Source organism: Saccharothrix sp. AJ9571 (assembly GCF_021725495.1).
GTDB classification, from domain to species: Bacteria; Actinomycetota; Actinomycetes; order Mycobacteriales; family Pseudonocardiaceae; genus Amycolatopsis; species Amycolatopsis magusensis.
Genome location: NZ_CP091382.1, coordinates 1832965 through 1947215 on the forward strand (window position 1 = coordinate 1832965; position 114251 = coordinate 1947215).

108 protein-coding genes, 2 tRNA genes and 1 pseudogene (2 of these 111 only partly in view) are annotated in these 114251 nt (G+C 69.4%); 58 read left to right on the plus strand and 53 right to left on the minus strand.

Annotated elements, in window-relative coordinates:
• Positions 1-18 (minus strand) — tRNA-Thr (locus tag L3Q67_RS07685) (it extends 55 nt beyond the left edge of the window).
• A gap of 75 nt (positions 19-93) precedes the next feature.
• Positions 94-2706, minus strand: coding sequence for a putative bifunctional diguanylate cyclase/phosphodiesterase (locus tag L3Q67_RS07690; protein WP_499188855.1), 2613 nt, complete (start codon positions 2704-2706; stop codon positions 94-96).
• 219 nt (positions 2707-2925) lie between these two features.
• Here L3Q67_RS07690 and L3Q67_RS07695 point away from each other — a divergent pair, with 219 nt between their 5' ends.
• The 3 genes from L3Q67_RS07695 (at position 2926) to lon (ending at position 7322) form a co-directional block, all read left to right on the plus strand.
• Complete coding sequence (locus tag L3Q67_RS07695) at positions 2926-3876, plus strand: GNAT family N-acetyltransferase (RefSeq protein ID WP_499188856.1); 951 nt, start codon at positions 2926-2928, stop codon at positions 3874-3876.
• Positions 3877-3916: 40 nt separating this feature from the next.
• Positions 3917-4765 (plus strand): class I SAM-dependent methyltransferase, encoded by an 849-nt coding sequence (locus L3Q67_RS07700; protein ID WP_499188857.1) that lies wholly within the window; start codon positions 3917-3919, stop codon positions 4763-4765.
• 106 nt (positions 4766-4871) lie between these two features.
• Positions 4872-7322 carry an endopeptidase La gene (gene lon / locus L3Q67_RS07705; RefSeq protein ID WP_499188858.1) on the plus strand — a complete coding sequence of 817 codons (2451 nt, stop codon included), beginning with the start codon at positions 4872-4874 and terminating at the stop codon, positions 7320-7322.
• Between the two features lie 189 nt (positions 7323-7511).
• Here the strand turns inward: lon and L3Q67_RS07710 are convergent.
• Positions 7512-8142, minus strand: a pseudogene (locus tag L3Q67_RS07710) (DedA family protein); the annotation flags it as partial.
• Positions 8143-8300: 158 nt separating this feature from the next.
• Between L3Q67_RS07710 and L3Q67_RS07715 the strand changes: the two are divergent.
• Positions 8301-9437 (plus strand): sensor histidine kinase, encoded by a 1137-nt coding sequence (locus L3Q67_RS07715; RefSeq protein WP_499188859.1) that lies wholly within the window; start codon positions 8301-8303, stop codon positions 9435-9437.
• Positions 9428-10072 (plus strand): response regulator transcription factor, encoded by a 645-nt coding sequence (locus L3Q67_RS07720; protein ID WP_499188860.1) that lies wholly within the window; start codon positions 9428-9430, stop codon positions 10070-10072. The genes L3Q67_RS07715 and L3Q67_RS07720 overlap by 10 nt, the downstream gene beginning before the upstream one ends.
• Here the strand turns inward: L3Q67_RS07720 and L3Q67_RS07725 are convergent.
• The gene (locus tag L3Q67_RS07725) at positions 10057-11454 is read right to left on the minus strand and encodes an ABC1 kinase family protein (protein ID WP_499188861.1); all 1398 of its coding nucleotides are present in this window, start codon (positions 11452-11454) and stop codon (positions 10057-10059) included. The two genes, L3Q67_RS07720 and L3Q67_RS07725, sit on opposite strands and share 16 nt — an antisense overlap.
• A 204-nt stretch (positions 11455-11658) precedes the next feature.
• Here L3Q67_RS07725 and L3Q67_RS07730 point away from each other — a divergent pair, with 204 nt between their 5' ends.
• Positions 11659-12321, plus strand: a complete 663-nt coding sequence (locus L3Q67_RS07730; RefSeq protein WP_499188862.1) for a TetR/AcrR family transcriptional regulator — start codon at positions 11659-11661, stop codon at positions 12319-12321.
• Between the two features lie 11 nt (positions 12322-12332).
• The gene (locus L3Q67_RS07735) at positions 12333-12932 is read left to right on the plus strand and encodes a TetR/AcrR family transcriptional regulator (protein WP_499188863.1); all 600 of its coding nucleotides are present in this window, start codon (positions 12333-12335) and stop codon (positions 12930-12932) included.
• On the opposite strand, the gene L3Q67_RS07740 is transcribed toward L3Q67_RS07735, so the two are convergent.
• From L3Q67_RS07740 to L3Q67_RS07755, 4 genes are all read right to left on the minus strand, one after another.
• The gene (locus L3Q67_RS07740; RefSeq protein ID WP_499188864.1) at positions 12929-13363 is read right to left on the minus strand and encodes a hypothetical protein; all 435 of its coding nucleotides are present in this window, start codon (positions 13361-13363) and stop codon (positions 12929-12931) included. The two genes, L3Q67_RS07735 and L3Q67_RS07740, sit on opposite strands and share 4 nt — an antisense overlap.
• A gap of 67 nt (positions 13364-13430) precedes the next feature.
• Complete coding sequence (locus tag L3Q67_RS07745) at positions 13431-14402, minus strand: hypothetical protein (RefSeq protein ID WP_499188865.1); 972 nt, start codon at positions 14400-14402, stop codon at positions 13431-13433.
• A gap of 793 nt (positions 14403-15195) precedes the next feature.
• Positions 15196-15951 (minus strand): hypothetical protein, encoded by a 756-nt coding sequence (locus L3Q67_RS07750; RefSeq protein WP_499188866.1) that lies wholly within the window; start codon positions 15949-15951, stop codon positions 15196-15198.
• Between the two features lie 161 nt (positions 15952-16112).
• Positions 16113-16616, minus strand: coding sequence for a KwaA family protein (locus tag L3Q67_RS07755; RefSeq protein WP_499188867.1), 504 nt, complete (start codon positions 16614-16616; stop codon positions 16113-16115).
• A 167-nt stretch (positions 16617-16783) separates the two neighbouring features.
• Here L3Q67_RS07755 and L3Q67_RS07760 point away from each other — a divergent pair, with 167 nt between their 5' ends.
• Entirely contained in the window at positions 16784-17335 is a 552-nt protein-coding gene (locus tag L3Q67_RS07760) for an HD domain-containing protein (RefSeq protein ID WP_499188868.1), read from the plus strand.
• On the opposite strand, the gene L3Q67_RS07765 is transcribed toward L3Q67_RS07760, so the two are convergent.
• Positions 17323-17799, minus strand: coding sequence for an NUDIX hydrolase (locus tag L3Q67_RS07765; protein WP_499188869.1), 477 nt, complete (start codon positions 17797-17799; stop codon positions 17323-17325). The genes L3Q67_RS07760 and L3Q67_RS07765 overlap by 13 nt on opposite strands.
• A 10-nt stretch (positions 17800-17809) precedes the next feature.
• The gene (locus L3Q67_RS07770) at positions 17810-18550 is read right to left on the minus strand and encodes a helix-turn-helix domain-containing protein (RefSeq protein WP_499188870.1); all 741 of its coding nucleotides are present in this window, start codon (positions 18548-18550) and stop codon (positions 17810-17812) included.
• Positions 18551-18723: 173 nt separating this feature from the next.
• Here L3Q67_RS07770 and L3Q67_RS07775 point away from each other — a divergent pair, with 173 nt between their 5' ends.
• Positions 18724-18927, plus strand: a complete 204-nt coding sequence (locus tag L3Q67_RS07775) for a hypothetical protein (RefSeq protein ID WP_499188871.1) — start codon at positions 18724-18726, stop codon at positions 18925-18927.
• On the opposite strand, the gene L3Q67_RS07780 is transcribed toward L3Q67_RS07775, so the two are convergent.
• Positions 18924-19265 carry a GntR family transcriptional regulator gene (locus tag L3Q67_RS07780; RefSeq protein WP_499188872.1) on the minus strand — a complete coding sequence of 114 codons (342 nt, stop codon included), beginning with the start codon at positions 19263-19265 and terminating at the stop codon, positions 18924-18926. The genes L3Q67_RS07775 and L3Q67_RS07780 overlap by 4 nt on opposite strands.
• Before the next feature lie 114 nt (positions 19266-19379).
• Between L3Q67_RS07780 and L3Q67_RS07785 the strand changes: the two genes are divergently transcribed.
• The 12 genes from L3Q67_RS07785 to L3Q67_RS07840 all read left to right on the plus strand — a co-directional run bounded on the left by L3Q67_RS07785 (position 19380) and on the right by L3Q67_RS07840 (position 29065).
• On the plus strand, positions 19380-19700 hold the full coding sequence (locus L3Q67_RS07785; RefSeq protein ID WP_499188873.1) for a hypothetical protein: 321 nt from the start codon (positions 19380-19382) through the stop codon (positions 19698-19700).
• Complete coding sequence (locus L3Q67_RS07790) at positions 19697-20197, plus strand: hypothetical protein (RefSeq protein ID WP_499188874.1); 501 nt, start codon at positions 19697-19699, stop codon at positions 20195-20197. The genes L3Q67_RS07785 and L3Q67_RS07790 overlap by 4 nt, the downstream gene beginning before the upstream one ends.
• A gap of 113 nt (positions 20198-20310) precedes the next feature.
• Positions 20311-20619, plus strand: a complete 309-nt coding sequence (locus L3Q67_RS07795) for a hypothetical protein (protein ID WP_499188875.1) — start codon at positions 20311-20313, stop codon at positions 20617-20619.
• The gene (locus L3Q67_RS07800) at positions 20616-21035 is read left to right on the plus strand and encodes an RRQRL motif-containing zinc-binding protein (protein ID WP_499188876.1); all 420 of its coding nucleotides are present in this window, start codon (positions 20616-20618) and stop codon (positions 21033-21035) included. The genes L3Q67_RS07795 and L3Q67_RS07800 overlap by 4 nt, the downstream gene beginning before the upstream one ends.
• Positions 21032-21268 (plus strand): hypothetical protein, encoded by a 237-nt coding sequence (locus L3Q67_RS07805; protein WP_499188877.1) that lies wholly within the window; start codon positions 21032-21034, stop codon positions 21266-21268. Before L3Q67_RS07800 ends, L3Q67_RS07805 begins: the two co-directional genes overlap by 4 nt.
• Positions 21268-21543, plus strand: a complete 276-nt coding sequence (locus L3Q67_RS07810; protein ID WP_499188878.1) for a hypothetical protein — start codon at positions 21268-21270, stop codon at positions 21541-21543. The genes L3Q67_RS07805 and L3Q67_RS07810 overlap by 1 nt, the downstream gene beginning before the upstream one ends.
• Positions 21540-22643, plus strand: a complete 1104-nt coding sequence (locus L3Q67_RS07815) for a hypothetical protein (RefSeq protein WP_499188879.1) — start codon at positions 21540-21542, stop codon at positions 22641-22643. Before L3Q67_RS07810 ends, L3Q67_RS07815 begins: the two co-directional genes overlap by 4 nt.
• Entirely contained in the window at positions 22640-24796 is a 2157-nt protein-coding gene (locus L3Q67_RS07820; protein ID WP_499188880.1) for an ATP-binding protein, read from the plus strand. Before L3Q67_RS07815 ends, L3Q67_RS07820 begins: the two co-directional genes overlap by 4 nt.
• A gap of 262 nt (positions 24797-25058) precedes the next feature.
• Positions 25059-25988, plus strand: a complete 930-nt coding sequence (locus L3Q67_RS07825) for a bifunctional DNA primase/polymerase (protein WP_499188881.1) — start codon at positions 25059-25061, stop codon at positions 25986-25988.
• Complete coding sequence (locus L3Q67_RS07830; RefSeq protein ID WP_499188882.1) at positions 25988-27355, plus strand: DUF3631 domain-containing protein; 1368 nt, start codon at positions 25988-25990, stop codon at positions 27353-27355. The genes L3Q67_RS07825 and L3Q67_RS07830 overlap by 1 nt, the downstream gene beginning before the upstream one ends.
• Positions 27356-27515: 160 nt before the next feature.
• A complete protein-coding gene (locus tag L3Q67_RS07835; RefSeq protein WP_153036086.1) occupies positions 27516-27704 on the plus strand; it encodes a helix-turn-helix transcriptional regulator in 189 nt (62 codons plus the stop codon).
• A gap of 80 nt (positions 27705-27784) precedes the next feature.
• Positions 27785-29065 (plus strand): tyrosine-type recombinase/integrase, encoded by a 1281-nt coding sequence (locus L3Q67_RS07840; protein ID WP_499188883.1) that lies wholly within the window; start codon positions 27785-27787, stop codon positions 29063-29065.
• A 122-nt stretch (positions 29066-29187) separates the two neighbouring features.
• On the opposite strand, the gene L3Q67_RS07845 is transcribed toward L3Q67_RS07840, so the two are convergent.
• Positions 29188-29269 (minus strand) — tRNA-Tyr (locus L3Q67_RS07845).
• A gap of 117 nt (positions 29270-29386) precedes the next feature.
• On the opposite strand from L3Q67_RS07845, the gene L3Q67_RS07850 reads away from it, so the two are divergent.
• Positions 29387-29878, plus strand: coding sequence for a YajQ family nucleotide-binding protein (locus L3Q67_RS07850; RefSeq protein WP_499188884.1), 492 nt, complete (start codon positions 29387-29389; stop codon positions 29876-29878).
• A 28-nt stretch (positions 29879-29906) separates the two neighbouring features.
• On the opposite strand, the gene L3Q67_RS07855 is transcribed toward L3Q67_RS07850, so the two are convergent.
• The 4 genes from L3Q67_RS07855 to L3Q67_RS07870 all read right to left on the minus strand — a co-directional run bounded on the left by L3Q67_RS07855 (position 29907) and on the right by L3Q67_RS07870 (position 33119).
• Complete coding sequence (locus L3Q67_RS07855) at positions 29907-31016, minus strand: tyrosine-type recombinase/integrase (protein ID WP_499188885.1); 1110 nt, start codon at positions 31014-31016, stop codon at positions 29907-29909.
• A gap of 85 nt (positions 31017-31101) precedes the next feature.
• Positions 31102-32466, minus strand: coding sequence for a replication initiator (locus L3Q67_RS07860; protein WP_499188886.1), 1365 nt, complete (start codon positions 32464-32466; stop codon positions 31102-31104).
• Entirely contained in the window at positions 32466-32720 is a 255-nt protein-coding gene (locus L3Q67_RS07865) for a hypothetical protein (RefSeq protein WP_499188887.1), read from the minus strand. The genes L3Q67_RS07860 and L3Q67_RS07865 overlap by 1 nt, the downstream gene beginning before the upstream one ends.
• Positions 32721-32723: 3 nt before the next feature.
• Entirely contained in the window at positions 32724-33119 is a 396-nt protein-coding gene (locus L3Q67_RS07870) for a hypothetical protein (RefSeq protein WP_499188888.1), read from the minus strand.
• 165 nt (positions 33120-33284) lie between these two features.
• On the opposite strand from L3Q67_RS07870, the gene L3Q67_RS07875 reads away from it, so the two are divergent.
• Together L3Q67_RS07875 and L3Q67_RS07880 are read left to right on the plus strand one after the other, a co-directional pair.
• Complete coding sequence (locus L3Q67_RS07875; RefSeq protein WP_499188889.1) at positions 33285-34046, plus strand: GntR family transcriptional regulator; 762 nt, start codon at positions 33285-33287, stop codon at positions 34044-34046.
• Between the two features lie 1173 nt (positions 34047-35219).
• On the plus strand, positions 35220-35741 hold the full coding sequence (locus tag L3Q67_RS07880) for a GNAT family N-acetyltransferase (RefSeq protein ID WP_499188890.1): 522 nt from the start codon (positions 35220-35222) through the stop codon (positions 35739-35741).
• Here L3Q67_RS07880 and L3Q67_RS07885 read toward each other — a convergent pair.
• The 4 genes from L3Q67_RS07885 to L3Q67_RS07900 form a co-directional block, all read right to left on the minus strand.
• Positions 35695-36141, minus strand: a complete 447-nt coding sequence (locus L3Q67_RS07885; RefSeq protein WP_499188891.1) for an HIT family protein — start codon at positions 36139-36141, stop codon at positions 35695-35697. The two genes, L3Q67_RS07880 and L3Q67_RS07885, sit on opposite strands and share 47 nt — an antisense overlap.
• A 75-nt stretch (positions 36142-36216) precedes the next feature.
• Positions 36217-36576 carry a hypothetical protein gene (locus L3Q67_RS07890; protein ID WP_499188892.1) on the minus strand — a complete coding sequence of 120 codons (360 nt, stop codon included), beginning with the start codon at positions 36574-36576 and terminating at the stop codon, positions 36217-36219.
• Positions 36576-36899, minus strand: coding sequence for a DUF6355 family natural product biosynthesis protein (locus L3Q67_RS07895; RefSeq protein ID WP_499188893.1), 324 nt, complete (start codon positions 36897-36899; stop codon positions 36576-36578). Before L3Q67_RS07895 ends, L3Q67_RS07890 begins: the two co-directional genes overlap by 1 nt.
• Complete coding sequence (locus L3Q67_RS07900) at positions 36896-37342, minus strand: hypothetical protein (protein ID WP_499188894.1); 447 nt, start codon at positions 37340-37342, stop codon at positions 36896-36898. The genes L3Q67_RS07895 and L3Q67_RS07900 overlap by 4 nt, the downstream gene beginning before the upstream one ends.
• 173 nt (positions 37343-37515) lie before the next feature.
• Between L3Q67_RS07900 and L3Q67_RS07905 the strand changes: the two genes are divergently transcribed.
• Entirely contained in the window at positions 37516-38667 is a 1152-nt protein-coding gene (locus tag L3Q67_RS07905) for a sialidase family protein (RefSeq protein WP_499188895.1), read from the plus strand.
• On the opposite strand, the gene L3Q67_RS07910 is transcribed toward L3Q67_RS07905, so the two are convergent.
• Both L3Q67_RS07910 and L3Q67_RS07915 read right to left on the minus strand, forming a co-directional pair.
• Positions 38640-39254, minus strand: coding sequence for a TetR/AcrR family transcriptional regulator (locus L3Q67_RS07910; RefSeq protein ID WP_209663928.1), 615 nt, complete (start codon positions 39252-39254; stop codon positions 38640-38642). The genes L3Q67_RS07905 and L3Q67_RS07910 overlap by 28 nt on opposite strands.
• A 4-nt stretch (positions 39255-39258) precedes the next feature.
• Positions 39259-40125, minus strand: coding sequence for an alpha/beta fold hydrolase (locus L3Q67_RS07915; RefSeq protein ID WP_499188896.1), 867 nt, complete (start codon positions 40123-40125; stop codon positions 39259-39261).
• Positions 40126-40211: 86 nt separating this feature from the next.
• On the opposite strand from L3Q67_RS07915, the gene rfbA reads away from it, so the two are divergent.
• Complete coding sequence (rfbA, locus tag L3Q67_RS07920) at positions 40212-41090, plus strand: sugar nucleotidyltransferase (RefSeq protein ID WP_499188897.1); 879 nt, start codon at positions 40212-40214, stop codon at positions 41088-41090.
• Here rfbA and htpX read toward each other — a convergent pair whose 3' ends face one another.
• Positions 41091-41948 carry a zinc metalloprotease HtpX gene (gene htpX / locus L3Q67_RS07925; protein WP_499188898.1) on the minus strand — a complete coding sequence of 286 codons (858 nt, stop codon included), beginning with the start codon at positions 41946-41948 and terminating at the stop codon, positions 41091-41093.
• Between the two features lie 192 nt (positions 41949-42140).
• Here htpX and L3Q67_RS07930 point away from each other — a divergent pair, with 192 nt between their 5' ends.
• From L3Q67_RS07930 to L3Q67_RS07995, 14 genes are all read left to right on the plus strand, one after another.
• Positions 42141-43085, plus strand: coding sequence for a YncE family protein (locus L3Q67_RS07930; protein WP_499188899.1), 945 nt, complete (start codon positions 42141-42143; stop codon positions 43083-43085).
• A gap of 71 nt (positions 43086-43156) precedes the next feature.
• On the plus strand, positions 43157-44029 hold the full coding sequence (locus L3Q67_RS07935) for an LLM class F420-dependent oxidoreductase (protein WP_499188900.1): 873 nt from the start codon (positions 43157-43159) through the stop codon (positions 44027-44029).
• A gap of 88 nt (positions 44030-44117) precedes the next feature.
• Entirely contained in the window at positions 44118-45329 is a 1212-nt protein-coding gene (locus tag L3Q67_RS07940; RefSeq protein WP_499188901.1) for a BtrH N-terminal domain-containing protein, read from the plus strand.
• 102 nt (positions 45330-45431) lie between these two features.
• A complete protein-coding gene (locus L3Q67_RS07945; protein WP_499188902.1) occupies positions 45432-46481 on the plus strand; it encodes a Gfo/Idh/MocA family protein in 1050 nt (349 codons plus the stop codon).
• 392 nt (positions 46482-46873) lie between these two features.
• Positions 46874-47773, plus strand: a complete 900-nt coding sequence (locus L3Q67_RS07950) for a Rossmann-fold NAD(P)-binding domain-containing protein (protein ID WP_499188903.1) — start codon at positions 46874-46876, stop codon at positions 47771-47773.
• Positions 47773-49302, plus strand: coding sequence for an MBL fold metallo-hydrolase (locus tag L3Q67_RS07955; protein ID WP_499188904.1), 1530 nt, complete (start codon positions 47773-47775; stop codon positions 49300-49302). Before L3Q67_RS07950 ends, L3Q67_RS07955 begins: the two co-directional genes overlap by 1 nt.
• A 211-nt stretch (positions 49303-49513) precedes the next feature.
• On the plus strand, positions 49514-53617 hold the full coding sequence (locus L3Q67_RS07960) for a DUF4082 domain-containing protein (RefSeq protein ID WP_499188905.1): 4104 nt from the start codon (positions 49514-49516) through the stop codon (positions 53615-53617).
• Entirely contained in the window at positions 53614-54798 is a 1185-nt protein-coding gene (locus L3Q67_RS07965; protein WP_499188906.1) for a glycosyltransferase family protein, read from the plus strand. Before L3Q67_RS07960 ends, L3Q67_RS07965 begins: the two co-directional genes overlap by 4 nt.
• Positions 54795-55922 carry a DegT/DnrJ/EryC1/StrS family aminotransferase gene (locus tag L3Q67_RS07970; RefSeq protein WP_499188907.1) on the plus strand — a complete coding sequence of 376 codons (1128 nt, stop codon included), beginning with the start codon at positions 54795-54797 and terminating at the stop codon, positions 55920-55922. The genes L3Q67_RS07965 and L3Q67_RS07970 overlap by 4 nt, the downstream gene beginning before the upstream one ends.
• Positions 55919-56557 (plus strand): LbetaH domain-containing protein, encoded by a 639-nt coding sequence (locus L3Q67_RS07975; RefSeq protein ID WP_499188908.1) that lies wholly within the window; start codon positions 55919-55921, stop codon positions 56555-56557. Before L3Q67_RS07970 ends, L3Q67_RS07975 begins: the two co-directional genes overlap by 4 nt.
• Positions 56554-57801, plus strand: a complete 1248-nt coding sequence (locus tag L3Q67_RS07980; protein WP_499188909.1) for a glycosyltransferase family 4 protein — start codon at positions 56554-56556, stop codon at positions 57799-57801. The genes L3Q67_RS07975 and L3Q67_RS07980 overlap by 4 nt, the downstream gene beginning before the upstream one ends.
• A complete protein-coding gene (locus tag L3Q67_RS07985) occupies positions 57798-58904 on the plus strand; it encodes a DegT/DnrJ/EryC1/StrS family aminotransferase (RefSeq protein WP_499188910.1) in 1107 nt (368 codons plus the stop codon). Before L3Q67_RS07980 ends, L3Q67_RS07985 begins: the two co-directional genes overlap by 4 nt.
• Positions 58901-59473: an acyltransferase gene (locus L3Q67_RS07990; RefSeq protein WP_499188911.1), complete on the plus strand. Its 573-nt coding sequence runs from the start codon at positions 58901-58903 to the stop codon at positions 59471-59473. Before L3Q67_RS07985 ends, L3Q67_RS07990 begins: the two co-directional genes overlap by 4 nt.
• The gene (locus L3Q67_RS07995; protein ID WP_499188912.1) at positions 59470-60774 is read left to right on the plus strand and encodes a hypothetical protein; all 1305 of its coding nucleotides are present in this window, start codon (positions 59470-59472) and stop codon (positions 60772-60774) included. The genes L3Q67_RS07990 and L3Q67_RS07995 overlap by 4 nt, the downstream gene beginning before the upstream one ends.
• 752 nt (positions 60775-61526) lie before the next feature.
• Here L3Q67_RS07995 and L3Q67_RS08000 read toward each other — a convergent pair.
• The 6 genes from L3Q67_RS08000 to L3Q67_RS08025 all read right to left on the minus strand — a co-directional run bounded on the left by L3Q67_RS08000 (position 61527) and on the right by L3Q67_RS08025 (position 67675).
• Complete coding sequence (locus L3Q67_RS08000; protein ID WP_499188913.1) at positions 61527-62948, minus strand: lipopolysaccharide biosynthesis protein; 1422 nt, start codon at positions 62946-62948, stop codon at positions 61527-61529.
• Positions 62945-64318: an O-antigen ligase family protein gene (locus L3Q67_RS08005; protein ID WP_499188914.1), complete on the minus strand. Its 1374-nt coding sequence runs from the start codon at positions 64316-64318 to the stop codon at positions 62945-62947. Before L3Q67_RS08005 ends, L3Q67_RS08000 begins: the two co-directional genes overlap by 4 nt.
• A gap of 11 nt (positions 64319-64329) precedes the next feature.
• Positions 64330-65121, minus strand: coding sequence for a hypothetical protein (locus L3Q67_RS08010; protein ID WP_499188915.1), 792 nt, complete (start codon positions 65119-65121; stop codon positions 64330-64332).
• A gap of 79 nt (positions 65122-65200) precedes the next feature.
• On the minus strand, positions 65201-65932 hold the full coding sequence (locus L3Q67_RS08015) for a class I SAM-dependent methyltransferase (protein ID WP_499188916.1): 732 nt from the start codon (positions 65930-65932) through the stop codon (positions 65201-65203).
• 4 nt (positions 65933-65936) lie between these two features.
• Positions 65937-66821: a DUF6492 family protein gene (locus tag L3Q67_RS08020; protein WP_499188917.1), complete on the minus strand. Its 885-nt coding sequence runs from the start codon at positions 66819-66821 to the stop codon at positions 65937-65939.
• A complete protein-coding gene (locus L3Q67_RS08025; protein WP_499188918.1) occupies positions 66818-67675 on the minus strand; it encodes a glycosyltransferase family protein in 858 nt (285 codons plus the stop codon). Before L3Q67_RS08025 ends, L3Q67_RS08020 begins: the two co-directional genes overlap by 4 nt.
• A gap of 121 nt (positions 67676-67796) precedes the next feature.
• On the opposite strand from L3Q67_RS08025, the gene L3Q67_RS08030 reads away from it, so the two are divergent.
• The 4 genes from L3Q67_RS08030 to L3Q67_RS08045 all read left to right on the plus strand — a co-directional run bounded on the left by L3Q67_RS08030 (position 67797) and on the right by L3Q67_RS08045 (position 72974).
• Positions 67797-69044 (plus strand): MFS transporter, encoded by a 1248-nt coding sequence (locus tag L3Q67_RS08030; RefSeq protein ID WP_499188919.1) that lies wholly within the window; start codon positions 67797-67799, stop codon positions 69042-69044.
• A complete protein-coding gene (locus L3Q67_RS08035) occupies positions 69028-70002 on the plus strand; it encodes a TolB-like translocation protein (RefSeq protein ID WP_499188920.1) in 975 nt (324 codons plus the stop codon). Before L3Q67_RS08030 ends, L3Q67_RS08035 begins: the two co-directional genes overlap by 17 nt.
• A 117-nt stretch (positions 70003-70119) precedes the next feature.
• Positions 70120-70911 carry a WecB/TagA/CpsF family glycosyltransferase gene (locus L3Q67_RS08040; RefSeq protein ID WP_499188921.1) on the plus strand — a complete coding sequence of 264 codons (792 nt, stop codon included), beginning with the start codon at positions 70120-70122 and terminating at the stop codon, positions 70909-70911.
• Positions 70908-72974 carry a glycosyltransferase gene (locus tag L3Q67_RS08045; protein WP_499188922.1) on the plus strand — a complete coding sequence of 689 codons (2067 nt, stop codon included), beginning with the start codon at positions 70908-70910 and terminating at the stop codon, positions 72972-72974. The genes L3Q67_RS08040 and L3Q67_RS08045 overlap by 4 nt, the downstream gene beginning before the upstream one ends.
• 83 nt (positions 72975-73057) lie before the next feature.
• Here L3Q67_RS08045 and ddaH read toward each other — a convergent pair whose 3' ends face one another.
• Entirely contained in the window at positions 73058-73852 is a 795-nt protein-coding gene (gene ddaH / locus L3Q67_RS08050; protein WP_499191460.1) for a dimethylargininase, read from the minus strand.
• Positions 73853-73980: 128 nt separating this feature from the next.
• Between ddaH and L3Q67_RS08055 the strand changes: the two genes are divergently transcribed.
• From L3Q67_RS08055 to L3Q67_RS08070, 4 genes are all read left to right on the plus strand, one after another.
• Positions 73981-74427: an Lrp/AsnC family transcriptional regulator gene (locus tag L3Q67_RS08055; protein WP_209663902.1), complete on the plus strand. Its 447-nt coding sequence runs from the start codon at positions 73981-73983 to the stop codon at positions 74425-74427.
• A gap of 7 nt (positions 74428-74434) precedes the next feature.
• The gene (locus tag L3Q67_RS08060; protein WP_499188923.1) at positions 74435-75208 is read left to right on the plus strand and encodes a Clp protease/crotonase-like domain-containing protein; all 774 of its coding nucleotides are present in this window, start codon (positions 74435-74437) and stop codon (positions 75206-75208) included.
• 176 nt (positions 75209-75384) lie between these two features.
• On the plus strand, positions 75385-77304 hold the full coding sequence (locus L3Q67_RS08065) for a 2-oxoacid:acceptor oxidoreductase subunit alpha (protein WP_499188924.1): 1920 nt from the start codon (positions 75385-75387) through the stop codon (positions 77302-77304).
• The gene (locus tag L3Q67_RS08070) at positions 77301-78365 is read left to right on the plus strand and encodes a 2-oxoacid:ferredoxin oxidoreductase subunit beta (RefSeq protein ID WP_499188925.1); all 1065 of its coding nucleotides are present in this window, start codon (positions 77301-77303) and stop codon (positions 78363-78365) included. Before L3Q67_RS08065 ends, L3Q67_RS08070 begins: the two co-directional genes overlap by 4 nt.
• 20 nt (positions 78366-78385) lie before the next feature.
• Here L3Q67_RS08070 and L3Q67_RS08075 read toward each other — a convergent pair whose 3' ends face one another.
• Positions 78386-79684, minus strand: coding sequence for a sunset domain-containing protein (locus tag L3Q67_RS08075; RefSeq protein ID WP_499188926.1), 1299 nt, complete (start codon positions 79682-79684; stop codon positions 78386-78388).
• Between the two features lie 82 nt (positions 79685-79766).
• Entirely contained in the window at positions 79767-80765 is a 999-nt protein-coding gene (locus L3Q67_RS08080; RefSeq protein WP_499188927.1) for a polyprenyl synthetase family protein, read from the minus strand.
• Positions 80766-81017: 252 nt separating this feature from the next.
• On the opposite strand from L3Q67_RS08080, the gene L3Q67_RS08085 reads away from it, so the two are divergent.
• The 8 genes from L3Q67_RS08085 to L3Q67_RS08120 all read left to right on the plus strand — a co-directional run bounded on the left by L3Q67_RS08085 (position 81018) and on the right by L3Q67_RS08120 (position 87096).
• Complete coding sequence (locus L3Q67_RS08085) at positions 81018-81362, plus strand: hypothetical protein (protein WP_499188928.1); 345 nt, start codon at positions 81018-81020, stop codon at positions 81360-81362.
• Entirely contained in the window at positions 81363-82001 is a 639-nt protein-coding gene (locus L3Q67_RS08090; RefSeq protein ID WP_499188929.1) for a DUF3558 domain-containing protein, read from the plus strand.
• Positions 81998-83254 (plus strand): PPE domain-containing protein, encoded by a 1257-nt coding sequence (locus L3Q67_RS08095; RefSeq protein WP_499188930.1) that lies wholly within the window; start codon positions 81998-82000, stop codon positions 83252-83254. Before L3Q67_RS08090 ends, L3Q67_RS08095 begins: the two co-directional genes overlap by 4 nt.
• Positions 83255-83256: 2 nt before the next feature.
• Positions 83257-84009, plus strand: a complete 753-nt coding sequence (locus L3Q67_RS08100; protein ID WP_499188931.1) for an ESX secretion-associated protein EspG — start codon at positions 83257-83259, stop codon at positions 84007-84009.
• Between the two features lie 66 nt (positions 84010-84075).
• Positions 84076-84642, plus strand: coding sequence for a YbaB/EbfC family nucleoid-associated protein (locus L3Q67_RS08105; protein ID WP_499188932.1), 567 nt, complete (start codon positions 84076-84078; stop codon positions 84640-84642).
• Complete coding sequence (locus L3Q67_RS08110; protein ID WP_499188933.1) at positions 84639-84950, plus strand: hypothetical protein; 312 nt, start codon at positions 84639-84641, stop codon at positions 84948-84950. Before L3Q67_RS08105 ends, L3Q67_RS08110 begins: the two co-directional genes overlap by 4 nt.
• A complete protein-coding gene (locus tag L3Q67_RS08115; protein WP_499188934.1) occupies positions 84895-86094 on the plus strand; it encodes a hypothetical protein in 1200 nt (399 codons plus the stop codon). The genes L3Q67_RS08110 and L3Q67_RS08115 overlap by 56 nt, the downstream gene beginning before the upstream one ends.
• Positions 86095-86097: 3 nt before the next feature.
• Positions 86098-87096 (plus strand): DUF6346 domain-containing protein, encoded by a 999-nt coding sequence (locus tag L3Q67_RS08120; protein ID WP_499188935.1) that lies wholly within the window; start codon positions 86098-86100, stop codon positions 87094-87096.
• Between the two features lie 291 nt (positions 87097-87387).
• Here L3Q67_RS08120 and nuoN read toward each other — a convergent pair whose 3' ends face one another.
• The 18 genes from nuoN to L3Q67_RS08210 form a co-directional block, all read right to left on the minus strand.
• Complete coding sequence (gene nuoN / locus L3Q67_RS08125) at positions 87388-88956, minus strand: NADH-quinone oxidoreductase subunit N (RefSeq protein ID WP_499188936.1); 1569 nt, start codon at positions 88954-88956, stop codon at positions 87388-87390.
• Positions 88956-90506: a complex I subunit 4 family protein gene (locus tag L3Q67_RS08130; RefSeq protein ID WP_499188937.1), complete on the minus strand. Its 1551-nt coding sequence runs from the start codon at positions 90504-90506 to the stop codon at positions 88956-88958. The genes nuoN and L3Q67_RS08130 overlap by 1 nt, the downstream gene beginning before the upstream one ends.
• Positions 90503-92398 (minus strand): NADH-quinone oxidoreductase subunit L, encoded by a 1896-nt coding sequence (gene nuoL, locus L3Q67_RS08135; protein ID WP_499188938.1) that lies wholly within the window; start codon positions 92396-92398, stop codon positions 90503-90505. The genes L3Q67_RS08130 and nuoL overlap by 4 nt, the downstream gene beginning before the upstream one ends.
• A 67-nt stretch (positions 92399-92465) precedes the next feature.
• Positions 92466-92765, minus strand: coding sequence for an NADH-quinone oxidoreductase subunit NuoK (gene nuoK / locus L3Q67_RS08140; protein ID WP_113695753.1), 300 nt, complete (start codon positions 92763-92765; stop codon positions 92466-92468).
• The gene (locus L3Q67_RS08145) at positions 92762-93646 is read right to left on the minus strand and encodes an NADH-quinone oxidoreductase subunit J (RefSeq protein ID WP_499188939.1); all 885 of its coding nucleotides are present in this window, start codon (positions 93644-93646) and stop codon (positions 92762-92764) included. The genes nuoK and L3Q67_RS08145 overlap by 4 nt, the downstream gene beginning before the upstream one ends.
• Positions 93643-94170 carry a NuoI/complex I 23 kDa subunit family protein gene (nuoI, locus tag L3Q67_RS08150; protein ID WP_499188940.1) on the minus strand — a complete coding sequence of 176 codons (528 nt, stop codon included), beginning with the start codon at positions 94168-94170 and terminating at the stop codon, positions 93643-93645. The genes L3Q67_RS08145 and nuoI overlap by 4 nt, the downstream gene beginning before the upstream one ends.
• Positions 94157-95488, minus strand: coding sequence for a complex I subunit 1/NuoH family protein (gene nuoH / locus L3Q67_RS08155; RefSeq protein ID WP_499188941.1), 1332 nt, complete (start codon positions 95486-95488; stop codon positions 94157-94159). Before nuoH ends, nuoI begins: the two co-directional genes overlap by 14 nt.
• Positions 95485-97947 carry an NADH-quinone oxidoreductase subunit G gene (locus tag L3Q67_RS08160; RefSeq protein ID WP_499188942.1) on the minus strand — a complete coding sequence of 821 codons (2463 nt, stop codon included), beginning with the start codon at positions 97945-97947 and terminating at the stop codon, positions 95485-95487. The genes nuoH and L3Q67_RS08160 overlap by 4 nt, the downstream gene beginning before the upstream one ends.
• Entirely contained in the window at positions 97944-99236 is a 1293-nt protein-coding gene (nuoF, locus tag L3Q67_RS08165; protein WP_499188943.1) for a complex I 51 kDa subunit family protein, read from the minus strand. The genes L3Q67_RS08160 and nuoF overlap by 4 nt, the downstream gene beginning before the upstream one ends.
• Before the next feature lie 9 nt (positions 99237-99245).
• Positions 99246-100106, minus strand: coding sequence for an NADH-quinone oxidoreductase subunit NuoE family protein (gene nuoE / locus L3Q67_RS08170; protein ID WP_499188944.1), 861 nt, complete (start codon positions 100104-100106; stop codon positions 99246-99248).
• Positions 100103-101512, minus strand: a complete 1410-nt coding sequence (locus L3Q67_RS08175) for an NADH-quinone oxidoreductase subunit D (RefSeq protein WP_499188945.1) — start codon at positions 101510-101512, stop codon at positions 100103-100105. Before L3Q67_RS08175 ends, nuoE begins: the two co-directional genes overlap by 4 nt.
• Positions 101509-102267 (minus strand): NADH-quinone oxidoreductase subunit C, encoded by a 759-nt coding sequence (locus L3Q67_RS08180; protein ID WP_499188946.1) that lies wholly within the window; start codon positions 102265-102267, stop codon positions 101509-101511. Before L3Q67_RS08180 ends, L3Q67_RS08175 begins: the two co-directional genes overlap by 4 nt.
• Positions 102268-102272: 5 nt before the next feature.
• Positions 102273-102821, minus strand: a complete 549-nt coding sequence (locus tag L3Q67_RS08185) for a NuoB/complex I 20 kDa subunit family protein (protein ID WP_209663877.1) — start codon at positions 102819-102821, stop codon at positions 102273-102275.
• Positions 102822-102830: 9 nt separating this feature from the next.
• Complete coding sequence (locus L3Q67_RS08190; RefSeq protein WP_499191461.1) at positions 102831-103220, minus strand: NADH-quinone oxidoreductase subunit A; 390 nt, start codon at positions 103218-103220, stop codon at positions 102831-102833.
• Between the two features lie 477 nt (positions 103221-103697).
• Complete coding sequence (locus L3Q67_RS08195; RefSeq protein ID WP_499188947.1) at positions 103698-104981, minus strand: geranylgeranyl reductase family protein; 1284 nt, start codon at positions 104979-104981, stop codon at positions 103698-103700.
• Positions 104978-105682 (minus strand): class I SAM-dependent methyltransferase, encoded by a 705-nt coding sequence (locus tag L3Q67_RS08200; protein WP_499188948.1) that lies wholly within the window; start codon positions 105680-105682, stop codon positions 104978-104980. The genes L3Q67_RS08195 and L3Q67_RS08200 overlap by 4 nt, the downstream gene beginning before the upstream one ends.
• A 17-nt stretch (positions 105683-105699) precedes the next feature.
• The gene (locus L3Q67_RS08205) at positions 105700-106806 is read right to left on the minus strand and encodes a glycosyltransferase family protein (RefSeq protein WP_499188949.1); all 1107 of its coding nucleotides are present in this window, start codon (positions 106804-106806) and stop codon (positions 105700-105702) included.
• A complete protein-coding gene (locus tag L3Q67_RS08210; protein WP_499188950.1) occupies positions 106807-107925 on the minus strand; it encodes a glycosyltransferase family 4 protein in 1119 nt (372 codons plus the stop codon).
• A gap of 134 nt (positions 107926-108059) precedes the next feature.
• On the opposite strand from L3Q67_RS08210, the gene L3Q67_RS08215 reads away from it, so the two are divergent.
• Entirely contained in the window at positions 108060-108896 is an 837-nt protein-coding gene (locus L3Q67_RS08215; protein ID WP_499188951.1) for an inositol monophosphatase family protein, read from the plus strand.
• A gap of 788 nt (positions 108897-109684) precedes the next feature.
• Here L3Q67_RS08215 and L3Q67_RS08220 read toward each other — a convergent pair.
• Positions 109685-110185: a DUF3592 domain-containing protein gene (locus L3Q67_RS08220; RefSeq protein ID WP_499188952.1), complete on the minus strand. Its 501-nt coding sequence runs from the start codon at positions 110183-110185 to the stop codon at positions 109685-109687.
• Positions 110186-110245: 60 nt separating this feature from the next.
• The gene (locus L3Q67_RS08225; protein ID WP_499188953.1) at positions 110246-111817 is read right to left on the minus strand and encodes a M1 family metallopeptidase; all 1572 of its coding nucleotides are present in this window, start codon (positions 111815-111817) and stop codon (positions 110246-110248) included.
• Positions 111818-111900: 83 nt separating this feature from the next.
• On the opposite strand from L3Q67_RS08225, the gene L3Q67_RS08230 reads away from it, so the two are divergent.
• The gene (locus L3Q67_RS08230; protein ID WP_499188954.1) at positions 111901-112683 is read left to right on the plus strand and encodes a LamB/YcsF family protein; all 783 of its coding nucleotides are present in this window, start codon (positions 111901-111903) and stop codon (positions 112681-112683) included.
• A gap of 112 nt (positions 112684-112795) precedes the next feature.
• Here the strand turns inward: L3Q67_RS08230 and menD are convergent, their stop codons facing one another.
• Positions 112796-114251, minus strand: partial view of a 2-succinyl-5-enolpyruvyl-6-hydroxy-3-cyclohexene-1-carboxylate synthase gene (menD, locus tag L3Q67_RS08235; RefSeq protein WP_499188955.1) — the 3' portion only. The gene runs 209 nt beyond the window's last position; 1456 of the gene's 1665 nt are visible here — the last part of the coding sequence; its start codon lies off the right edge, out of view; its stop codon occupies positions 112796-112798.

The following is a 114251-nucleotide window of genomic DNA, read 5'->3' on the forward strand; positions in this document are numbered from 1 at the left end:
CGACTGAGCTAAAGGGGCCTGCTCTGTTCTTGCTCGAAAAGATTACCAAGTCCTCAGCGGCCACTCGAGCGGGGGGTCACTTTGGGCAAAACCTCAGGTCAGGAGGGTCAGCACGGTCTCGGTGTGCCGTCCGGGCGAGCGGGCCGTGCGGGCCAGCAGCCACGCCTCCAGCCGGTCCTCCGCGAGCGGGCGCGAGATGAGGTAGCCCTGCGCCACGTCGCAGCCCATCGCCTCCAGCTGGTCGCGTGCGACGTCGTCCTCGACGCCCTCCGCGACCACCGTCAGGCCCAGCGAATGGCCGAGTTCGACGATCGACCGCACCACCGCCAGATCGCCGAGGTCGGTGCCCATGCCCAGGACGAAGCTCTTGTCGATCTTGACCTGGTCGACCGGCAGCTGGCGCAGGTAGGCCAGCGACGAGTACCCGGTGCCGAAGTCGTCCACCGCCAGCACGATGCCCAGCGAGTGCAGCTCACGCAGGATCGGCAGCGCCTTCTGCGGGTCGGACATCACGCCGGACTCGGTCAGCTCGAAGGTGAGCAGTTCCGGCGGCACCTCGAAGCGGTCCAGCGCCTCGACCACCTTGCGCGGGAACTCCTCGTCGGCCAGGTTCCGGACGGACAGGTTGACCGCCGCGGAGATCCGCAGGCCCTCGTCGAGCCACTTGCGCACCCGCCGCAGCGACTGCTCCAGCACGAACTCGGTGAGCACGCCGATCAGGCCGGCCGCCTCGACCGCGGGCACGAACTCGTCCGGGTCGAGCTTGCCGAACTCCGGGTGCACCCAGCGGACCAGCGCCTCCACGCCCTGCACGTGCCGGTTCGGCAGCGTCACCTTGGGCTGGTAGTGCACGCTGACCTGGCCGTCCTCCACGGACTGGCGGAACTGCGTGACCATCTGGAACCGGCGCATGAAGATCTGGCCCATGCTCGGCACGTAGCCGCGGACCTCTTCCCCACCGCGGGTGGCCCGCACCGCCACATCGGCGCGCTGGAGCAGGGCGTCCACGTCGACCGCGTCCGCGCTCTCCTCCTCCGGCGTCGGCGAGGCGTAGCCAACCTTGGCGTTGGCTTCGACGGTCAGCCGGTCGACCGGGTAGGGCGCGGACAGCTCGGCGCGCAGGCGATCGGCGATCTCGTGCGCCTGCTCGGGCGTGCGCTCGACGATCAGCGCGGCGAACGAGGCGCCTTCGAGCCGGGCCAGCGGCACGTCGCTGCCGAGGGTGTCGCGGATGCGGCGGCCCGCGGCGATGACCATCCGGTCGGCCCAGGCGTATCCGAGCGCGTCGCTGACCGTGGAGAAGACGTCCAGCTCGATCCGGAGCACCACCGAGCCGAGGCGTTCGCGCAGCGGCTCGCGGGCCACCTGGCGGAAGCCGGGCCGGTTCAGGAGGCCGGTCAGCGGGTCGTGATAAGCGTCGTGGCGCAGGGTGGCGAGCAGGCGGCGGTTGTCCAGCGCGGTGGCAAGGTGGCTGGCCATGGTGCCGAGCAGCTGCACGTCCGACTTGCCGAACCCGCGCCAGCGGGACAGCCGGTCGTGCGCCTCGATGATGCCGAGCAGCTGGTTCGCGCTGCGCAACGGCACCACGAGCGCCTCCTGCGCACCGCGGTCCAGCAGCGCGCCGCGCACCTCGGGATTGGCTTCGGTGAGCCGGAAGTGCCGGACGTGCGCGCCGGGCAGGCGCACCAGCGGATCGTCGGCGGTGGTGTCCTCGGCGGGCAGCGGGTCGCCGGAGACGACCGCGCGCATGGCGTCGGTGGGCTCGAGCCGCAGCCGCAGCACCACGCGGCCGGCGGCGAGCTGGTCCTTGATGCGTTCGGCGATGGCGCCCCACTCGACGACGTCCACGCCGCGGCCGAAGTCGTCGGCACGGCTCGCCGGACGGGCGGCCGCCTGCTGACCGGACCGCGCGACCATCAGGCTCACGTCGGACAGCGCCTCCATGTCGCGCTGCTCGCGCAGCAGGTCGGAGTAGGCCCAGTAGAGCGCGGTCAGGCCGAGGAACACGGCCAGCACCAGCGGCCACGCCTCGGGCACGTGGAAGATCACCAGGTAGCCGGACAGGCCGACCGAGGAGTTGACGAAGCCGACGACCAGGATCCGGCCGGTCAGCCGCAGCGCGGTGCTGACCCGCATCCGGCGGCGCAGCACGCGGACCGCGGCGAGCGCGAGCAGGGTGCTGACCAGCGGCGCGGTGAGCGTGCCCGCCAGCGCGGCGACCCACGGCATGCCGTCGCCGCCGACGGCGAACTTGACCAGCCCGGCGACCGCGAAGGCGCCGGTGATCTCCAGGAGGAAGGCGCCGGCGTTGTAGAGCACGCGACCGCGTACCTTGCGAGCCAGCAGGGTGCCCACGCCCGCGATCAGGTGGGCCACCAGCACCACTTCGAACGGCGCGATGAAGAAACCGATCACCAGCGGAATCTCGGTGAAGGAGATGGTCCACGAGATGCCGCTGCGGACGTCGACGTTGATGCCGAGTTGTTCGGCGAGCAGGAAGGCCAGCGCCAGCACCGGGGTGATCCACCAGAGCATCGCCGAGCCCTCGAAGGGCAGCCACCAGCTGACCACCGCCGCGGTGACCAGGCCGACGGTCAGTACCGTCGCGGTGTAGACGCGGAATCGCCGTTCGTCGACCGCCGCCTCGTCCGTGGCTGTCGAAGGCACCGGGCCGGGGGTAGCGGTTCTGCCACCAGAGTCCGGCATGCAACCTCCTTACGGCCTGATCGCGAACGAGGGCTCACTGTACCCCGGAGGGGGTATCAGAGCCTCTTTCCGACCATTATGGGATCAGCTAAGGGTTAACTCCTAGCCAACCGCGTGGGCCCGGGGGAACCACCGGGGTGAAACGCGAGTGGTATTCGGGTCCCACTGCCCGGTAGCCCGGGTTACCTCCAGGGGACACCGAGGACTTGAATATGTGACGTGGACCTCATCGATTTTTCTGCCATCGCCACCGAACACGCCACTCGGCTCAAGGCCATCGACCCGCTGCTGCCCCCGCCGGGCGAGCTGCCGGACGACCAGGGCGTGCTGACCGCCGAAGCGAGCGGTTCCGCCGCGCTCGGGGTGCTCTCCTGCGAGAAGACCCCCGCCGACGCACCCGGCGCGCAGTGGCGCGCCCTGGTCGAGCACCGCCTGGACCTGCGCCTGGCCGGTCCGGACCCGGGCACCGCGCTGGGCCTGCTGCTGGAGAAGTGGCAGGAGCGCCTCGCCGAATCCGGGACCGAAGGCAGGGACTGGGAGACCGCGGCGGTCGTCATCCGCCCCAGCCGCGACTCGACCGGCTCCGGGGAACTGCTGCGCCACGGCTTCGCGCCGGTGCGGGTGGTCGCCGTCCGCCCGGCGGAACGGCACGGCCGCGGGCCGCGGCGGACGCCGGGGGTGGCCGTGCGCGCCGCCACCCGCAACGACGTGGCCAACGTCGTCGAACTGCTGCTGGAGCTGCAGCACTACGACGCGCAGTTCGGCGTCGCGACCGTGCGCGAGAGCACCGAGCGCGCGCTGACCTCCGAGGTCGAGGAAGTGCTCGCGAAGGACGAGCCGCTGCTGTGGATCGCCGAGGTGTACGGCAAGGCGCTCGGCGTGGCCAGGGTGCAGCTGCCGCCGGCGTCGGACTGGTCGAAGATCTACGTCGACCAGTCCGGGCGGCCGAAGATCGGGTACCTGACCTCGCTGAACGTCGCCGAGCAGGCCCGCAGCACCGGCGTCGGCACCGCGCTGGCCGCGCACGCGCACCAGGTCTTCGACACCGAAGGCGTGGACCTCGCGCTGCTGCACCACGCGCTGGCCAATCCGCGGTCCACCCCGTTCTGGTACGCGCAGGGTTACCGCCCGCTGTGGACCTACTGGTACCGCCGTCCCGCCGTGCGATAGAACTGTGTTCACCGCATTCCGCACAGGCCGGAGACCCCCGTTGACCGAACACACCGATTCCGCACCCGAAGCCCCGGCCGGGGTGGACACCGAAAAGCCGTCCTCGGCCCGGGTCTACGACTGGTACCTCGGCGGCACCCAGAACTGGGCGGTGGACCGGGAGTTCGGCAAACGCCTGGAAGAGCAGTGGCCGCACGTCAAACCGGGCGCCAGGCACAACCGCGAGTTCATGAACCGCGCGGTGCGGGCGGCGCTGGACGCGGGCATCCGGCAGTTCCTCGACCTCGGTTCCGGGGTGCCGACCGCGGGCAACGTGCACGAGGTGATCCGCGAGGAGCTGGGCGAGGACCAGCGCGCGACGGTGGTCTACGTCGACTACGAGGCCGTTGCCACCGCGCACGCCACCCTCATCCTGGAGCGGCAGGACGCCACCGGCTGGGCCGGGCACGTCCAGGAGGACATGCGCAACCCGAAGGCGATCTTCCACCACCCCACCACGCGCCGGCTGATCGACTTCGACCAGCCGGTGTGCGTGCTGATGATGGCGGTGCTGCACTTCGTCGGGCCCGACGACGACCCGGCGGGGCTGGTGCGGGCCTACCGCGACCGGCTCGCGCCGGGGAGCTGGCTGGCGCTGTCGCAGATGTCGGTCGGCGGCACCACCGGTGAGGAAGCCGAGGGCGTGCGGAAGTTCGCCGCGCAGTACCGGAACACGCAGAACCCGGTCTGGTTGCGCGATTGCGAGGAGATCGAGCACTGGATCGCCGACTGGAACCTGCTGGAGCCGGGCGTCACGCACCTGCCCGACTGGCGCCCGGACCGCGAGCTGACCGCCCGCGAGGCGAAGGCACGGCCGTTCGCCTGGTGCTTCGTCGCCGAGAAGCCGTAGGCGGATTTATTCCCCGGAACCGCTCGCTACGGGCGAACAGCCAGGGGAAACAAACCGGGGCTCCGGAAAGTTGAGCTGAGCAGACTCAACTGAGAAGGAGCATTCGATGACCGACACCCGGCTCCTGCCCGTACTCCCCCTCGATTCCGACGTGGTGCTGCCCGGCATGGTCGTGCCGTTCGACCTGACCGAAGCCGAGACGCGCGCCGCGGTGGAGTCCGCGCAGGCCAAATCCCAGGGCGTCACCGTGCCCGGCATCCGGACCGCCCCCAAGGCGGAGGTGCTGATCGTGCCGCGCGTCGACGGCGAGTACGCCGAGATGGGCACGGTCGCCACCGTCGAGCGCATCGGCCGGGTCCCCGGCGGCAAGGCCGTCGTGGTCCTGCGCGGTCTCCGGCGGGCCCACGCCGGCGCGACCGGCGACGGCCCCGGCGCGGCCCGGTGGGTGCACGCCGAAAACGCCGTCGAACTGCCCGCCGACGAACAGGGCAAGCAGCTCGCCGGTGAGTACAAGGCCGTGGTGCTCTCGGTGCTCGAGCAGCGCGGCGTCTGGCAGATGCTGGACGCGGTGCAGGAGCTCGAGGACCCGTCGGCGCTGGCGGACCTGGCGGGCAACGCGCCCTACCTGGACCTGGAGCAGAAGCTCGAACTGCTGCGCACGCTGGACGTCACCGCGCGCCTGGAGAAGGCGCTGGAGTGGACCCGCGAGCACCTGGCCGAGCTGGAAGTGACCGACACGATCCGCAAGGACGTGGCCGAGGGCATGGAGAAGCAGCAGAAGGAGTTCCTGCTGCGCCGCCAGCTCGAGGCGATCCGCAAGGAGCTCGGCGAGCTGGACGGCAGCGGTGAGGACGACGACTACCGCTCCCGCGTGGAGTCGGCCGAACTGCCCGAGCACGTGCGCAAGGCCGCGCTGGCCGAGGTCGACAAGCTGGAGCGCACCTCCGACCAGTCGCCGGAGGGCGGCTGGATCCGCACCTGGCTGGACACGGTGCTGGAGATGCCGTGGAACACCACCACCGAGGACGCCTACGACATCGCCGAGGCGCGTGCGGTGCTCGACACCGACCACGCGGGCCTGGACGACGTCAAGGAACGCATTATCGAGTACTTGGCGGTGCGGAAGCGCCGCTCGGACCAGGCAGCGCGAAGCTTGCGCAGCTCCGTTGAGGGTGGTGGCGGGCGACGGGCGGGCTCAGGAGCGGTCGTCGGTGGACGGCGCTCTGGCGCGGTTTTGGCGCTCGCGGGTCCTCCCGGGGTCGGCAAGACCTCGCTGGGTAAGTCGATCGCGAAGGCGATGGGCCGCAAGTTCGTCCGGGTGGCGCTCGGCGGCATCCGCGACGAAGCCGAGATCCGCGGGCACCGGCGGACCTACGTCGGCGCGCTGCCCGGCCGGGTGGTGCGGGCGATCAAGGAAGCCGGGTCGATGAACCCGGTGGTGCTGCTCGACGAGATCGACAAGGTGGGCGCCGACTACCGCGGCGACCCGACCGCGGCGCTGCTCGAAGTGCTGGACCCGGAGCAGAACCACACCTTCCGCGACCACTACCTCGAGGTCGAGCTGGACCTGTCGGACGTGGTGTTCCTGGCCACGGCCAACGCGCTGGAGACCATCCCCGGGCCGCTGCTGGACCGGATGGAGCTGGTCACCCTCGACGGCTACACCGAGCACGAGAAGGTCACCATCGGCCGCGACCACCTGCTGCCGCGTGAGCTGGAGCGGGCCGGGCTGGCCGAGGGCGACGTGACGCTGACCGACGCGGCGCTCAGCCGGATCGCGGCGGAGTACACGCGGGAGGCGGGTGTCCGCGCGGCGAACCGCACGATCGCGAAGGTGCTGCGCAAGATCACCACGAAGGTGGCGCTGAACGAGCTCGAGCTGCCGGTCGCGGTGGACGCGGGCGACCTGGACGCCTACCTCGGGCGGCCGCGGCACCTGCCGGAGTCCTCGCTGCCGGCGTCGACCCAGCGGACCTCGATCCCGGGTGTGGCGACCGGGCTGGCGGTGACCGGCGCCGGGGGTGACGTGCTCTACGTGGAGGCGTCGCTGTCGGACAAGGAAACCGGCGGCACCGGGTTGTCCCTGACCGGGCAGCTGGGCGACGTGATGAAGGAGTCGGCGCACATCGCGCTGTCCTACCTGCGCTCACGGGGTGCCGAGCTGGAGCTGCCGGTCGGTGACCTGGCCGAACGCGGGATCCACATCCACGTGCCGGCGGGCGCGGTGCCGAAGGACGGGCCGTCGGCCGGGGTCACCATGACCACCGCACTGGCGTCCCTGCTCTCGGGCCGGGTCGTGCGGGCCGACGTGGCGATGACCGGTGAGGTGTCGCTGACCGGGCGGGTGCTGCCGATCGGCGGGGTGAAGCAGAAGCTGCTCGCCGCGCACCGGGCCGGGATGAAGACCGTGGTCATCCCGCAGCGCAACGAGCCGGACCTGGACGACGTGCCCGCCGAGGTGCTCGCCGAACTGGACGTGCACCCGGTGGCGTCGGTGCGGGAGGTACTGGAACTCGCGCTGGCCCCGGCGGCCACGCCGGTCAAGCAAGCCGCCTGAGCCAGGCCGGGAGTGCGGGGGCCGCTGGGCCCCCGCACTCTCACCTGCGGTTCTGCTGCTCCCGCGAGTGGAGGTCGCCGACGAAGCGGCCGCGGCCGCCGGTCATCTCCGGGACCGAAAGCATGCGGGTGGGACGCTCGTCGTCCTCTTCCTCGGGCTCGGGCTTTTCGTCTTCGTCGTCGTCCTTGTTCCGGTTCTTCAGGCGCTTGACCACGAAGACGACCACGGCCAGCACCACCAGGCCGATGACCGCCTTCTGGAAGATGCCGGCGTACTCCTCCATGACGTGCCAGTTGGCGCCGAGGATGTAGCCCGCGACCACGAAGATGGTGTTCCAGATCAGGCTGCCGAGCGTGGTCAGCGACAGGAACTTCCACACCGGCATCTTCTCGATCCCGGCAGGCAGCGAGATCATGCTGCGGAACAGCGGGATCATCCGGCCGAAGAAGACCGCCTTGGTGCCGTGCTTGGCGAACCACTTCTCGGTCTTGTCGAAGTCCGAGCCCTTGACCAGCGGGATCTTGCAGATCAGCGCCCGGCAGCGCTCCCGGCCGAGCAGCGCGCCCAGGTAGTAGACGATCAGCGCGCCGACCACCGAACCCAGCGTGGTCCAGATCAGCGCCTCGGCCAGGCTGAACGTGCCCTGGCTGGCGGAGAAGCCGGCCAGCGGCAGCACCAGTTCACTGGGGATGGGCGGGAAGAGGTTGTCGAGCCCGACGATGACGGCCGCGCCCACCCCTCCGAGCGTGTCCATCAGACTCACCGCCCATCCGGCGAGCCCTCCCATCTCCGGGGCTTGCTGGGCGAGTTGCGTGATCATCGGCGGCCTTTCATGGTCGTCTGCACCTGCCAACGAACCTACGAACCACTCGAGTTCCGGACATTGCGGTGAGGCCTCCCATATCCGGTCGGGTACCCCAGGAAGATCCTGCGGAAAACCGCAGTCCCCGGCCTGGAGCAGCCGGTTAGCCTCACCGGGTGGAACTGAGCTGGGTGCGGGCCGCCGGGCGCGGCACCGCCGGGCTGGCGGCCGGGGCCGTCACCGCGCTCGCGGAGTCGATCTACGTGGTCGCCGGAACTCTGGCACTGGCGCTGCCGCCCGCGCGCCCGGGGGTCTACGCGGGGGCCCGCGCGCTGGCCGAACTGGAGCGGCGGCGGCTCGTCCGGTTCTTCGACGCCGAGAACGGGGACGACTACACCGGCGGGCGCGCGCTGCGTTACCTCGCGTTGCGCTGCGTGACCGGACTGCTCGGCGCCGGGGTGCTCCTGCTGATCGTCTACGGCGCCGTGTCGGCGGTCATCATGCTCGGCCAGATCTTCTCCGGTGGCCGCGTCGGCGGTGGCGAGGAGCCCGCGGACTGGTACGACTCGATCACCATCTTCCTGTTCGGCCTGCTGCTCGCGTTCATCGCCGTGCAGGGGCTGATCGGCGTGGCGAAGCTGGACCGGGTGCTGGCGAACCGGTTCTTCGGGCCGAGCGCGCGGGAACTGTTGCGCCGCCGGGTCTCCGAACTGTCGATCACGCGCGCCGAGGTGGTCGAAGCGGTCAACGACGAACGCCGCCGCATCGAGCGCGACCTGCACGACGGTGTGCAGCAACGGCTGGTCGCCCTGGGCATGCTGCTCGGCCGCGCCCGGCGGACCGGTGACGCCGAGCGAGCGGCCGAACTCGTGCGACAGGCACACGAAGAGTCCCAGCAGGCCCTTCGTGACCTGCGTGAAGTGACCTGGCGGGTGTACCCGGTCGCCCTCGACGACGGCGGGCTGCACCCCGCGCTCGAAGCCGTCGCGGAGAGCGCCGGGGTGCCGGTCCACCTCGACTTCGGCCTCGACGAACGCCCGTCGCTCGCGGTGGAGACGGTGGCCTACTTCGTGGTGTCCGAAGCGGTGACGAACGCGATGAAGCACGCGTCGGCCACCCGGATCGACGTGTCGGTGCGCCGCGGGAGCACCATGCTCACCGTGCGGATCAGCGACGACGGCTGCGGTGGGGCGCGTCCGGGCGGTGGGCTTTCGGGCCTGGCGCGCCGGGTCGCCGCCGCCGATGGGGAGTTCACTGTGGACAGTCCGGTCGGCGGTCCGACCACGATCACCGCGGAGTTGCCGTGCGGGTAGTGCTCGCCGAGGACAGCACCCTGTTGCGGGAAGGGCTGGTCCGGCTGCTCGCCGAGGAGGGGCACGAGGTGCTGGCCGCGGTCGGTGACGGCGACGCGCTGCTGTCCGCCACCGCCGCCCACCGCCCGGACGTGATCGTCACCGATGTCCGGATGCCACCGACGCACACCGACGAAGGCCTGCGCGCGGCGCTCGAAATCCGTGCGCGGTTCCCGGAGGTGGGGGTGCTGGTGCTGTCGCAGTACGTCGAAAAGCGTTATGCCACCGAACTGATCACCGACGACGGCGGCCGCGTCGGCTACCTGCTCAAGGACCGGGTGGCGCAGGTCGGCGAATTCCTGGACGCGCTCGACCGCGTCGGTGCCGGTGGCGCGGCCTTCGACCCGGAGGTCGTCCGGCGGCTGCTCGCCCGGACCACGCACAGCGATCCACTGGGGAAACTGACCGCGCGCGAACGCGAGGTGCTCGACCTGATGGCGCAGGGGCACACGAACGCCGGGATCGCCGGGCAGCTCTACGTTTCGCTGAGCGCGGTGGAAAAGCACGTGAACTCGATCTTCGACAAGCTGGCGCTCTCGCACACCAGCGGGTACAGCCGCCGGGTACTCGCCGTCCTGCGCTACCTCGGCTCCTGAGCCGGGGCGGTGTCGCCGGCCCGCCACTTCGCGTCCACGTGGCCGAGTTCGGTCGCCGGTTCGTCGCCGTGCAGCCATTCCCTGGCGATGCGGTGCCAGTTCCCCCGCGCCCGCAACCGGCCGAGCAGGCCGAAGGCGTACAGCTCCGCCCGTCGCGCGAAGAGGTGCTCCGGCGGCAGGTACTGCCAGCGCATCTTCCGGTAGTGCGGCGAACGCGGGTCGATCGAGCTGATCATCGCTTCGGCCGCCAGTTCCGGGGTCGCCTCGATCTCGGCGTCGGCCAGGTACCAGCCGACGGCGTCCTCGATGTAGGCGAGCACTTCGTCCGGTTCGATCCGGTCGGGTTCGCCGAGGATCCCCGCCGCCGCCATGCGGGCGTGCACCTGCTCGGCGTCGCCGTCGGCCGCGGCGCGCAGCACCGTCCGTTCGAGGTGGATGCTTTCCGGGCTCATCCGCTTGAACAGTCCGAAGTCGAGGAACGCGACGCGGCCGTCGTGGCGCAGCAACACGTTGCCAGGGTGCGGGTCGCCGGGGAAGTCGCCGGTGTGGAAGAGCGATCCGCAGTAGAAGCGGTAGATGATCTCGCCGACCCGGTCGCGCACGTCGCGGGGTTGCGCGGCGATGCCGTCGAAGTCCATGCCCTCGACGAATTCGGTGACCAGCACGCGCTGCCCGCAGAGTTCGGCGACGCTGTCCGGGATGGCGATGAACGGGTGCCCGGCGTACTGGACCGCGATGTCGTGCTGCGTCTTCGCCTCCAGCCGGTAGTCCAGTTCCTCCTCGATGCGCAGCCGGATCTCCTCGGCCAGCGAGCCCATTTCCAGTCCGGGGAAGATGTTCGGCGCCAGCCGGAGGAACAGCGCCAGGTTCTTCAGGTCGGCGCGCACGGCGGTGGCGATGCCGGGGTACTGCACCTTCACCGCGACCGCCCGCCCGTCGGGCAGGCGGGCGCGGTAGACCTGGCCGATCGAGGCCGCCGCCACCGGATTCCGGTCGAATTCGGCGAACACTTCGGCGATCGGGGCGCCCAAATCGTCCTCCGCCACCTTCCGCATATCGGAAAACGGCACCGCCGGGGCCTTCGCCAGAAGTACGGCGAGTTTGCGCCGGAATTCCGGGCGCGAGGAGTCGGGCACGAGATCGAGATCGAGCACGGAAAGAAGCTGCCCGAGCTTCATCGCCGCGCCCTTCATTCCGCCGAGCACCGAAACGAGCTGATCAGCGGCCGCGAGTGCGCGACGATCGAGCAAAAGCTGCCTTTTTTCACTCGAACGGCCCAGCCCGGCAACCTTGGTGCCCGCCTGCCGCAACACCTGCCCGGCAGCCAGCCTGCCCAGCGCGGTCGCCCGCACCAGACGGGATGTCGGTGGGGCCTTAGTCATCCGCGATCCTCCGCCCTGTTCGCCGCAACCCACCATTTTCACCCGGCGCCGCGGTGAAAACCACCGTTTTCGGCAGCGCCCGAAACCCTCTGATCAGAATACGTCGCCAGCGCTGCGTAGAAGTGGGGGTGGCGGTGCGTGATCGTTTGCACTAATGCAGTGCTGAGCCGTCCACGGAAGTTCAGGTCCCGTAAGCTGAGCGAGATGGAATCCGCGTCCACGTCTTCACCGGCGACGCCCCGCGCTCGCCGGGGCAGGCCGCCGGAGAAGGGTCTGGCCGAGCGGCGCCGCAGGCAGATCGTCGACTCCGCGTGCGTCGTCTTCACCGAGCGCGGATACGAAGCCGCGAACATCTCGGAAGTGGCGAAACACGCGAAGGTCGGTCAAGGCACCGTCTACCGCTACTTCGAGAGCAAGCGCGAACTGCTCGACCACGTGCTGGACCACTGCGTCGAGCGGCTGATCACCACCGTGCGCGCGGCCGCGACGCGCGACGAACCGAGGGACGCCGAGGAGTTCACCGCACAACTGCGCGCCATCGCGCAGCGGCTGTTCATGCTGATCGACGAGGAACCGGACCTGCTGAAACTGGTGCTGGTGGAGGCCGCGGCGATCGACGCGGAACTGAAAGCGCGGCTGCTCGGGCTGGAGGCCACGCTGTCCGCGTTGATGGCGTCCTATCTGGAAACCGGTGTGCGCGCGGGCTGGTTGCGCCACAATCTCGACACCGCCGCGGTGGCACACGGGTTGAACGCACTGATCGTGCCGGGCTTCCTGCTGGCACTGCGCGGGGAAGCGACCGAAGAGAAACGTGGGCGGTACATCGACACCCTGGTCGGGTTCGCCGTGCACGGGGTGAGTAAGTGATAGGAGCGTCCGTGCGCAACCGTACGGCAGAACGGCGGGTCCAGCTGGTCCGCGCCGCGCACCACGTCTTCTCCGCCCAGGGTTACCGCAACACCGGCGTTTCCGACATCGTCCGGGAAGCAGGCGTCAGCCACGGCACCTTCTACAACTACTTCGACAACAAGCGGCACATCCTCGACGAGGTGCTCGACAGCGGCGTCGACTTCATCCTCAACGAGGTGGTCGGCGCCGACGAGCCCGACGACGCGAGCACGTCCGGGGAGCTGGCCGCGCAGTTCCGCGCCATCCTGACCAGGGTGTTCGCCCTGGTCGAGCGCGAACCGGGCCTGGTCCAGTTCATCCTGCTCGACGCACCGGCGATCGACGACGAGTCGCTGCAGCGCCTGCTCCGGCTGGTCCGCACCTTCGGCGCCACCGCGTCGGCCTTCCTCGCCAACGGCGTGCGCCGCGGCTTCCTCCGGTCCGATCTGGACACCGAGATCGCCGGTGAGGGCCTGCTGTCGCTGATCATCTCGGCCATCCTGACCGGGGTGCGCGGTGGGCTCAGCCCGGACGAGCGTGATCGCACCATCGAGGCGTTCGTCGGCTTCGCGATGACCGGCGTGCGTTAGCGCGCTCCAGCGCGGACCAGTTCCCGGCCGTCCCCGTCGACCACGCTGATCGCGCGCACCTCGTTCGACGGCACCAGCACCGATCCGGCGAGCCGCGTCGCCTTCTCCGAAGCCGCCCAGCTGCCGGCCTCGTGGTCGACGCCCGCGGTGTCGGTGACCACGAGCCGGCAGTGCTCGCCGAGGTCGACCCCGGCGACCTCCACGTCGAACCGGGTCCACCCGGCCGCGGGCAGCAGCCGCGTGCTCAGGTGGATCCCGTCGGCGGAGACCGCGGTCCAGCGGGGTTCGGTGACGTCGGGGTGCCCGATCGCCAGTCCCCCGGCGAGCGCCCCACCGGCCAGCGCGACCCCGGCGACCAGCCCGGCGAGGCGGCGGCGCCGATTGGTGCGGCGGCGCTCCTCGTGGACCCGCGCGATGGTCGCGCGCAGCACGCGATCCTGTGGCGGACAGGAAAAAGCCCGGCCACTCCGCGAATGGCCAGGCCGTTTCCACGCTGGTTCAGTAGCCATTTCCGCCACTGTCCGAGGCCGACCCGGCCGGGGCGGGTGCCGCCTTCTTCTGTGCGACGAACGGGGCCTCGGACTTGCAGCCCTCCGGCATCATCGCGTACCAGGTGCCGCCGACGCCGTGCCCGTTCGCCTGCCCGGCGGCGGTGTCCTTGGCGTAGGTGTAGACCGGCCAGCCGCCGACGGTGACCTGCTCGGTGCCGTCGTCGCGCTTCACCGTGCCGACCAGTTCGGGGTCCACACCGGACAGCTCGGGCTCACCGTTGGCGATCAGCGGGGGCCAGGCGGTGGCGCAGTCATCGTTGCAGACCGACTTCGGCGGCTTCTTGCTGTCCTTGCTGAACAGGTACAGGGTCAGGCCGTTCTGCTCGGTGAGCACCCGCCCGACGCCCTCGACCTCGGCGGCGGTGAGCTTCACGCCCGCCTGCTGCTGTTGCTGCTGTTCCTCGGCTTTGACGGCCTTGCCGCCCTGCGGGTTGACCGCGTACCAGGTGCCGCCCACGGCCTGGCCCTTGACCTCGCCCGCCGCGGTGTCCTTGGCGTAGGTGTAGACCGGCCAGCCCTTGACGGTGACCTGCTTGGTGCCGTCGGCCCTGGCCACCTCGCCGACCACGGACGCGTCCACACCGGACAGTTCGGGCACCCCGGCGCCGGCCAGCAGTGGCGGCCAGGCCTTGGCGCAGTCGCCCTCGCAGTTCGACTTCGCGGGCTGCGCGGTGTCCTTGTCGAAGCGGTAGAGCGTCTTGCCGCCCTGTTCGGTGAGCACCTGGCCGAGGCCGTCGATCTCGGTGGCGGCCAGCTTGACCTCGGGCGCGGCCTGCTGCGCCGCCGGGGCGACCACGGCCTGCTCCTCGGCCACCGGCGCCGGCGCCCCGCCCTGTGCGGCCCCCTGACCACAAGCACCGAGCACCGCCAGCCCGAGTACCGCGGCCGTAGCCGAGAGAACGATTCGCTTGCGTGCCATGGGACTTACTCCTTCTCGTAGTCAGCAGCCCCGCCCATTCCGCGGTGACCGACACCACCGACACGGGCCGGCGAGAAGTCCGGTTCGAACTTTCTTCCAAGATCTTTCCCGCGGCCGGTGCCGCCCCCCGCGCACGACGTTCAGGCCTGCGGGAGCCGCCGGGGCTGTGAGCGTGGCCACGCACCGGCCACAGCGAGTCGTCAACGGCCGGATGCGGCCGGACAGACGAAGAACGCCCCGCTGACCTGTTGTCGCAGGTCAGCGGGGCGTTTTCCGCTGGTGTGGCAGGTGAGGGATTCGAACCCCCGAAGGCGAAGCCGTCTGATTTACAGTGGAACGCGCTGACCTCCTCTGACCTGGGCAAATCTGCTGTACCTCGAGGAGTTCGGGGGGAATACGGGGTAGCCGTCGATAGCGACATCCACCGCCTGCATCGAATCCACCAACGCAAGCTCCGGAGGTTACGACTGTTCGTCGAGCTCCGTTCGCGGCGACGGTACGTCAGCGTCAGTCCAGTTAGCCCGCCTCGTATCCCGCGGGTGAGTCCACTCAACGGCACGCTCGTACGCCGCTTGCTCTGACAAAGCCAGGAACCGCGCCACCACCGTGCCGCCGTCCATCACTATCGCTTGCCACAAGCCATGCCGCCCCCACGGGCGCACCGCTACCACCGCCGGCACAGGATCGACATCTGATGGGCTCATACCCCTGTGTGTACAGCTCACCTACGACAGATCTGGAGGCGTTTCACCTGGTCGGCGTATCGAACACCAGTTCGTAACCAGGTTGTAACTCAGCGTGGAGATTTTCTGTCAACCTGGTAGCCCTGGTTCGTGAGCCCGCCACGAAATAGATCTTCGTTCAGCAGCTTCAGGATCTCCTTCGAGTCCGCCTTATCGAAAGTCAACTTCCCATCAACAATGAACTTGCCAACATCTAGATCGTGGCGCAACATTTCCTTTCGAATCTCATCAAGGGTCACATTCACCAAGTGACCTCGACTCACGATCGACTGCAATCTTCTATTGACATTCATATTCCCCAATGCAACCTCAACCAAGGTAGCTATGCTCGCACTACTCATAGGCAGTGAATCCGCTATCTCCTCGACGTAGTCCGGGGTGCGCGCCACCATCTCAGGGCTACTCCGGAAGAGCATTTGAAAAGCACTTAGCCCTAAGATAGCAAGCCCCCGCCGCGGGTCCAATACCATGTCCGCGCGGCTGTCGAATGTGAAGATTGGATCCGTGATCTTGCCGAGCGTTTCTCCGAATAGGGTAATCAGGCGATTCTTGACACCGCGCCTGAGATTGAATTTACGAATAAACACTATTCGATGGTCCTTTGGCCCAGCAATCATCGCGTAGAAGAGGAACTCTCGATCAGGAAGGTTCTTGGCGTTGAGCACATCGAACTCTTCCGCCTGCACCGTTCGAAGAACTTCGGAGTCATCCCCAAGTTGTTCAATGGAAGCAAGTAGGTACTCGTCTGACTCCGCGGCTGCATCGGGATCCCAAGGGCGCTCCTCCAGTTCATCAACCCTAGCCAAAGTCGCTCGCTCGGCAAATTTCCCGCAGCTCGTCCGCCACCGGAACAGAGAGCGGGACGGAGGCCGACTTGAGCTTTGCGCCAGCACGCCATGCGACAACTAGACTCAAGGACTCCAATCCCAGATTCAACCAAGCAGTACGTCCACTGGAACCACTAGTTTCATTCGTCATTGTCTCGTCCCTTCTTTACAAGCAGCCCAGAGAACGCCCGACTTGCACTAATGGACTCGCCAACCCGGGGACGATCGCGCGACAGCAGAACATATGATCGCCCTTGCGAAGTCCGCACCTGATATATCCTCATAGGAGTCAGATAGACAAGAGGGTTAATGCCCGCAAGAGTACTCCTGACGTTAAGGATAGCGACAACCAAGAAGAAGACTAAGTACGCCCACAGGTCACGCACAGTCGGCTCATTAATCGTCACGAACGGCAGCACATACGTAGCCACGTAGGCAGCTGCAGCAGAATTGTCTTCAACGACTTCTATCGGGTAGAACTGTGGCTCGTGACGCCTGTTTACTAGAACAAATAGAACCACCGCAGAAAGTGTGGAGAACCCAGCTATCGACCACCACAGGACAGACGTCCGCTCGAATCGGATCGCAAAGATGACAAAAAGTGGCACGTACGAGCTGCAGAACAGCAGAAAGCGGGCGATCACGAGCCTGCACCTCCCTAGGTGGACTGCTGTGAGTCTGTGAAATGCTACCTATCGTCACACTCCTTGACCAACTCTTCACCGAATCGAGGTCTCAGCGATGCCAGCGTTGCCGTCCTCTAAGCCAGCGATTTGAGACCGAGAAGGCATCCCGGAGTAAGGTCCCGGATATGGCAACTGTCGAAGACGCCGCCCTGCTCGCCGAGCGACTGGTCGCACCTCTGGGGCGCAGATGGTCCCACGTGCAGCAAGTCGCGTCACGCAGCCAGGAACTTGCACCTGCGGTCGATGTCAATGACCGCGAAACGCTGCTTGCGGCAGCGTGGCTGCACGATATTGGCTACTCGCCACGCATCGGCCACAGCTCGTTCCATCCATTAGATGGAGCACGATATCTTCGCGATAGGGGATGGCCGAGCCGGGTTGTGAACCTCGTCGCCCACCATTCTGGGGCCAGGTTCGAGGCCGCAGAGCGGGGGCTAAGCAAGGAACTAGAGGACTTCCCGCTTGAAGATAGTCCTGTTCTCGACGCTCTGGTCACGGCAGACTTGACCACCGGCCCGAGCGGTGAGCGGCTAACTTACGACGAGCGGATCGCCGAGATCTTGAAGCGTTACCCGCCGGAAGACCCTGTTCATCGGACCTGGGTGAAGGCCGCGCCAATCCTCAAAGAGGCTGTTCAGCGCACTGAGGAACGCCTAGCGAAGGCTCAGCCCAAGTAGGGAGCCGTCCGGCTGGTGTCCAGGCCGTGGTCGATGCGGAGGCGCATCGACGGGTGGATGTTCAGGCCGTCCAGGTCCGCGGGCTCGACCCATCGCACGGCCTTCGTCTCCGTGCCGTCTTCCCGCGGCTGTCCCCCGGTCCATCGGCCTTCGAAACACAACGAGAACTGCTGCCTGACCTCCCCATCGTCGTAGGCCATGACGTGTCGGGGGTCCGTGTAGGTGCCGATCAGGCGCACGATCTCGACGTCCAGGCCGGTTTCCTCCCGCACTTCCCGGACCGCGGTGTCCGTGATGCGTTCGCCGACGTCGTGTCCGCCACCGGGCAGTGCCCACAGGTCGTTATCGATCTTGTGGATGAGCAGCACGCGACCAGCGTCATCCCGGATCACCACGGTGACCGAAGGGACCACGCTGTTCGCGACCGGGGCGTTCGGGTCGTCGAAGTAATCCACGCGTGCCATGGCCGCTCTCCTAGCTGGTTTCGGGGACGCCGACCGACCACACGCGCTCGAACGAGCGCATGTAGTGCTGCCACATCTGGCCGGACGGGATGCGCTTCAGGTGCAGGACCGGGCTCTGACCGGCAAGTGCGCCGTGAGCATGGCCGTTGACCAGCAACTCATCGTCGAATCGGTAGATCGAGTTGTAGAGGATCGTGCCGTGTGTTCGGACCTCGACACCGTCCAGGTCGACGACGTCGGACAGGTACCGGCGCATGAGCTGGATGCGGCCTTCAAGCCCGCCGGGCGTGTTCTCGTCGAGCGCGCGCTGGATGACCGCAGGGGACGTCTCGTCACCGACCATGAGCCGGAAGCGCACGCCCTCAGCGGCCTTTTGCCTGATCAGCGGCACTAGGTTGTACTGCTCGACCAGGAACGCGCCCGAGAACACGAGTACGTCCATCTGCTCACGGACGCCGTGCAGCAGTGCTTCCCAGTTCGCCCCCGTGATGGCCGAGCGGGACGGGTACAGGTGCACCAGCTCGGACTCGACCGGTGCCGGCCGGGAATCTCCGGCGAGCGCGGGCCACAGGTCCGCTTCGCGCACGCCGAGCAGCTCGGTGAGCTTGTGCCGCGTTGCGCGATGCGGCCGCCGATCCTCGTTGCCGATCCACCGGTCCACCGTCTTTGGGTCGACGTCGACCTTCGCGGCCAGCGTCTCCACAGTCAGGTTCGCCGCCAGCATCGCCGTGCGGAGCCGATCATTTGCCACGTTCCGGACCCTCCACTTCCCGGGACGTTTCGGACGTTTCCATGGGACGCGATCTGACGCAAGGACGTCCCGGACGATCTTCGAAAGTGCGGTACCTACGTCCTCCGAGCTGCGGTTCTCTTTGTTCACACCACCGAACGGGGTGGCCAGGAACAAAGAGAACGGAGCGAGACATGGCCCGCAAAACCCCCACCATCGTCCCTGAGACCGGCGGCGGCATCCTGCCCAAGATCATCGGCACCGTCGTCTTCCTCGCGCTGGCCGCACTGGTCGTGAAGCACCCCGGGCCGACCGCGGAATGGGTCAAGGAGCTGTTCGCCTGGGCGACCAGCGTCATCGACGGCGTTTCGGCCTTCCTCGGGCACATCGGCAACTAGGACTTCCCCGTGCCCTCTTCGATGCGCTGCACCCGCTCGGTCAGGTCCGCCACCGCTTGTCGGAGTTCGCGTAGCTCCGCGGCAACGTCCAGGCGGTCAGCCTCGGCAGGCAGCTCGTTGACGAAGACGCCGACCGCTGGGGTCGCGGTCAACCAGCCGCCATCTTGCAGTCGCCGCAAAGCTTTCTGCGCCGTGCCAAGTGCGACGTCGTACTTCTCGGCAAGGTCCCGGTTGCCGGGGAGCTTGTCCCCCGGCTTCAACACCCCGGCTCGGATGTCCTCCCGGATCGACTCGGCAACACGCTCGTAGACGGCCATACCAGCCGTGTTGGCGTCCATCTGCGCAGTCTAGCGAATCTGACTCACACCGACATAGTTCACCCGAATGCCAGTCTTGCAACTGACTCATACTGATATAGATTGCTTTATGTCAGTCGACAGAGAGGAACCCCGATGAGGTCCGCACACATCAGCCGCCGCCGCGCCGAAGCCAGCTGCGACGGCTTCGATTGGGACGACATTTCCGCAGTTCAGGAAGCCGCCGTCCTGTCTTTTGAGCGCATGGAGATCGACCGTGACGCGGAGCTGGACCGGCTCGCGCAGACCACGGAACTGGAGCTGACCGAGGACGAGCAGGCCGCGATGTACGCATTCCTGCACGGCTTCACCGACGCACGACGGGCGCACCGGAGCCGCCGTCGCTCCGGCCGTGAGGTGCTGCGCTCCCTGCCAGTCCAGGTCTCGGCCACCTCGTTCGATGGGGAGGCCGCGTGATGAACGGGCGCAGTCTTCGCGGCTTGGCGTTGTTCTCCGCGCTGCACGCGGCCTTCACCGACGTGCACCCCTTCTGCGACCAGTGGCTCCAATTTCCGACCGATGCGGTGTCGAAGGGCTTGCCTGGGCGCAAAGGAGCGAAGCACTGCGCTCGCCACGTGGTCACGTATACGGCCGGTCAGGCCGCTGCTTCGATCGCGGTAACCCGCGCTTTGGGTGTCCGAATGCCGCTGCGGGCGCTGGCTGCCGGTGCGGCGATCAATGCCGTCACTCACTACGTGATCGATCGGCGAGAACCGCTGAAGGCAGCGGCTCGACTGGTCGGCAAGAACGGCTATGTCCAGCACGCCACAGTGCAGCGTCGCGAAGGCGTGGTTGATGAGGCTGGCCCAGGCACTGCGCTCACGGAGCTGGACCAGGCAGCACACCGAGTGATCGGCGTACTCGCATCACTCACGACGACATGGCTGGCGTTGCGGTCAGGCGATCGCCAATGACCCGCCTTCTGATCATCCCTTCTGACCCCGGACCGGCGGCCCATCCCGCCAAGAACAAGCCCACCGGGCCGGGTCTCCCCAACCACTCGCATGGCTACACGGAGAGGAACACGATGGTAGGCAAGCTCCGCGCCGGCATCAGCCCCCTTGCGCGTCGACTCGCCCAGATTGTGGCTAGCGATCGGGTGATTTACACCCCGCAGGCCCTCAACACCCTCATCGACACGACCGTTCGGCGTGAGCTGGAGGGCCAGCTGCGCGAGCGGGCCATGTGGCACCGCCGGACGGCCGCTGCGATGTCGACCCCGGGTTGCTCCGTCGAAGACTGGAAGCGCGCCGGGTGGCACACGACCGAAGCGCAGCGCCTCGACCTCCAGGCCGCGGCTGAGCTGGCTCGGATCGCCGGTGGTGAGGACCGGTGAACCCGCGCAAACGCAAGCAGACCGTGGTGACCGTCTTCGACGGCCGGGTTCACCACGTGGCCCTGTGCCGCGGCTTCCTCGACGGCCTTCCCGCATTCGCCTGGGGTGAGGCTCCCTCCGTACTGCTGACCAAGTCGCAGCTCCGGGACGCGGGACTCCGCCCGAACGGGCAGGACCCGTTAGCGCTGCTGGTCTTCCGTCACCACAAGCCGTTCAGGCACGAGACGGTGGCCGAGCCGTTCTCCGTCGAACTCGCGGCTGAGGTCCGACCGCTCCGGCCGGGGCAACTCGACGCGGCCAACCAGGCGCGGCGCACATGCGGTGGCTGCGACCAGGTCAAGCCGTACGTCGTGCCGACCTCGACTCGCCGGTGCTGGGACTGCTTCGACGCGGATACGGCGGGGGTGGCGGCATGAACACCTTCGACGTCCTGTCCCGCTACGGCACCGCGGCTCTCCTGCGGTTCGCCGGTGCGGTGGCGCTGTTCCTGACGCTGCACCTGATCCGCATTCCGCTCGTGCTGGTCGCTCGCGTCCTCGAAGGCGTCATGCGCCGGATCGACGGCTACGCCGTGCGGCAGGCCAGCGCCAAGCCGACCAGCCCGATCAACCACTTCTTCGCACACACCACGCCTTCGGGAGGTGCCTGATGACCGAGACCACCGAGACCGTGTTGCGCAAGCAGACGCGCACCGAACTGGCCGTGCAGTGGACCGTGTGGCACTTCGGTGAGCTGTCCGCCGTGTCGGTTCCGCTGCTGCTCGGGCTGACCGTTAACGGCTGGATTGCGCTGCTGTCGGTGCCGGCCGCCGCGGTCTGGGCCGTCTTCGAGGTGCGCGCCATGCGGCGGATGCCCCCGAAGCGGCCCGCCCAGATCGAGAACACCGCCACCGAGGACAAGACCGGGACGGAGGCCAGCGCATGAACTGGGCAGCCGAACGACGAGCGAACCGCGCGGCCGAGGCCGAACAGGACCGGTTGAACGCGGACGCTGCCAGCGCGCGGCGGATCGCCGAGCGGAACGCGCTGGCTGAACAGGCCCGTGCCGACGCGGCCTTGCTGACCAAGCAGAAGCGCGCTGAGCGTGAGGCCAAGACTGCGCGGCGGGCCGCGTTATGGACTCGAATTCGCACCTGGGCGACCGCGCACACGGTGGACCTGCTCATCTACCCGCTCGCGATCGCCAGCGCGATCATGGCGATTCCGTCGATGGCTCGCTTCGGTTGGGATGTCTACGGCAACGCGACCGGGGTTGTCCTGCCGGTGCTCTCCGAACTGGGCATGTGGGCGTTCGCCGTCGCGACAACCACATCCCGGCGGACGCACCCGGACCGGCCGGTGTGGGCGTTGCAGGCCGGCGTGTGGATGTTCGCGCTCGTCGCCTTCGGGCTCAACGTGCTGCACGGGCTCAGCCGGGGCATGTCCGCAGCGGTGGTGATGGGCGTCGCTTCGATCGCCGGCGTTCTCGCTCACCAGCTCGTGACCGCGACACCCCGGCGTGCGGCTGCCGACCGGCGGACCGCTCGGGTGGACCGCCGCGCGGCGCGCAAGGTGGCCAAGGTGCAGCGCGCGGCAGTCCGGCAGGCAGTTGCCGAGATCGACGCGGCGGGCCGCGCAAGCCTGGTCTACGTGCCCGGTCGGTACTGCCTCAGCGGACGCGGTCGCCTGGTCGAAGCCGTCGTGCCCGGCATGCCGGTTGAGCCGCCGGTGGAACTGGCCGAAGTGCTCAGCGACGAGGTGTCCGCGTGGCTGGCCACGCAGGCTCGACCCTCGATCCCGGAGTTGGACGCCGGACCGGTGGCGACCCTCGATCGCTCCGGCGACCAGCGTAAATCGACCCCGACCCATCCATCTCCGCAGCGGCAGAAACGCACCCTCGCTGACCTCCGGCGGGAGTTCGCCGACGCGGTGGCCACCGACTCGATCGACCCGAAGTCGGCGGAGTCGATCCGCAAGACCCTGCGCTGCTCGCCAGCGCGAGCCAGGCAGTTGCGCGACGAATACCGGAAGGGGAACGCGGCGTGAGCACCACCGACGAATCAACCGAGCTGGCTCAGGTGCACTACCTGCCCGGGCACCCCGAGGTGCTGGACGGCGAACTCGTCAGCGCCGAGGAGTACGCGCGGCTGACCAGCCAGAAACACCAGGCAATCGAGCGCTACCGCGCCTACGGGAACACGGTGGTCGCCACCGGCCGCGTGGTGCGAACCGCGGCGACGCACGACCGGACCAAGGCCGCACTTGGACACGGGATGACGGTCATGCAGGGCTTCGAGTCGTGGGGACGGCGCACCTGGGACGCATCCACGTTCGGGGTGTACCGGCGACAGATCAAGGCCGCTGAGGCGGTCGGCAACGTGGACGAGATCAAGGAGTGGACCGACCGGATGGAGCAGGTCAAAGAACGGCGGCACAAGCGGCTGATGGACCTCCCGGAGCTGATCAGGGGCATGACCCGAGCCGGGCTGATCGGCCTGGCAGCCCTGGTCGTGCTGGTCCTGCTGATCGGCCTGCTCGTGCAGCTCTCCGACGCCGGATCGTTCTTCGGCGTCATCGGCGGGGTGCTGGGCGGACTCCGGTGGGCGTTCGGTGCGATCGCTTGGGCTTGGACGCCGTTGATCCTGGTCGCGCCGTACGTGGTGAGCGCCGGCGTGCTGTTCGCCGCGTGGCGTGAGGGACGCCGGCGCGGCCAGGCTCCGAGCTGGCTCGCCACCTCTGCCGACGCGGACGGAGACGTCACGATCGACGAAACCACGATTGCCCGCGCCCTGTCCGCGCTCCGGATTCCGCAGGTCACGGCGTATCTCAAGGAAGGACTGCCGTTGCAGTTCATCACTCCGGCCCGCCGGGATGGGCGCGGTACGCACGCGATCGTCCGACTTCCTGCCGGGGTCACCGCGGAGAAGGTGGCGCGGCGTCGCGCTGACCTGGCGACCGGCCTGCACCGACTGTCCAAAGAGGTGTGGCCGACTACCGGGAGCGAAGCGGGGATTTTGGACCTGTGGGTAGCGGACAAGGGCGCGCTCGCCGAGGGTGCCGGGCCGTATCCGCTACTCGAAGACGGCACCGTGGACGTGTTCAAGGGCGTGCCGTTCGGCAAGACGCTGCGGGGTGAGCCGATCCTGGCTCCGCTGATGGAGCGCAACACGATCACCGGCGGTATGCCTGGTCAGGGCAAGTCGGGCGCCGCGCGGGTCATCATGGGCGGCGCCGCGCTCGACCCGACCGCCGAGCTGCGCATCTGGGTTCCCGATGCGAACTTCGACTTCGAGGCGTTCAGGCCGCGGTGCTCCCGCTACGTCATGGGTGCCGAGGACGAGAAGATTGCCGAGATCCTGGAACACCTGCGCGAGCTGCACGCCGAAGTGCAGCGACGCGGTGAACTGCTGATCAAGTACGAGGTTCCGGCCGTCACGCGTGAGCTGGCCAGCAAGAACGTCGGGTTGCACCCGCTGTTCGGCCTGCTCGAAGAAGCTCACGTTGCGATCCAGCATGGCCAGTACGGCAAGGAGATCGCGCAACTCCTGGTCGACATCGTCCGGTTGGGCAGGAAGCGCGGCATCCACCTGCTCGTGTCCACCCAGGCGCCGACGAAGGACAGCATGCCGCGCGACGTCACGCGGAACTGCTCGAACGGCGTCGCGTTCGCGGTCGGCGACCACGTGGCGAACGACGCGCTGTTGGGGCAGGGCGCCTACGCGGCCGGGCACCGCGCCACCGAGCTGATCCCGGGCACCGACAAGGGAACTGCCGTGGTCAAGGGCTTCACGGGGGAGCGCTCCGACATCGTGCAGGTCTACTTCCTGGACGTGGCAAGGGAGAACGACCAGGTAACGCCGATCATCGAGCGTGCCATGGCCGCGGTTGCCAAGCGCGGTGAACTGCCCGGCGGTACTGCGCCGGCGCGGCAGATCGAGACGAAGCGGGACCTGCTCGAAGACATCTCCGATGTGCTCGACGCCGACCCGGTTCCGGCCGCGAAGGTGGCGGTTCTACTGAGCAACCACGCGCCGGACTGGCCCGCCTACCGCGGTCTCACCGGCACGAGGCTGTGCGCGGACCTGGCAGCGATCGGCGTCAAGGTGCCCAGTTCGAAGAACCGCTACCCCGTTGATCCGGTGACTATCCGTGAGGCCCTGGCCAAGCAGGCGACCGCAGACCTGGACGACGAGGGCTAGCGAGGTTAGGTCGGTGCGGATGCCCTCGAAACGCCGGAATCCAGCACTCAGCCGAGCGCTCCGCACCGACCTAACCCGCCTAACCCAGCTAACTTTCCGCAGCTCAAGAGTACTGAAGGCGCGGTAACCCGCCGGGTTAGAAACCTAACCCCGTTTCCGCGACCTAACCCCCGAACTAACCCGCAACGCGCGACCGCTCCGGTCATCGCGGCGGCACCTCATACCCAGATTCGACTACACTAAGTCATCGAAAGGCATCACGATGAACACCGCGACCGCAAGCAGTCCGATGCTCGCCTGGGCGCTCCACTTCGCTTCGATGGGCTGGAACGTCTTCCCGCTGCGACCGAACACCAAGAAGCCGACCGGCCACCGCGAAGCCGACTGCCCGCGGACCGGCCGTTGCGCCGAAGGGCACTGGACGCCGGAACGCCGCGCGACCACCGACGCCGAACTGGTCCGCTCCGCCTGGGCCGACGGACAGCGCTGGAACATCGGGATCGCCACCGGCCCGTCCGGTCTGGTCGTGGTGGACCTCGACGTGGCCAAGCCCGGGGAGTCCGGCCCGGACGGTGCGACCGCACTCGCCGAGCTGGCCGCCGAGCGCGGCGGACCGCTGCCCGACACCTACACCGTGACCACCCCGACCGGCGGACGGCACCTGTACTTCACCAGCCCGCCCGGCGTTCGGCTGCGCAGCACGCAGAAGCACGTGTGCGCCAATGTGGACACCCGCGCGTGGGGTGGCTACGTGGTGGCGGCCGGATCGGTCCTGCCGGAGGGTGGCTACGAACTCGCTGACGACACCGAGCCGGTCCCGTTGCCCGCGTGGTTGGTCCAGGCGTGCGCCGAGAAGCCCGCAGCGGCCAACTCAGCGCCCGTTCAGATCCGCTCTCGGGACACCAGTTCGTACGGGATGGCTGCGCTCGCCGGTGAGGTGAAGCGGGTGCGAGACGCCGAGCCAGGCAGCTACAACGGCGTTCTGTCCTCTGCGGCGTACACGATCGGTCGCAAGGTGGGCGCCGAGATCATCGACGCCGCAGTGGCCCGCGCCGAACTGATCGCCGCCGGCGAAACGCTGATCGGGTCCGCGCACTGGCCGCCGAACGCCCGGGAAGTGGCGCGCGTGGTCGACGCCGGGCTGGCGGCCGGGGCCGCGAACCCGGTGGCACGCCGGAAGGACGCGGCCTGATGTCCGCCGTGGACACCGCCGTATCCGCCATTGACGCAGCGATCGACGAGACCAGTGGCGCGTGCGTGAAGTGCGGCCGCTCGCTGGCCGACTCCCCGTCCGACGACTTCTGCTCGGAGAACTGCCAAGCCCTGTGGCGCACCGAGCACGCGACGGTGCTTCCCGGACACGAAGTGCTCGACCGGGTGACCGCGTTCGTCAGGAGGTTCAACATCTTCCCGTCTGAGCACTGCGCACCCATGCTCGCGCTCTGGTACGCGCACACCCATGCCGCTGACCACTTCTACGTCACGCCGCGGCTGATCCTGTCGTCGGTGGAACCGGGGAGCGGCAAGACGCGGGTGCTCGAAGTCGCTCAGTTCCTCGTACGGTCGCCGGAAATGACGATGTCCGCGACGGCCGCCGCGCTATTCCGGATGGTCAACGACGGGCCGATCACCATCCTCTTCGACGAGGTGGATGCGATCTTCAACCCGAAGAACGGCGGCAACACCGAGGACCTGCGCGCGCTGCTCAACGCGGGCTACAAGCGGTCGGCAACCATCCCGCGGTGCGTCGGTGACGCCAAGGCCATGAAGGTGCAGCGGTTCCCCGTCTACGCGCCGGCCGCGCTTGCTGGGATCGCCGGGAACATGCCCGACACCATCACCACCCGCGCCATCACCGTCCACATGCAGCGGCGGCGCGAGGACGAGGAAGTGGACGAGTTCTGGGAGGAAGACGTAGAGCAGGAAGCGGAACCGCTGCGGGAGATGCTGGCCGCGTGGGTTGCCACCGTCGTCGACAAGGTGAGCAAGGGCCGACCGGCTATGCCGCCCGGCGTCCGCGACCGGTCGGCGGAGATCTGGCGACCGCTGATCGCTCTGGCTGATGCCGCCGGCGGGCACTGGCCGACCACCGCGCGGGCTGCCTGCTCGCACTTCGTGGAAGCGGCTAACACCAACCGCAGCGGGGGCGCGGTCCGCCTGAAGTTGCTCGCCGATCTGCACGACCTGTTCACCCGACAGGACACCGACAAGCTGACCACCGCCGAGATCCTGGACGCGCTGTGCAGCCTTGAAGAGGCGGATTGGGCCGACCTCGACGGCAAGGGCAAGGCCCTCGACGCGCGGCGGCTCGCCAAGGAACTCAAGCCGTACGGCGTCGCCTCGAAGGACATCAAGCAGCCCGGCGGCAAGGTCACCAAGGGCTACCGCGCCACCGGCCCCGGCGGGCTCGCGGACGCGTGGAGCCGCTACCTGCCCACTGCCGCTACCGGGGCTACCTCCGCTACCGAGCAGGTCAACGAGGTAGCGGATACGGGCGGGGTAGCGGCGACATGCGCTACCTCCGGCACCTCACCCCCGGCTCAGGCAGGCATCGGGTAGCGGCCCCAAGCGCTACCCCCGCCGTATCCGCTACCCACCTGAGCAGGCAAGTAGCCCAGGTAGCGGCAGTAGCGGACACCTCCTGAACCACTTCAACACCGCACCGGCGAACTCAGCGCGTGATCCGCGCGACCGCCGGCGACGAGGGGAACCAACACCGATGGCTGCCAAACGCCAGCACCTCACCATTGCCGCGCTCTGCGAAGAACTGGAGATCTCCCGCCGCACCTTCTACGAGTGGCGCGCCAAGAAGCGCGCACCCCGCTGCATCAAGCTCCCGAACGGCGAGATCCGAGTCCGGCGGATCGACCTCGACAACTGGCTGGACACCTGCGAGGAAGCCGCCTGATGAACACGAGCTACGACGTGCGGATTTGGGCGATCGAGAAGTACGCCGGGAAGCGGAGGACCACCTATCGAGTCCGTTGGGTGGTCAGCGGCGAGAAGTTCGGCGAGACCTTCGAAACCTACGCCTTGGCGGACAGCTTCCGCTCTCGCCTGGTCACTGCATCGCGCGACGGGTTGGCTTTCGACACCGTGAGCGGACTGCCCGTTTCGATGATCCGCACCACCGAGACCATGACGTGGTTCGACTTCGCCTGCAAGTACGCGGACATGAAGTGGCCTGACTCGTCACCCAAGTACCGGAAGTCGCTCGCGGAATCGCTGATGACCATCACGGTTCCGATGCTGAAGGGGAAGATCCCGGTCGAACCGCGGACCTTGCGCACGGCCCTGAAGGTCGCGTTCAACACCAAGGCGCGCGACAACGAGCACCCCAGCGAGATTCAGCACGCGATCGCACTGGCGAGCCGAGCAAGCCGGCGGGTGGACGAGCTGAACAACCCTGATGTCCTGCGCGACCTGCTTCGTGCCCTCGACCTCAAGTTGGACAGTGAGCGTGCCGCCGCGAATACGGTTCGAATCCGGCGCGTCACGTTGGGGAACGCCGTGGACTACGCGATTGAGAAGAAGCTACTCACGGCGAACCCGCTGCAGGAGGTGAAGACCAAGAAGCGGAAGTTCGTACTGCACGAGGTCGACCCGAAGTCGGTGGTCAACACGGTGCAGGGGCGGATGCTGCTCGAAGCCGTGAACGAGGTCAGCAAGCAGGGACCGCGGCTGGTCGCGTTCTTCGGGCTCATGTACTACGCGGCATTGCGGCCGGAGGAAGTGGCCAACCTCAGCAAGCACAACCTGTCGTTGCCGGAGAAGGGTTGGGGAGATCTCCACTTGGAAGGCGCCCGGCCCGAGATCGGTCGGGAGTGGACGGACTCGGGCACGGCGAATGAACTGGCTCCGCTGAAGCACCGGGAGAAGGACACCGGCCGGACCGTGCCCTGTCCGCCCGTGCTCACCGAGCTGCTTCACGAGCACATGGCCCGGTTCGGCACCGCGCGAGACGGGCGCCTGTTCCGCGGTGCCCGTGACGGCGGCCGGGTGGGGAGCACGGTCTACGGGCGCGTGTGGGCGGCAGCTCGGGAACGCGTCTTCACACCAGAGGTAGCCGCTGGCCCGCTCGCCAAGCGACCGTATGACCTACGCCACGCTGCTGTGTCGACGTGGCTCAACGGCGGGGTGGAGCCGACCAGGGTCGCGAAGTGGGCCGGACACAGCCTTTCTGTCCTGCTCCGCGTCTACGCCAAGTGCCTCGACGGAGGCGAGCAGGCAGCACGGGACCGCGTCGAGCGGGCGCTGGACGGGCGCTGAGACGTCGGGGCGTATTTGGGGTGAGCCGCCGCAAACGGCTGCCTGTGGCTGCACACAGCCGCACACAGCGAGATCGGCCCGGCGTCCTGTTTGCGCAGGTTACCGGGCCGATCTGGCTGGTGTGGCAGGTGAGGGATTCGAACCCCCGAAGGCGAAGCCGTCTGATTTACAGTCAGATCCCTTTGGCCGCTCGGGCAACCTGCCGTAGCCGGATCAACCGGCCGAAGAAGAGAATACAGGCCGACGTGGCGGGGTCGTCACCCGGGCCGCTCAAGCTAGGCTGGGCCGACCGACCAGAACGATGACGAGGTGTGAGAACCAGTGGCGGATCCCTCATTCGACGTGGTGAGCAAGGTCGACCGGCAGGAGGTGGACAACGCGCTCAACCAGGCAGCCAAGGAGCTTTCCACCCGCTTCGACTTCCGCGGGGTGAACGCGAAGGTCGCCTGGGCCGGCGAGGAAGCGATCGCGATCGAGGCGGAGACCGAGGAGCGGGCGCTCGCGGCGGTCGAGGTGTTCAAGGAGAAGCTGATCAAGCGCGGCATCTCGCTGAAGGCCTTCGAGGCCGACGAGCCTGCGCTCTCCGGCAAGATCTACAAGGTCAACGGGCGCATCCTGCAGGGCATCGCCTCCGACAAGGCGAAGCAGATCGCCAAGTTCATCCGTGACGAAGGCCCCAAGGGCGTCCAGGCCCAGATCCAGGGCGACCAGCTCCGGGTCTCCGGCAAGAAGAAGGACCACCTGCAGGACGTCATCGCGGCACTGAAGAACAAGGACTTCGAGATCGCGCTGCAGTTCACCAACTACCGGTGACGCAACCCCGCTGACCTGCGGGTATCGGCTAACCGGTGCCCGTGGGTACAGCTCGGGTACAACCGAGCGCAGCGTCCACCAGGGTTCGCGTCTGATCCACCGCGTCGGGCCAGTAGCCCACGTAGGTGTTGAGCGTGACGGTCGGCGTGGTGTGCCCCATGGCGAGCTGGACCGTCTTGACATTCGCGCCGCCGAAGATCAGGACCGTGGCGAAGTAGTGCCGCAGATCACGCAGCCCGAAGCCCTCCGGGAGGCCAGCGGCCTTCACCGCAGGTCGCCAGATGTAGGACCAGTCCGCGCGGTGGATCGGGCGTCCGTCACCTCGCGTAAACACGAGGTCAGCAGGACGCAGGATCGGCCGGCGTGGGTCCGTCTCGTCCTCGATCTCTTCAGGAGCCGACCGGAAGGTGCCGAGGTGCGTCCGCAACGCGTCGGCCACCAGATTCGGCAGCTCGTTCGTGCGCAGGCTGGTCTTGGTCTTCGGGGGTGCGATGTACGGGCGGCGCCCGCTGACCACGGTGAGCTGATGCCGGACATGCACCTCGCGAGTCTCGAAGTCGATGGCGTCGCGCTCCAGGCCGAAGATTTCGCCCCCTCGCCAGCCACACCCCGCAGCCAGGTAGACGATGGCGCGGTAGCGCTCCGGCAGCGCTTCATACAGGGAGTGCACCTCTTCCGGCCGGGCGATGTAGTACCGCGCGTCCGGAATCTCCGGCAGCCGGACGCCCACACAGGGCGTCGAGCCGATGCGCTTGTCGATCACGGCCGAGTTGAACAGCGGAACCAACGTGCCGTGGTAGACGACTGCCAGCGTGCTCGGGGCGAGCTTGGTCATCCGGTCCTTCACCCAGCCGCGAATGTGGGAGTTACGCACCTGCGCCATCGGGAGGTGCCCCAGCACGGGGACGACGTGGCGCCGGATGATGCGCTCGGTGCGCTCCGCCGTACTCCCCCGGTGCAGCAGCGTCTTGCGCCAGCTCTCCGCGTACTCCGCCACGGTCACCTTGCCAGCACGAGGGTCCACGTACTGGCCACGCGAGATGTCCGCGTGCATGTTCGCGTCGTGCCGCTCAGCGTCGGCCCGGCGGTCGAACAGCTCGGTCCGAGTCTGGCCGGTCTCCGGGTCAATCCAGCGCACGCGCCAGCGTCTACCGCGCCCGTGGCGTTTGGATGGAAGCCGATCTCCTGTGCGTGGGTCCCGTGCCCGGCGGTACCAGAGGTCATCAACCGCCATCGTCGTCCTGCCCGTCCAGGCGGCGTCTTGCGAGGTGGAGTTCGGAGTAGAGGGCTGCGATGGCGCGTTCGGCGGGGTTGCGGTAGCCGAGGCCGGTCATGGTCCAGTCGCCGACCGCGATCAGGTCGGTGTCGTCGGCGAGGCCGAGGGCTTCGCGTTCCTGGTCGAGGCGCCATTCGGCGCGGGTGCGGCGGATCTCGGTGAAGGTGGTCGAGTAGCGCCGGGATTTGGTCATGAAGTGGCCCCGGAAGCCGAGCATGTGCGCCCACTTGCGCAGGTTCAGTTCGGCGAACTCGTCCAGGCCGCCGAGGTTCCAGGCGGTGCGCATGAGCTGTTTGTGGTGCTCGGAGACGTCGAGGGCGTCGATGTGCTCGGCCGAGCGGATGCGGAAGTCCGCGCCCTCGGACAGTCCAGTGCCTTTGGTGGCGTACTTGGCGACGTACCCGGCGACGCGCCGGTCGTGCCAGCCCTCAGCCCCCGGGTCGGCGGCGCGGATGGGTTCGACGTCGACCTGGTCGCCCCAGCGCAGCACGCGGGAGCCGACAGCCGCGGAATGCGGGGTGCGCACGGCGACCGCGACCGAGGCGTCTTCGACGATCGCGGTCAGCAGGCCGGTATCGACTTCGGCCGGCGGGGGCGGCCCGGTGGGTCCGTCGGGGCCGTCGATGCGGATCACGGCATGGAAGTGGATGAGCCCGCGCCGCTGGTATTCGGCGACCTTGGCGTAGGACAGGCGCAGCACGTGGCGCAGCTCTGCCGGGCGCAGGCCGAGGGCGCGGGCGAGTTTACGCCCGACAGCGATCGTGAAGCGGCGCCACAGCTCCCCGGCGTGGGCCTGCCAGAGCACCGACCCGGCGTAGTCGTAGGACTGAGGGTCCAGCGGTGTCCCCAGTGCACTGTCGTAGGTGGAATGGACGGTGCCGCAGCCACAGCGGCGGACCTTGCCGCGACGCACGGGGCGGGAGTGCACGCGCCCGAAGGACGGGGCGGTCAGTGTGGCCAGCACCCGCACGTGACCGGTCACCGTCTCCGGGACGCCCTTGCCCCCGGCGAGCCCGCAGCGGATGAGGTGGAACGTGTCGTGGGCGTAGTGGGCAGAGCAGGACTCGCACACCGCCGCGCGCCGGTTCTTGCACGGCACGAACACGCTGCCCGAGAACTCCGAGACCACCACGCCGTTGCCGTCGACCAGCATGGACGATCCGGCCATGCGCACCGGCTTCGCGCACCCCCGAGCGGCACGCACTTTCTCGGCCCAGGAGTCGAAGTCCCGGCGCGCCAGGACATGCGCGACCTCGGCCGGGTCGACGTGTTCGGCGACCAGGTCGGTGATTCCGGACGGAGCGAGAGGCATCAGGCCGCCACCGCCGTGAGCATCCGCGCGCAGTCGCGTTCCTGTGTGGACACTGCCGCGTCGGAGTACAAGCCGATCCGGGCTTCACCGGAGCAGCAGCCACATACCCGGCGCACGACCTCGCTGCCCACGGGCAGGAGACGGATGCCGGAGCCGTCGCAGGCGAGGCAGGGTGTCCAGGAAAGTAGACGCACCTGCACGTGCGGTTCCCCACAGGAGCCACAGACCAGCGTGATCGCGTCGTCGATGCGCATAGCTCACATCCCCGCGCAGTCGCACAGGTACGCGCCGCCGACCGTCCCCGTGACCGAGCCGTCGAAGTCACACGCGGCGAGAGTTCCCCAGCAGTCGCCACACACCGAAGCCGGAGCCTCGCGGTTGCCACGCTCGCTAACTGAGCGCCGGAACTCCACGAGCGAGAACTCCGCATCCAGGTCCACCACCGTCGCGACCCGTCCCGAGGCGACCAGTTCGTCCCACGCCTCAGCGGTCAGGCCGAGTTCCCGGGTGATCACGTCTTCGATGTACGGCGGCAGCTCACCCACGGGGCACTCCGCGTACGGCGCCGCCACCAGCGGGTTGTAGTCCGAGAGCCGGAACCGCTCCGGGATCGGCTGCAACCGCGAGTCCTCTTCAGCCAGAACAGCGAACATCAGTGCCTCCACCGGCTTCAACTGGTTATGACGTCTTGACCACTCCACTATGGCGGCAACTGGTCATGACGTCAAGACCACATGTAGAGCGGATGGCGCGCGCCCCGGAAGGGGTGGGATACTGGTAAGGACGTCTTGACGCACTGACCAGTTAGGGGCCATCCCATGATCGACCGAGCCAGCGGCCTTCCGGCGTACCGCCAGGTCGCCGGTGACCTGCGAGAGAAGATCAACTCGGGCGAGTACAACCCGGGTGACAAACTCCCGTCAGAGCGCGCTTTGGTCGATGCCTACGGCGTCTCGCGCATAACCGTCCGTGAGGCAGTGGGCCTTCTCCGTTCGGAGGGACTCGTGAGCGCAGAACACGGCAAAGGCGTCTTCATCAGGCCGCCGCACAAAGTTGAGCGCCTCAGCAGGAACCGGCTCAGCCGAGCTGCTCGCGCGGAGAACAAGGGTGCTTTCCTGGCTGATGCCGACGCAAACGAGTTCACACCCAGTGTGAGCGTCAAGATCAGCACAGAAGGGGCGGATGCCATCTACGCCAGTCTGCTCGGGGTCGAGGTCGGCGCGGAGCTGACCGTACGCGAGCGGATAATGCGCGCGAACGGGCTGGCAATTCAGCTTGCCACTTCACGACTCCCACGAAGCATCACCGAGGGCACCGCAATCGAGCAGGTGGACACTGGCCCCGGCGGAAGCTACGCACGCCTGGAAGAAGCTGGGCACAGGCTCGGACACTTCAGCGAAACCGTTGGCACACGGATGCCAACCCCGGAAGAGGCGTCAACGCTGCAACTCGCAACCGGCACACCGATTCTTGTTGTTCAGCGCATCGCCTACGACACCGAGGGGACCGCTGTCGAGGTGAACGACATGCGGCTTTCCGGGGACAAGTACGAGCTGTCCTACGAACTCCCCGCAGACTGACAGGCCCGCGCCGGTGAGGCGTGGAGTCGGTGAGAAGTTTCTCTACAGGATCAAGGCGGCCCCTCCGGGGCCGCTCGACCCCACGCCTTTTTGCCCGGACCGCGCTCGCGCGGGGCGTGCGGCTGGCGCCGGTCCCCGCGCGGCGGCCGGGCGGAGGCGGGCCGAAGACGTACCGAGCCGCAGATCAAAGAATGCCCTCGCCGGGCGGCAGGCTCCGGGATGGCCGAGAACCGCGCAGAGGTTCCGACAGCGGGCCGGTCACCAGGTGGTCATCCCGTCGCCTGATCTGATGGCTATCACGCCGCGCCGGAGCCGCAAGCCTGGCAAGTCAGCCGCCGGATGTGCTCAAAGTTGCGGCTCCAGCACGGCGTGATCGAGACGCCATCAGGCGACGGGATGACCACTCAGCTTCGTTTCAAAAAAGACGTCTCAGTGGAGATTTGAGCGTAGCGCCGCCACGAATTCAACGAATAGGAGAAGTCTATCTCTGAATTGTACATCCCTGCCAGGAATGTACAAAGTACTACCAGGGGGGTCGTAGTCGAGCTGAACACCAGCACGGGGCGGCCACGCGGAGGATGATACATTCGTCCAAAGGTCGTTTGGATGAATTCCGTTCCCAGGGTCCGACGCAATCGACATTAGTCGCAGGAGACTGCGAGACCAGATCCTCACCTGGACATCCTCCCGATCCAAGGGACCATTCCCGTGAAGAACGGCGTTCGACCAATTCGCACTCAGAACGTGCGACGAGGTGAAGATGGTCGCCACACCGCTCGCGCTCACGCCTTCAACCTGCATGTCCAGAGAAAGCATCTCAATGCTTTCACCCGCACCAAGGGAGTCAAGCCTGCGAAGAACGTGAACAGGGACGCCCGCCTGACCAGCGTAGGGATTTATCGAGTTGAAACCTGAATTGAGATTGCGCACAGATTCGTCGACCATATTCCCTCACTCTTCCCAAAGGTGCTTATGAAGAGCAGTCGACCCGCGAAGACGATGCGTTACATCCAAGGTGCGCGCTTGCACCTCCGAGCGTCGTCCCGGTACAAATCCGGTACAGATGGCAGCAGCCAGCGACGACAAACGACCACCACCGGCGAGCATGAACACGCAGCTCAGGAAGACAGAGTGAACCATTCGCCCAGGCAGGACGCAGTTCACCAACTACCGGTGACGAGCCGGGTGCGTGAGCGGCGGGCCGACGACCTGGACGGCGCCGCCGCCGCGCTGGTGGCTGTGCACGAGAGCGACGGCTACCCGGTCGAAGGTGTCGACGATCCCCGGGCGTGGTTGCGGCCGGCCACCTTGCTCCACGCCTGGGTCGCCGAGTTGGACGGCAGGATCGTGGGGCACGCGGTGCTGACCGCGCCGACCGGCAGCGCCGACGCCGTCCGGATCTGGCGCGAGCAGGCGCCGGGTGATGAGCGGGTGGCTGTGCTCGGCCGCCTCTTCGTGCTCCCCGAGGCCCGCGGCCACGCGCTGGGCGAGCGACTGGCGCGAGCCGCCATGGAGCTCGCCCAGGCGCAGGGGCTGCGCCTCGTGCTCGACGTGGTGGACAAGGACGTGGCCGCGATCCGCCTCTACGAACGCCTCGGCTGGCAGCGCATCGGGACGGCGGACCACCGCTTCGGCGACGGCCGGTCGATCACGGCGTACTGCTACGTGGCCCCGCTCCCGGCGGGGAGCGCCTGACGCGGGTCAGCGCGTCGTCCAGTTCCTCGGGCGGCCACTCCCCCGGCGGCGGCCAGATGCCGCCCATGCGGTCGTCCGTCCACCTGGGGACGAGGTGGACGTGGAGGTGCGGCACGGTCTGCGTCGCGGCGGCGCCGTTGGACTGGATGACATTGAGCCCGTCGGGGCGCAGGGTGTCGCGAAGGGACTGCGCGACCTCCAGCACCAGCTCGCTCAGCCTCGCCGCTTCGGCCCGGGTCATCGACCAGATGTCCGGCATGTGCCGTCGCGGGATCAGCAGGGTGTGCCCCAGGGTGGCCGGGGTCCGCGGGAAGAAGGCCATCGCGTCGTCCCAGGTGGCGACGGTCCTGGCGGGTTCGTCGCCCGAGATGATCCTGCAGAAGGGGCAGTCGGCCCGCATCGCGCTCCCCCTGGTCGGCTGCGCCCATGATGACGCGTGAGGCGGGGTGCCGGACAGCCGGCACCCCGCGGGTCTTCAGTAGATGTTCACCCGGGTGACCGTGGTGCCCTGGTCGAACCCGCCGCACTGCCACTTGTTGAAGTAGATCGTGCCCCGCACGATGTCGGGACGGGTGTACTCGATGTAACCGGCATTGTTGTGGCTGCACCAGTACGCCGAATTGCCGATGTGCACGCCCGCCGAGCCGCGGTTGGCGAAACAGGTGATGCGGCTGCCGTCGTTGCGGACGTACAGGTACCCGTTGCTGCTCGCCGTGTCGTAGTCGCAGACGAAGACATTGGTCAGCACGTGCGGTTCTTCGGCCGCGGCCGCCATTCCCGGCGAAAGGGCGAACGCCACCGCGGCCACCGCCGCGACCTTACCCATGACCCCCATCAGCAGAGCCTTCCCGCGTAATAGGCGTATTGCACGTTGTTGGTGAATCCCAGCCGGGTGGTACCGGGGCCGACGCACATTTCGTTCGGCGCGAGCACTCCGCCGAGCACTTTGATGACGACCCAGGTGGTCGAATCGCAGTGCGTGTAATAGGCGTTGATCCCGAGGACGTCGGTGTCGTACCCGCAGTCCAGTTCCATGGCGCTCGGCGCTTCTTCGGCGCTCGCGGTCACGGCACCGCCGAGGGTCGCGGTCGCCGCCAGTGCCAGTGCCGCGGCTGCGCGGCGCAATCCCTTGCCCAACACCGTCAGACCCCCGTTCACCGGCTGATGTGGACGCAGGCGAATCCGCTGCCGTGCCAGGTGTTGTCCGCCTTCATGTCGGCGCAGACCAGCGAGCCGTTCTGCATGTTCGCGTTCATGCTGAAGGTGACCCAGGTGCGCAGCGCCCCGCACTGGCTCCGGCCGTTGCGGTGCCACTGCTGGCCGTTCTCGTAGTAGCCCCAGACGTGGAACTCCTTGTCGCAGACCAGCCACGGCGCACCGTGCGGGTAGCTCGCGGTCACGTCGGCGACGAAAAGCCCGCCGCCGTTGACGTTGACGCACACCGGTCCCCATTGCGGGTAATTGCAGTGGTCCGCGCCGGTCACGCCGACCTCGCCCGAAGGCGCCGGATTCGCGTCCGCGGCGGAAGCCGGATTCATCATCAGCAAGGACAACAGGAATGCGGCGACGACGACCAGAAGGGTACGAGCCTGTCTTTTCACTTTTCCTCCTGTGCAGTTTTGCGATCACCTGGATTTCACCTCACGCGGTCGCGACCCAAAAGGCCATTCACCGCAACCTGAAGGGGGAGCCGGTCACTCGAGTGGGCGACGGTGCCGGGCTCTAGTACTCCACCGTGGTGTAATCACACGATCGCGGGTGGTGAGGAGTGCTGATGCGTCGCGTGCTGACCAGCCTGGTCGTGCTGGTTTCGCTCGTCGGCAGCCTGCTCGGCCTGGCACAGGCCGCGACGGCCGAGCGGCGGCTCCTGTTCGAGGGCATGGGTTCCTACCCCCGGCTGATCCGCCTGGAACACGCGCCCGCGCGCACCGGCCGCATCCTCGCCGCGATGACCAGCCAGGACGACAGCGGCAAGTACGCACCCGTCTTCGAGAGCGACGACGAGGGCGCCACCTTCCAGCAGATCGGCGAGATCCGCGACCCCGAGGGCGCCCAGGGCATGTGCTGCGGCACGCTCTTCGAACTCCCGCGGCGGATCGGCAAGCTCCACGAGGGCACGCTGCTGTGGGCCGCCAGCTACGGCCAGGAAGCCGGTCCGAACCGCCGGATCGGGATCAAGATCTGGGCCAGCCGCGACGGCGGCCGCGACTGGGAGTTCCTCTCCGAGGCGGCCCGCTCGCACAACCACGACGGCGTCTGGGAGCCGGAGTTCGTGGTCGACAAGGGCGGCACGCTCTGGCTGCACTTCGCCGACGAAACCGAGGCACCGCAGTTCGCGCAGGTGCTCAACCGCGTCGGCTCGGTGAACGGGCTCAACTGGGGCACCAAGCAGCGGACCCTGGCCGTGCCGCCGCACCTCGTGCGCCCCGGCATGCCGATCGTGCGCAGGCTGCCCGACGACCGGTTCTACTTCGGCTACGAGCTGTGCAACTACGGCGACCGCTTCTGCGACCCGTACTTCAAGTTCTCGCCGGACGGCGCCAACTTCGGCGATCCGGGCGAGCCCGGCACGCGGATCGCCACCGCCGACGGCAGCTACTTCCAGCACGCGCAGACGGTCACCCTGTTCCCCGGCGGGCCGAACGGCACGCGACTGCTGATGGTCGGCCAGATCTACGCCGGCGCCCACGGCGAGCCCCTGCCCGGCAACGGCGCCACCCTGCTCGCCAACGACCACTTCGGCGAGGGCCCCTGGTACGAGGTGCCGGCGCCGGTGCGGGTGACGCGGCCGATCGACCACTGGTGCCCGAACTACAGCTCCACCCTGCTCCCGGTCGACGACGGCCGGAACGTGCTCCAGCTCGCCGCCGACCTCGAACCGGACGGCGCCTGCCGCACCTACTTCGGCAAGGGCCCGGCGTCCTGATCCCGCAGCAGCCCGGCCGTCCACGCGCCGAGCGCTGCCTCCGCTTCGGCGCGGGTCGCCACCGGGTCGTCCGCGAAAGCGATCATCAGCGCCGCCTCCGAGACCGCGCTGAGCACGAGTTGCGCCAGCACCCGGACCGGCCGGGGTTCGAACAGGCCGTGCTCGATGGCCGCGGACACCAGTTCCTCGATCAGGCCGAGCCCGTACCGCGCCTCCAGCTCGCGCCACGCCTGCCAGCCCAGCACGGACGGGCCGTCGATCAGGGAGATCTGCCGCACTTCCGGGCGGGCGCAGGCGTCGAGGAACGCGGAGAGCGCGACGGCCAGTCCGGAGAGGAAGTCCGGCTGCGCGGCCATCGCGGCGCGGATCGAGTCGGTGACCTCCTGCTCCAGCTCGTCCACCACCGCGCGGAAAAGCCCCTGCTTGTCGCCGTAGTGGTGGTACAGCGCACCCCGGCTGACGCCCGCCGCGCGCACGATCTCGTCGGCGGGCACAGCCTGGTAACCGCGCTCCGCGAACAGTTCGCGCGCCGCCGTCACCAGCGCGTTCTTGGTGCCCGCCGAGCGGTCCCGCTGCGTTCGCCTCACCCGGTCAATCTGCCATGACACCCACGAACTCGACGATGTGCCCGGCCAGCGCAGCCGGCTGGTCCTCCGGCACGAAGGTGTAGGAGTCCTCGATCTCGACGAGCCTGGCGTCCGGGAAGGCCGCGGCCAGGCGGTGGCCCAGCGGCAGCGGGAACAGCCGGTCCTCGGTGGCCCAGGCGAGCAGCACGGGCTTGTCGAAGGCGGCGAGCTTGGGCGCGGCCTCCAGCGTGTGGCGGTTGTCCAACTGGCGGACGAACTTCCGCAGGTCACGGCGGACGCCCGCGCTGTGCCACGGCGGGTCGAGGTAGCGCCGCACGATTTCCGCGTCGACCGGCCGTTTGGTGGCCAGGCCGAAGGTGAAGGGCAGGTTCTGCAGCGGTTTCACCCGCAGCAGGGCCGTGGCGATCAGGCCGAACCCCGGGATCCGCGCCAGCTTCGGGAGCGGGCTGAAGATCGGCGGCAGGAAGCACTCGAAACAGTCCGACGGCGTGAAGACCACCGCACCCACGCGCTCCGGGCGACGCGTCAGCAGCAGTTGCGTGATGGCGCCGCCGGTGTCGTTCGCCACCAGCAGCACGTCCCGCAGGTCCAGCGCGTCCAGGAAGTCCGCGATCAGGTCGGCCATGCCGGGCGGGCTCAGCTCCGCGTCCGGCCGCAGCGGGAACTCGTGCGCGCCCATCGGCAGATCCGGGGCCAGGCAGCGGAAACCGGCGTCCGCGACGGCGGGCACCACCTTGCGCCACAGTTCGGCGTTCACCAGCAGGCCGTGCACGAAGACCACGGGCCGCCCGGCGCCCCGCTCGAAGTACCGCACCACGCCCTGCGGCAGTTCGACCACCGCGGGCGCTCCCAGCTCATCACTGCGTCTCATGTCCCCATGGTTACATACAGACTGTATGTATGTAAATGACCCGATACTGTGGGCCCGGTGCAGCCGGAAACTGGATTGGGGAGCGAATGAAGGGCATCGTGCTGGCCGGGGGCAGCGGGACGCGGCTCCACCCGATCACGCAGGCGGTCTCCAAACAACTGCTGCCGGTCTACGACAAACCGATGATCTACTACCCGATCTCGGTGCTGATGTTCGCCGGCATCCGCGACATCCTGATCATCTCCACCCCCGCCGACCTGCCGAACTTCCGGCGCCTGCTCGGGGACGGCGGCAAGTTCGGGCTCAACTTCAGCTACGCCGAGCAGCCCAGCCCGAACGGGCTCGCCGAGGCGTTCATCATCGGTGCGGACTTCGTCGGTGACGACGACGTGGCGCTGGTGCTCGGTGACAACATCTTCTACGGCCAGGGCTTCTCCAGCAGGCTGCAGACCGAGGTGTCCAATTTGGACGGCTGCGTGCTGTTCGGCTACCCGGTGAAGGATCCGGAACGCTACGGCGTCGGCGAGGTGGACGACTCGGGAAATCTGGTCTCCATCGAGGAGAAGCCCGCGCAGCCCAAGTCGAACAAGGCGATCACCGGGCTCTACTTCTACGACAACCACGTGATCGACATCGCCCGCGACCTCAAGCCGTCACCGCGGGGTGAGCTGGAGATCACCGACGTCAACCTCGACTACCTGCGTGCCGGGCGCGCGCGGCTGGTGGACCTCGGGCGCGGGTTCGCCTGGCTGGACACCGGGACGCACGACTCGCTGCTCGAAGCCGGGCAGTTCGTGCAGGTGCTGGAGCACCGGACCGGTGTGCGGATCGCGTGCCTCGAAGAGGTCGCGCTGCGCATGGGTTTCATCACCGCCGACGAGTGCTTCGCGCTGGGCGCGCAACTGGCGAAGTCCGGCTACGGCGACTACCTGATGGCGGTGGCCAAAACGGCGGGCGCCAACTGACTAACGCCGGGCCAGTTCTTCGAGGCGGCGGATCCGTTCCTCGATCGGCGGGTGGGTGGAGAACCAGCGCGAGAACTTCTCCCCCGGCCGGAACGGGTTCGCGATCATCAGGTGCGACTGGGAAACGAGCCGCGGCTCGGGCGCCAGTGGAGCGGCCCTCGTGCCCGCGTCGAGCTTGCGCAGCGCGGACGCCAGCGCGAGCGGGTCGCCGGTCAGCGCGGCGCCCGAGGCGTCCGCCTCGTACTCGCGCGACCGGCTCACACCCATCCGCACGATGCCGGCCGCGATCGGGCCGAGCAACACCAGCAGCAGGGTGACCAGCGGGTTCTCGTCTTCGCGGTCGCCGCCGCCGAACACCCCGGCGAACATCGCCACGTTGGCCGCGACGCTGACCACGCTCGCCAGCACCCCGGCCACCGAGGAGATCAGGATGTCGCGGTTGTAGACGTGGGCCAGTTCGTGCCCGAGCACCGCGCGCAGCTCGCGCTCGTCGAGCAGTTCGAGGATGCCGGTGGTGCAGCAGACCGCCGCGTGCCGCGGACTACGGCCGGTGGCGAAGGCGTTCGGCGCGACGGTCGGGCTCAGGTACAGGGCGGGCATCGGCTGCCGCGCGCTGGTGGCCAGCTCGCGCACGATGCGGTGGATGGCGGGGTACTCGACCTCGCAGATCGGCCGGGCACGCATGGCCCGCAGCGCCAGCTTGTCCGAGCGGAAGTAGGCGAAGCCGTTCATCCCCAGCGCCAGCACCAGACCGGCGATCAGCGCGGTGCGGCCGAAGGCGGCGCTGATCGCGATGATCAGGGCGCTGAGCAGGCCCAGCAGCAACGCCGTCCGGATCCCGTTGCGGTGCTTGTGCACTGACCGGCCGCCTCCTTCCCGCGCATCGGCTCCCGGAGTCAGAACGCGTGCGGAGCGCACGAGGTTCCGCCGCGCCCCTCACCCGGTCGGGCGGCGGCACAACCGGCGGCCCCGGCACGGCGGAGTTAGGGTCGGATCGGAGGTGACACCACGCGACAGGGGCGCTACCCACGGCTGATCGGCGAGGACACCATGCGGGCAGGAGTGATTCCGAGGCTGGTGGCCGCGCTGTGCCTGGTCGCCGCGCTCACCGCGCCCGCCGCTCACGCCGAGGACGTGGTCACCGTCCCCGTCGGCCAGCGGCCGGTCGCCGTCGCGGTGAATTCCGTCACCGGCACCGTCTACGTGGCCGCGCGCAACGCCGTCGCGGTGGTCTCGGACAACGTGGTCGCCGCCACCACCCCGCTCGGCGGCCCGCTGAGCGACATCGCGGTCAACGAGCGGACCGGCCGGGTGTACGCGGCCAACCCGGTCGCGGGCACGGTGACCGTGCTCGACGGCGACAGCGCCACCGTGCTCGGCGTGATCGCCGCGGGTCCCGGAATGTCCACAGTGGACGTGGACGAGGAGGCGAACAGGGTCTACGCCACCGGCGGGCCCGACGGCTCGGTGACCGTGCTGGACGGCGTGAGCAACACGCTGGCCGAGACCGTGCCCGGCGAAGCGGGTCCGCTGGCCGGGGTCCGCGTGGACAGCGGGCGCCAGGTGGCCTACCTCACCGGTGATCAGAGCAAGACCGTCGAAGTGCTGGACACCGCGGCCGGGTCCTTCGTCGCCTCGGTGCCGGTCGGCAAGGCCCCGGCGGGGCTGGACCTGCACGAAGAGCGGAACAAGGTGTACGTGGCGAACTCCGGCATCCACCACCTGTCCGTCCTCGACGGGGAGACCAGGACCGAGGAGGCGGAGGTCCTCCTGCCCAGCGCGGCCTCCTCGGTCGCGGTGCACCAGGGAAGCGGCACGGTCTACACCAACGGCGGGCCGAACGGGCTGGCGCGGATCGACGGCTCGGCGAACGAGGTGACCGGGGAACTGGCGCTGGGCACCAACGCCGGGGACGTCGCCGTGGACCAGCACACCGGCACCGTCTACGTGCTCGACCCGCGACAGGACGCCCTGCTCGCCATCACCGGTTTCTGAGCGCTGAAGCCGGGTTGAAGGCGGCCTGAATTCCAGGTCACCCCCGGTGATCGGAGTAGTACGTTGCGGAGATGGAAATCGGGCTGCAGATACCGGACTTCACCTTTGAAGGCGGGCCCGCGCGACTGGGCGCGGATCTCGCGGAGATCGCCCGCACCGCCGACCGGAGCGGGTTCGCCTACCTCGCCGTGATGGACCATTTCTTCCAGATCCACATCATCGGGCCGCCGGAGAAAGACATGCTGGAGGCCTACACCACGCTGGGCTTCCTGGCCGCGCACACCGAGCGCGTGAAGCTGCTGACCGTGGTCACCGGCGCCTTCTACCGCCACCCCGGGCTGCTCGCGAAGACCGTCACCACGCTCGACGTGCTCTCCGGCGGGCGCGCGATGCTCGGGGTCGGCGCGGGCTGGAACGAGGAGGAGGCGCGCGGGCTCGGCTTCCGCTTCCCGCCGGTCGCGGAGCGGTTCGAACTGCTCGAAGACGCACTGCGGTACTGCCTGGAGATGTGGTCGGCGGCGGACAAGCCGTTCTCCGGCGAGCACGTCGAGGCCGAGCGCCTGCTGAACGTGCCGCGGGCGCTGAGCCGGCCGCACCCGCCGATCATGATCGGCGGCGGTGGCGAGAAGAAGACCCTGCGCTTCGTGGCGAAGTACGGCCAGGCGTGCAACCTGTTCAACACCCCGGACCTCGAGCACAAGCTCGGCGTGCTGCGCGCGCACTGCGAACGCGAGGGCCGCGATTACGACGAGATCACCAAAACCGTCTATCACCCGCTGCACATCGGCGAACACGGCGAGCGGATCGACGAGCTGGTCGGCGAACTGCGGCGGCTGGCCGGACTCGGGGTGGACGCGGTGATCGGCGGTACGCGGGGGGCCGAACGGATCGAGCCGCTGGAGCTCATCGCGCGCGAGGTCATCCCGGTGGTCGCTCCACTTTAGTCACCGATTGGCAACTGTTCGTTGACTGTGCAGCCGCCCGCCTATTTACTGGTCGCTCCAACCGGGGCGAGTGCACCGAGGACGGCCAGTGGGCGATCAGGGTCATCAGCTGCGCGGCGGGGTCCAGCCGGATGTCTCGGCGATCACGAACGTCTTGGCGGGCCGGGGTTTCCACGGTCCCGGCGGGATACCGCTGAGCGAGGCGCTGGTCTTCGCCTGCGCCGGCGGGATCGGCGCGGGCTACCTGCTGTGGGAATTCCAGCACGACGGCAACAAGCCGCTCGTGCTCGGTTTCCGCGGCCGCTGGCAGTACCCGCAGGCGTGGTTGCAGTCCACTGTGGATCGACTGGGCGTCCCGGCCGAGGTGCACACCACCACCGGCGCGGTGCGGGCCGCGCAGCGGCTGACCGCGGAACTGGCGGCCGGGCACGCGGTGATCGTGCTGCCCGACCGGTACCTGCTCGGGTACTGGCACCTGCCGGCCAGCACCGAGGCCATGGGCGGGCACTTCGTCGTGGCCTACGGCGAGGAGTACGGGCGGGTGCTGGTCGACGACCGCAACCTGGCCCCGCTGACGGTCGAGCGCGAGGCCTTCGACCGGGCGCGCAGCCGGGTGGTCTCGTACCAGAACCTGCTCGTCCGATTGGAGCCGCCGGAGGGCGGGATCAGCGCGGAAGACCTGCGTGCGGCGGTGCGCGCCGGACTGGCCGAGTGCGCCGAACGGCTCTCCGCCAAGTCCGCCTCCTTCGCCCTGCCCGCCTGGGCCAAATGGGCGCGCCTGCTGACCGACGAACGGAAGCCGAAGGGCTGGCCGACGGTGTTCGCCGACCGCGGTGGGTTGACCGGCACGCTGCTGTCCATCTGGGACGGTGTCACCCCGGCCGGGATGACCGGCGGCAGCCTGCGCGGGTTGTTCGCCGACGCGCTGACCGAGTCCGCCGGGGTGCTGGGACTCCCCCGATTGGCCGAACAGGCGCACCGGTGGCGGGAGATCGACGAGCTGTGGCGCCAGTTCGCCGAGGCCGCGCTCGATCCGGGGGTCGAGCCGTTCGCCCGGATGCGCGAGCTGACCTCGACGATCGCCGACGGCGTCTTCGCCGAGGGTGACGCCAGGCAGCAGGCCGCCGGGCAGGCCGCGGCCGAACTGTGGATGCTGCGGGTCCAGTGCGACGTCGCCTGCCCACTGTCCAAAGAGGACGTGCTGGCGTTGTTCGCCGGACTCGCGCGCCGGCTGGAGGTCATCCACGAAGCCGAAACGGCCGCCATCGCCGAGTTGCGGTCGGTGATTCACGAACCGTAGCGCGATCGCGCGTTCACGCTCCGTGTAACGACTGATCGGGGCCCGGCGAATCACAGCGTGGAGCCGGGGCCGCGAGGGTGCCCGCGGAACGGGGAGTCGGACGTGGAACGCATCGGCCTGGCCGTGATCGGTGCCGGGTACTGGGGCCCGAACCTGGTCCGGAACGCGCAGGCGACACCGGGCCTGCGCCTGGAGTACCTGTGTGACCTGGACGTGTCTCGCGCGCGGCGGGTGCTCGGCGACTACTCGACCGTGCGCGCCAGCGCCTCGCTCGACGAGGTGCTGGCCGATCCCGCGGTGCACGCGGTGGCCATCGCCACCCCGGCGGGCACGCACCTGAAGGTCGCGCTCGCCGCGCTCGAAGCGGGCAAGCACGTGCTGGTGGAGAAGCCGCTGGCGGCGAACCTCGCCGAGGGGCGGCAGCTGGTCGAAGCCGCCGAGAGCCGCGGGCTGGTGCTGATGCTCGACCACACCTACTGCTACACGCCCGCCGTCCGCCACCTGCGGGAACTGGTGCGCGGCGGGGAGCTCGGCGACATCCAGTACCTGGACTCGGTGCGCATCAACCTCGGGCTGGTGCAGCCGGACGTGGACGTGCTGTGGGACCTGGCGCCGCACGACCTGTCGGTGTTCGGCGCGATCCTGCCGGACGGGGTGGAGCCGCTGGAGGTGGCCGCGCACGGGTCGGACCCGATCGGCGCCGGGCGCGCCTGCGTGGCGCACCTGACCATCCGGCTGACCGGCGGCGCGATGGCGCACGTGCACGTGAACTGGTTGTCGCCGACCAAGATCCGCACGATGGTGATCGGCGGATCGACCCGCACGGTGGTGTGGGACGACCTGAACCCGAGCCAGCGGTTGTCGATCTACGACCGCGGGGTGGACCGCAGCTCGCCGGCGGACCTCGGCGAGGAGAAGCGCGAGCAGGCGATCATCTCCTACCGCGTCGGCGACATGGTCGCCCCGGCGCTGACCGAGCGCGAAGCGCTGCGGGCGGTGATGGCGGAGTTCGCCGACTCGATCACCGAAGGCCGCCGCCCGCTCACCGACGGCCGCTCCGGCCTGCGGGTGCTCGCCCTGCTCGAAGCCGCCAGCGAAAGCCTGGCGGCCGGCGGGACGTTCATCCCCCTCAAAACGGAGGTCATGGCGTGAACCAGCCCCACCGCGAGGCCGCGCCGCCGGCTGGACTGAGTGGTTCCGGGAGGGAAGCCAGCGGCTCCCAGCGCCCTCACCGCCTCACCAACCGCGAGGCCGCGCCGCCGGCTGGACTGAGTGGTTCCGATCGGCCCCCCGGGCCGATCGGGACCGGGAGGGAAGCCAGCGGCTCCCAGCGGCCTCCCCGCCTCACCAACCGCGAGGCCGCGCCGCCGGCTGGACTGAGTGGTTCCGATCGGCCCCCCAGGCCGATCGGGACCGGGAAGGAAGCCAGCGGCTCCCAGCGGCCTCGCCGCCTCGGCGGAGCCGAGGCAGAAGGTACTGCCCAGCCCATCGAAGGACAGCGCTGCCTGGTCACCGGAGGCGCGGGCACGATCGGCTCGGCGGTGGTGGACCAGCTGGTGGCGGCCGGGGCGGCGGAGGTCGTCGTGCTGGACAACTTCGTGCGCGGGCGCCGGGAGAACCTGGCGGATTCGGCGGGCGAGCGGCTGACGGTGGTCGAAGGCGACATCAACGACGCCGGGCTGGTGCACGAGCTGACCCGCGGCATCGACCTGGTCTACCACCTCGCGGCGATCCGGATCACCCAGTGCGCCGAGCAGCCGCGCCTGGCTCTGGAGTCCCTCGTGGACGGTACGTTCACCGTGCTGGAGGCCGCCGCGGCGGCGAAGGTGCGCAAGGTGATCGCCTCCTCGTCGGCCTCGGTGTACGGGCTGGCGGAGACCTTCCCGACCGATGAGCGCCACCACCCGTACAACAACGACACCTTCTACGGCGCCGCCAAGGCGTTCAACGAGGGCATGCTGCGCAGCTTCAAGGCGATGTACGACCTGGATTACGTGGCCCTGCGCTACTTCAACGTCTACGGCCCGCGGATGGACGTGCACGGCCTCTACACCGAGGTGCTGATCCGCTGGATGGAGCGCATCGCCGCGGGCAAGCCGCCGCTGATCCACGGCGACGGCGCGCAGACGATGGACTTCGTCCACGTGCACGACATCGCCAGGGCGAACCTCCTGGCCGCCCGCGCCCCGGTCACCGACCGCGTCTACAACATCGCCAACGCCACCGAAACCAGCCTGCGTGAGCTGGCGCTGAACCTGCTCACCGCGATGGGCTCGGACCTGGAACCGGAGCACGGCCCCGAGCGTGCGGTCAACGGCGTCACCCGGCGGCTCGCCGACATCTCCGCGGCCGCGGCGGACCTCGGCTGGCAACCCCGCATCAAGCTGCCCGACGGCCTGGGCGGGCTCGTCGAGTGGTGGCGGCAGAGCAAGCAGGAGGCGTGATGCCCGAGATCCGCTACCTCGGGCACGCCGGGTTCACCGTCGAGCACAACGGCACCCGGCTGCTGATGGACCCGTGGTTCTTCCCGGCGTTCCTCGGCTCGTGGTTCCCCTACCCGGACAACCGGCACCTGCTGCCCGAGGTCCGCGACGGGCACTGGGACTACCTCTACGTCTCGCACGCCCACGAGGACCACTACGACGAGAAGCTGCTCGCCGGGATGGACCGCTCGATCACCGTGCTGGTGGCCAGGTACCGCTCGAAGATCATGGTCCAGCACTTCCGCGCGCTCGGCTTCGAGAACGTGATCGCGCTGGCGCACAAGGAATCCATCGAGCTGGCGCCGGGCTTCACCGCGACGGTGTACCTGGACACCAGCCACAAGGAGGACAGCGGGCTGCTCGTCGACGCCGGCGGCTACCGCTTCCTCGACCTCAACGACTGCAACACCGCGATGTCCGAGCTGCCGACGGACGTGGACCTGCTGGCGGCCCAGTTCTCCGGCGCCATGTGGTACCCGAACTGCTACGACTACCCGCCCGCGCTGATGGCCGAGAAGGTGGCCGGGGTCCGCGGTGACCTGATGGACACCCTCTACCGCAAGGCGAAGCTGACCGGGGCCCGCGCGTTCCTGCCCTCGGCCGGGCCCGCCTGCTTCCTCGACCCCGACCTGGCCGAGTACAACGACCGCGACAGCACCATCTTCCCGGTGTGGGACCAGGTCGCCGACGGCTTCACCGCGGCGTGCCCGGACATCGAGGTGCTGCGACTGGGCCCCGGCGACTCGCTCGACGTCGACCCGGCGGCGAAGACCGCGGTGGCCCGGCGCCTGCCGGACAGCAAGCTCGACGAGGACCTCGGCGCCTACCGCGAGCGCCGCCGCGCGGAGTGGGAGGAGTTCCACGAAGGCCCCGAACCCGAGGTCGCCATGCCCGAGATCGAGGGGTACTTCAGCACGCTGCAGCAGTGGAACAAGCGCTTCCTCGGCGACTTCAGCAAGGACATCCGGCTGATCACCGGCACCACCAACTGGGACGTGCGCCTCGGCAGGCTGGCCGAGCACTTCGTGATCGAGGGCGAGGAACCCTACGACCCGGACTACACGCTCCTGGTGCCGCCGCGCGTGCTGCGCGCGATCGTCGACGGCCGGACCGGCTGGGAGGAGGCGCTGCTGTCGATGCGGCTGGGCCTGCACCGCGAGCCGGACGTGTTCGACCTGACCTTCATGGGCCTGCTGCGCTACGGCAACCACCCGGCGCAGACCATGCAGATGCTGCGGGAGCGCCAGAACACCGAGACCATCGAGCGGGACGGGCTGCGGTTGCAGCGGTTCTGCCCGCACGCCGGTGAGGACCTGAGCTTCGCCGACATCGGCGGCGGCCGGATCGAGTGCCCGCGGCACCACTGGATCTGGGACGCGCGGACCGGGAAGTGCGTGGACAAGGCCTCGATCGACCTGCGCGTGGAGGTCCTCGACGAGAACTCACCGGTGCTGGTGGCGGAAAAAACCCAAGATCAACTCCCTTTGTGATTCCCCACCTGTTCGGCCGCTTTACTCTTTTTCGCCATTACGTTATGTAGTGCGGTACTCGCCGGTTTCGGCGTTATGGAATTGCTACGGCCCATTAGCGTGACCAAGGCCCGGATTCTGTAACAGAAACCGCTCCCACCTCGATTTTCTGGGCGTCTGACCACCGGATTCGCCGGTGCCGGTGACCTCCCTTTGAACGGAAGGCATAGCCATGCACGCCCATTCCAGCCAGGGGGAGCGCAAGAGGGGACGGCCGCTGTTGCTGGCCGTGGTGTTGTTCGTGCTCACGGGTGGCCTGGTGGTGCTGCCCGTGCCGTTCGGCGGGGTGCCGCAGGCGCACGCGGCCTGCGGGAACAAGATCGCCTGCGAGAACGAGGCCGCGGGCACCGACAACTGGCAGGTGTCGAACTTCGACGACACCATTTCCGGTTTCACCACCGACATCAGCGCCACGCCCGGCTCCACGGTCACCTTCAAGGTCAAGACCAGCGCGCTGGGGTACTCGGTGACGATCTACCGCCTCGGCTACTACCAGGGCAAGGGCGCGCGGTACATGGGCACCGCCAGCCGCAACTCCACGCAGTCGCAGCCCGCCTGCCTGACCGACGCGACCGGCCTGCTCGACTGCGGCAACTGGGCGCCTTCGGTGACCTGGACGGTGCCCGCCGGCGCCACCTCGGGGCTGTACTACGCGGTGCTGCGGCGGTCGAACCTGACCCCGGAGGAGCTGGCGAGCAACCCGCCGGAGAACGAGGTCGCCTTCGTCGTGCGCGACGACGCGAGCACCTCGAAGATCCTGTTCCAGACCTCGGACTCGACCTGGCAGGCCTACAACACCTACGGCAACGGGCCGAACCGCGCGGGCAACAGCATGTACTTCACCACCTACGGCGAGCCCGGCCCCGGCCAGCCGGCGAACCCGACCGGGCCCGGCCCGCAGGGCTCGGCGTACAAGGTCAGCTACAACCGCCCGCTCTACGGCCAGGGCGACGAGAACTTCATCTTCAACGCCGAGTACCCGATGTTGAAGTTCATGGAGCGCAACGGCTACGACATGAGCTACAGCACCGATGTGGACAGTGCCCGGCGCGGGCAGCTGATCAAGAACCACAAGGTGTTCATGGCCGTCGGCCACGACGAGTACTGGTCGAAGGAGCAGCGGTCCAACGTGGAGGCCGCCCGCGACGCCGGGGTGCACCTGGCCTTCATGACCGGCAACGAGGTGTTCTGGAAGACCCGCTGGGAGCCGAGCATCGCCGGCACGCCGACCGACTGGCGCACGGTGGTCTGCTACAAGGAGACCAAGCACGACGGCAAGATCGACCCGCACCCCGACTGGACCGGCACCTGGCGCGACGCCCGCTACAGCCCGCCGTCGGACGGCGGCAAGCCGGAGAACGCGTTGCTGGGCAACATCTTCACCGTCAACGGCAAACGCGAAGACGCGCTCACCGTGCCCTCGGCGTACGGCAAGATGCGGCTCTGGCGCAACACCGCGGTGGCGCAGAAGCCCGCCGGTGACGTCTACACCTTCAAGCCGGGCACGCTCGGGTACGAGTGGAACTCGGTGGAGGACAACGGGTTCACCCCGCCCGGCACGGCCCAGCTCTCGCGCACCACGGTGACCATGGACGGGTTCTGGGTGCTGCAGAACGAAGGGGACGAATACGGCTCCGGCACCAAGACGCACGCGCTGACGCTGTACCGGCACCCCAGCGGTTCGCTGGTCTTCGGCGCCGGGACCGTGCAGTGGGCCTGGGGCCTGGACAACGAGCACGCCTTCGGAGAGCACGACCAGACCGCCGACCCGGCCATCCAGCAGGCCACGGTGAACCTGATGGCCGACATGGGGGTGCAGCCCACCACGCTGATGCCCGGCCTGGTCCAGGCCACCGCGAGCGCCGACGCCACCGCCCCGGTGGTGGCCATCACCAGCGCGCCGCCGACCACGGTCGGCACCGACTACACCATCTCCGGCACGGTCACCGACGCCGCGGGCAAGGTGGCCGGCGTCGAGGTCTCGGTGGACGACGGCGCCACCTGGCACCCCGGCCTGTGGACCGCGGGCACGACGAACTGGCAGTACAAGTTCACCCCGACCACCTCGGGCACCCCGACGGTGAGGGTCCGCGCGGTGGACGACTCGGCGAACCTGTCCGCGCCGGTGTCCCGGGTGATCACGGTGAACATGCGCACCTGCCCGTGCAGCATCTGGACCCCGCAGATGACCCCGGCCAACCCGGCGGCGAACGACGCCGGCGCCATCGAGGTCGGAGTGAAGTGGCGTGCCTCGGCGGACGGGTACGTGCGCGGCATCAAGTTCTACAAAGGACCCGGCAACATCGGCACGCACACCGGCAGCCTGTGGACCCAGGACGGCCGGCTGCTCGGCACCGGCACCTTCACCAACGAGACGACCACCGGATGGCAGACGCTGACGCTGCCGACCTCGGTGCCGGTCACCGCCGGGGTCACCTACGTGGCCTCGTACTACGCGCCGAACGGCCGGTACAGCGCGGACAACTTCACCTTCACCGGCAACGGCGTCTCGCTCGACCCGCTGACCGCGCTGAAGTCCGGCGTGGAGGGCACCAACGGCGTGTTCAAGGGCGGCGGGCCGGGCTTCCCGCAGACCAGCTACCAGGACACGAACTACTGGGTGGACGTGGTGTGGGCGCTCGACCCCGGCCCGGACACCCGCGCGCCGATGCTGCTGTCCACCGCGCCGCTGGCCGGGGAGACCTCGGTGAAGACGGCGAGCCCGCCGGTCTCGGTGACCTTCGACGAGAACGTCGCGCCGAGCACCGTCCAGGTCACCCTCACCTACCCCGGCGGCAGTGAGCCGGGCACGGTGTCCACCGTCGGCGGCAAGGTGACCTTCACCCCGCAGCTGGCGCTGGACGCGGGCACGGTCTACACCGCGACCGTGCGTGCTTCGGACGCCTCGGGCAACGCGGCCCAGCAGGTGCAGTGGCAGTTCACCACCGGGTCACCGCGCCCGGCCGCGTGCCCGTGCACGGTCTGGGACGACTTCACGCACCCGGTGAACAAGGCCGATCCGAACGACTCCTCGCCGGTCGAGCTGGGCACGAAGGTGCGCTTCGACGGCAAGGGCAACGTGCTCGGCGTGCGGTTCTACAAGGGACCGGGCAACACCGGCACGCACACCGGCACGCTGTGGAACTCGGCGGGGCAGCCGCTGCGCAGCGGCACGTTCGTCAACGAGAGCGCGGTCGGCTGGCAGACGCTGGTGTTCAGCTCGCCGGTCGAAGTGCAGGCGAACACCACGTACGTGGTCTCGTACTACGCGCCGAACGGCCACTACGCCGGGGACAACGCGTACTTCCGCGACGCGGGTGCCGACTACAGCGGTATCCGGGCACTGGGTGAAGGGGTCGACGGCGGCAACGGCGTCTACCGCTACGGCTCGGGTGGCGGCTTCCCGCAGAACTCGTGGGGCTCGACGAACTACTGGGTCGACGTGGTCTTCCAGAACGGGCTCAACGGCGACACCACGCCGCCGGCGGTCACCGGCCGCAGCCCGGCCTCCGCCGCGACGAACGTGCCGCTGACCTCGGCGGTCAGCGCCACCTTCACCGAGCCGATCGACCTCTCCAGCGTGCAGTTCACCCTGCAGGACCCGGGGCTGGCCAAGCTGACCGGCACGGCGGCGCTGTCCGCCGACCAGAAGACGGTCACCTGGACACCGTCGGCACGACTGGCGCCGGGCACCACCTACACGGCGAACCTGAAGGTGGCCGACGCCAACGGCAACGCCATGCCGACGCCGACCACCTGGTCGTTCACCACCACGACCACGCCGATCTGCCCGTGTTCGCTGTTCTCGGCGGCCACCGTGCCGACGGTGACGGCGGAGAACGACGGCGGCTCGTACGAACTGGGTGTCCGGTTCAGCTCGTCGGTGCCGGGCACGGTCACCGGGGTGAAGTTCTACAAGGGCACCGGCAACACCGGCACGCACACCGGCAGCCTGTGGACCGCGGCCGGGCAGCTGGTCGCCGGCGGCACCTTCGTCAACGAGACCGCGACGGGCTGGCAGACCCTGCTGTTCGCCACCCCGGTGGGCATCCAGGCCGGTGAGTCGTACATCGCCTCGTACACCGCGCCCAACGGGCACTGCTCCTCCGACGGGAGCTACTTCGAGCGAACGGCCGTGACCAGTACCCCGCTGACCGCGGGCGCGACCGGCGGGGACACGCCCAACGGCGTGTACAACGCCGGGCCGGGCTTCCCGCAGTCGTCCTTCCGCGGGGCGAACTACTGGGTCGACGTCGTGTGGCAGCCGGCGCCGTGACGCGGCGGCTGGCGGTCCTCGTCTCGGGGGTGCCCTGGGACGGGGTGAAGGGTTCGGAACGGCAGCTCGCCGAGGCGCTGACCGCGCACACCGACGTGCTGTGGGTCGATCCGCCGGTCTCCCCGGCCACGCCCGCGCGCTACCGCGGGCTGGCCGGGGCGGGCAGGCAGTGGCGACCGCGGTCACGGCCGGTTTCCGACCGGCTGACCCGGCTGACCCCGGTCGCCCTGCCGGGCCTGTCCCGGCCGGGCGTGCGCTCGACCACCTGGCCGATGGTCCGCGCGCAGATCCGCCACGCACTTCGAGGATCACGCCGGTGGCCGACGGTGGTGATCGCCTGCTCCACGCACGACGTGCTCGGGCGGTGGGGCGAAGGCGTGACGAACGTGCTGTACGGCACCGACGACTGGGTGGCCGGTGCCGAGCTGATGCGCATCGACGTCAAGCAGATCGTCGCCGGTGAGCAGCGCAACCTGGCCAACGCGGACCTGGTGCTCGCGGTCGGCCCCGAACTCGCCGAGCGCTGGCGGGAGTCGGGTGTGGAGCCGGAGGTCTTCCCCAACGGCGTCGACCCCGACGCCTACGCCGCGATCGACTCGGTGACGCCGGTCGAACTGCCGCCGGGCTTCCCGGACAAGATCGCCGGGTTGTGCGGGCAGCTGTCCGACCGGATCGACCTGCGGCTACTGGAAGCCGTCGCGGACACCGGGGTGGGGCTGCTGCTGGTCGGCCCGCGGGATCCCGGGTGGCGGCCGGAGCGGGTCGACGCCCTGCTCGCGCGGGACAACGTGCACCACACCGGGCCGGTGCCGTTCGAGGGACTGCTGCCGTACCTGGCACGGTTCGGCGTCGGGCTCACCCCGTACGCCGACACCGCGTTCAACCGCGCCTCCTTCCCGTTGAAGACGCTGGAATACCTGGCCGCCGGCCGTCCCGTGGTGAGCACGGACCTGCCGGCCAGCCGCCGGTTGCAGGGCCAGTTCCGGGAGCTGGAGATCACCGGTGACGCCGATTCGTTCGCGCTCGGGGTGCTCGACGCGCTGGCCGGTTCACCCGCGCAGGCGCGAGTGGCGGCACGGCGCGAATTCGCGCGACGGCATTCCTGGGCCGCGCGCGCGGCCCGGCTGGTGGAACTGCTGGACAACAGTGACCGCAGGATTCTCAGGGAGGGAACCACGTGATTCCGGTGATGCGGCCGATGCTGGGGGACGAGGAGGCCGACGCCGTGGCGGCGGTGGTCCGCTCGGGCTGGATCGCCCAGGGCCCCAAGGTCGCCGAATTCGAACAGGCCTTCGCCGCGCGGGTCGGCGCGGCGCACGGGGTCGCGGTGTCCTCGTGCACCACGGCATTGCACCTGGCGCTGCACGCACTCGGCGTCAAGCCGGGTGACGAGGTGGTGGTGCCGTCGTTCAGCTTCATCGCCACGGCGAACTCGGTCCGCTACTGCGGTGCCACCCCGGTGTTCGCCGACGTCGACGAGCTGACCGGCAACCTGACCGCGGCGACCGTGGACGAGGTGCTCACCACGCGCACGAAGGCCGTGCTCGCCGTGCACCAGGGCGGCGTGCCCGCCGACGTGGACGCGCTGCGGCGGGTGAGCGGGGGTATCCCGGTGCTGGAGGACGCCGCGTGCGCGGCGGGGTCGACCTACCTCGGCAAGCAGGTCGGCGCGGGGGCGCCGCTGGCCGCGTGGTCGTTCCACCCGCGCAAGCTGCTGACCACCGGCGAAGGCGGCATGCTCACCACCGACGACGCCGGCCTGGCCGCGCGCCTGCGGCGGCTGCGCGAGCACGGCATGAGCGTGTCGGCCGCGGACCGGCACGCGGCGGGCACGGCGATCGTCGAGCAGTACCTCGAAACCGGGTTCAACTACCGGATGACCGACATCCAGGCGGCGATGGGCCTGGTGCAGCTGAACCGGCTGGCCCCGCTGGTCGCCCAGCGGCGCACGATGGCCGCGCGCTACCACGAACTGCTCGCCGAGCTGACCGGCGTGCGCCCGGTGCGCGACCCCGCCTACGGCAAGACGAACTACCAGGCGTTCTGGGTGCTGCTGGACGAGCACGTGGACCGCAACGGCCTGCTCGCCACGCTCGCGGACGCCGGGATCTCCGCCCGGCGCGGCATCATGGCGGCGCACCTCGAACCCGCGTACGCCGGGCACGCGCACGTACCGCTGCCGGTCACCGAAAAGCTGACGCGGCACTCGCTGATCCTGCCGCTGCACCACGAACTCACCCCCGAAGACCAGCGGCACATCGTCGGCGTGCTCGCTTCGGCCCTGCACCCGGTGGTGAGCCGGTGAGCCGTCCGCTGCTGCTCGTCGGCGCCGGTGGGCTGGCGCGCGAGACGCTCGCCGCGGTGCGTGCCGGTACCGGCTGGGAGCCGGTCGGCGCGCTGGACGACAACCCGGCCGTGCACGGCACCCGGATCGACGGCCTGCCGGTGCTCGGACCGTCCACTTTGGTGCACGAGAGGGCGGACGCGGCGGTGGTGCTCTGCGTGGCGAACGTCCGGCGCCCGTACGCCCGCCGCGACCTCGCCGCCCGGCTGGACCTGCCGGACGAGCGGTACGGCACCGTGGTGCACCCGGCCGCGTCGCTGGCGCCGGGCACCGAGGTGGGCGCCGGCTCGATCCTGCTCGCGGGCGTGGTGGTGACCGCGCCGCAGCGGATCGGCAGGCACGTGCTGGCCATGCCGCACGTGGTGTTCACGCACGACGACGAGGCAGGCGACCACTCCTGCTTCGCCGCGCGGGCCACGCTCGCCGGTGGAGTCCACATCGGACAGTGCGCGTACGTGGGTCAGGGCGCCCTGGTCCGCGAATACACGAAGATCGGTGAAGGCGCGGTGATCGGCATGGGTTCCGTGGTGCTCACCGACGTGCCCGCCGGGCAGACCTGGGCAGGCGTACCGGCGAAACCACTGGGGGAACGGTGAAGGTGCTCGTCTATCCACACGCGATGGAGATCGGCGGCTCCCAGCTCAACGCGCTGCAACTGGCGGGGGCCGTGCGCGACCTCGGGCACGAGGTGACCGTGCTGTCCGAGCCGGGGCCGCTGGTCGACTACGTGCGCGAGCTGCGCCTGCCGCACGTGGAGATCCCGCTGCACCGGCGTCGTCCGTCGGCCCGCGTGGCGCGGCGGCTCGGCGGGCTGATCGACGAACTGGGCATCGACGTGGTGCACGGGCACGAATGGCCGCCGGTGCTGGAAGCCGTGGCCGCGACCGCGAATCGGCGGGGCACCGCGGTCTACGCGACCGTCATGTCGATGTCCGTGGTGCCGTTCTTCCCGAAGACCGTGCCGATGACCGTGGGCACCGAAGAGATCCGGGCCGCCGCGATCGCCGCCGGGCACCAGCGGGTCACCCTGCTCGAACCGCCGGTCGACACCGACGGCGACCGGCCCGACCTGGAGACTTCCTTCCGCGAGGAACACGGGCTCGATCCCGCGGTGCCGTTGCTGGCGATGGTGTGCCGCCTGGTGCCGGAGCTGAAGCTCGAAGGCCTGCTCGCGGCCTGCGACGCGGTCGGTGAGCTGGCCGTCGCGGGCCGGAAGGTGCAGCTGGTGATCGTCGGTGACGGCCGCAGCCGTCCCGAGGTCGAGGCGCACGCGGCACGGGCGAACGAACTGGCCGGGTCGCGCGTGGTGGTGCTGACCGGCGAGATCAGCGATCCGCGGCCCGCCTACGCCGCCGCCGACGTACTGGTCGGGCAGGGCGGTTCGGCGTTGCGCGGGATGTCGTTCGGCAAGCCGCTGGTGGTGGTCGGCGAACGCGGGTTCAGCGAGTTGCTGACCCGGGAGACGGCACCGCGGTTCCTGTCCGCCGGGTGGTACGGCCAGGGGCCGGGCTCGCGCGGATCCGGGGTGCCCGCGCTGCGCGACGCGCTCGACCACGTCATCGGGAATCCCGTGTTGCGCAAGGAACTCGGTGCCTTCTCGCGTGAGCTGGTGGTCGAGCGGTTCAGCCTGCGCGGTGCCGCCGAACTGCTGGAACGCGAGTACACCGCCGCGAGGTACGGGCCGCGGCCGCTCGCGCCGCTCGCCGCCGACGCCGCCCGCAGTGCCGCGGGCCTGTTCGGTTACAAGCTGCACCGCAAGTACCAGGGCCTGCGTGGCACGGCCCGCACCGACGACGCCAACGCCAATCCGGTTCTTTCTCGCGAGAGGGCAGCAAGATGAGCGGAATCCCCCTGGTCGACCTGGCCGCGCAGCACCGGCAGGTGGCCGACGAGGTCGCCGAGGGCTGGGCCGCGGTGCTCAAGGCGACCGCGTTCGTCGGCGGCCCGCAGGTCGCCGCGTTCGAGGCCGAGTTCGCCGCCTTCTCCGAGGTGGCGCACTGCGCCGGGGTCGGCAACGGCACCGACGCGCTGGAGTTCGCCCTGCGTGCGGTGGGCGTCGGCCCCGGTGACGAGTGCGTGCTCCCGGCCAACACCTTCATCGCCACCGCCGAAGCCGTGGCGCGCACGGGCGCGACGCCGGTGCTGGTGGACGTCGACGAGGAGACCGCGCTGCTCGACCCGGCGCTGCTCCCCGACGTGCTCACCTCGCGCACCAAGGCGATCCTGCCGGTGCACCTGTACGGGCAGACCGCGGCGGTCGAGGAGATCCTGCCGATCGCACGGGCGGCCGGTGCCTTCGTGGTGGAGGACGCCGCGCAGGCGCAGGGCGCCCGGCGCCACGGCGTGGTCGCGGGCGGCCTCGGTGACATCGCGGCGACCAGCTTCTACCCCGGCAAGAACCTCGGTGCCTACGGCGACGGCGGTGCCGTGCTGACGCGGGACGCCTCTCTCGACGAACGGATCCGGCTGCTGCGCGAGCACGGCTCGCCGCGGAAGTACGAACACACCACGCTGGGCTTCAACAGCCGCTTGGACACCCTGCAAGCGGTGGTGCTCTCGGCGAAACTGCGCCGCCTCGCCGGCTGGAACGCGGCCCGCCGCGAAGCCGCCGAGCGGTATTCGGCCCTGTTGAGCGGAGTACCGGAGATCGAGCGGCCCGTGGTGCTGCCGGGCAACGAACCGGTGTGGCACCTGTACGTGCTGCGCGTGGCCGACCGCGAGCGGGTCCTCGCGCACCTGCAGGCCAACGGGATCGGGGCGGGCATCCACTACCCGGCGCCGGTGCACCTGACGCCCGCCTTCGCTTCGCTCGGCCACCGGCCGGGCGATTTCCCGGTCACCGAACGGCTGGCCGGGCGGCTGCTGTCGATCCCGCTCTTTCCGGAGATCACCGCGGCCCAACAGGAACAAGTGGTGGAAGTGCTGATGGAGGCGGTTCGATGACCGAGGTCAGGGTGCACCCGCGGGGTTTGTGCGAGAGCGACCAGGTCGGCGCGGGAACGCGGGTGTGGGCGTTCGCGCACGTGCTGGCGGGGGCGAAGATCGGCAGGGACTGCAACATCTGCGATGGCGCGTTCGTCGAGGACGGCGCGGTGCTGGGCGACAACGTGACGGTGAAGAACGCGACCCTCGTCTTCCGCGGGGTGACCTGCGAGAACGATGTGTTCCTGGGGCCGAACGTGGTGTTCACCAACGACCTCCGGCCGCGCGCGCACCTCAAGCGCGGCCCGGATTCCCTCCTGCTGACCAAGGTCCGCCGCGGCGCCACGCTCGGCGCCGGGGTGGTCGTGGTGTGCGGCACGGAGATCGGCGAGCACTCCTTCGCCGCGGCCGGGGCGGTGGTGGCGCGGGATGTGCCCGCGCACGCCTTCGTCGCGGGGAACCCGGCCCGGCAGAAGGGCTGGGTGTGCGAATGCGGGGAGCCGCTCACCGCCGACCTGCGCTGTGAGGGTTGCCAGGCGGTCTACGAGCAGCGTTCCGATGATCGCGGGCTGCGCAGGCGAAGCGCATGAGGGGCGCGCGGCAGGCGGCCCTGTCGGGGACCGTGCTGCTGGTCACGCTCGCGTGCACGCCTGCCGCGCCGTCCCAGCCACCACCGCCGGTGACCACCACCAGCCCCGCGCCGGCGAACTTCTCGCTGGTGCCGTGGGAAGGCGGGCCGGAGTACTACGCCGCGTTCGGCAAGGCCAAGGAGGCGGGCTGGACCGACCCGTCGTTCTTCCCGATCGGCGTGTGGTTCGAATCGGTGCTCGACCCGAAGGACACCGAACTGGACAAGGCCGTGGGCATCAACACCTACTTCGAGCTGACGTCGAACAGCTCACTGCCGGTGGTCCGCGACGCCGGGATGCACGCCTTCCCCAGTGGTCCCAACGCCGAAGCCGGTGCCGAAACGGTCGGCTGGACGCTGACCGACGAACCCGACATGTGGGCCGGGCCGGGTCACGGCGCGTGGACGGGGAACGCGCCGGGCAAGGGTGAGGTCTGCGTCAGCGACCCGTGCGGCTACACCGTGCTGAAGACCCTGCTGGACAAACTGCCCGCGGACGACGGCCGCCTGCGATACGCGAACTTCGGCAAGGGCATCATGTTCTGGGAAACCGATGAGCAGGCGCAGCCCTTCGTCAACGACTACACGAGTACCGTCTCGGCGGACCTGTACTGGTACACCGACCCGAACATCTGCGCCTCACCCTCGGAGGGCCCGGCGATCGGCGTGCCCCCGGAACAGTGCCGGGTGGCCGCGAACTACGGCCGCACCATGGACCGCGTGCGCTCACTGGACCTGGCCGACGGGGAACGGCAGCCGATCTACGCGCTGATCGAGAACGGCCACCCGTTCACCGAAGCCGATGCCCCCACCATCACCGGCGACCAGCTGGCGGGTGCGGTCTACAACTCCCTGATCCACGAAGCGCGCGGCATCATCTACTTCAACCACAACTTCGGCGGCGACTGCGTCTCACAACACGTCCTCCGCGACGCCTGCGGCGCCGAAATCCGGCCGGCGGTGACGAAGGTGAACCAGCAGATCACCGAGCTGGCGCCGGTGCTGAACACGCAGTCGCTGGTCCACCTGTTCAGCCCGAACGTGGACACCATGCTCAAGCGGCACAACGGTTCGCTGTACGTCTTCGCCATGCCCAAACGCGGCACCGCGCCGGGCCCGCAAACCCTCACCCTGCCCCCCGGCCTGACCGGCGAGGCGAAGGTGCTGTTCGAAGACCGCTCCGTCCCCCTCACGAACGGCACCCTCACCGACACCTTCGACGCCGAACACACCCACCACGTCTACGTCATCCCCACCCCATAAAGCGCCGTGAATGTGGCTTTCACGGCGGATTCGGCCGTGAAAGCCACATTCACGGCACCACACCCCCCACGCCCATGTCACGAATGTGGCTTTGGGGGCGGATTCGGCCCCCAAAGCCACATTCGTGTCCCTCCCGCACCGCCCACACACACCCGGCGCCCGGGTACCCAACCCGAGCAGCCCGCCCCGGGAACCAAATCCGAGCAGCAGCCCGGCCCTCAACGCGAGCATCCACCCAAGCCCCGCCCGGACACCAACCCGGGCAGCAGCCCAGCCGCGCCCGTGCATCCAACGCGAGCAGCCGCGCCGACACCACAAACCAAGCCTCCGCCCGAGCACTCAACCCGAGCAGCCGCCCAACCCCCCGCCCAAAACCCAAAGCGAGCTCCGGGCACCCCACGCGAGCAGCCCGCCCAGCCCCGCCCGGGCAACAAAGCGATCATCCGCCCGGCCACCCAACGCGAGCAGCCAGCCCAGAAACCCAAGCGAGCCAGGCCACCCAACGCGAGCAGCCGCCCAGAACCTCAAAAGCGAGCCCCGGGCACCAAAACTCGAGCATCCGCCCAGAAATCTCAAAAGCGAGCCCGGGCACCAAACTCGAGCAGCCGCCCAAACCCCCCACCCCGCCCCGGTCCACAGCCAAAAACACGGCGAAGGCCTCGATGTCAAGGCATCTTTCCCGCCTTGACATCGAGGCCTTCGCCGTAGTCACAATCAAAAACCGGGGCGGAAATCCCCCTACCGGAAATCCCCTACCGCAACTCCCGCAACCGCCCCCGCAACGACCAAACAAACGGAACATAAACAAGAACCCCCACCCCCACCCCCAAAAACAACTGCAACGCCGAAGGATCCGTCAAACCCCTTACCCCGAACATAACCCCCACCATCACCACAACCCCCACCACCGGCCGAACCAACGCCATCCCCAGCCGTCGCAGCGAAACCCCAGTCCGCCGCACCATCCAGGCGAATGCGGGCAGTACCACTACCGAAGCCACCAATGCGTGCAACGCCGCCACCCCCGCGATCCCATTCCACCAAGCCCCGAGCGGCAACGCGACCAGCAACGACAAGAACCACCCCACCTGCAACCACAGGCAAACCCGCGACCGCCCCAAAGCCACCAGAAAGTCGTAACACAACTCCGCAAATACCCTGACCACGCCCAAAATCGCCAAGAACTGCACCACGACCGCCGCAGCCGCCCACTTGTCGCCGTACAAAGTGGTCACCGCGGGCAACGCCAGTACACCCAAAGCCGCGCACACCGGCAGTGTCGGCACCGCCAGGATCACCGCCAGCCGGGTAAGGGCCTCGCCACGGGAAGACGCCGAATCCTGCACCCGCGCGAAAGCCGCCAGCGAGACTCGCCGCATCACCACCGAGAACGTGTTCACCGGCCAGCTCGCCAGGTTGAACGCGACCACGTAGAACCCCAGCGCGGTGACGTCGAGCAGTCTGCCGATCACCACGTAATCCACGTTCAGCATGGCGAAGACCACGAAGCTCGCCGCCGCCAGCGGCAGGCCGAACGCCAGCAGCTCCCGGGCCTGCCGCCGGTCGAACCCCGGCCGCGGCCAGTAGTCGACCAGCTTCAGCAACATCAGCGCCGACAGCGCGTTGCCCGCCAACTGCCCCCACGCCAGGCTCCACGCCCCCGCGCCGTTCAGCGCCAGCGTCACCGTCAGCCCGCAGGTGACCACCAGGTTCAGCAGGTCAGCCGCCAGTTGCGCGCCCTGCCGGAACGCCCGGTTCACCAGCTGCACCGCGGTCGCCGTGGCACCGTCGATCAGCACCGAAACACACAACAGCCGCAGCACGCCGACCGCGTCCGGCGAACCCATCGCCTCCGCGAAAGCGGGCGCGCCGAACCAGCAACCCACGTAGAGCAACGCGCTGGACGCCGTGGAGATCGTGGTGACCGTCGGCGCGATCGCCCGCGGATCGCCCTGCCACCGCACGATCGCGAGGCTCACGCCCAACTCGTTCAGCGAGAGCACCGCGTGCAGGGCGACCAGCGCCACCGCGAACACGCCGAAGTCCTCCGGCGCCAGCAACCGGGCGAGCAGCAGCGAGACGAAGAAGCCGCCGAACTTGCCGATCACCGTGTTCAGCAGGCTCAGCGCCAGCGCCCGCCGGACCTGCGGCGGCGCCTCTTCCTGGGTGGTCATCGGGCTCCCGCTTTCAGGCTCGCCTTGAGCTTCTCGGTCCAGGTCACGCGGCCGACCCTGGCGCGGGGCGGGTTTTCGGCTCGGGCGATGCGCAGCAGCGAACCGCACAACCCGACGGAGAAGAAGCTGAGCCCGGCGATCACGCTGAAGCTCAGCAGGTCGAAGGTGGCCGCGGAGATCAACGCGATCAGCATCGCCGAGATCATCGCCCCGGCCAGCCCGCGCATCTCGTGGTTGCGGCTGATCACGATCACCCGCACCGCCGCATAGACACCCACGACGAACATGCCGACGAAGGTGACCAGCCCGATCCAGCCGTTCTCGATCAGCGTCATCAGGTACTGGTTGTCCAGGATCAGGTACTTGTCCGGCAGGAAGGTGCCGAACCCGCGACCGGCGATCGGGTGCAGCCCGATGTGCCGCCACGCCTCGTCGTAGTCGTCGGTGCGCGAGGTGACGCTCGGATCGGAGTCGATGTTCGCGAACAGCCCGTACAACGTGCCGAACAGCCCCGGGATCGCCAGCACCGCGGCCGCGGCGAAGCCGATCGACATCCCGGCCACGATCAGCCTGCGGCGCCCGCGCACGCTGGCGATCACCACCAGGATCACCACCGCCAGGCTGAGGATCGCCGTGCGGGACAGGGAAACCAGCGCGCCACCGCCGACCATCGACAGCGACAGCGCCCACTTCCAGCGTGGTTCACCGCGGTCCATTGCGCGGAACAGGTAGTGCGCGGCGAACGGGATCGCCATCGCGCACACCACCCCGAATTCGATCGGGTGGTTCGTGGTGCCCGACGGACGCCGGAAGCTCGCACGCTCCGGATTGCTGTACTCCGAGGTCGCCTTCAACCCCGGGAACTGCAGGTACTGCGTGAGATCGAGGTCCAGCGCGAACTGGACCAGCCCGATGCCCGCGCACACCGCGATCACGCCGACCAGCACCCGCAGCAGCCGGTTCAGCCGCTCGCGCACGGTCACCGTGTCGCAGAGGAACACGCCGAGCGCGGTCATCGCGGTGATCCGGATCAGGCCGCTGTCGGCCAGGTTCAGCTCGTCGTCGGGCAGGTGCCGTCGCGTGGCGACGCCGTAGGTGATCAGGTTCGCCGCGAGGAAGCAGGTGAGCGCGACCCGGGGTGCGTTGTGCCCCTTGGCCACGCCGAGCGTGTCGACCAGCTGGCTGCACAGCCACAGCACGCCGAGCAGCGCGGCGAAGGCGATGGTCGGCGCCAGCGTCATCGGGATGCGCGAGAACACCAGGCGAGCCGGGATGATCAGCAGCATCGCGAGGTAGATGCACACCAGCCCGGCGCCGTCGATCCGCTTCCAGATCGGCTCGGCCTTGCCGACGAAGGGCGCGGTCTGCACGCCGGTGTCCCTCAGCGTCTGGGGTCGGGCGCGGACGGCAGCGGGCCGACGCTGGCGATGAACACGGTCGCGTCATCGTCCGGCTGCCCGTTCGCCAGCCGCGGCCGGGCACGCGGCGCCGGCGGCGGCTCCGGCTTGTCCTTGGTGACCACGGCTTCTCCGGCCTCGTCCCGGCGCCGCTGCCTCGCCCTGGCCACGCTGTCGAAGGCGAACGTGCCTGCCAGGGTGAGCAGCAGCGACAACACCAGCGCGGCACCGGCGAACCGGATCTTGCCGCCGGTCAGCGGTTCCGGCTGCGTCGGCTGCACCAGTTCCTGTGCCTTGATGAAGGTCGACTCCGGGGCCTGCACCGCGCGCTGGCGGTTGTCCAATTCGGTCCGCGCGCGTTCCAGCACCCGCGCCACCAGACCGCGGCTCTCCTGCTCGGAGGTGGCTTCGGTGGTGACGAAGACGAACGGCCCGTTGGTCTGGCCGTTGTTGGCCAGGTAGGTGCTGCCCGATTCCGGTCCGGCGCCGACCTGTTCCTTGGTCAGCGGGTCGTTGAGGATCTGCGACACGATCTGCGCGGAAATGACCAGGCTGCCGTCGAAGGAGAGCAGCGGGTTGGTCAGCGAGCCCTCGGTGGGATCCGCGGTGACCTTGGCGCCGCTGGACGGCGCGGTGAGCACCAGCGTGCCCGACGAGCTGTAGCGGGTCGGGATGGAGAGGTAGGTGAACGCGGTGAGCGCCAGCGCCACGCCGAGCGCGGGAAGCACCACGTACCAGCGCCTGCGGGCGAGCTGAACGAATCCCCAGAAGTCCATCTACCCCTCCACGAGCCGGTCCTGGGGCGTCCAGGCGCTATTCCTTTAGTCGGCGCAACCCGGATTTCGTTACCCCTGGTCAGGGGGCCACGGCCGTGGCGAGCAGGTTGTCGCGGAAGCGCGGCACGCGCAGCAGCGGCTTGCCCACGCGCATGAGCAGGCGGTCGGTCCGGCGGTTCGGCACGTGCGCGAACTCCCGCAGCTCAAGCTCGATGTCGGCGAACCCGGCGCGCTCGATCTGCCAGCGCAGGTGCTCGGCGGAGTACTCCAGCACGTGCCCGCAGCCCTGGTCACCGGGGATGTCGAAGTGGTCGAAGATCGGCCGCCCGAGCGCCAGGTAGACGATGTTGCGCAGGCGGTACAGGTTCGGCGTGGTGCAGATCAGGTACCCGCCGGGGCGCAGCATCGACCGCAGCCGCCGCAGCGCGACGTGGCCGGGGACCGGCAGGTGCTCGATCACCTCGGAGAGCAGGATCACGTCGAACTCGCGGTCCCCGCCGCTTTCGTCCAGCGCGAGGTTGAAGCGGAAGGTGTCGATGCCCAGGCCGGACAGCGTCGGGAAGCACGCGTCGGTGATGTCGGCGACGGTCGCGCGGTCGGCCCACAGGTCCCTGGCCATCGCGGCGAGCTGCCCGCCGCCGACCTCCAGCACGTCCACCGGCTCGTCCGGCGCCAGCGCGGCGAACCGGTGCAGCACGGCCTCGTAGCGGGACTGGTACCGCGGGTAGTACTGCGGTTCCTCCTGCCAGTCGCCGGCGAGCACCACCTGGTCGAACGCCCGGGCGAAGTCGTGGGAACCGAAGGCGCGCATGGGTTCAGTCCTGTCTCTCGGGGGACGCCGCGGCGGCGCAGGCAGCCAGTGCCACGTGCCGGTTTTCGGGGGAGGTGCCGGACTTCGCGGAGATCATCACGGCCAGTGCGTCCGGGGCGAGGCGGCAGGCGAACTCGAGCGCGCCGGCTTCGTCGAGCGGGGTGTTGTCCCAGTAGGTGTGGCAGTACAGCGAATCCGACGGCACGCGCGGGATGGTGCCGCCGAGCACCTCGTCGGCGAACACGCCGTAGAGGATGAACTCGGAGATGTGCAGCCGCCCGGTGAACAGGTCGAGCCAGCTCTTGCCGGTGACCTCCTGGATACGGTCCTGGAGCAGCCGGACCACGGCGGGTTCCCAGACGTTGAACGGACTCACGTAGTCAGGCAGCGGCAGGTCCGGGGCCGGGGGCAGGCCGAGCAGTTCGCGGGCGGCGGCGTGCCAGCGCACGTGGCGCGGCATGCCGGCGTGCACGGCGTTCTCCGCGCGGAACAGGCCGATCCGGCCGTCCACCGCGAAGCTTCCGGCGGTGGTGTGCCGGATGAGCACCACGTCGGAGTCCATCATCAGCACCGCACGGGCGTCGAACCGCGAGGCCGCGGCCAGTTTGACCGCCTGTTGCAGCACCCAGCCGCGCACCGGCGGCCACGGGCGCCTGGCGTTGAGCCAGATGCCCGCTTTCGGGGTGGCCAGGTAACGCTCGGGCAGGAATTCCGGATATGTCCAAATGCGACAGCGGTCACCCCCGTACCGCGCGAAGAGGTCTCGGTCGGCGGGAGGCACCACCACGTGGTGCACGGCATCGGTGTGGTCGAGCACGGACCGGTGCAGCGCCTCGAAGAGCCCGGCGTCCGGGGCGTAACTCGGGGTCAGCACGGCGAAATCGGTCATCGGGTACGAATCCGTTCGGTCAGCACGGCTTTCAGCGCGAGCCGGTGGCCCGCGTCACGGGCCCGCAGCAGTTCGTGGAGGACCACCAGCGCGCGGAACACCGCCGAGGCGGCCCGGCCGTGGTATTTGGCGAAGTACCGCACGCGGTTGACCGCGAGCAGGGCGGTGAGCGCCGGGCCGGAACCCGAGCCGCCACCGTGGTGGGTCACCGTCGCCTCCGGCACGAAAACCGTGCGGAGGCCGGTTTCCCGGACGCGCCGGAAGAAGTCGACCTCTTCGGAGTACAGGAAGAATCTTTCATCCCAGTCCCCCACCAGTTTCCGGCAACGGGCGGTGATCAGCAGCGCCGCACCGCAGGTCCATTCGGGAGCACCAGCCCCGCCGCGGTACGCGCTTTCGGCCCATTCGGTCTCGCTCCACCCGGACGGCAGCCAGGCCGCGCGCCTGCCGAGCAGGGCGTCGACCAGCGCACGCCGTCGTGATGGCTCGTAGCGCCGCGAGCGGGCCACCGCACCGGAGGTTTCCCTGATCAGCGGTACCGCCACCCCCACGCCGTCGTCCACCGCGGCCAGCAGCGCCGTCACCGATTCACGGTCCACAGTGGAATCCGGGTTCAGCACCAACACGGACTCGCCGGCGCCGACGTGCCGCCAGGCCACGTTGAGCGCGCCCGCGTAGCCGAGGTTGGCCCCGGTTTCCAGCACGCGCGCACCCGCTTCCCTGGCCAGAGCGACGGTGCCGTCGCCGGAATCGTTGTCGACCACCACGGCGGGCAGTTCGGCTTCGGCGAGCCCCGCGAGCAACGCGGGGAGGTCACGGGCGCTGTTGTGGGTCACGATCACCGCAACCGGCATGCCCGGCTAATCGGGCCGTTTCCACGGCTCGTTACCGGGGGATGCCGATCCGAGACCTGGCAGCCGATAACGGCGCGGCCCCGGTGATCGATTCCACCAGCGGGACGAAAGGCGCCGACTGGTGTATCTCACTACGCGAAACAGCCCACCGCACACCGGAAAACCGGTGGCCGGGGGAAAACTGCCCTCGACGGTGTTCGCGCTGGGCGCGGTCAGCCTGCTCACCGACGTCTCCGCCGAAATGATCACCGCGTTCCTGCCGGTCTACCTCCTGTACACCCTCCAGCTGGGATACGTCCAATTCGGACTGCTCGACGGGCTCTACAACGGCGCCACCGCGATGCTGCGGCTGCTCGGGGGCTTTGTCTCCGATCGCCTGCGCAAACCGAAAATGGTCGCCATGGCCGGGTACGCCGCTTCGGCGCTGGCGAAACTGGCCTTCCCGCTCGCCGGTGCGTCCGGCGCGGGCATCGGCGGCGTGCTCGCCTTCGACCGCGCGGGCAAGGGCCTGCGCACGGCCCCGCGCGACGCGCTGATCAGCCTGTCCACCCCGCCGGGGCGGCTCGGCCGCGCGTTCGGCGTGCACCGCGCGATGGACACCTTCGGCGCGCTGCTCGGCCCGCTGGTCACCTTCTGGATCCTGGCCGAACTCGGCACCGGCGCCTCCCCGGTCTTCGTGGTCAGCTTCTGCTTCGCCGTGCTCGGCTGCATCGTGCTGGCGACCTTCGTCCGCGAGCACGTGCCGACGACGCCGAAACCGGCCCGCTCCCCGGTCTCCTGGCGGGCCTGCGCCGGACTCCTGCGTGATCGCCGCATCCGCCGGATCACCCTGGCCGCCGGCCTGCTCGGCCTGGTCACCATCAGCGACGCCTTCGTCTTCGTGGTGCTGCAGAAGACCTCCGGCGTGCCGCTGGAACTGCTGCCGCTGCTGCCGCTGGGCACCGCGCTGGTGTTCCTCGCCGCGGCGGTGCCGATGGGGCTGGCCGCCGACCGGTTCGGCCGCTGGCCCGTCTTCTTCGCCGGGCACGTGCTGCTGCTCGGGGTGTACGCGGCGCTGCTGGTGCCGAACGGGGGCTTCCCGGTCGCGATCGCCGCGCTGGTCGGGCACGGCCTGTTCTACGCGGCCACCGACGGCGTGCTGATGGCCTACGCCGGGCCGCTGGTGCCTGAGGCGCTGCGGGCCAGCGGGCTGGCCGTGGTGCAGACCGGGCAGGCGGTGGCGCGCCTGCTGTCCTCGGTGGCCTTCGGCTTCCTGCTCGCCGCGATGACCATGCGGTCCGCGGTACTGCTGGTGCTGGGCGCGTTCGTGCTGGTCCTGATCGGCTCGGCGCTCCTGCTGCGACGGAGGCCGGATGCGCTGGCTGCGTGAACACCGCGTCGCGGCCGGGATCGTGGCGATGGTCCTGGTCGTGCTGGCGGGCGGCGGGTACGTGTTCTGGAGCTCCGCCGCCGGGCGCGCGGGCGAGGCGGTCTCGGCGGTGCCCGGTGACCTGCTGTTCATCGACCAGTCCGACGGCCGGGACGTGGTGCAGCGGGTGCCGCTGGCCGATCCCGGCGGGCCGCGGCAGGACACCGCCGAGCGCTGCCAGCGGGTCTACGCCGCGGGCGGGACCACGGTGTGCCTGCGCCTGGCCGGGCCGGGGCCCAGCTACGAGGTGGCCGTGCTCGGCGCCGACGGCGGGATCCTGCGGACGCTGGGCCTGGCGGGCATCCCGAACCGGGCGCGGGTGTCGGCGTCCGGGCAGGTCGTGTCGTGGACCTCGTTCGTCACCGGCGACTCCTACGCCGTGCCCGGCGGTTTTTCCACTCGCACCGGAGTGCTCGATCTGCGCTCGGGCACCCTCATCGAATCGCTGGAGGACTTCCCCACCACGGTCGCCGGAGAACCATTGCTCGCCGCCGACCGGAATTACTGGGGCGTGACCGTCGCCGGTGACGACCGCACCTTCTACGCGACGGTTTCTTCCCAGAATCGTACGTGGTTGGTGAAAGGCGATCTGCTCGACCGGACCATGCGGGAAGTGCGACCGGGACCCGAATGCCCGTCCCTTTCACCCGATGGCACCAAGGTGGCCTACAAAAAGCGGCTCGGCCGATTCGGCCAGTGGGAACTCGCGGTACTGGACCTGACCACCCGGCACGAGCAGGTATTGCCAGGAACCACCGGAATCGACGACCAGGCGGCCTGGCTGGACGACACCCGGTTGGCCTACGCACAGGTGCCGGGCGACGGTCGGAAATCTTCTGTCTTCGCCGTGCGCGCCGACGGTTCCGCCCCGCCGGAACTGCTGGTGGCCGACGCTTCTTCGCCGGTGCCAATGCGCTGACCGGACGGCTGTAACGTTTCCCGGGCCCGTTCGACTAAATTCCACGCGGCCTTCTTCTTCTCCCGGCTGGGTCCCGGTCGCACCATTTCACTCTTCCCGGAATTCGAGGCGGCGTGCATGACTGCTGAGCTGGTCGGTGTCCAGATTGGGCCGAAAAGAGTAAAGGTCGGCGTCCTGCACATCGCACCACTGACCGAAATCGACCTCGTCGACCTCGTCGGCACCGCGTGGACCCGCGGCGACGGCGGCTGGATCGTCACCGCGAACGTCGACATCTCCCGCGCGGCCGCCCGCCGCCCGGAACTGGCGGAACTGATCGGCGAGGCCGATCTGGTGGTCGCCGACGGCATGCCGCTGGTGTGGGCCGCACGGCTGGCGGGTGACCACCTGCCGGAGCGGGTCACCGGGTCTTCGCTGGTGTTCTCGCTCTCCGCCGCCGCGGCCGACGCCGGTCGCTCCCTCTACCTCCTCGGCGGTGAGCCCGGGGTGCCCGAGGCCGCCGCCGACGCGCTGAGCACGCGTTACCCGGCGCTGAAGGTGGCGGGCACGCACTCGCCGTCCTTCGGTTTCGAGCGGGACCCGGCCCAACTGGCCGACGTGGCCGACCGGGTGCGCTCGGCCGACCCGGACCTGGTGCTGGTCGGCCTCGGCTTCCCCAAGCAGGAACGGTTGATCCGCGAGTTGCGCGAGGTCCACCCGGGCGCCTGGTACGTCGGCTGCGGCGCGGGCATCCCGATGGCCGCCGGGGAGTTCAGCCGCGCCCCCGAGAAGCTGCAGCGGCTCGGCGGTGAATGGCTGCACCGGCTGGCGCTGGAACCGAAGCGGCTGGCCCGCCGGTACTTCGTCGACGACGCGCCGTTCGCCCTGCGCCTGCTGGCGGGCGCCGCGGCCCGGCGGGTGACCCGATGACCGAGCCGCTCGCCGTGGTGATCGTCACCTACGACAGCGCCGGCGTGCTCGAAGAGTGCCTGCGCTCGGTGCGCGTCGCGGTCGACGGCATCGAGGGCACGCGGATCATCGTGGTGGACAACAATTCCGGCGACCACACGCTCGAAGTGACGGCCGCCTCCTGCCCCGAAGCCGAGATCCTGCGACTGCCCGGCAACCTCGGCTTCGCGGCCGCGGTGAACGCCGGTGTCGAGCTGGCCGGTGGGGCCGACGTGCTCGTGCTCAACCCGGACATCCGCCTCGAACCCGGCGCCGTGCGGGCCATGCGGGAAGCGCTGACCGTCCCCGGCACCGGTATCGCGGTCCCGTTGCTGATGGACAAGATCGGCCGCCCGGCGTTCTCACTGCGGCGGAAACCGACGGCCCTGCGTGCGCTCGGCGAAGCCCTGCTCGGTGGCACGCGGGCCGGGTTGATCCCGGCGTTCGGCGAACTGGTCGTCCGGCACAGCCGCTACCGCGAGCCGGGCACGGCCGACTGGGCGACCGGCGCCGCGTGGCTGGTCTCGCGGGAGTGCCTCGCCGCGACCGGCAAACTCGACGAGCGCTACTTCCTCTATTCGGAAGAGACCGAGTACATGCTGCGCGCCGGCGACGCGGGTTACGCGGTCCGTTTCGCCCCACGAGCCGCGGCGACCCACCTCGGCGGCGAACAATCGACGTCCCCCGAGCTGTGGTCGCTGGCCACCACGAACCGGGTGCGGCTGCGCCGCCAGCGCGCCGGACGGCCGGCCGCGCTCGTGATGTGGTTCGCGGTGGTGCTCAACGAACTCCTGCGCGTCCGCCGCGGGCCGAAGCACCGGCTCGCCCTGCGTGAGCTCGTCCGGTGGCGGCGCTGGCCGTCCCCGCCGGGGGAGGACGTGGGTTACGTCTGCTTCTCGGCGCAGGATTGGTGGTACCACAACAGAGCGCATTCCGACTTCCAGCTGATGCGCGCGGTCGCCGAGCGGCGGAAGGTGCTGGTGGTCAACAGCATCGGCATGCGCATGCCCACCCCCGGCCGCAGCACCCAGGTGACCAGGAAGATCCTGCGGAAGCTGCGCAGCGTGGCGATGCTCGTCCGGCGGCCGCTGCCCGAACTGCCGGACTTCCACGTGATGTCCCCGCTGCCGCTGCCGTTCTACGGTTCACCGTTGCTGCGCCGGATCAACGCGTTCGTGGTGCGGGCGCAGGTGCGGGCGGTGTGCCTGGCGCTCGGGCTGCGCGAGCCGGTGATCATGGTGACCATCCCGACCGCGTGGGACGTGGTGCGCCCGATGGCCAAGCGGTCGCTGGTGTTCAACCGGTCGGACCGGCACTCCGACTTCCCCGAGTCGGACAAGGCCACCATCCAGGCGCTCGAGCGCGGGCTGCTGCGTGACGCCGACACCGTGCTCTACGTCAGCCAGGCGCTGCTCGACGAGGAGCGGCCGCTGACCGGCGATCGCGCGTACTTCCTCGACCACGGCGTGGACCTGGAGCACTTCCGGACGCGACCGGTTTCCGAGCAGCCTGCCGATCTGCGCCGGATCCCCGGCCCCCGGATCGGGTTCTTCGGCGCGCTGGACGATTTCGTGGTCGACTTCGAACTGCTCGAGCGCGTGGCCGCCGAGCTGCCGGAAGCCTCACTGGTGCTGATCGGCGACTCGAGCCACCCGATGGACCGGTTCGACAAGTACCCGAATGTGTACTGGCTGGGTTTCCGCGCGTACGAAACGATTCCCGCGTACGGCTCCGGTTTCGACGTCGCGCTCATGCCCTGGCAGGACAGCCCATGGATCCACCACTCGAACCCCATCAAGCTCAAGGAATATCTTGCGCTCGGGCTGCCCGTGGTCAGCACGGAGTTCGCCGAACTGGCGAAGTACACCGGCCGCGTGCGCGTGGCGGCGGAACCCGCCGGATTCGTCGAGGCGGTGCGGGAGAGCCTGAACCGGGGCGCCTCGTGCACTCCGGAGCTGCTGCGGGCCTCGGTCGCCGACTACTCGTGGCGCTCCCGTGCGGCGGCGCTGACCGCGATCGCCGAGGGCGCACCGGGCCGTACCTGACGCGCGAAGGGTGGCTGCTGCTCGGTTTGGCGGCCGCCACCCTGCTCGCCGTGGTCCTGCTCGTGACCGGTTGACGCGGCCGCCTACTTGCGGATCTCCAGGGTGCAGCACTTGGGGCCGCCGCCTGCTTTGCGTAGTTCGCTGATGTCGACGTAGACCGGGTCGTAGCCGCGCGCGGTGAGGCGTGCGCCCAGTGCGGTGGCCTCGGTCGGCAGCACCACGTTCCGGCCGTCCGAGACGCCGTTGAGGCCGAAGCACTCGGCATCGGCGGCGGTGGCTTCGACGGCGTCCGGGAAGAGGCGGCGCAGGACCCGCAGGGAACCGGCCGAGAAGGCGGCCGGGTAGTAGGCGATCTGCGCGGGCGTGCTGTCGGTGGCTTCCGCGAGCACGAACAACGCGGTGTCCAGGTGGTAGAACTTCGGGTCGATCAGCCGCAGGGAGACCACCGGGACGCCCAGCGCCTCCTGCGCCTCGCCGTGGGCCTCGGGGTCGGTGCGGAAGCCGGTGCCCGCGAGTAGCAGGCGGCCGGTCCAGGCGAAGTCGCCTTCGGCCTCGTTGATCTTGGACGGCATGGAGATGTCGCGGTAGCCGTGTTCGACGAACCAGCGGCGGAAGTGCTCGGCCTCGGCGGCCCGCTGCGGCGCGCGGAAGCGCGAACCCAGCACGCGGCCGTCGATCACGGTGCCGGAGTTGGCCGAGAACACCATGTCCGGCAGGCCCGGCTGCGGGGTGATCTCCTCGACGGTGTGGCCGAGGCGGCGGTAGGTGTCCCGCAGCTCGCGCCACTGCTCGACGGCGCGGGCCGCGCTCGCCGGTTTGCTCGGGTCCATCCAGGGGTTGATCGAGTACTCGACCGCGAAGAAGCGCGGCTCGCACATGAGGTAGCGGCGCGTGGTCGGCACGCGCACCGGAACCTGATCCACAACCGTCATGGGCTCAAGGTAAGGGCGACCTGACTGTGCAAGCAATCGCCGTTCCTTGCGCATTTTCATGCTAAACATTGCAAATGAACACCATCGACCAGCGGATCGTTTCGTGTCTGGTGACCAACGCGCGATCGAGCTTCGCCGAGATCGGCAAGGTGGTCGGCCTGTCCGCGCCCGCGGTCAAGCGCCGGGTCGACCGGCTGCTGGAGACCGGGGTGCTCAAGGGGTTCACCGCGGTGGTGAACCCGGAAGCGCTCGGCTGGGGCACCGAAGCCTTCGTCGAGGTGCACTGCCAGGGCAACGTCGCCCCCGCACGCATCCGCGCCCGGCTCGAACCGCTGCCGGAGGTGGTGGCCGCCTACACCGTGACCGGCGCCGCCGACGCCATCGTGCACCTGCGGGCGGCGGACATCCACCAGCTGGAAACCGCGCTGGAACGCTTGCGCGGCCTGGAGATCATCGACCGGACCGTGTCCACCGTGGTGTTGTCGAGGCTGCTGGAGCGCCCGCCGAACCCGGGCGCATGATGGACCGATGATCCGCAGCGAACAGGCCGGCAAGGTCGCCGTTCTCACCATCGACGCGCCGGACAGCCGCAACGCCCTCACCCTCGACCTCTCCGCCCGGCTGGCCGCCGAAGTCGCGCGTGCCGAGGCGGACGAAGGCATCCACGCGCTGGTGGTCACCGGCGCCCCGCCGAGCTTCTGCGCCGGTGCCGACCTTTCGGCGCTGGGCGAGGCCAAGGAGGAGGGCCTGCGGGCGATCTACGAGGGCTTCCTGTCGGTGGCGCGGTGCAAGTTGCCGACCATCGCCGCGGTCGGCGGGGCCGCCGTGGGCGCCGGGCTCAACCTCGCGCTGGCCGCCGACGTCCGGCTGGCCGGTCCGCGCGCGAAGTTCATCGCCCGCTTCCTGGAACTCGGCCTGCACCCCGGTGGCGGCATGACGTGGATGCTGCAGCGGGCCGTCGGCCGTCAGCGCGCGATCGCCATGACGCTTTTCGGCGAGGTGCTCGACGCCCCCGCCGCCGAGGCCGCGCGTCTCACCATGCGGACGGTCGACGGCGACCACCGGCAACTTCTCGAAGCCGCGTTGGAGCTCGCCGCGCCCGCGACCGAAGCGCCGCGCGAACTCGTCATCGCGACCAAAGCGTCCATGCGAGCGACCGCCGCGGAACCCGGCCACGAAGCCGCGGTCAACATCGAAATAGCGCCCCAGCTGGCGTCTTTGGACTCACCGGAGTTCGCCGACCGGCTGAACCGCCTCCGTTCACGCATTAGCGGGGATTCAGCGGGGAGGACTATCAAGTAGGGCGTGACGGGACACACCCGGGGCTACCACAGGTAACTGTTACCATAAGTCACAGGTAAGTCGGCTCACACCACGAGATACACCAGAAGCTCTCCAAGTAGCCTTGAGGTAGAGGCGGCATTGTCAGATCCCCGGTGCAAGGCAACGCCAGTCGGGAGAGAGGGAATCCCTGACCCATGAGCACGAGTGCGAACGGCAACGGCGCAGACGCACTGACCGCGCTGTCGCCCGCCAGGCAGACCGAGATCAGCAAGCTCGACCGGGTGGTCATCCGCTTCGCCGGCGATTCCGGTGACGGCATGCAGCTGACCGGGGACAGGTTCACCTCGGAAGCCGCCGCCTTCGGCAACGACCTGTCGACGATGCCGAACTTCCCGGCCGAGATCCGCGCACCACAGGGCACCATCCCCGGCGTTTCCAGCTTCCAGGTGCACTTCGCCGACTACGACATCCTCACCCCCGGCGACCGGCCGGACGTGCTGGTGGCGATGAACCCCGCCGCGCTCAAGGCGAACCTGAACGACGTCCCACATGGCGGGACGGTGATCGTCAACACCGACGAGTTCTCCGGCCGCAACATGACCAAGGTCGGCTACGACGGCAACCCGCTCGAGGACGACACCCTCGCGCCCTTCCAGGTGCACAAGGTGGCCATGTCCACGCTGACCCGCGGCGCGCTGGAGGCGACCGGGCTGTCGAAGAAGGACGCCGAGCGCGCGAAGAACATGTTCGCGCTCGGGCTGCTGTCCTGGATGTACCACCGGCCCACCGAGGGCACCGAGGCCTTCCTCCGCGAGAAGTTCGCCAAGAAGCCGGACATCGCCGAGGCGAACATCCTCGCCTTCCGCGCCGGCTGGAACTACGGCGAAACCACCGAATCCTTCGCGACCACCTTCCAGGTCGCCCCGGCCAAGCTGGCCCGCGGCACCTACCGCCAGATCACCGGCAACACCGCGCTGGCCTACGGGCTGGTCGCCGCGGGGCAGCGCTCCGGGCTGCCGATCCTGCTCGGCACCTACCCGATCACCCCGGCCTCGGACGTGCTGCACGAGCTGTCGAGGCACAAGCACTTCGGCATCCTGACCTTCCAGGCCGAGGACGAGATCGCCGGCATCGGCGCCGCCCTCGGCGCCTCCTACGGCGGCGCGCTGGGCGTCACCTCGACCTCCGGGCCGGGTGTGGCGCTGAAGTCGGAGACCATCGGCCTCGGCGTGATGACCGAGCTGCCGCTGGTGGTCATCGACGTGCAGCGCGGTGGCCCGTCCACCGGCCTGCCGACCAAGACCGAGCAGGCCGACCTGCTGCAGGCCCTGCACGGCCGCAACGGCGAAAGCCCGGTTCCGGTGATCGCGCCGCAGACCCCGGCCGACTGCTTCGACGCGGCGATGGAGGCCACCCGGATCGCGCTGAAGTACCGCACGCCGGTGCTGCTGCTCTCCGACGGCGCGATCGCCAACGGCAGCGAGCCGTGGCTCATCCCGGACGTGGACAGCCTGCCCGACCTCCGGGTCGAGTTCGCCACGGAGCCCAACGCCACCGACGGTTCCGGCGAATTCTGGCCCTACGTCCGCGATCCCGAGACGCTCGCCCGCGCGTGGGCGGTCCCCGGCACCGCCGGTCTGCAGCACCGCATCGGCGGGCTGGAGAAGGCCGACGGCACCGGGCACATCTCCTACGACCCGGACAACCACGACAAGATGGTCCGGCTGCGCCAGGCCAAGATCGACGGCATCGACGTGCCCGACCTGGTGGTCGACGACCCCAGCGGCGGCAAGGCCAGGGTGCTGGCGATCGGCTGGGGGTCGACCTACGGCCCGATCGGCGCGGCCTGCCGCCGGGTGCGCAAGCAGGGCATGGCCATCGCGCAGGCGCACCTGCGCCACCTGAACCCGTTGCCCGCCAACCTGGGCGCCATCCTGAACTCCTACGACACGGTGGTGCTGCCGGAGATGAACCTGGGCCAGCTGGCCATGGTGCTCCGCGCCAAGTACCTCGTGGACGTGCACTCCTACACCAAGGTCGCCGGACTGCCGTTCAAGGCCGAAGAGCTGCAGGGCGTCTTCACCGACATCATCAAGGGAGTCGAGGGGAAATGACCGCGATCGATCTGGGCTTGCCCGTGCTCGGTGGCCTCGAGGGCGTGCCGACCACCGACGCGCCCCAGAAGGCCAAGGACTACAAGAGCGACCAGGAAGTCCGCTGGTGCCCCGGCTGCGGTGACTACGTGGTGCTCAACGCGGTGCAGTCGTTCCTGCCGACGCTGGGCCTCAAGCGCGAGAACATCGTGTTCATCTCGGGCATCGGCTGCTCCTCGCGCTTCCCGTACTACCTGAACACCTACGGCATGCACTCGATCCACGGGCGCGCGCCCGCCATCGCGACCGGGCTGGCCACCACCCGCCCCGACCTGAGCGTGTGGGTGGTCACCGGGGACGGCGACGCGCTGTCGATCGGCGGCAACCACCTGATCCACGCCCTGCGCCGCAACGTGAACCTGAAGATCCTGCTGTTCAACAACCGGATCTACGGGCTGACCAAGGGCCAGTACTCGCCGACCTCCGGGCCGGGCATGGTCACCAAGTCCACCCCGATGGGCAGCGTGGACACCCCGTTCAACCCGCTGTCGCTGGCGATCGGCGCGGAGGCCTCGTTCGTCGGCCGCGCGCTGGACTCCGACCGCAAGGGGCTGACCGAGGTGCTGCAGGCCGCGGCCGAGCACCGCGGGTCGGCGCTGGTGGAGATCTACCAGAACTGCCCGATCTTCAACGACGGCGCGTTCGAGGTGCTCAAGGACAAGGACGAGGCGCAGCGCAGGCTGATCCCGCTCAAGGCCGGTGAGCCGATCCGGTTCGGGCCGGAGAACGAGTTCGGCGTGACGCGCAGCGCCTGGGGCGGCCTGGAGGTCGCCAAGGTCAGCGAGGTCGGCGAGGCGAACCTGGTCGAGCACGACCCGACCATCGAGGACACCAGCTACGCGTTCGCGCTGTCGCGGATCGGCGACCAGAACCTGAACCACACGCCGATCGGGATCCTGCGCCAGGTGGCCCGGCCGACCTACGACGACCAGGCCAGGGCCCAGGTGGAGCAGGCAACGGCCGCGAAGAAGCCGGACCTGCGTTCCCTGCTGCACGGCAAGGACACCTGGACCGTCGCCTGAGGTTCTTTTCGTCTGACTGACTAGCCGAGCGGGCGGAAACCGACCCGCTCGGCGTCGGTCGCGGTACGGAACCACACCTCGGCGACCATGCGCGGGAACTGCGGTGACTCCTCGGTGCAGTACCGCAGGGCCGTCACGCTGGCCTTGACGGTGAACTCCTCGGCGGGACGGCCACCACCCGGCTTCGGCATGGCCGAGCCAGGCCCGAACGGGCCGATCGGAACGGCGGGCTCGGGCTCGAACTCACGGGCGGGCGGCGGCTCCGGCACGATGCCGTTGGGCCCGGCCGGGACGGCGGGCTCGAACAGCGAACCACTGTTCTGCCCCTGCTCGAGCACGGGTTCGCGGCGCTCGACCTGGCGCACCGACGGCTCGATCGGCTGCGGCGGGTCGAAGCCGCCCAAGGGCGCCTGCCGGGGCTGGCGCTTGGGCAGCACCTGGGTGCGCTCGGCGGCCAGTTCCTCTTCGTAGGACTGTTCCTCGGTGAAGGCGTAGGCGGGCGGTTCCTCGTCGACCGGGGCGGGGGTGAAGAGGCTGGCGGGCCGTTCGTCGTCCAGCACGCCGGCACCGTTGTAGTAGACGGTCTCCTCGGCTTTCTGCTGACGGGCGAACCAGCTCTGCTCCACGGACTCGTGGGCCTCGTCGTCCTGCTCGCGGGGACGTTCGTCGTAGTGCTGCCCGATTTCGATGCCGGCCTGGATGGGCTCGGGCTCTTCGTACGGCTCGCGCTCGGCCGCGGGTTCGTACTCCTGCTGCTCCGGCTCGTACGGGTCGCGCATGGACTCCGGCTCGAACGCGGGCTGATAGCCGGTCGCCGACTCCGCCTGGTGTCCGTTCGCGGCCTCGTGCTCCAACGGGGGCTGGTACCCGGTCGGCGCCTCCGGCTCATACGCGGGCTGGTAGCCAGTCCGGGACTCCACCTCGGGCTCGAACGCGGGCTGGTACCCAGTCCGGGACTCCGCCTCCGGCTCGAACGCGGGCTGATACCCGGTCGCGACCTCGCGCTCGGCCCCTGCCTGATAGCCAGTCGCGGCCTCACGCTCCGACGCGGGCGGGTACCCGATCGGGGCCTCGCGCTTCACCGGGGCCTGATAGCCGGTCGGCGCTTCCGATTCGAACGTGCGCGTCGGCTCCGCGGTGGGTGCTTCCGGGGTGAACTGGCGGGTCCGCTCACGAGGCGCCGCCTCCGCGGCCGTGAGCCGCCGCTGCAGTTCCTTCACCTGCTTGCGCGCCGGCAGGACCAGCAGCAGAACCGTCAGCAGCGCCCCCAGCGCGAACGCCGCCACGCTCCACAACCAGACCTGCGTGAAAATCGACATCTCTGCCGCGTCCCTCCTTCCGGCCCCCTCGGCTACTTGACGGGACCGGGCAGCCGTCCTTACGCCCCCTGTCGGGGGTCACTCAGCCGGTGCGCGCCACCAGGTAGTCGGCGACCGACTCACAGGCGTCCCGCGCCGGTGACGCGGGCAGCGAAGCCAGTTCGACCCGCGCGCGCTGAGCGTAGTCGGCAAGGGTGTCCTTCGCCCGATCGAGTCCGGAAGAGGCCCGCAACAGGGTCAGCGCCTCGTCCACCAGGTGGTCCTCGGTGATGGGACCGGAGAGCAGTTCCACCAACCGGGGGTCGGTGGCCGGGTCGGCGAGGGCGTAGAGCATCGGCAGCGTGCGCACACCTTCGCGCAGATCGGTGCCCGGGGACTTGCCCGACTGCTCGGAGGCCGAGGCGATGTCGATGACGTCGTCGGAGATCTGGAACGAGGTGCCGATGATGTCGCCGACGCGACGGAGCGTGTCCACGTGCTCGGCGGGCGCGTTCGACAGCATGCCGCCGAACCGGCCGGCGGTGGCGATCAGCGAACCGGTCTTCTGCGCGATCACCGAGAGGTAGTGCTCGACCGGGTCCTCGCCGTCGAGCGGGCCGACGGTCTCGCGCATCTGACCGGTGACCAGCTCGCCGAAGGTCTCGGCGATGATCCGGGCGGCGTCGGTGCCGAGGTCGGCGACCAGCCGGGAGGCGTGCGCGAAGAGGAAGTCGCCGGTGAGGATGGCGATGGTGTTGTCCCAGCGGGCGTTCACGCTCTGCGCGCCGCGGCGCATGGTCGCCTCGTCCATCACGTCGTCGTGGTAGAGCGTCGCCAGGTGCACCAGCTCGACCGCGGCGGCCGCGATCACCACCGCCTCACGCCCCCCGACGCCGAACTGCGAGGCGAGCAGGGTGAACAGCGGGCGAAAGCGTTTGCCCCCGGCCTCGACCAGGTGGGTCGCCGCGTCGTTGACCGCCTTGACCTCGCTGCGCACGGTTTCCCGCAGGAGCGCTTCCACGTCGGACAGGCCACCGGCCAGGTCGCGCAGCAGCCCCTCGTCGGCGATCTGCAGGCCGACGGCCGCGCGCAAGTCCTCCATAGCGCCATCACGCACTGCCACTTCGGCTCCGCCCTCTCAGCACTGGGTCACGGGTTCACCCAAGCCTAATGGCTGGGGTGGGGACGCAGGTGGCCTGCTGCTCCTCGCCACAGGTGACGAACGCGACAAACCCACGATCTGACTGAACGGTGAACAAGGAAGGACGCAGAGTGTTAATTTCGGGGGCGAGTCACGCAAGGCGCTCGGATGGTGACCCCGTGGTCACCGATTGGCCTCGGGGAGGAGACCAGCATGACCACGCCTGACAACCCGCCCGCCCCCGCTGGCGGCTATTCCTTCGAACCAGCGGAACTGAACAGCATCGCCCGGGAATGGGACGACCTGGCCGCGGCCTACCAAACGGACCTCCGCATCGCCGAGCAGCTCGCCTCGGCCGAGGGACCAGGCGCCGAATACGCCTCCGGTGACAACGCCCAGCTCGTCCGCCAGTCGGGGCTGACCCTGCGGTCCGCGCTGCACGACCGGATCGACTACTGCCGAGCGCAGGCCGATAAGTTCCGCACGGCCGCTGGTCGGTATGCCGAAGCCGACACCGGTGCCGGCGCGGAGATCGGCAACCAAGGAGGCTCGCTCTAGATGCGTCGACCAGTCGTCCGGATCCTGCCGTGGGCAGCAGGGATGTTGTTGCTGCTCAGCGCCTGCGAAGGCAAGGACGTGACGGGCAACCCGTCCGTCCCCCAGGCAACCGCGAGCCAACCGGCGCAGTCGGCGGGCGAATCGGAGGTCCCCGGTTTCGGGGCCCCGAAGGTCGAAAACCCGCTCGACGTCGGCGGACTCGATCAGCGCCCGTGTGAAACCCTCACCGACGCCCAGGTGACCGAGCTGCTCGGCTCGGACACCACGGAGAAGGAAGAAAACGTCAGCGGGCCGATGTGCTCGTGGCACAGCTACGGCTCGGACGGCGCCTTCGTCGCGGTCAGCTTCCCGACGGTCACCGATCTCGGCCTCACCGGCCTGTACCGGGGCAAGGGCGAGCAGTTCAAGTTCTTCAAGGAGATGTCGCCGGTGCGCGGTTATCCGACGGTGGCCTGGGGCCAGACCGACGACACCGCCACGGACGGCCGCTGCGGTGTCTCCGCGGGCACGACCGACCGGACGACCCTGGACGCGACCGTCACCCTTTCGCAGAAGAACGTCGGCACGAAGGATCCGTGTGAGGCCGCGCGTGGGGTGCTTGATCTGGTGATCGGCAACATCCAAGGGGGCAGTCGATGAACAGCCCCCTCAACGCGGCGCAGATCTACGAGCAGATCAACGGTGGTCCCGGCACGACGTGGCTGGTGGCGGCGCAGGAGAGCGCCTCCAACCTGACCTCGAACCTGTCCGAGCGCGCCCAGCAGATCGCCAACCTCGCCCAGAAGATCCAGGCCGGCTGGACCGGCGAAGCAGGCGCGAACGCGGCCAACGCGGCCCTGCCGCTGGCGAAGGCCTCGATCGCGGACGCCGAGTTGCTGGCCGAGGCGGGCACCGCGCTGGAGAGCCAGACCTCCGCCTTCGGCACCGTGCAGCACCGCGTGGTCCCCGTGCCGCCCACCAAGCCCGAGCTGACCTCGGCGGACGTCTTCGACGCGGTGACCACCGGCAACTGGGACGGCTACAACAACAAGGTCGGTGAGTGGCAGGCGAAGAGCCAGCAGAACATCGACGCCTTCGCCGGGTACCACGCGACGAGCATGGGCAACGGCGACACCATGCCCAGTTCCTTCACCCCGCTGGTCGACCCGGGCGCACCGATCGGCTTGGCCGAGCACACGGCAACCCCGACGGGAGGCGCCCCTGGCGGCAGCCAGCCGAACACCACCGCGGGCAACGTTCCCGGTGGAAGCCACCCCGGCAACGTTTCGCCGATCCCGCAGCAACAGCAGGCACCGCAGCAGAAGCAGCAACAACCGGCTCCAGCCGGTCAGTCGCCGAGTCCGGTCGGGCAGTCTCCGACGGACGGCACCAAAGCGGCCGCCTACAACCCGCCCGTCGCACCCAAGGCACCGCCCAGCGGCGGCACACCCAATCCCTACTCGCCACCACCGGGCAGCAACCCGTGGTCGCCGCCGCCCGGATTTCCCGCGAACCCGGGTGGCCGCCCCGGCACCGGCGTTCCGAACAGCGGTGGTCTGTACAACGGCGGCCGTCCCGGTTCCCTCGGCGGACCAGGCGGTACCCCCGGAACACCCGGTACCCCAGGCAATCCGCCCGGCCGTTCGGTCGGCGGAGTACCGACCGGCGGCGCGCCGACCGGCGGAGCACCGGTCCGCGGTGGCACCGGCCCCGCCGGCATGGCGGGCAAACCGGGCGGTCCCGGTGGTGTGCCGTTCGGCCCGGCGGGTGCGGGTGGCGCCCAGCGCGGTGAGGAGGACAAGGAACACCGCCGTCCCGACTACCTGTTCGGCCCCGATCCGGACAAGCTTTTCGGCGGGGACACGGAAAAACCGACGCCACCGGTCATCGGTGAAACCAGGAAGCCCAGCTGATCGTGGTCATCGGGCACCGCATCGAAATATCGCTGAACACCTTGCTCACGGCCATGCGATGGACGGGACACGACCAGCCGCACCTCATTTTCGCGGGTGGTGAGCGCTACATCCCACCCTCCGCGGCACCCGGGTTGGACAATGCCGCCAGGACGGAACTGAGCGAACTCGGTCTCGTCCAAGGCAATCGGCTCACCAATGATTTCGAGGACACGCTGCACCTGCTCAACCGCCCGCCGATCGAGTATTTCGCGCACGTCCGCACCCAGGACGAGAGCTACGAAATCCTCGTGGCGGGGCACGACCGGACCGCGGTCGTGGTCGTGCACCAGGGCGAGCAGGTGTGGCTCAAGCCGTACCGCGGCCAAAGCGCGGCGACCTTGCTGGTGGACCACCTGCCGAGCTTCCCGGCGGCGAACTTCACCCCGTTCACCGTGCCCCGGCACGAAATGGCGGAGGAATCCGGCGCCGCGGGAATCTACGACGAAAAACCGGCGAAAAGCCAGGAAGCCAAAGAACTCGACGAAATCTTTTCCGTGCCCAATTACGGCGCCGGATTGCTGCACGCGGCGAAACGGGATCACCGCGGCAATCGGCAGCAGGCACCCGTCGGCCTCAGCTATCTGGACATCGACGCGGGACGCGTCGGCCTGAGCAGCAGCGGGCCGCGCGGCAATGAACACATCGTCGTGCTGCCGGGAGATCGGACTCGGCTGAGCGAAAAGGTGGCCTCGTTGGGCGCAAGCCTGCACTGAGCCGCACATCGATATGCCACACTCGGTCTCCGGACGACTACGGACGTGAACAGGGGAGGTTCGCGCGTGACGAGCCCTGACCAGCTCTTCGCCGATTTCGAAGCCAAGCTCGCGGAAACGCAGCGCAAAGCCGAACAGATGCGCGCGGAGATCGAACTGGTGTCGGTCAGCGAACGCAGCAAGGACGGACAGATCAAGGTCACCGTCAACCACGCCGGCAACCTCACCGGCCTGGAGATCGGCCCGATCGCCCGCGCGAAGGCGGATCTGGACCAGCAGATCCTGCACACCATGCAGGCCGCGCAGAGCAAACTCGCCGACGCGATGCAGGGCGGCGTCCCGTCGATCGCGGGCACCGAAACCATGGCGGAGCTGATCGAGCAGCTCAACGCCGCCTACCCGGAGCCCGAGCCGGACGACTACATCGAAGGCGGTGGCGGCTACGGCGCCATCCCGGACGAGGACAGCCGTTTCGTGGCGGAACACGACACCCCGGCACCCCCGCCGCCGCCACCCGCGCCCCCGGCCCCGGAACGCCGCCCGCGCCCCACCCGCCCCACCACCGAACCCGCCCACGACGACGACTACTTCTCCGGCAACGACTTCCTCACCGACGAGGGAGACCGCCGATGACCATGGACATCAAGGCGGATCCGGACGAGCTGAGGCAGCACGCCAAGAACATCGAGAACCTCCAGAACGAACTGTCGGCCGCACTGACCGCGATCGCCCAGGTGACCGACCCGGATGCCTTCGGCGTGCTCGGCCGCCCGCTCGCGATGATCTGCGGCACCTTCATCGACGAGACGACCAGCCAGTTGCGCACCGCGGTCCAGACCACCGACGAGCACCTGCGGAAGGTGCGGACCTGGGCCGCGCACACCGATGACAACGAGGAGTCGATCAAGACGCTCTTCGCCACCATCGAGGAGCCGAAGTGAGCGAAGAGCACAACCCGATGACCACCGACGGCGTCCTCGGCGAGGCCCAGGAGACATCGAAAAGAACAAGTACCGGGTCCCGCTCGTCGAACTCGACCTCGAAGGCGCCGGGCTGCTCCAGGACATCGCCGACGGCTACGTCAAGTGCACGAACGGGGACTGGGCCGAAGGCCTGCTCGACGTCGGCGTCGGCGTGGCCGCCGACGGGAAGAGCCTGCTGGGCAACCCCGTCGAGGCGCTGCTCGGCATGGGTTTCGGCTGGGTCATCGAGCACCTGTCCCCGTTGAAGGACCTGCTCGACTGGTTCGTCGGCAACCAGGACCAGCTCAGCCTGGCCGTCAACGCGTGGAGCAAGGTCTCCGACGGGGTGCAGGCCGCCGCCGAGCACTTCACCACCAGGTTGATGGAAGACAGCGCCACATGGCGGGGTGCCGGCGCCGATCAGTACCGGAAGTACGCCCAGCAGCGGATCAACATCCTCACCGCGCTTTCGGACTCGGCACGCACCGTGGCCACCGCGGTGGAGATCAGCAAGTCGATCCTGAAGGTGGTCCGCGACATCATCCGCGGCATCATCGCCGACACCGCCGCCAAGGTGATGATCATCCTCTGCCGCACCCCGCCGCCCACCTATCCCGTCGCGGTCGCCACCGAAGTGGCGCCGACCGTCGCACAGCAGTCGTCCAAGGCCATGCAATGGGTCCAGCGGCTGGTCAGGGCGTTCCAAAACCTCCAGAAGCTGCTCGGCGACCTGGTCGGGAAGCTCGGCGGGCTCGGCAGGCTGATGACGACGATGGGCAAGGAAGCCGGGGCGTACGGCGGTGTGCTCAAGAACGCGACCACCCAGGCGTACGGCGAAGTGATCGCGGATCTGCCCAAGCGCGTCGGGACAGAGGTCGCCAAGGAAGCCACCAAGAGCACCGTCGGCAACCTCGCCAAAAGTGCTGCCTCGTTCGGTGAGACCGGAGCGGGCGAACAGGCTCGCTGGAGCGAATCGGACGCCAAGGAGCTGAGCGATCGGAACAAAACCCGGATCTACGACTCCCGGGAGGAATACGAGTTGCCCGGGAAATCCGCGGAAACCCAGCCGGTCATGCCGTTCCAGACCAACGGCGGCAACAAGATCACCGGCTCGATCGACTGAGCCATGCATGTTTCCGTACTGCTCCGGATCGCGCAGCAGCAGACGTCGCTGGAAAAACTCGGCGGGTTCCTCCGGTTCGTGGTGTTCTGGCTGACCATTCCGGCCAGCTTTTTCCTCGGCCTGACGCTGCTGAACCTCGACACGGTCAAACAGCGCGACGCCGAGTACACGGTGGACGAAACCGGGGCTGTCGCCTACGTCAAGAAATGCACCGAGTACGGGCCGATCAGCCACGCGGGTTTCGGTTACCACTGGGGTTGTTCCGTCGACTACGGCGGTGGCGGGCGGGACCTGAAGCCCTATTCGAAGCAGCCCCAGAGCGACATGTTCACCCCCGCCGACGTGGGGAAGACCTTCGCGGTCCGAAAGATCGGCAAGCAGTTGTACCGCTACCACGAGGTCGACCGGACGACCTGGGGCGACCTGGGGTCCCTCTACCCCTTCCTCGTCGTGGGCGCCATCGCCACCGGCCAGTTATGGGGGTTCGGGCGCTGGGCGGTGGGCAGCCTGGCGGTCGGCATCAAGCTGAGCCCCAACGTCGGGCGCAGGTACATCGAAAAACTGCTGCGGCAGGGACGACTGGTGGCCAGGCCGTACGACCCCGGCTTCTACCCCGAAGCCGCCGCCACGGTGCAACTGACCAAGGTGCACGGGCACTGGGTCAAAATCACCAAGACCGGGATCACCGCCCACCACAAAAACAAGTACCGCCACAGGGTGCTCACCTGGTCGTTGCGCTGGTCCCAGATCGAGAAGCTGGAGCTGACCGCGTTCTACCGGCCCGACGACGAGGACAGCGAATACCCGATCGCCCGGGTCATGGACATCTACACCATTCCCCGGGACCTGGCCTCACGCGACCCCGGGCTCAAGAAGCACTGGGGCGCCATGGGCATCGAAGACGGCGCCCGGTTCGAGTACTTCCTCAGCCGCGAAAAGGCGTTGGCCATCAACACCACCAACGCCGCCTACCAAGCCCTCCGGACGAAGGGGCCACGGTGAACCGCGGCGATCAGATCTCCGGCACCATCACTCCTCCGATGGCTGAGTTCTCGGCGCCGCCGGTCGATCGCTCTGCGCGGGGGCGAGCGGCACCCCGAAACGCGCAACCCTGAGTGCGGATTTCGGCTGCACGAACGTGGAATCCGGCCATCCGAGTGAGGAACTCGGCTGTCTGAACGTGGGATTCGGCTGCCTGAGTGTGGAGTTCGGCGTGGTGGTGAGGGCGAATGCTGTGAGTGGGGCATTACTTGCGTTCAATGCAAGTAATGCCCCACTCATAGCATGGGAGGGTCAGGAGGCGAAGCCGCCGGCGCCTGCCCAGTTGAGGGCGAAGGCGGGCAGGATGCCGAGTACCAGGGTGACGATGACGCCGAGCGTGATGGCCACCGTGGTGAAGGTGCCCGGCACGGTCACCGTGGGGCCCTCCGAGGACGGCTCCGAGAAGTACATCAGCACGACCACGCGCAGGTAGAAGAACGCCGCCACGGCGCTGGCCACCAGCGCGATGACCACCAGCGGGGCCATGCCGTCGGTCAGCGCCGCCTCGAAGACGACGAACTTGCCGATGAAGCCGCTGGTCAGCGGGATACCCGCCAAGGCGAGCAGCAGGAAGGTGAACACCCCGGCCACCAACGGCGACCGCTTCGCCAGGCCCGCCCACGCGGACAGGTGCGTGGCCTCCCCGTTCGAGTCGCGCACCAGGCTGACCACGCCGAACGCCGCCAGCGTGGTGAACCCGTAGGCCAGCAGGTAGAACAGCGTGCCCGACAGGCCCTGCTCGGTCATCGCGATCGCGCCCACCAGCAGGAAGCCGGCGTGCGCGACGGACGAGTAGGCGATCATGCGCTTGACGTCGGTCTGCGTGAGGCCGAGCACCGCGCCCAGCACCATCGACGCGATCGCGACGCCCCACAGCACGCCGCGCCATTCCCAGCTGGTCGACTCGAAGCCGACGGTCAGCACGCGCAGGATGCCGCCGAACGCGGCGACCTTGGTGCACGCCGCCATGAACGCGGTGATCGGGGTCGGCGCGCCCTGGTAGACGTCCGGGGTCCAGGTGTGGAACGGGCCGACCGAGCCCTTGAACAGCAGGCCGACCATGAGCAGCCCGAGCCCGGCGAACAGCAGCGTGTCCGAGCGGTTGGTGCCCGCGGTGGCGTTCGCGATGTCGGCCAGCTTCACCGAGTTCGCGTAGCCGTAGAGCAGCGCCAGGCCGTACAGGAAGAACGCGCTGGAGAAGGCACCCAGCAGGAAGTACTTGACCGCCGCCTCCTGCGAGATGAGGCGGCGACGGCGGGCCAGGCCGCACATCAGGTACAGCGGCAGCGACAGCACCTCGAGCGCGATGAACATGGTGAGCAGGTCGTTCGCCGCGGTGAAGACCATCATGCCGCCGAGCGCGAACAGCGTCAGCGGGAAGACCTCGGTCTGCATGCCGGTGGAGCCGACCTGCGCGCGGTCCTGGAAGGTGCCCGGCCGGATCGCCGCCTGCGCGACGAAGGCGCCGCCCGGCTCGACCGAGCGGTCCCCGATCAGCAGCACCGCGCCGACCGCCAGCGCCAGCAGCGTGCCCCAGAGGAACAGCGCCGGCTTGTCCACCGACAGCGCCCCGCTCAGCGTGGTCAGCCCGCGCGCGGGTGAATCGCTGACGTAGATCACCAGGAAGAGACCGGCGAACACGATCGCGACCAGCGACAACGAAACCTGCGCGAACCACCGCTGGTGCTTGGGCCAGAACGCCTCGACGAGCACGCCGAGGCAGGCCGCCCCGAGAATGATCAGGATCGGCAGGATCGCCATGTAGTCGATCGCCGGGGCGGTGATCTTGCCCGGATCCTGGGCCAGGAATACCTCGAGCATCAGTTGCCTTCCTGCACGGCGGACATCGTGGCTTCCACCGAAGGAGTAATCGTGTCCAGGACCGGCTTCGGGTAGAAGCCCAGCCCGATGATCAGCACCACCATCGGCGCGAGCACGCCGATCTCCACTTTGGACAGGTCGCGAATGGACTTCTTCGCCCCCAGCTCCGGCGCGATCGCCGTGCCCGGGCCTCCACCGGCACCGACCAGCGCGTCACCGCGCACCGGCCCCTGGAAGATCCGCTGGTACAGCCAGAGCACGTAGGCCGCGGCGAGCACCAGGCCCAGCGTGGCCACGATGGTGAACACCGGGCGGGTCTCGAACGAGCCCAGCAGCACCAGGAACTCGCTGATGAACGAGTTCGTCCCCGGCAGGGACAAAGTGGACAGTCCGGCGATGAAGAACAGCCCGCCCAGCACCGGGGTCACCTTGGCCATGCCACCGTAGTCGGCGATCCTGGTGGACCCGCCGCGGGCGATCACCATGCCGATCACCAGGATCAGCATGCCGGTGGCGAGGCTGTGGTTGAGCATGTACGACACCGAGCCGACCTGCGCCTGCGTGGTGAAGGCGAAGATGCCCAGCGCGATGAAGCCGAAGTGCGCGATGGACACGTAGGCGATGAACCGCTTCATGTCCGACTGCCCGGCGGCCAGCATCGAGCCGTAGACCACACCGGCCACCGCGAGGGTGAGCACCAGTGGCGCGAGCGCCTGGCTGGCGTCGGGGAACATCGGGATGCAGTAGCGCAGGAACCCGAAGGTGCCGACCTTGTCCAGCACGCCGACCAGCAGCACGGCCACGCCGATCGGCGCCTGCCCGGCCGCGTCCGGCAGCCAGGTGTGCAGCGGCACCAGCGGCGCCTTGATCGCGAAGGCCAGGAAGAAGCCGAGGAACAGCCAGATCTGCGTGCCGGTCGGGGCGTCGCGCACCACCGAGACCAGGGTGGCCCAGTCGAAGGTGCCCTGGCCCAGTTCGTCCGACGCCATCGAGTAGGCGCCGATCGCCGAGGCCAGCATGATCAGGCCGCCGAGGAAGGAGTACAGGAAGAACTTGACCGCCGCGTACTGCCGGTTCGGCCCGCCGTAGCCGCCGATCAAGAAGTACATCGGGATCAGCATGATCTCGAACAGCACGTAGAACAGGAACACGTCGGTGGCCGCGAAGACCGCGATGGTCAGCGACTGCTGCACCAGGATCAGCGCGAAGTACCCACCGGCGGTGCGGCCCTTGGGCAGCTTGTCGATGGCCGAGGTGCCGCCGATGATCAGCGGCACCAGCAGCGCGATCACCGCGATCATCACCAGCGCGATGCCGTCCATGCCGAAGGAGATGTGGATGCCGAAGTTCGGGATCCAGTCCATCGAGGACGCCTGCTGGATGCGCTCGCCGCGGGGTTCGTAACCGAGCCACAGCGGGATGATCAGCAGCAGTTCGACCACCGAGACACCCAGCGCGGTGAGCGTGGCGACCCGGTCGTTCGAGCGCAGCGCGGTCACCGCGATGGCGCCGGCCAGCGGCAGCAGGATGAGGACTAGCAACAGGGTCATGAGAACCTCACCAGCAGGAGCGCGGCGATGACGACGAACGAGCCGCCGAGCATGGACAGCGCGTAGGAGCGGACGAACCCGGTCTGCAGCCGGCGCAGGCGGCCGGAGCCACCGCCCAGGCTCGCGGCCAGGCCGTTGACCGCGCCGTCCACGCCCCGGTTGTCCAGGAACACGGCGAACCGGGTGAGCCAGATGCCCGGGCGGGCGACCAGCGTCTCGTTCAGCGCGTTGCCGTACAGGTCCTTGCGGGCCGCGCGGACCGGGAAGGAGACCCGCTCCGGCCGCTCGACCGGGGTGTCACGGCGGAAGATCAGGTAGGCGGCCAGCGCGCCGAGCACGGACAGGCCGACCACCAGGAACGGGATGAGGCTGTGCGGCAGCACGGTGTGCTCGGCCTCCCGCAGCTCACCCAGCGACGGCGTCAGCCATTTGACCATCGAGTCGCCCAGAGTGAACAGGCCGCCCGCGGCCACCGAGCCGACCGCCAGGATGATCATCGGGATGGTCATCACCGGTGGGGACTCGTGCGGGCGGAACTCGCGTCCGTCGCTGGACTTGATGTCCTTCCAGCGTTCCTTGCCGAAGAAGGTGAGCATCATCAGGCGGGTCATGTAGAACGCGGTGAGCCCGGCGCCGAGCAGCGCGGCACCGCCCATCACCCAGCCGCGCCAGCCGGGCTGGCCGAACGCCGCCTCGATGATCGCGTCCTTGGTGAAGAAGCCCGACAGCGGCGGGATGCCGATCAGCGCCAGGTAGCCGAGGCCGAAGGTGAGGTAGGTGATCTTCATGTGCTTGCGCAGCCCGCCGAACTTGCGCATGTCGACCTCGTCGTTCATGGCGTGCATGACCGACCCGGCCCCGAGGAACAGCCCGGCCTTGAAGAAGCCGTGCGCGACCAGGTGCATGATGCCCAGCGCGTACGCGGCGGGCCCGAGGCCGACCGCCAGCATCATGTAGCCGATCTGGCTGACCGTGGAGTACGCCAGCACCTTCTTGATGTCGTCGTAGGCGCAGCCGATGATGCACCCGATCAGCAGCGTCACCGCGCCGACCAGCGTGACGACCAGGCGGCCGTCCTCGGTGGCGTTGAAGATGTCCCGCGAGCGGGCGATCAGGTAGACGCCCGCGGTGACCATGGTCGCGGCGTGGATGAGGGCGGAGACCGGGGTCGGGCCTTCCATCGCGTCCGGGAGCCAGGCCTGGAGCGGGAACTGGCCGGACTTACCGCAGGCACCCAGGAGCAGCAGGATCGCGATCGCGGTGACCACGCCCGGCGGCATCTGGCCCACCGCGGCGAAGACCTCGGCGTACCCGGTGCTGCCGACGTACTTGAACATCAGGAAGATCGCCAGCGCCAGCCCGACGTCACCGACGCGGTTCATCAGGAACGCCTTCTTCGCCGCGGTGGCCGCGGACGGGCGGTCCTGGTACCAGCCGATGAGCAGGTACGAGGCCAGGCCGACACCCTCCCAGCCGAGGTACAGCGTGACGAAGCTGTTGCCCAGCACCAGGATCAGCATCGAAGCGACGAACAGGTTCAGGTAGCCGAAGAACCGACGCCTGCCGCGGTCGTCGTGCATGTAGCCGACCGAGTAGAAGTGGATCAGCATGCCGACGCCGGTGATCAGCAGCACGAAGGTCATCGACAGCGGGTCCATCCGGAGCCCGAAGTCCACCTGCAGCTCGTTGACCGGGATCCACGAGAACAGCTTGACGTCGCTGTGCGTGTCGAAGCTGTTCGCGAAGAACAGGATCAGGCCGTACACGAAGGACAGTGCGACGGTGGCCGTACCGAGCAGGTGCCCCCATGCGTCGGTGCGCTTGCCCCCCACCAGCAGGATCAGCGCGCCGAGCGCCGGGAAGGCGACCAGCAGCCACGATGATGCGATCACACGAGATTCCTTTCAGCGGCGCGAAGCGCCTCCGTTGAGGGCGGGGGCGGGCGACGGGTGGGGTCCTTCAGTACTTCAGCAGGTTCGTGTCGTCGACCGAGGCCGACCTGCGGGTGCGGAAGATCGACATGATGATCGCCAGGCCGACCACCACTTCGGCGGCGGCCACGACCATCACGAAGAACGCCATCACCTGGCCGTCGAGGTTGCCGTTGATCCTGGCGAAGGTGACCAGCGTGAGGTTCACCGCGTTGAGCATCAGCTCGATGCACATGAACACCACGATCGCGTTGCGGCGCACCAGCACGCCGACCGCCCCGATGGAGAACAGCAGCGCGGAGAGCAGGAGGTAGTTCGTCGGCGTCATTTCGCTTCGCCTTCGTCCTTTTCTTCCTTGTCACCGGCGTCACCGGCGCCACCGACGAGTGCGTGCGCGTCCGGGCCCGGCTCGTCGCCGGCGACCCGCTTGCGCTCGCTCGCGAAGTGCGAGGCGGTGGTGGACTCGATGATCTCCGAGAGCGATTCCGGCGCCACCGAACCGTCCGGCAGCAGCGCGGGGGTGGCCACCGAGTTGGCGGTGGCGAACACACCCGGGCCGGGCAGCGGTGAAGGCCGCGCGTGCTCACCGCGGAACCGCGCGACGACCAGGTCCTTCTGCGACATCTTGCCGCCCTTGGCGTGCCGGTCGGAGAAGGCCAGCACCATCGCGCCCATCGCCGCGGTGATCAGCAGCGCCGAGGTCAGCTCGAACGGGAACAGGTACTCGGTGAAGATCTTGCGGCCGAGGCCGCCCGCCGCGCCGCCCTGCGGGGTGGCCGGGTCGAGCAGCGGCGCCGGGGTGACGTCGGCCAGCGACCGGGTCAGCGCGGCGGCGAACAGCCCGGCCATGCCGATGCCGAGCAGTGCCGCGGCGAGCCGCTGCCCGCGCAGCACCTCCACCACCGAGTCCGAGGAGTCGCGCCCGACCAGCATCAGCACGAACAGGAACAGCATCATGATCGCGCCGGTGTAGACGATGATCTGGGTGAAGCCCAGGAACGGCGCCTGCTGGACCATGTAGATCACGCCGAGCGAGAGCATGGTCAGCGCCAGCCACAGCGCGGAGTGCACGGCGTTGCGGGCGAAGATCATGCCGAGCGCGCCGGCCACCGCGAGCGGGGCCAGCACCCAGAAGGCGATGGTCTCCCCGGTGGTCACCGGCACCGCCTCCGGCAGCGGCGGCGCCTGCGCGAGCAGCGCGGTGATCATGACACTTCCCCCTGCTTGCGAGCCAGTTCGGGGCCGTTCACGTAGTAGTCCTGCTCGGTCTCGCCGAGCCGCATGGGGTGCGGCGGCTGCTCCATGCCGGGCAGCAGCGGGGCGAGCAGGTCCTCCTTGGTGTAGATCAGCCGCTGGCGGTCGTCGTCGGCCAGCTCGTAGAAGTTGATCATCGTCAGGGACCGGGTCGGGCAGGCCTCGACGCACAGCCCGCAGCCGATGCAGCGCAGGTAGTTGATCTGGTAGTCCGCGCCGTACCGCTCGCCGGGCGAGAAGCGGGCCTCGTCGGTGTTGTCACCGCCCTCGACGAAGATCGCGTCCGCCGGGCAGGCCCACGCGCACAGCTCGCAGCCGACGCACTTCTCCAGCCCGTCCGGGTGGCGGTTGAGCTGGTGCCGGCCGTGGTAGCGCGGCGCCGCGGGCGCCCCGGCCTCCGGGTACTCCTCGGTGGCCACCTTCTTGAACATCATCGAGAAGGTGACGCCGAAGCCTTTGACGGGATCAAATATCCCCATCGGTGTTCTCCCTTCCGGCCGAGACGGCGGCGGGTTGCTTCTTCGCCGTGCGCGCCCGTGCCTTGAGCGCTCGCTGGCGCGGGGTGGTCTCGGGGACCTTGAGGTCGAGCGGCGGCAGCGGGTAGTCGCTGCCGGTGACCGGCACGCTGTCGGCATCGCGGAGTTCCTTCTCCGGCACCATGAACGCGATCACCACGAGCACCAGCACCACCACCGCGCCGACCGCGATCCAGACGCCCAGCGGCACCTCGTCGGTGGTGCGGATGGCCCGGATGGTCGCGATCATCACGATCCACACCAGGTTCAGCGGGACGAGCACCTTCCAGCCCAGCCGCATGAACTGGTCGTAGCGGTACCGGGGCAGCGTGCCGCGCAGCCAGATGAAGCCGAACAGCAGCACGAACATCTTGGCCATGAACCAGATGATCGGCAGCCAGCCGCTGTTGAGCGCGTGGTCGGCGCCGACGAACGGGAAGAGCCAGCCGCCGAGGAACAACGTGGTGGCGAACGCCGAGACGATCACCATGTTCACGTACTCGGCGAGGAAGAACATGGCGAACTTCATCGAGCTGTACTCGGTGTGGAAACCGCCGACCAGCTCGGATTCGGCCTCCGGCAGGTCGAACGGCGCCCGGTTGGTTTCGCCGACCATGGAGATCAGGTAGATCACGAAGCTCGGGAACAGCAGGTAGAAGTACCAGCCCGAGGCCTGCGATGCGACGATGTCCGCGGTGGACATCGACTGCGCGTACAGGATCACGCCGACGATCGACAGGCCCATCGCGATCTCGTAGGAGATCACCTGCGCCGCCGAGCGCAGCCCGCCGAGCAGCGGGTACGGCGAGCCGGACGACCAGCCTGCCAGCACGATGCCGTACACGCCGATCGAGGAGCAGGCCAGGATCACCAGCACGCCGACCGGCAGGTCGACCAGCTGCAGCAGGGTCCGCTCACCGAAGATCGAAACCTCCGGGCCGAACGGGATCGCCGAGAGCCCGACCAGCGCGGGCACCGCGGAGAGCACCGGCGCCAGGAAGTAGACCTTGCGGTCGGCGGTGTCCGGGATGATCTGTTCCTTGAACGGCAGCTTGATCGCGTCCGCCAAGGACTGCAGGTATCCGCCGGGGCCGACGCGGTTGGGGCCGGGCCGGTTCTGCATCCGGCCGACCGCCTTGCGCTCCCAGACGATCAGGAAGATCGTCAGGATCGGGCCGATCAGCAGGATGACCACGGCCTTGATCAGCACCAGCCACCACGGGTCGTCCGCCAGGATCTCCGCGCGCGTCAGTTCCTGGGCTTGGGTCAGGAACGGGGTCACCGCTCACCTCCAGCGATCGAGACCACCGAGCCGTGCCCGGCCGCGAGTGCGACGCGGACCTGGGAGCCTTCGGAGTTGCCCGGCAGCCAGACCACGCCGTCGGGCAGGTCGGCGACCTCGACCGGCAGCGTGATGGCGCCGCGCTCGGTCGACACGGTCACCGTCTCCATGCCGTTCGCGGTGGCCGCGGACAGCCGGGCCACCACCGGTCGGGCGGTGCCCGCGAGGTGCGGTTCACCGTCCTGCAGCGAGCCCTTGTCCAGCAGCTGCCGCCAGGTCGCCAGCACCGCCTGTCCCGCGCCGGGCTTCGGCACGGCCGGGGCCGGGACCTCGGGTGCCGTGCCACCGCGCCTGGACGCCAGGCGGGCCAGGTCACCGGCCGCGGCGGCCGGGGTCTGGGTGAACAGGTCGGCGTCCATCTCGACCGCGAGCGTGTCCAGCACGCGGCAGTCGGACAGCGCGCCGGTGCCCTCGAGGGTCACCTTGAACTCGCGGCGGCGGCCCTCCCAGTTGAGGAAGGTGCCGGACTTCTCCACCGCCGGGGCGATCGGCAGCACCACGTCGGCGTGCTCGGTCACCTCACTCGCGCGCAGTTCCAGGCTGACCACGAAACCCGCGTTGGCCAGCGCGCGGCGGGCCAGGTCGGGATCGGGCAGGTCGGCGAGTTCGACACCACCGACGAGCAGGCCGTCCAGCTGACCGCCGGCGGCGGCCTGGAGGATGCCGGTCAGGTCGCGGCCGGGCTCGCCGGGCAGGCCGTCGACCCCCCACGACCGCGCCACCTCGATGCGGTCCTCGATGCTGGTCACCGACCGGCCGCCGGGCAGCAGGGTCGGCAGCGTGCCGACCTCGATCGCCCCGCGTTCGCCCGCGCGGCGCGGGATCCACGCCAGCCGGGCGCCGGTGCGGGCGGTCAGCCGCAGCAGCGCGGAGAACAGGCCGGGGACCTCGGCGGCACGCTCACCGACGAGCACCACCCCGCCCGCCGCCAGCGCCTCGTCGAGGTCCGGCGCGTGCTGGGCCAGCGCGTCCAGCGCGGCGGGCTCGCCGCCGGGCACGCAGGCGAGCAGCTCGCCGGAGGTCTTGCGCACCGAGGAGGTGGTCCACTGTCCCAAGTGGACGATCTTGGCGTTCTTCGTGCGGGCCGCCTTGCGCAGCCGCAGGAAGACGATCGGTGCCTCTTCCTCCGGCTCGAAGGCCACGCAGAGCACGGTCGGCGCGTTCTCGATGGCCGCGAAGGTCACGCCGGTCTCGGGCGTGGTGCCGACCACGTGCGCGGTGAGGAAGTCCAGTTCCTCGGCCGAGTGTGCTCGCGCGCGGTGGTCGATGTCGTTGGTGCGCAGGGCGATCCGGGCGAACTTCGAGTACGCGTAGGCGTCCTCGACGGTCAGCCTGCCGCCCGGCAGCACCGCCGCGCCCCGGCCGTCGCGGGCCTTGGCCAGGCCCTCGGCGGCCACGCGCAGCGCGTCGGTCCAGGAGGCTTCCTTCAGCTCACCGGTTCCCGCGTCACGCACCATCGGACGGCGAAGGCGGTCGTCGGCTCCGGCGTACCGGAAGGCGAACCGGCCCTTGTCGCAGATCCACTCTTCGTTGACCTGCGGGTCGTCCCCGGCGAGCTTGCGCATCACCTTGCCGCGCCGGAAGTCGGTGCGCTCGGCGCAGCCCGACGAGCAGTGCTCGCACACGCTCGGCGAGGACACCAGGTCGAACGGCCGCGACCGGAACCGGTAGGCCGCGCTGGTCAGCGCGCCCACCGGGCAGATCTGGATGGTGTTGCCGGAGAAGTAGCTCTGGAACGGCTGCCCGCTGGTCGTGCGCGAGGCCATGTCCAGCACGTCCGCGGTTTCCGCGGTGCCGATCTGCTGGTGCGCCCCGCGTTCGAGCAGCTCGATGAACGGGTCACCGGCGATCTGCGCGGAGAACCGGGTGCAGCGCTGGCAGAGCACGCAGCGCTCGCGGTCGAGCAGCACCTGGCTGGAGATCGGCAGCGGCTTCGGGAAGGTCCGCTTGGTGTCGACGAACCGCGAGTCCGCGCGGCCGTGCGCCAGCGCCTGGTTCTGCAGCGGGCACTCACCGCCCTTGTCGCAGACCGGGCAGTCCAGCGGGTGGTTGATCAGCAGCAGCTCCATCACGCCCTGCTGCGCCTTGTCCGCCACCGGCGAGGTCAGCTGGGTCTTGACCACCATGCCGTCGGCCACCGTCATCGTGCACGAGGCCTGCGGCTTCGGCATCGGGCGGCCGTTCATCTCCACCTCGACCAGGCACTGGCGGCAGGCGCCTGCCGGGTCGAGCAGCGGGTGGTCGCAGAAGCGCGGGATCACCGTGCCGAGCCGCTCCGCGGTGCGGATCAGCAACTCGCCCTTCGGCGCGATGACCTCTTCGCCGTCCATGATCAGTTTGACGTGGCCTTCGGGGACCGGGGTTTCCTCGGTCGAAGGCTTGTCGGGTGCGATGGTCATGCCTGCGCTCCCACCAGTTCGCGCTTGTTGCTCTCACACAGGGCCAGGAACTCGTCCCGGAAGTACTTGATGCCACTGGTGATCGGGCTGACAGCGCCGTCACCGAGCGCGCAGAAGGAGCGGCCGAGGATGTTGTCGCAGACGTCGAGCAGGGTGTCGATGTCCGCCTCGGTGCCCCGGCCATCGACCATGCGCTCGAGGATCTGCGCCAGCCAGTAGGTGCCCTCGCGGCACGGCGTGCACTTGCCGCACGACTCGTGCTCGTAGAACTGCGTCCACTTCATCACGGCCCACGGCACGGAAACCGTCTCGTTGAACACCATCACCGCGGTGGTGCCGAGCATCGAGCCCGCTTCCGCGGCGCCCTCGAAGTCCAGCGGGGTGTCCAGGTGCTCCGCGGTGAACATCGGCGTGGACGAGCCACCCGGGGTCCAGAACTTCAGCGGGATGCCGTCCTTCATGCCACCGGCCATGTCCAGCAGCTGGCGCAGCGTGGTGCCCAGCGGGCACTCGTACTGGCCGGGGTTGGTCACGTGGCCGGAGATCGAGTAGATCTTCGGGCCCGGCGACTTCTCGCTGCCCATCTTGCGGAACCAGTCGGCCCCGGCGTTGACGATGTAGGGCGCGCTGGCGATGGTCTCCACGTTGTTCACCGTGGTCGGCGCGGCGTAGAGGCCGGCGGCCGCGGGGAACGGCGGCTTGAGCCGCGGCTGGCCGCGACGGCCCTCCAGCGAGTCGAGCAGCGCGGTTTCCTCACCGCAGATGTAGGCACCCGCCCCGGCGTGCACGGTGATGTCGAGGTCGAACCCACTGCCGACGATGTCCTTGCCGAGGTACCCGGCTTCGTAGGCCTCGCGCACCGCCGCGTTGAGGCGGCGGATGCAGTGCAGCGCCTCACCGCGGACGTAGATGAAGCAGTGGTGCGAGCGCATCGCGTACGAGGCGATCACGCAGCCCTCGATCAGCGAGTGCGGGTCCGCCATCATCAGCGGGATGTCCTTGCAGGTACCCGGTTCGCCCTCGTCGGCGTTGATGACCAAATAATGTGGCTTGGCAGTGCGTCCATTGACGTCGGGCGGCATGAACGACCACTTGACCCCGGCCGGGAAACCCGCGCCGCCGCGGCCGCGCAGGCCCGCGTTCTTGATCAGGGTGACCAGCTGCTCCGGCGTACCGGCCAGCGCCTTGCGCAGCGCGGTGTAGCCCTCGAGGCGTTCGTAGGTGGCCAGCCGCCAGGATTCCGGCGAGAGCCAGCGCTTGGTGAGGACCGGGGTAATGGGGTCAGCCATCGGCTTGCCTCACTTCTTCTCTTCGACGGCGGGCAGCGGCACGTCATCCATCACCGGCGCGGTCCAGCCGCGCTCCTGCGCGACCTGGGCGCCCCGCAGCGTTTCCACGGCCTGCGACGGTCCGTCCACCTCGGCGCGGTAGGTCCGCTCGTCCTCCGGGAAGAACCCGGCGAGCTGCAGTTCCGCGCCCTTGAAGTCGCTCAGCGGGGCGCCGCGCGTCGGCGCGGGCTTCTTGCCCGCCCGCAGCGCGTCGACCAGTGCGACCGCCTTGTCGGTGGTCTGGTTGTCGAAGTACTCGTAGTTGACCTGGATGACCGGGCCGAGGTCGCAGGCGGCCAGGCATTCCGCGTGCTCGAGGGTGATCGAGCCGGGTTCGCCGGGCGTGCCCGCGGTTTCCTCGTGCCCCAGCGGTTCCTGCTCGGAACCGAGGTGCGTCTGCAGCTTGCGGTAGATGTCGTCCCCGCCGAGCGCCGCGCACAGCGTGTTCGTGCAGACGCTGACCAGGTGCTCACCGCACGGGCGGCGCTTGTACATGGTGTAGAAGGTCGCGACCGCGCTGACCTCGGCGTCGGAGAGGTCGAGCTGCCGCCCGCAGAAGGCGATGCCCTCCTGGGTGACGTAGCCCTGCACCGACTGCACCAGGTGCAGCATCGGCAGCAGCGCCGAGCGGCTCACCGGGTAGCGCGCGATGATCTGCTGCGCCTTCTCCACGATGTCCGGGCCGAAGGGGTCCTCCAGCACCGCGGTGTCCAAAATGGACCCACTGTCTCCAGGGGCGATCCCCCGCACGTCCACGTCACCGCCCGCGGCGACGTGCGTCTGGTCGGCGTAGTCGGGGCCCGGTTCCGGGCGTTCCGTCGAAGAGGTCATCGGTCCACTCCCCCCATCACGGGGTCGATCGACGCGATCGCCGCGATCACGTCCGCCACCAGGCCGCCCTCGGCCATCGCGGGCATCGCCTGCAGGTTCACGAAGCTTGGTTCCCTGATGTGCACGCGCATCGGGCGGGTACCCCCGTCGGAGACCAGGTGCGCGCCCAGCTCGCCGCGCGGGGACTCGACCGTCGCGTACGCCTGGCCCGCCGGCACCTTGAAGCCTTCGGTGACCAGCTTGAAGTGGTGGATCAGCGATTCCATCGACTGGCCCATGATCTTGCGGACGTGCTCGAGCGAGTTGCCGAGCCCGTCGCTGCCCAGCGACAGCTGCGCGGGCCAGGCCACCTTCTTGTCGTCGACCATCACCGGGCCGGGGCCCTCGTCGGCGAGCTTCTTCAGCGCCTGCTTGATGATCTTCAGGCTCTCGTGCATCTCCTGCACGCGGATCAGGTACCGGCCCCAGCAGTCCGCGTCGGTGGAGGTCGGCACGTCGAACTTGAACTCGTCGTAGCGCGAGTACGGCTCGGTCTTGCGCAGGTCCCACGGCAGACCGGCCGACCGCAGCACCGGCCCGGTCACGCCGAGCGCGAGGCAGGCGTCCACCGGCAGGAAACCGACGTCCTTGAGCCGGTTGCGCCAGATCGGCTGACCGGTGAACAGCTTGTCGTAGAGCGGGAGCCGTTCCTCCATCGTCTTGACGAAGGCGGACACCGCTTCCTGGTAGTCCTCCGGCATGTCCTGGGAGAGCCCGCCGGGCCGGATGAACGCGTGGTTCATCCGCAGGCCGGTCAGGTGCTCCAGCAGGTGCAGCACCTCTTCGCGCTCGCGGAAACCGAGCGTCATCGCCGTGGTGGCACCGAGTTCCATGCCGCCGGTGGCGATGTAGACCAGGTGCGAGCCGATGCGGTTGATCTCCATCAGCAGCACGCGCAGCAGTTCGGCGCGCGGCGGCGCCTTGATGCCGAGCAGCTTCTCCACCGCGAGGCAGTAGGCGGTCTCGGTGAACAGCGGGGCCAGATAGTCCATCCGCGTCACGAAGGTGACGCCCTGGGTCCAGTTCCGGTACTCGCAGTTCTTCTCGATCCCGGTGTGCAGGTAGCCGATGACCGAGCGGAGCTGGGTGACGGTCTCGCCCTCCATCTCCAGCACGAGCCGGAGCACGCCGTGCGTGGACGGGTGCTGCGGGCCCATGTTGATGACCATGCGGTCGTCGTGCTCGGCGTCGGAGAGCACGTCGTCCCAGTCACCGCCGGAAACGGTGTAGACCGGGCCTTCGGTGGTGCGGCGTTCCTGGGCGTACTGGTCCTGGCCCGGCGAGTTGTCCTGGGCGGCCGAGTCCGCGCCGCGCGGGGAGGTGTCGGTACCGGACTCGACGTCCGAGATCTTTTCGGTGCTGCTCACGAGTAAGACCTCCGCTGGTCCGGCGGCGGGATCTCCGCGCCCTTGTACTCCACGGGAATCCCGCCGAGCGGGTAGTCCTTGCGCTGGGGGTGGCCGTCCCAGTCGTCCGGCATCAGGATCCGGGTCAGCGCCGGGTGGCCGTCGTAGACGATGCCGAACATGTCGTAGGCCTCCCGCTCCTGCCAGTCGGCGGTCGGGTAGACCTCGACGATGGACGGGATGTGCGCGTCGTCGAGGTCCACCGCGACCTCCAGCCGGATGCGGCGGCGGAAGGTCATCGAGGTCAGGTGGTACACCGAGTGCAGCCGCTGCGGCACGTCCACGCCGTAGTCCACGCCGGAGACCGAGCTGCACAGCTCGAACCGCAGCCCGCCGTCGTTGCGCAGGGTCCGGCAGATCTCCACCAGGTGCTCGCGCGCCACGTAGTAGGTGATCTCGCCGCGGTCGACGGTCACCTGCTGGATGGCTTCGGCGGGCACGCGGTGGTCGGCCAGCGCGGCGAGGAACTCGTCGGTGAACTCGTCGAACCAGCCGCCGTAGGGGCGTTCGGCCGGGGCCGGCGAGTACGCCGGGAGCCGCAGGCCGCCGTAACCGGAGGTGTCCCCGGTGCCGGAGACGCCGAACATGCCCTTGCGCTCACGACCGGCGACCAGCGATTCGGCCGGGCGCGCGCCTTCGGGCCGCAGCTCCACCGAATCCGGGCGCTCGGCGCTCGATCGTTCTCCGCCGGTGACCGGCTTGGATTCCTCGGGCATCTGAGTCACTTCTTCGCGTACTTGATGGAGGACGGGATGAGCTCGGTGCGGGCACCGCTGGCCGCGCGCAGTTCGGCGCGCCGGGCGTTCAGCGGTTCGTCCTGGATCTTGGCGTGCAGCTTGAGGATCGCGTCGAGCAGCATCTCCGGCCGCGGCGGGCAGCCGGGCAGGTACATGTCCACCGGCACGATGTGGTCGACACCCTGGACCACCGCGTAGTTGTTGAACATGCCGCCGGAGGAGGCGCACACGCCCATCGCCAGCACCCAGCGCGGTTCGGCCATCTGGTCGTAGATCTGACGCAGCACCGGCGCCATCTTCTGCGTCACGCGGCCGGCCACGATCATCAGATCGGCCTGCCGCGGCGTGGCGCTGAAGCGCTCCATGCCGAAGCGCGCGATGTCGTAGCGCGAGCCGCCGACGGTCATCATCTCGATGGCGCAGCAGGCCAGGCCGAAGGTGGCGGGCCACAGCGAGTTCTTGCGGGCCCAGTTGACCAGGCCTTCCAGGCTGGCCAGCAGGATGCCGTTGGGGAGTTTCTCTTCGAGACCCATGCTTTGCCCCTAGTTCCAGTCGAGGCCGCCGCGCCGCCACACGTAGGCGTAGGCGAAACCGACCGTGGCGATGAACAGAACGATCTCCACCAGGCCGAACAGGCCCAGCGCGTCCGCGGAGACCGCGAACGGGTAGAGGAACACCATCTCGATGTCGAACAGGATGAACAGCATCGCCGTGACGTAGTAGGCGATCGGCATCCGGCCGCCGCCGACCACCGGCTGCGGCGAGGGTTCGATCCCGCACTCGTAGGCCGAAAGTTTCGCCTTGTTGTAGCGGCTGGGGCCGACGAGCGGGCCCAGCAGCACCGAAAGCACGGCGAACCCGATCGCCAGCACGAACAGGATGACCAGCGGGAGGTAGATGTCCAAGGTGGGGGCCGCGGCCCCCTGAGCCAGAAATTCCCGGGGGGCGACCCCCGGACCCCCGCCAAAAGACAGTGGGCCCGCGAAGTGTGGTGGTTGCAACGCCAGCACGGTTCGTCCATCCCTTCCGCGCCGCTGCGATCGAACTCGGTCTGAGTGCCTCGTGGCGCACCCTAAGCGACCCGGATCACACGTCCGAGAGTTAGGGCAGCCTTACTGCTGGTGAGTTAGGGCCCGCGATCTCGGCGGACGCTTGTGAAAAAGTTCACAAGCGAGCCGTCAGAATTGTGAAGCGGTTCACAAGGCACGGGGTCAGTGTAGGACGCGAGTCACACCGTTGTCGCCATCCCCCGTGGTATAAGGCTCACCTAACTTCCGTGGCGCTCACCGGACGCGCGTACTGCGGCGCGGGTCCGAGACCAGCGGGAAGAGGACGAAACGCGCCGGTCCCAGCCGGTGACACGGTTTGTCCGGTGTGAGGTAACACACGCCAACCGAAGAGGCGGGTGCTTACCGGGGGCTGGGTGTCGCGCGCGAAGCGGCGGCGATGAGCCGGTCGACCACGTCGCCGCCCTTGGCGTCGTAGCAACCGGAAAGACCCTTGTACACCAACGGAAGCAGCTTGTTGATGCGCAGCCCGTACTTGGTCGCCGCGCGCATCACGGCCGGCTTGCCGATCAGCTTCGCGAAGACGTTGCCGAGCCGGTAGTAGCCGCCCATCATGTCCGCGACGGCCATCGGATAGCCCTGCAGCGCCCGCTCCCGCGACGAACCCTCCGGCCGCGCCAGCGCCTGGACCACCGACTCGGCGGCCAGCTGCGCGGACTCCATCGCCGCCGAGATGCCCTCGCCGTTGAACGGGCTGACCATGCCGCCCGCGTCCCCGAGCAGCAGCAGGCCGTCGCGGTAGTGCGGGGTGCGGTTGAAACCCATCGGCAGCCCGGCACCGCCGACCTTGCCGATCGCGTTCTCCTCGCGGTAGCCCCATTCCTCGGGCGTGCCGTCGAGCCACTGCCGCAGCAGCGCGCGGTAGTCGGTGCCGCGGAAGGCTTTCGAGGTGGACAGCATGCCGAGGCCGATGTTCACCGTGCCGTCGCCGAGCGGGAACGCCCAGCCGTAACCAGGCAGCAGCTTGGGCCGCGCCGGGTCGCTGCGGTCCCACAGCTCGAGGTGGCCCTCGATGAACGGGTCGTCGTGCCGCGGGCTCCTGTAGTACCGACGCACGGCCACGCCCATCGGGCGCTTTTCGTTCTTCTGGATGCCGACGCTCAGCGCGAGCCGCGCGGACACGCCGTCGCAGGCCAGCACCAGCGGAGCGCGGTAGCTGACCGGGCGCTTCTCCTCGCCGGTCTTGGCTTCGACGCCGACCACGCGGCCGGTGGCGTCGGTGATCGCGCCGGTGACCGTGGTGCGCTCCAGCAGCCGCGCGCCCGCCTTGACCGCGGTCTTCGCCAGCAGGTCGTCGAAGTCCTGGCGGGTGCGGGAAACGCCGTAGGGCGGGTAGCTGGTCAGCTCCGGCCAGTCCAGCTCCAGCGTCAGTTCCCCGGTGAGGATGCGCAGGCCGCGGCTGTGCACCCAGCCCGCGTCCTGACTGGTGTCGATGCCGAGGTCGATCAACTGCTTCACGCCACGCGGGGTGAGCCCGTCACCGCAGACCTTCTCGCGCGGGAAGACGGTCTTCTCCAGCAGCAGCACGTCCACCCCGGCGCGGGCGAGATAGGTGGCGACGGTCGAACCCGCCGGGCCCGCGCCCACCACGATCACCTCGGCGTCGCGCTGCTGAAGAGTCGTCATGGAGCCGAGTGTACGGGCGGCTTGGTGGCCCGATGGATTGCTACGACACCGAATGTGAGGTTCATCCACTCCACGTCCTGCCAGCCTGCCGAGGCGATGATCTCGCCGAACTCGCGCTGTGCCGGCCAGGCGAGCATGGACTCGGCGAGGTAGCCGTAGGCGTCCGGATTGGACGAGGAGTGGCGGCCGACCCAGGTCATCGCCTTGAGGATGAACCGGCGGTAGACGAACCGGATGGGCGCGAAGGTCGGCGTGGACACCTCGCAGATCACCAGCCGCCCGCCGGGGCGCACCACGCGCGCGAGTTCGGCCAGCGCGGCCTTGGTGTCGACGAAGTTGCGGATGCCGAGCGAGACCGTGGCCGCGTCGAAGCTGCCGTCGGCGAAGGGCAGGTGCAGCGCGTCCGCGGCGACCATCGGCACCTTGCGGTGCAGGCCCGCGCGCAGCATGCCGATCGAGAAGTCCGCGGCCAGGCACCAGGCGCCGTTGGCGGCGTACTCGGTGGTGGACACGCCGGTGCCCGCGGCCAGGTCGAGCACCTTCTCGCCGCGCTTGGCGTCGAGCACGCGCGAGGTGGTGACCCGCCAGCGGCGGTCGAAACCGAAGGTCATGAACGAGTTCGCGCGGTCGTACCCGTCGGCGACGCCGTCGAACATGGCGGCGACCTCACGCGGGTCCTTGTCGAGGCTGGCTCGGGACATGCCGTCACAGTACGTCGCTACCCGCCCAGCACGCGCAACATGCCCCGCACAGCGCTCGGCCAGGTGAACTCCTCGGCCCGCGACCTGGCCGCCGCGCGGCGCTCGGGCTCGGGCCGGTCCAGCACCCCGGTGACCCCGGCGGCGAAGGCGGGCGCGTGGTCGTCCACGGCCGCACCACCGGGCGGGCGCACGATCTCGCGCAGCGCGGAGGAAGCCGAGACGACCGCGGGCGTGCCCGACGCGAGCGCTTCGAGCGCGGCGAGCCCGAAGGTCTCATGCGGGCCGGGCGCGAGCGAGACGTCGGCGGAGGCGAGCAGCCGGGCGACCTCGGCGCGTTCGGCGACGAACCCCAGGAAGGTGATCGGCAGGCCGCGTGCCCGGCGTTCCAGCGCCCGCCGCCGCGGCCCGTCACCGGCGACCACCAGCCGGACGTCCACACCGGACTCGGTCAGCTCGGCGACGGTGTCCACGCTGCGTTCCACGTGCTTCTCCGGCGAGAGTCGTCCACAGTGGACGATGAGCGCGTCGGCGGTGCCGAGCAGTTCGCGGCGGAGTCCGGTGTCGCGCAGGTGTGGGGCGAAGGCACGCAGGTCCACACCGAGCGGTACGCGGCGCACGTTCGGCACGCCGATCCGGTCGAACTCGGCGCGCGCGAACGCCGTGGTGCAGACCACCGTGTCGTAGCTGCCCGCCATCCGCCGGTTCGCCGCGTCCGCCCACTGCCTGGCCAGCGGCGCGGGCACCAGGAACTGCTCCAGCAGCCGGTCCAGCCGCTCGTGCGAGATCACCACGCTCGGCACGCCGTGCCGCTTCGCCCAGGTGCCCATGCCGCGCAGGGTGAGCCGGTCGGACACCTCCAGCCGGTCCGGCCGCAGCCCGCGCAGGACCCCGCGGACGCGGTGCGGGTCGACCGCGCGATAGCCGCCGGTACCCGGGATCCGGGGCGCGGGCAGCTGGAACCGGCGGACACCGGTGGGCAGCTCCTCCTCCGCGTACCGCTGCCCCGGCACCACCAGCGTCACCTCGTGACCGCCCGCGACGTACCCCGCGCCGAGGTGGTTCAGCGCGGTCCGCAGGCCGCCGGAGCGCGGCCCGTAGAAGTTCGCCAGCTGGACGATGTGCACTCAGGCCGCCTGCGCCGCCCGGCCGGCCACCGCTTCGTAGTGCCCCATCAACTCCCCGCACACGGCGGGCCAGGTCCGGCCGAGCACGACCTTGCGTGCCTTCTGACCGAGCCGTTCGCGCAACGCCGGGTCCCGCAGTTCGTCGACGCGGTCGAGCAGTTGCGCGGCGAACCTGGCGCGGTCGGCGGGCAGCAGGAAACCGGTCCGCCCGTGCAGCACGAGGTCGCGCGGTCCGCCCGCGTCCGGAGCGAGCACCGGCAGCCCGGAGGCCATTGCCTCCTGCACCGCCTGGCAGAAGGTCTCATGTGGACCGGTGTGCACGAAGACGTCGAGGCTGGCGTACGCGGCGGACAACTCGTCGCCGTACTTCGCGCCGAGGAAGGCGGCACCGGGGATGCGGTCGCGCAGCCCGGCCAGCTCAGGACCGTCGCCGACGACCACCACGCGGATCCCGGGCACGCCTGCCAGCGTCACCAGCCGGTCGACCTCCTTCTCGGGGGCCAGCCGCCCGACGAAACCGACAAGCAGCTCGCCGTTCGGCGCGAGTTCGGCCCGCAGCGCGGGGTCGGCGTGCGACGGCGAGAAGCGCTCGATGTCCACACCGCGGCCCCAGCGGTGGACGCGCGGCACCCCGTGCGCCAGCAGTTCGCGCACCGAATCGCTGGACGGCGCGAGCGTGCGGTCCGCCCGCGAGTGCACGCGGCGGACCCAGCGCCAGGCCGCCCGCGCGCCGAGGCCGAGGCCGTACGCGGCGGCGAACCCGGCGATGTCGGTCTGGTAGACCGCGATCGACGGCACGCGCAGGCGCCGGGCCGCGGCCAGCCCGCGGGCGCCGACCACGAACGGTGACGCCAGGTGCACCACGTCCGGGCCGAAGTCGGCCATCGCGGTGAGCACGGTCCGGGTCGGGACCCCGATCGGCAGGGAGTTGACCACCGGCAGGCCGAGCGCGGGGATCCGCACCACGGGCGCCCCGCGGTACTCGGCCGGACCGGGACCGGGCGCGATCACGAGCACCTCGTGCGCCCGGTCGCGCAGGTGCTCGACCACCCGGAGCACGGAGTTCGTGACGCCGTTGACCTGCGGCAGGAAGCTTTCGGTGACGATGGCGATACGCACGATCCGGACTGTGGCAGGCGCGGGTGACGCACCGGCCAACAGCGTTCGAACTCCTCCGCTCAGTGCGAAGTCGCCATGGCCCGGACACCTCACCGTCGGGTTCCGGTCACCGAGCGCGGCCATGCTAGAGCGGCGTGACCCTCTTGTCGTCCCGCCCGGCCCGGCCCGTCGAGCCCGCCCTGCTGTCCAAGGCCCTCGAAGTCGCCGGGCGGCTGGCCAACGACGCCACCGACGTGATCACCGCGACCGCCGGACGGGGTGCCCGGCCGGACACGCCGGACACGCCGTTCGACTGGGTCACCGACACCGAACTCATCCTGGAGCGGCACACGCGCCGGGTGCTGACCGCCGAGTTCCCCGGGATGCCGGTGGTCGGCGAGGAGTTCGGCGCGGACCTGGGTGCCGACGTGGCCGAGTACCGCTGGGTGGTGGACCCGGTCGACGGCACCGCGAACTACGTGGCCGGTATGCCGTGGTGCGCGTTCAGCCTGGCACTGGTGGACTCGTCGGGCCCGGTGGTCGGCGTGGTGGCCGACCCGTACCGAGGCCAGATCTACGCGGCGGCGCGCGGCCGGGGCGCGCGGGCGAACGGCACTCCGGTGCGGTTGTCCGGCGAGCCGGTGCGGTTGCCGGGCGCGATCATCTGCACGGAACTCGGCCGGGGCGGGGCCTGGCCGGGGATGGCGGGGTTCATCGAACGGGCGTCCGCCGCCCACGCCGGGGTGCGGATCCTGGGCTCGGCGGCGCTTTCCGTGGCGCAGGTCGCCCTGGGCCACGCGGGCGCGGCCGTCCTGCACAGCTACCACGAATGGGACGTCGCGGGCGCGGTCGCACTGGCCATCGAATCGGGTGCCGTGGTGCTGGACCGCCACGGCGCCGGCACCGCCCTCCCCGCCGACGGCATCCTGGTCGCCGCCCCCGCCCTAGCCGAAACCGTCCTGACCTGGTGGCAAACCACCCCCCACCCCTAACCCCTCCCACCCCACGCCGCCGAACCCCACGTTCAGACAGCCGAGTCCCACGTTCCAGCAGCCCAACCACACACTCGCCCCGCCGAGCCCCACGCTCCGACACCCGGACCCAACGTTCCGGCACCCGCCCCCACGCTCGCCGCCGAGTCCCCACGTTCTTACAGCCGAGTTCCACGTTCAGGAAGCCGAACCCCACACTCAGGAAGCCGAGCCCCACGTTGGGGCAACCGAGTCCCACACCCGGCAGCCGAAACCCCACGTTGGTGCGGCCGAGTCCCACACCCGGGCAGCCGAAACCCCACGTTGGTGCGGCCGAGTCCCACACCCGGGCAGCCGAACTCAACGTTCAGGAAGCCGAATCCCACGTTCAGGCGTCCGAGTTCTGCGTCCAGGCATCCGAGTTCCACGTTCGGTTGGCGGCTCCCGCGTTCGAGCGGCTGGGAACCGCGTTCCGGCGGGCAGGGCGGTAGTCGGCTGCAGGGCCGGTTCGGCCTCTTGAACGTGGGACTCAGCTACCCGAGTGTGGAACTCGGCTGCTTGAACGTGGTGTTCGAGTGCCTGAGTGTGGGCCTCGGCTGACCGAGTGGGTTCGAGTGCCTGAGCGCCGTACTCGGCTGCCCGAACGTGGAGTCCGGCTGCCCGACTGTGGAACTCGGCTGCCTGAACGTGGAACTCGCTGCTCGAGTGCGGGATTCGGCTGCGTGAACGTGGAGTTCGGGTGCCCGAGTGCGGGACTCGCGTGCCTGAACGTGGGGTTCGGGTGCCCGAGTGTGGGTTTGCGGGTGGGGCTATTGGTTCTGGTGGGTGGGGGGGTCGGGAGGGGCGGAGGCGGGGTTGGCGGAGGGGGTGGGGGTGGGGGGTGGGGTGGGGCGGCGTAGGAGGCGGCGGGTGAAGAACCAGGCGGGGCCGGCGACCAGCCAGGTGAACAGGATGGTGGTGCCCAGCGGCAGCAGGGTCAGCGAAGCCGTGCGTCCGGCGACCCGCGCCAGTTCCGGGTCTTCGCTGTTGTATTCGACCCGCACCAGCTGTCCGGCTTCCAGCCCCGCCGGGTAGAGCACGCCGAGCGAGGGCGTGTGCGCCACCCCGTCCGGCGTCACGAACCGGATCAGCGTGCGGTCGAAGGAGACCGACAGCACCTCGGCGTCGGCCGTGCCGCGGTGGTCGGCGATCGCGCTGTCGTTGCGCACCGCGGCGAAGAACAGGGTCACGCACAGCAGGGTGAGCACGGCGGCCACGCCGACCAGCACGCGGACGCCGATCCGCAGCAGTTTCTCACTCCTGGGCGACATACGGCACACCCTAGCCGCGGGTGCGGAAGGCCGGGGCGACCTCCCGCACCCGCGCGAGGGCTAGAAGTCCCGGCCCGCTTCCGTGCCGTGCGCGTGGGCGTGCCCGTGCGCGGCGAGGTCGGCGTGGGTCTGCTGGATCTTCGCCCACGACTTCGGCTCGGCGGGCTTGCCGTCCGCGGCCCGCGCCACGGTGGCCGCCGAGGCCGCCGACGACTGCCCGGTCGGGCTGAAGTCCGGTCGGCCGGGGGTGAACAACCACGTCTGGAACAGGTCGTACAGCGGCTTGCCCGAGACCTTCTCCGCCAGCGCGATGAACTCCGGGATGGTCGCGTGCTTGCCCTTCTTCTGCGCCTGCCACGTCTGCAGCAGCTTGAAGAAGCTCTCCTCGCCGATCGCCTTGCGCAGGGCGTGCACGGCCAGCGCGCCGCGGTCGTAGACGGCCGCGTCGAACTGCTTGTCCGCTCCCGGGTCACCGGGCTTGACCTGCCAGAACGCGCTGTCCGCCGGGTAGGAATTGTAGAGGTACTCGGCCAGCTCGTCGGCCGTGCCCTCGCCGATGCTCTCCGACCACAGGAACTCCGCGTAGCTGGCGAAACCCTCGTTCAGCCAGATGTCGCTCCACTTGCCCAGCGACACGGAGTCGCCGAACCACTGGTGCGCCACCTCGTGCGCGACCACCGAGGTGTTCGAGCCGTTGCGCCAGAAGCTGTTGCCGTAGACCGAGCGCGTCTGGTTCTCCAGCGCGAAACCGATCGCGTTGGACGCCACCCCGCCCTGCGCCTCGAACGGGTAGGGCCCGAACTGGGTGGCGAGGAACTCGGTGACCTCGGGCGTGCGCTCGATGCTGGCCTTGGCGGCGGGCAGCGCGGCGCCCAGCGCCGGGTCGTAGGCGGAGAGGAACGGCTGCCCGCTCGGGGTGGTCGACTGGAGCACCTCGAAGTTGCCGACGGCGAGGAAGGCCAGGTAGGTGGCCTGCGGCTGGGTGCTGCGCCAGTTCCACCGCGTCCAGCCGGTGCGCTGCTTGGTCTTGCGCACCAGGGTGCCGTTGGAGATGGCGGAGACGGCGTCGGGGACCTCGACGGAGACGTCGAAGGTGGCCTTGTCGGTGGGGTGGTCGTTGGCCGGGTACCACCACTCCGAGCTGAACGGCTCGTCCACCACTTCGGCGCCGGTCGGCGTCTTGCGCCAGGCGGTGGCGCCGTCGACGACCACCTGCGACGGGGTGTCGGTGTAGCTGACCACGATCGTCACGAACTGGTTCTTCGCCAGCGGCTTGGCCGGCTGCACCACCAGCTCGCTGGGGTCCTTCGCGTCCTTGCCGAACTTGGCGGGCGCGTTGTTCACCCGCACCGAGCTGACCTTGAGACCGAAGTCCAGGTTCAGCGTGGAGAGCTCCTGCGTGGTGGTGGCCAGGATGGTCGTCTGCCCGGACAGCTGGTCGGTCGCGGGCTGGTAGGTGAGCCTGATGTCGTAGTGCTGGACGTCGTAACCGCCGTTGCCCGCACCTGGGTAGTAGGGGTCGCCAGCACCCGGCGCGCCAGGCGCTGGTGCGGCACTGGCCGACGTGGCCAGCAGGATCGAGGCGAGGCCAGTGGCCACCGCACCGGCTCCCGCGCGAGTTCTCAGCCGCATATATACCCTCCTGGTGTCCGTGGTCGAGCTCCGGGCGAACCTATCGCCGCACCGGGGCACGAGGAACAACCAAAAGGAGGGTCTTGCCTGCTGAGAACGGCCGAGCCGGGCAGTCGACGGTGGATCTGAACAGCGATCTCGGGGAAGGCTTCGGGATCTGGGTGCTGGGGGACGACGACGCCCTGCTCGACATCGTCACCAGCGCGAACGTGGCGTGCGGCTTCCACGCCGGGGATCCGAGCATCATGCGCGCGACCTGCGAACGCGCCGCCCAGCGGGGCGTGGTGATCGGCGCGCAGGTGTCCTATCGCGATCTGGCCGGGTTCGGCAGGCAGCGGATGGACGTGCCGCCGGACCGGCTCGCCGACGAGATCACCTACCAGATCGGCGCCCTGGACGCCTTCGCGCGCGCCGCCGGGACGCGGGTCGCCTACGTGAAGCCGCATGGCGCGCTCTACAACACCGTGGTGACCGACGAGGTGCAGGCCGCGGGGGTCGCCGACGGGGTGCGGCGGTACGGGGAACTGCCGGTGCTGGGACTGCCGGGGTCCGCGCTGCTTTCGGCCGCGGAAGCCCGTGGGCTGCCCACGGTGACCGAGGCCTTCGCCGATCGCGCCTACACGCCCGAGGGGCACCTGGTGTCGCGGCGGGAAGCGGGCGCGGTGCTGCACGACGTCGAGACGATCGCCGCGAGGTGCGTCGACCTGGCCACGCACGGCCGGATCACCGCGATCGACGGCTCCGAAGTGACGGTCGGCGCGCGCTCGATCTGCGTCCACGGCGATACGCCCGGAGCCGTCGAGATCGCCAGAGCCGTGCGAGCCGCCCTGGAAGCCACCGACATCACCCCGGCCCCCTTCGCCTGAGCCCAGCGAATGCTATGAGTGGGGCATTACTTGCATTCCGAAACAGCGCGCAGCTCCGTTGAGGGTGGCGGCGGGCGACGGGAGGGCGCTAGTAATGCCCCACTCATAGCGTTCAGATGGAGGCGGAGACGGCGGAGCGCAGGCGCGCGTGCAGGTCCCGGTGCCGCGACCGGTCCACCCGTACCTCGATCACCCGTAGCCCCGGCGCCGGGCGCAGGGCGGCGCGGAACTCCGTGAGCGTCTCCGCGACCACGTGCGGCACCCGGTACCCGGCGCACAACGCGCCCAGGTCGGCCCCGTGCGGGGTGCCGAAGATCCGCTCGAACCCGGCGCTGTGCTCCGGCGCGCCCTGCTCCAGCAGCGTGAAGATGCCGCCGCCGTCGTCGTTGAGCACCACGATGGTCAGGTCCGGCCGGTACTCCGCAGGCCCGGTCAGCAGGCCGTTGATGTCGTGCAGGAAGGTCAGGTCGCCGAGCAGCGCGTAGGACGGTCCTTTGTGGACACTGGCGGCGCCGATCGCGGTGGACACCGCGCCGTCGATCCCGGCCACGCCGCGGTTGCGGTGCACCAGCACGTCCGGGCGCATGCCCCCGGCCAGCGCGATGTCCCTGGTCGGGTTCGACGGGCCGACCACCAGCATCGCGTCCTCGGGCAGCGCCTCCACCAGCTCCGCGGCCAGGCGCAGCCCGGTCGGCCACGGCTCCTCGGCCAGCGCCTCGCGGACCGCCGCCTTCGCCGCGGCGTCCGCGCGCTGCCAGCTCGCCAGCCATTCCGGGTCGGCGGGCTTGGTCGGCTCGGCGAACCACTGGCCCACCTGCCGGACGTTGTGCGCGGGCGCCGGCCAGTCCGAATCCGGCCGGACCAGCAGGACCTCCACGTCGGCGTCCGAGAGCAGCGCCTGCACCTGCCGGAACACCGTCGGCCTGCCGAGGCAGAGCACCTGCTCCGGCTTGTGCTTGTCGATGAACTCGGGCACCCCGAGCAGCCAGGCACCCGCGCCGATGGCGGTCGACCCGGTCAGCCCGACGCCGCCGGTCTCCGAGACCACCGGCCAGCCGTGCTGCTCGGCCCATTCGCTCGCCGCGCCCACCCCGGTGTCGCAGGCGATCACCAGGCCGTGCCGCGCCGAGGGCACCACGAACGCGGGCAGCGCGCCGAAGTCGGGCAGCTCGGTCCACCGGGCACCGCCGGGGCGGCCCTCCAGCGACTCGTACCACTCGCCGTCTTCGCCGTCGGGGACCAGCGGCTCGCGGAACGGGATGTTCAGGTGCACCGGCCCGCTGCGCCATTCGCCGTAGGCCGCGTTCCACGCCCGGCAGACCTGGCTGCGCCAGTACGAGTTCTGCCCGGCCCGGCGCTCGGCGACCGCCAGCTCGTCGCCGTAGCGGACCGCGTCGCCGTAGAGGCGGCGCTGGTCGATGACCTGGTTGGCCCCGGCCGCGCGCAGCTCGGGGGGGCGATCGGCGGTGAGCACGATCAGCGGCACCCCGGCGCGGTCGGCTTCGAGCACGGCGGGGTGGAAGTTCGAGGCCGCGGTCCCGGAGGTGCACAGCACGGCGACCGGCCGG

Bases quoted from the DNA above. Each gene is read 5' to 3' on its own strand.
- L3Q67_RS07690 (WP_499188855.1), bottom strand. From the start codon at position 2,706: ATGCCGGACTCTGGTGGCAGAACCGCTACCCCCGGCCCGGTGCCTTCG.
- lon (WP_499188858.1), top strand. From the start codon at position 4,872: ATGACCGACACCCGGCTCCTGCCCGTACTCCCCCTCGATTCCGACGTG.
- L3Q67_RS07725 (WP_499188861.1), bottom strand. From the start codon at position 11,454: ATGACTAAGGCCCCACCGACATCCCGTCTGGTGCGGGCGACCGCGCTG.
- L3Q67_RS07730 (WP_499188862.1), top strand. From the start codon at position 11,659: ATGGAATCCGCGTCCACGTCTTCACCGGCGACGCCCCGCGCTCGCCGG.
- L3Q67_RS07745 (WP_499188865.1), bottom strand. From the start codon at position 14,402: ATGGCACGCAAGCGAATCGTTCTCTCGGCTACGGCCGCGGTACTCGGG.
- L3Q67_RS07760 (WP_499188868.1), top strand. From the start codon at position 16,784: ATGGCAACTGTCGAAGACGCCGCCCTGCTCGCCGAGCGACTGGTCGCA.
- L3Q67_RS07765 (WP_499188869.1), bottom strand. From the start codon at position 17,799: ATGGCACGCGTGGATTACTTCGACGACCCGAACGCCCCGGTCGCGAAC.
- L3Q67_RS07775 (WP_499188871.1), top strand. From the start codon at position 18,724: ATGGCCCGCAAAACCCCCACCATCGTCCCTGAGACCGGCGGCGGCATC.
- L3Q67_RS07780 (WP_499188872.1), bottom strand. From the start codon at position 19,265: ATGGACGCCAACACGGCTGGTATGGCCGTCTACGAGCGTGTTGCCGAG.
- L3Q67_RS07785 (WP_499188873.1), top strand. From the start codon at position 19,380: ATGAGGTCCGCACACATCAGCCGCCGCCGCGCCGAAGCCAGCTGCGAC.
- L3Q67_RS07795 (WP_499188875.1), top strand. From the start codon at position 20,311: ATGGTAGGCAAGCTCCGCGCCGGCATCAGCCCCCTTGCGCGTCGACTC.
- L3Q67_RS07805 (WP_499188877.1), top strand. From the start codon at position 21,032: ATGAACACCTTCGACGTCCTGTCCCGCTACGGCACCGCGGCTCTCCTG.
- L3Q67_RS07810 (WP_499188878.1), top strand. From the start codon at position 21,268: ATGACCGAGACCACCGAGACCGTGTTGCGCAAGCAGACGCGCACCGAA.
- L3Q67_RS07815 (WP_499188879.1), top strand. From the start codon at position 21,540: ATGAACTGGGCAGCCGAACGACGAGCGAACCGCGCGGCCGAGGCCGAA.
- L3Q67_RS07825 (WP_499188881.1), top strand. From the start codon at position 25,059: ATGAACACCGCGACCGCAAGCAGTCCGATGCTCGCCTGGGCGCTCCAC.
- L3Q67_RS07830 (WP_499188882.1), top strand. From the start codon at position 25,988: ATGTCCGCCGTGGACACCGCCGTATCCGCCATTGACGCAGCGATCGAC.
- L3Q67_RS07835 (WP_153036086.1), top strand. From the start codon at position 27,516: ATGGCTGCCAAACGCCAGCACCTCACCATTGCCGCGCTCTGCGAAGAA.
- L3Q67_RS07860 (WP_499188886.1), bottom strand. From the start codon at position 32,466: ATGCCTCTCGCTCCGTCCGGAATCACCGACCTGGTCGCCGAACACGTC.
- L3Q67_RS07865 (WP_499188887.1), bottom strand. From the start codon at position 32,720: ATGCGCATCGACGACGCGATCACGCTGGTCTGTGGCTCCTGTGGGGAA.
- L3Q67_RS07870 (WP_499188888.1), bottom strand. From the start codon at position 33,119: ATGTTCGCTGTTCTGGCTGAAGAGGACTCGCGGTTGCAGCCGATCCCG.
- L3Q67_RS07875 (WP_499188889.1), top strand. From the start codon at position 33,285: ATGATCGACCGAGCCAGCGGCCTTCCGGCGTACCGCCAGGTCGCCGGT.
- L3Q67_RS07885 (WP_499188891.1), bottom strand. From the start codon at position 36,141: ATGCGGGCCGACTGCCCCTTCTGCAGGATCATCTCGGGCGACGAACCC.
- L3Q67_RS07890 (WP_499188892.1), bottom strand. From the start codon at position 36,576: ATGGGGGTCATGGGTAAGGTCGCGGCGGTGGCCGCGGTGGCGTTCGCC.
- L3Q67_RS07905 (WP_499188895.1), top strand. From the start codon at position 37,516: ATGCGTCGCGTGCTGACCAGCCTGGTCGTGCTGGTTTCGCTCGTCGGC.
- L3Q67_RS07915 (WP_499188896.1), bottom strand. From the start codon at position 40,125: ATGAGACGCAGTGATGAGCTGGGAGCGCCCGCGGTGGTCGAACTGCCG.
- rfbA (WP_499188897.1), top strand. From the start codon at position 40,212: ATGAAGGGCATCGTGCTGGCCGGGGGCAGCGGGACGCGGCTCCACCCG.
- L3Q67_RS07930 (WP_499188899.1), top strand. From the start codon at position 42,141: ATGCGGGCAGGAGTGATTCCGAGGCTGGTGGCCGCGCTGTGCCTGGTC.
- L3Q67_RS07935 (WP_499188900.1), top strand. From the start codon at position 43,157: ATGGAAATCGGGCTGCAGATACCGGACTTCACCTTTGAAGGCGGGCCC.
- L3Q67_RS07955 (WP_499188904.1), top strand. From the start codon at position 47,773: ATGCCCGAGATCCGCTACCTCGGGCACGCCGGGTTCACCGTCGAGCAC.
- L3Q67_RS07960 (WP_499188905.1), top strand. From the start codon at position 49,514: ATGCACGCCCATTCCAGCCAGGGGGAGCGCAAGAGGGGACGGCCGCTG.
- L3Q67_RS07985 (WP_499188910.1), top strand. From the start codon at position 57,798: ATGAGCGGAATCCCCCTGGTCGACCTGGCCGCGCAGCACCGGCAGGTG.
- L3Q67_RS07990 (WP_499188911.1), top strand. From the start codon at position 58,901: ATGACCGAGGTCAGGGTGCACCCGCGGGGTTTGTGCGAGAGCGACCAG.
- L3Q67_RS07995 (WP_499188912.1), top strand. From the start codon at position 59,470: ATGAGGGGCGCGCGGCAGGCGGCCCTGTCGGGGACCGTGCTGCTGGTC.
- L3Q67_RS08000 (WP_499188913.1), bottom strand. From the start codon at position 62,948: ATGACCACCCAGGAAGAGGCGCCGCCGCAGGTCCGGCGGGCGCTGGCG.
- L3Q67_RS08010 (WP_499188915.1), bottom strand. From the start codon at position 65,121: ATGGACTTCTGGGGATTCGTTCAGCTCGCCCGCAGGCGCTGGTACGTG.
- L3Q67_RS08015 (WP_499188916.1), bottom strand. From the start codon at position 65,932: ATGCGCGCCTTCGGTTCCCACGACTTCGCCCGGGCGTTCGACCAGGTG.
- L3Q67_RS08020 (WP_499188917.1), bottom strand. From the start codon at position 66,821: ATGACCGATTTCGCCGTGCTGACCCCGAGTTACGCCCCGGACGCCGGG.
- L3Q67_RS08025 (WP_499188918.1), bottom strand. From the start codon at position 67,675: ATGCCGGTTGCGGTGATCGTGACCCACAACAGCGCCCGTGACCTCCCC.
- L3Q67_RS08035 (WP_499188920.1), top strand. From the start codon at position 69,028: ATGCGCTGGCTGCGTGAACACCGCGTCGCGGCCGGGATCGTGGCGATG.
- L3Q67_RS08040 (WP_499188921.1), top strand. From the start codon at position 70,120: ATGACTGCTGAGCTGGTCGGTGTCCAGATTGGGCCGAAAAGAGTAAAG.
- L3Q67_RS08045 (WP_499188922.1), top strand. From the start codon at position 70,908: ATGACCGAGCCGCTCGCCGTGGTGATCGTCACCTACGACAGCGCCGGC.
- ddaH (WP_499191460.1), bottom strand. From the start codon at position 73,852: ATGTGCGAGCCGCGCTTCTTCGCGGTCGAGTACTCGATCAACCCCTGG.
- L3Q67_RS08055 (WP_209663902.1), top strand. From the start codon at position 73,981: ATGAACACCATCGACCAGCGGATCGTTTCGTGTCTGGTGACCAACGCG.
- L3Q67_RS08060 (WP_499188923.1), top strand. From the start codon at position 74,435: ATGATCCGCAGCGAACAGGCCGGCAAGGTCGCCGTTCTCACCATCGAC.
- L3Q67_RS08065 (WP_499188924.1), top strand. From the start codon at position 75,385: ATGAGCACGAGTGCGAACGGCAACGGCGCAGACGCACTGACCGCGCTG.
- L3Q67_RS08070 (WP_499188925.1), top strand. From the start codon at position 77,301: ATGACCGCGATCGATCTGGGCTTGCCCGTGCTCGGTGGCCTCGAGGGC.
- L3Q67_RS08075 (WP_499188926.1), bottom strand. From the start codon at position 79,684: ATGTCGATTTTCACGCAGGTCTGGTTGTGGAGCGTGGCGGCGTTCGCG.
- L3Q67_RS08080 (WP_499188927.1), bottom strand. From the start codon at position 80,765: ATGGAGGACTTGCGCGCGGCCGTCGGCCTGCAGATCGCCGACGAGGGG.
- L3Q67_RS08085 (WP_499188928.1), top strand. From the start codon at position 81,018: ATGACCACGCCTGACAACCCGCCCGCCCCCGCTGGCGGCTATTCCTTC.
- L3Q67_RS08090 (WP_499188929.1), top strand. From the start codon at position 81,363: ATGCGTCGACCAGTCGTCCGGATCCTGCCGTGGGCAGCAGGGATGTTG.
- L3Q67_RS08095 (WP_499188930.1), top strand. From the start codon at position 81,998: ATGAACAGCCCCCTCAACGCGGCGCAGATCTACGAGCAGATCAACGGT.
- L3Q67_RS08110 (WP_499188933.1), top strand. From the start codon at position 84,639: ATGACCATGGACATCAAGGCGGATCCGGACGAGCTGAGGCAGCACGCC.
- L3Q67_RS08115 (WP_499188934.1), top strand. From the start codon at position 84,895: ATGACAACGAGGAGTCGATCAAGACGCTCTTCGCCACCATCGAGGAGC.
- L3Q67_RS08120 (WP_499188935.1), top strand. From the start codon at position 86,098: ATGCATGTTTCCGTACTGCTCCGGATCGCGCAGCAGCAGACGTCGCTG.
- nuoN (WP_499188936.1), bottom strand. From the start codon at position 88,956: ATGCTCGAGGTATTCCTGGCCCAGGATCCGGGCAAGATCACCGCCCCG.
- L3Q67_RS08130 (WP_499188937.1), bottom strand. From the start codon at position 90,506: ATGACCCTGTTGCTAGTCCTCATCCTGCTGCCGCTGGCCGGCGCCATC.
- nuoK (WP_113695753.1), bottom strand. From the start codon at position 92,765: ATGACGCCGACGAACTACCTCCTGCTCTCCGCGCTGCTGTTCTCCATC.
- L3Q67_RS08145 (WP_499188939.1), bottom strand. From the start codon at position 93,646: ATGATCACCGCGCTGCTCGCGCAGGCGCCGCCGCTGCCGGAGGCGGTG.
- nuoI (WP_499188940.1), bottom strand. From the start codon at position 94,170: ATGGGGATATTTGATCCCGTCAAAGGCTTCGGCGTCACCTTCTCGATG.
- L3Q67_RS08160 (WP_499188942.1), bottom strand. From the start codon at position 97,947: ATGACCATCGCACCCGACAAGCCTTCGACCGAGGAAACCCCGGTCCCC.
- nuoF (WP_499188943.1), bottom strand. From the start codon at position 99,236: ATGGCTGACCCCATTACCCCGGTCCTCACCAAGCGCTGGCTCTCGCCG.
- nuoE (WP_499188944.1), bottom strand. From the start codon at position 100,106: ATGACCTCTTCGACGGAACGCCCGGAACCGGGCCCCGACTACGCCGAC.
- L3Q67_RS08180 (WP_499188946.1), bottom strand. From the start codon at position 102,267: ATGCCCGAGGAATCCAAGCCGGTCACCGGCGGAGAACGATCGAGCGCC.
- L3Q67_RS08185 (WP_209663877.1), bottom strand. From the start codon at position 102,821: ATGGGTCTCGAAGAGAAACTCCCCAACGGCATCCTGCTGGCCAGCCTG.
- L3Q67_RS08195 (WP_499188947.1), bottom strand. From the start codon at position 104,981: ATGACGACTCTTCAGCAGCGCGACGCCGAGGTGATCGTGGTGGGCGCG.
- L3Q67_RS08200 (WP_499188948.1), bottom strand. From the start codon at position 105,682: ATGTCCCGAGCCAGCCTCGACAAGGACCCGCGTGAGGTCGCCGCCATG.
- L3Q67_RS08220 (WP_499188952.1), bottom strand. From the start codon at position 110,185: ATGTCGCCCAGGAGTGAGAAACTGCTGCGGATCGGCGTCCGCGTGCTG.
- L3Q67_RS08225 (WP_499188953.1), bottom strand. From the start codon at position 111,817: ATGCGGCTGAGAACTCGCGCGGGAGCCGGTGCGGTGGCCACTGGCCTC.